The organism is Enterobacter sp. NFIX59, from assembly GCF_900113755.1.
Classification (GTDB): domain Bacteria; phylum Pseudomonadota; class Gammaproteobacteria; order Enterobacterales; family Enterobacteriaceae; genus Enterobacter; species Enterobacter pseudoroggenkampii.
The window spans coordinates 1,201,128-1,314,296 of record NZ_FOQN01000001.1; the positions used below are offsets into that span (position 1 = coordinate 1,201,128).

Below are 113,169 nucleotides of genomic sequence, written 5' to 3' on the forward strand. Positions count from 1 at the left end.
GATACAATTGATGGAATCATCCGCTGCGTTGAATATAAAGGCATTAACAGAACACATAGCTTGAACAGAATATCTATCGCTCGTTCTTTCTTTATAAAAGATAGTGGTTATAGCACAATTAAACGCCTAGATACGCTTGATTCATTTTGGAAAACCAAGCACTTTGTCTATCAAAATTATATCAACACAAAGCATGGAGTCATATCAGACAAATTAAGTCAAATATTTTTTATGGAAATTGGAAAAATCAATACAAAAGATTTATTGCTTAAAGAAAGCACATGGAAAGATAAATACAGAGTTCTCTTTAAATGGTTGGGTGAGCTAAAAAATGGAAATATTCCTAGCTGCTTAAGAAGTTATGAGATTGAATATACAACAAGAAAATATGAGGTATTAAAAAGCGAGAAGTCTTTGGATAAGAGATACACAAATTCAAAGCAAAAGACTAAAATTTCTCCAGAAAATTATATGGAATATAGCTTAATCAAAAACAAACAGGAATAACCATATGATATATAAAGATTTTTGTGAAAAATATACAGCAATTTCCTCTGCTATAAAATATTCCGAAAGCACTTTAGATAGTTTAAAAAAAGATCTTTTGGAGGCACTTGGTGACGATTCCAGTGCGGAATATACAATTGTTACAACTGGTTCATTTGGCAGAAACGAAGCTTCTGCTGAGTCTGATTTTGATCTTTTCCTTTTTTGTGAAAAGGAAGATATTAAAGAAAGCATAGAATTAAAAGCGGAATTAATTAATAATTGCGTAAAAAAATATGTAGCCAAAGATACTGGTAGCACCGGCACTTTTGGAGCTGATGAAGTTGTTTCGTTTGAAAGCCTATTGAAAAATATAGGTGGGGCTGATGATACAAATAAATTATTAACGAGGCGAATGTTATTTTTACTGGAAGGAATCTCCGTTTATAATAACAGCCTTTTTGAAACTTATAGAAAAACACTTATCAATAAATATTTAAAGTCAAGCAGCGATGGTAAAATAGATAAATATTTACTCAATGATATCATCAGGTATTATCGAACCATAACAACTGATTTTCAACACAAAATTGATTCTGATGGAAAATCTTGGGGTATAAGGAATATAAAATTAAGGTTTTCAAGAAAAATATTATACTTTGCAGGCATTATAGCGATTGGTTATGCATCAGATAAAGAGCAGGACGTTTCTTCTCGAGTATTATTGCTGTCATCATTACTCGATACGGCTCCGCTTGAAAGAATATTTGAGATATATGATGAAAAAATAAACACAAAAGGCTATGATGTATTGGAAAGAATATTTGGATATTATGATTACTTTCTTAATAATATAAGTAATAAAGAACAAAGATTGTTGCTCGATAATATAAAAACAAAAGAAGATCGCCTTGATGTGCCATTATATACTGAACTAAGTGAACATAGTGGGCACTTTACTTACTATTTACATATGCTTTTAAAATCACTTTTTGATGATAATCATGCGATTCATACAGCATTAATTTTCTAAAGTAATCTTTTTAATTTTCCATATAACCTTAAATTTCGAAAGAAAATTTAAGGTTATATGGCAATCTGGGTAAGACATTTTTAGACTAAAACCTAGGCTAAATGAGCGAAATTAGCTTGATAGTCTCCGAGTAAAAACAGCATCTTGCCCTAACCAAAAACTACCCTCCACTGATGGATTTTGTCTCATTTGATTGACCTTATACATCAAAATAATGCACAGGGAAACAGTGTAGCTAAATAGCTACGCCGAATACCGCTACACTTTTACCAGCCCATGTTTATCTCCGCGGAACAGGCTGGTGGTTTCCATAAAATGGCGAACTTCTTTCAACAGTTGCTACATTGAGCGACACTGATGATTGCGCGTTATTTTGTCATGAAGTGCCTACCATAGCCGTTCCACATGATTCACCCATGGCGAGTAAACCGCTGATAAATGACCTTGAACTTCGGGTTATCCTTCAACCGGCGCTGTGTTTCCCGGCTTTTGCGGATAATGTAATTATGCACGATCAGCGCGTTGGTTTTCGCCCGTCGGTACGTCACTTTAAGCCGCTTCAGCAGGCAGATGAATAGCGCCGGACTTTTGCTGGTACCGCCCACGTAGCTTACTTTGCCCATTCCGCAGTGCAGTGTTCCAGTCAGATTGTATTTTAAGTACTGTCCCGGCGTCACCACGCGTTTTTGCTGCCCGCATAGTTGCCAGTCCGCACCGATTTTGGGATTAAGATGGTTATCGGCCCCATCTTCATAAAAGAACGGATGCTCTGTGCTGCATTCGTCCACTGCTTTGTGGATTGCCGCCATCTTTTCATCCTTTCGCTGGGGGATGTATCTGGTGGTGTATGGCCTGCGCAATGCCGGGCTGACGGAATATCTCTCAGGCGTACTGGATAGCCTGGCCGGACACGGGCTGTGGGCCGCCACGCTGGGAACCGGGTTCATCACCGCGTTCCTGTCATCCATAATGAACAATATGCCCACGGTGCTGATTGGCGCGCTCTCCATTGAGGGCAGCACGGCAACGGGATTGATTAAGGAGGCGATGATTTACGCCAACGTGATTGGCTGCGATCTGGGCCCGAAAATCACGCCTATCGGCAGCCTCGCTACCCTGCTCTGGCTCCACGTACTGGCGCAGAAAAACATGACGATTACCTGGGGCTACTATTTCCGGACGGGCATCATTATGACGCTGCCGGTTCTGTTTGTGACGCTCGCCGCGCTGGCGCTACGTCTCTCCTTCACACTGTAATGAGCCACTGCTATGAACCACATCACTATCTATCACAACCCCGCCTGCGGCACCTCGCGCAACACGCTGGAGATGATCCGCAACAGCGGCACGGAGCCAGAGATTATCCTCTATCTGGAAACCCCGCCGTCGCGCGATACGCTGACCACCCTGATTGCCGATATGGGCATTTCGGTGCGGGATCTGCTGCGTAAAAACGTGGAGCCCTATGAACAGCTCGGCCTTGCAGAAGATAGCTTCACCGACGACCAGCTAATCGAGTTTATGCTGCAATACCCGATTCTGATTAACCGTCCGATCGTGGTGACGCCGCTGGGCACCCGCCTGTGCCGCCCGTCTGAAGTCGTTCTCGATATTCTGCCGGACGCGCAAAAAGGAGCGTTTACGAAAGAGGATGGCGAAGCCGTCGTAGACGCCAGCGGGAAAAAAATCTCGCCAAAGTAACCCATTGATAATGGCAAGGTAAGATCTGCCAACCGCATGCCCCACCCAACGGCCAGGTTGCATCCGCCGAAACCCGGCACATACTTTTGAGGGTTAAGTCTGGTGAGGGTATGCGGGTATGGGCTTTAAAAACAAAACCGCCGTCATCTTCGGCGGCAGCGGCGCTATCGGCAGCGCAACTGCGCACGCTCTGGCGCGTGAAGGAGCGGATGTATACCTCGCCGCACGTGGCCACACCAGGCTGGAGCAGGTCGCCAGCCGTATTCGCGCAGCGGGCGGTTCTGCCAGCACGTTTATTTTCGATGCGCTTGAGGAGTCCTCGCAGCTCCCCGACCTTGTCCACATTGATATCGTCGTCAACGCCACGGGCTTTATGCACGATCAGGGTAAACGCCTTGAGGCGTTAACGCTCGGCGAGTTCAGGCAGGGTTTCGACCCTTTCCTGGCCGCGTACTTTAACATTGCGAAAGCCGTGTCATCCCGCATGGGCGGCGAGCATGGCGGGACCATAATTACCGTCGTCGCCCCCGCCGCAAACATGGCGATGGCGGGCCACCTCGGGCATATCGTCGGCTGCGCGGGAACGGAAGCCTTGACCCGGGCGCTTGCGGCTGAGCTGGGGACACACAATATTCGCGTGCTGTGTCTGCGTTCGCACGCGATAGACGATGCGGTGCAGGCGGGTTCGTATGTGGGGGCCATTTTTGCCGCCAAGGCGCAGGCGATGGGGATAACGATTGAGCAATTTCTCGGCGGTGCCGCGCAAAGTACCCTGACGCATCGCCTGCCGACGCTGGCGCAGGTAGCAGACACGATTACGTTTCTGGCCTCAGATGCGGCAGGTGCCATCACGGGAACTACCGTCAATATGACCGCGGGCGCAACCTAGCCTTTGCCCTCGCCCGCAATCCTCCCCACCATCGCCCGAATCTCCTCCCGGGTTAACGGCGTCCGGTCGGTGACATAGTGCAGCGTCATCCCTTCGATAAACGCATCCAGCGCGCGGGTGGTGACCGGGTCGAACCACTGCTCCAGCGTGGTCTGGCTCATCTTCATCCAGTCCTGCATCACCGTTTTGAGCGCCGCGCTGCGGTGCATAAAGGCGTAGAGCTGGTACATCAGCGCCATGTTGTGCGGCGTGGTCACCTGCGAGCTGTGGATCAGGGTAGTGATGGATTCGCATGCCATCTCCGGCCCGGTGACGCCGGCAAAGAAATCCCGGTACTGCTGCGACATCTGGCGGGTAAACCACGTGAAGGCCTCCTCCAGCAGCGGCTCCATGCCGTCGAAATAGTAGGTCATCGACCCCAGCGGCACGCCCGCGCAGGTAGCGATTTTACGGTGCGTGACGGCGTGGATCCCGTGCTCGGCAATGGTATCGAGCGTTGCCTGCAGGATCTTCTCCCGGCGATGCGGATCGTTTGGTGGTCTGCTCATAAATTCCTCACGTGGTTTATGTACAAATGTACACAAACTTGCTAGTGTTGTCGCTATTGTTGTACTTCTGGTGCTACCCAATGACGCTGACCTCTCCCCGTAAAGCCCTGCAGCTCCGCCTGTGGGCGCTGTTTATGTTCTTCTTTATTCCCGGTCTGCTGATGGCCTCCTGGGCCACGCGCACCCCCGCCATTCGCGATATTTTGTCCGTTTCTACCGCTGAGATGGGTATCGTGCTGTTTGGCCTGTCGATAGGCTCCATGAGCGGCATTCTCTGCTCCGCGTGGCTGGTGAAGCGCTTCGGTACGCGGGCGGTGATCCGCACTACCATGTGCTTCGCGGTGTTCGGGATGATCGTGCTGAGCGTCGCGCTGTGGTTTGCCTCACCGGTGCTCTTCGCCCTGGGGCTGACGATATATGGCGGTAGCTTCGGTTCTGCAGAAGTTGCCATCAACGTTGAAGGGGCGTCGGTCGAACGTGAGATGAACAAAACCGTGCTGCCGATGATGCACGGCTTTTACAGCCTCGGCACGCTGGCCGGTGCCGGCGTGGGGATGGCGCTGACGGCCACCGGCGTGAGCGCCAATCTGCATATTCTGCTGGTGGCGCTGGTGTGCATTATTCCGATTATTACCGGCATCCGGGCGATCCCGGACGGTAACGGCAAAAACTCCACTGACGAACAGCACTCGGCCGAAAAAGGGCTGCCCTTCTACCGCGACTTCCAGCTGATGCTGATCGGCGTGGTGGTGCTGGCGATGGCGTTCGCGGAAGGGTCTGCCAACGACTGGCTGCCGCTGCTGATGGTGGACGGCCACGGCTTTAGCCCGACCTCCGGCTCGCTGATCTACGCCGGGTTTACGCTGGGGATGACCGTGGGTCGCTTCACCGGCGGCTGGTTTATCGACCGCTACAGCCGCGTGGCGGTGGTGCGCGCCAGCGCCCTGCTGGGCGGCCTGGGTATTGCGATGATCATCTTTGTCGATGTGGACTGGATTGCCGGCGTCTCGGTGATCCTCTGGGGGCTGGGCGCGTCCCTCGGCTTCCCGCTGACCATCTCCGCCGCCAGCGACACCGGCCCGGATGCCCCGACGCGCGTCAGCGTGGTGGCGACAACCGGCTATCTCGCTTTCCTGGTCGGGCCGCCGCTGCTCGGCTTCCTCGGTGAGCACTACGGACTGCGCAGCGCCATGCTGGTGGTGTTAGGGTTGGTGATCGTCGCGGCACTGGTGGCGCGCGCGGTGGCAAAGCCGGAAACGAATCAAACGACACTGGAGAAGGGATATGAGCGTTAAACTGATCGCCGTCGACATGGATGGCACATTCCTGAGTGATGCCAAGACTTACAATCGCCCGCGCTTTCTGGCGCAGTACGCCCGCATGAAGGCGCAAGGCATTCGCTTTGTGGTCGCCAGCGGCAACCAGTACTACCAGTTAATCTCCTTTTTCCCGGAGATTGCGCATGAAATTGCGTTCGTCGCCGAGAACGGCGGCTGGGTCGTGAGCGAAGGAGAAGATGTCTTTAACGGTGAACTGTCGAGAGCCCATTTCGACACGGTCGCGAACGTGTTAAGCGACGTGCCGGGTATTGAGATCATCGCCTGCGGGAAGAGCAGCGCGTACACGCTGAAATGCTATGACGAGGGCTTTAAGGATATCGCGGCGAAGTACTATCACCGTCTGGAAATGGTGAGTGATTTTGACAACCTGAACGATATTTTCTTCAAGTTCGGACTTAACGTGTCTGACGATGAAATTCCGCGGATTCAGGCGCTGCTGCATGAAAAGCTGAGCGACATCATGGTGCCCGTCACCACCGGTCACGGCAGTATCGACCTGATCATCCCCGGCGTGCATAAAGCCAACGGTCTGCGGATCCTGCAAAAGCGCTGGGGCATTGACGACAGCGACGTGGTGGCCTTCGGCGACAGCGGCAACGACGTGGAGATGCTGCGTCAGTCCGGGTTCAGCTTTGCGATGGCGAATGCCAGACCGCATATTAAAGCGGCGGCGCGTTTTGAAGCGCCGCACAATAACGATGAAGGCGTGCTGGATGTGATTGATAAGGTGCTGAACGGGGAGGCGCCGTTTAATTGACCGCGTGCGGTCTGGTGCCCTCACCCCTCACCCTGGCCCTCTCCCCAAAGGGGAGAGGGAAAAAAGATTATGGTTGCAGGGCGTTCCCGACGCGTTTGTCCTTCAGGAACACCACCATCAGGCCAACCCACAGCACGCCGTTGGCGAGGTTAAACAGGCTGAACAGCCCGTTGCCGCCCATCGCGTAGGCATGCTTGCTCACCTCGATACCGACGGTAAAAATCAGCATCTGCAGCATCCCCATCGCCGCTGACACCGTGCCTTTACTCATCTCGCTGGCAAACAGCGTCAGGCGCACCAGCCCGGCGTTCGCCACGCCAATTCCGAAGGCGTAAATGCTCAGCCCTGCAGTCATCCATAGGTAAGCGTGGGATGACGCGACGGTCGCCACCGCTGCCAGAATCAGCCCTGCCGCAATCGGCCAGCCGCCCATGATAATCAGTGAACGCACGGTGCGTCGTGACGTCAGACGTGCCAGCACCAGGTTCCCGATAATCAGCGCGCCAAAGATCGGCACCTGCAGCAGACCATACTCATAGCTGCTGAGCTTTTCACCGCTGATGATAATAACAGGCGACTGGGCAATCCACGCCAGCAGCGGCAGGCTAACGAACCCGGTCGCCAGCGCGCCCGCCACAAAGCGGCCATTCTTCAGCACTTCTTTGTAATCCCGACCCAGCTCTTTCAGCGAGAGTTTCTCGCCGATGCGGGTGGCCGTTTCCGGCATCGCACGGTGCAGGCCAAAGAACGCGAAGGCGGCGAGAAGCGCAAAGAGCACAAACATCCCTTCCCACGGCGCAACGTGCACCCACGCGGCCCCCACCAGCGGCCCGAGTAAGGGGGCGATAAGCGCCACGTTCGCCATCAGCGCGGTAATTTTGATGCACACCGCCTCTTCAAACGACTCCTGAATGGCGGCATACCCCACGGCGCCGATAAAGCACAGGCTCACCCCCTGCAGGAAGCGCAGCAGGGTAAATTGTTCAATGTTTTGCGCCAGCAGCGTGGCAAGACAGGTGACGATAAACCACACCACGCCCGTCAGCATCACCGGACGACGGCCAATACGATCCGACAGCGGACCTAACAGCCACTGCAAAAACATGCCGCCGGCCAGATAGGCGGTCATGGAGGTCGGTACCCACTCGATTCCCGCGTTGTACTGCGCCACTACGGCCAGCATACCGGGCTGGATCATATCGTTGCCGATATAGGTAGAAAATTCGTAGAGCACCAGACACAGAGGGAAAAGCAACGCCTGACGACCCAGACGTGAACCAGAAGAAGAACGGTTTAACATGCAATCTCTTTATAATGACAAAATCGCGACGAGTTTAATGAAATGCCGCAGCCCGAGATAGTGATTTATCGAGGATAAACAGAAATAAAGCACATATCGTCTTCGTTTAAGGTTTCCTTAAGTTGACAGATTTATGATAGCCCCATTACTCGTCAACGACCCCAAATTATGGCACTCACTTCCAGCCGTTCAGAATTGTCTAACTTACAGACAAATAAGACAAAACGACTTTACCGCTTGCCGGGCCGCTTTTATGGTTATCAGCTTTTCGTACTGTTCGTCCTTGCCGTGCTTTTCACGTGGTTATCACGCAATGAAGCGCTCGACAGATGGCTCACCGGTTTTTGGTATGACGCGGCAACGCAGAGCTTTCCACTGCAGAAAGATCATCTGCTGGATCTGCTGAACCACCGTCTGGCGAAGTACATTGCCATCGCCTTAGGTGCCGTGGCGCTGTTTTACGGCGCTTACAAGCGTAACGCAAGGCTGGTCACGGCGGCGCTGCTGATGGGCGTTGGTGCGCTGGTGGTAGGCGTGCTGAAAAGCGTGAGCCATCACAGCTGCCCGTGGGATCTGGTGGAATATGGCGGTAAAGCTGTCTCTTATCCCCTGTTCAGCGCCGTCCCTGCTGACAGCGGTCCGGGGCGCTGCTTCCCCGGCGGTCACGCCTCCAGCGGCTTTATGGTGATGGGGCTGTTTTTTGCCTTCTGGCGCGAGCGTCCGCGTCTCGCCTGGTCCTTCGTCGCGCTGGGCGTGGTGTTAGGCCTGGTGATGGGCTACGGCCAGATCATGCGCGGGGCGCATTTTTTCTCTCACAACCTGTGGGCTGGGTGGTGGGTCTGGTTTTCTCAGGTGGTGGTCTACGGCCTTATTTCCACCCGGTTTGCTAAAGAGTGATAACGCTATGTTAGAGAATCTGAATTATCAGCTGTTTTATCTGATCAACGCCACCCCGGCCTCGCCTGAGTGGATGATCGACTTTGCCACCTTCCTGGCAAAAGATCTGATCAGCATCGTGCCCGCGCTGGCCGCCATCCTCTGGCTGTGGGGACCTCGTAGCCAGGTGAAAGCGCACCGCCAGCTGGTGATCAAAGTGGCGATGGCGCTGGGCGTGAGCGTTCTGGTGAGCTTCGCACTGGGTCATGTGTTCCCGCACCCCCGTCCTTTTGTGGCTCACGTGGGCTATACCTTCCTGCACCACGCGCCGGATGACTCGTTCCCGAGCGATCACGGTACGGTGATCTTCACCTTCGCACTGGCTTTCCTGTTCTGGCATCGCCTGTGGTCTGGTGCGGTCCTGATGGTGGCAGCCCTGGCAATCGCCTGGTCTCGCATTTACCTGGGTGTTCACTGGCCGCTGGATATGGTGGGCGGTTTCCTGGTCGGGCTGATTGGCTGCGTGAGCGCGGCTATCCTGTGGAGTCTCTTCGGTGAAGCGCTCTACCGCACGCTGTCTTCACTCTATCGTGCCATTTTCGCTATCCCGATCCGCAAAGGCTGGATACGTGACTAACCCCAACCTGACAGGTTACACTTGAACCCCCGCCCTGCGGGGGTTCACTTTTTTATCCCGAGGAACTATGGAAACACGTCGCGATGACCGCATTGCTCAGCTGCTACAGGCGCTGAAGCGCAGCGATAAGCTGCATCTTAAGGAAGCCGCCAACCTCCTCGGCGTCTCAGAGATGACCATTCGTCGGGATCTGAATAGCGAGAGCGCGCCCGTCGTGCTGCTGGGCGGGTATATTGTGCTTGAGCCGCGCAGCGCCAGCCATTATCTGATCAGCGACCAGAAGACGCGCCTGGTGGAAGAGAAACGCAAAGCCGCGCGGCTTGCAGCCTCACTGGTACAGCCGCACCAGACGCTGTTTTTTGACTGCGGTACCACTACGCCGTGGATTATCGAGGCCATCGACAGCAGCATTCCGTTCACCGCCGTCTGCTACTCCCTGAACACCTTTCTGGCGCTTCAGGAGAAACCCGAGTGCCGGGTGATCCTATGCGGCGGCGAGTTTCACGCCAGCAACGCCATCTTTAAGCCGCTTAACCTGCAGGACACGCTCAGCAATCTCTGTCCGGATATCGCGTTTTATTCCGCCGCCGGCGTTAATGTGCGCCAGGGCGCGACCTGCTTTAATCTGGAAGAGCTGCCGGTGAAGCACTGGGCGTTGAGCGCCGCGCAGTACCATGTGCTGGTAGTCGATCACAGCAAGTTTGGTAAGGTACGTTCGGCAAGAATGGGCGAGCTTGCGCAGTTCGATGCCATCGTCAGCGATTGCCGCCCGGACGACGAGATCGTGGCCCACGCGAAGGCGCAGCAGGTGAAGTTGATGTATTAAACGGGGTGCGGTCTGGTGCTCTCACCCCGGCCCTCTCCCACAGGGAGAGGGAGAAAACCCATCGAGTTTAGCTAAACCAGCTGCCAAACCACCCGTGGAATTTCATCATCACGAAATCCCACATCCGGCTGAAGAAGCCACCCTCTTCCACCGCTTCCATCACAATCAGCGGACGCTGTTCAATCGACTTACCGTTGAGCTGGAAATCAATGGTTCCGACCACCTGGCCTTTTTTCAGCGGCGCGGTGAGCTGCGGGTCGGTCAGGGTGTAGCTGGCTTTCAGGTTTTTCAGCTGACCGCGCGGAATGGTCACCGAGCCCGCCTCACCCGCGCCCAGGTTCACTTCGCTCTTGTCGCCAAACCAGACGCGTTGGCTGACGAACGTGGCATCCGGTTTAATCGGCGTCACGGTTTCATAGAAGCGGAAGCCCCAGGTCAGCAGTTTTTCTGATTCATTAAAGCGAATACGGTCGGTTTTGGTGCCCAGCACCACCGAAATCAGGCGCATATCGCCCTGGGTCGCGGAGGCCACCAGGTTATAACCGGCACCCGCCGTGGTGCCGGTTTTCATCCCGTCCACATTGACGTTGCTGCTCCACAGCAGGCGGTTGCGGTTCGGCTGGCGGATTTTGTTGAACGTAAACTCTTTCTCTTTGTGGATCGCGTATTCATCCGGCACGTCGTGGATCAGCGCTTTCCCCAGCAGCGCCATGTCGCGCGCGGTACTGAACTGTCCCGGCGAATCCAGACCGTGAACCGTTTTAAAGGTCGTATTGGTCAGGCCCAGCTTTTGCGCGTAGCCATTCATCAAACCAATGAAAGAATCCTGGCTGCCGGCAACATAATCGGCCAGCGCGATGCACGCATCATTTCCCGACTGAATAATTACCCCTTTGTTTAGATCGGAAACGGAAACCTGATCGCCCGGCTTCAGGAACATCACCGATGACCCGCGCAGCGCCGGGTTGCCGGTCGCCCACGCGTCCTTACCGATGGTCACCATATCGTTCAGCTTAATCTTGCCCGCTTTTAACGCCTGGCCCACCACATAGCTGGTCATGATTTTGGTCAGGCTTGCCGGATCGAGTTTCTCATCCGCATTCCCTTCCGCCAGCACTTTACCGCTGGAATAATCCATCAGGATCCAGGCGCGCGCATCCACAGGCGGCGCTTCGGGCGCAGCCTGTTCAGCTGCGTAGAGCGTTGGTGCAAACAGGAAAATAAGCGCAGAGCCGGTCGCCAGGCTGCGCAGAGAAGTCATTTTACGCGTCATAAATGCCACCCGAGTGTCCATTCAAAAATTACGTCACATCACCGTGTCGCAAGAAGCGATGAGTAATAGCGCACTAAAACCGTTAAAGAAACCCAACGAGGGTAAAGTTATTAAAGTTTATGCAATAACATTCAGATACGCTTTGATTAAGACGATTTTTTTGTCTTCTGTTGCGTAATTGTTAGGTTTATCTCACCATGGCGAAAGGCTGACTCGGATTCACATCTCATCGGGAGTAAATATGATTACGCTGTGGGGCAGAAATAATTCGACCAACGTTAAGAAAGTGCTCTGGACGCTGGAAGAGCTGGATTTACCGTTCAATCAAATCATGGCTGGCATGTCGTTCGGCGTGAACAAAGAGGCAGACTATCTGGCCATGAACCCGAACGGTCTGGTGCCGCTGCTGCGCGATGATGAAACAGACGCGACGCTTTGGGAGTCCAACACCATTGTGCGTTACCTCGCCGCGCAGTACGGTCAGGGCCGTCTGTGGGTTGAAAACCCCGCCCGGCGCGCTCAGGGCGAAAAGTGGATGGACTGGGCAAACCAGACGTTATCCCCGACCCACCGCGTGATCCTGATGGGGCTTATCCGCACGCCGGAAGCTGAACGCGACTATCCCGCAATTCACGCCGCGCAGGATGCCTGCGAAAATCTGTTTGCGATGATGGATGACGAGCTGGCGAAGCACGCATGGTTCTCCGGCGAGGCGTTCGGCACAGGCGATATCGCCGTGGCGCCGTTCGTCTGGAACCTGACCAACATGGGTCTGAAGTGGACGCCGCGCCCTCACCTTGAGCGCTGGCTTAAACAGCTGAGCGATCGCCCGGCGTACCGCAACGTGGTGATGATCCCGGTCACCTGATTACGCTCCGGACGGGCTGACTTTCAACAGCTGCCCGTCCGTCTCGTCGGTCAGGACATACAGATACCCATCCGGCCCGACCCGCACATCGCGAATACGCTGGTCCCGGTCGCCCAGAATGCGCCCGTCCTCCGTCACCTTGTTTCCCTCCACGCTCAGCACGATCACGTCCTTCTCCTTCAGCGCCCCAATAAACAGCTTGTTTTTCCACTGCGGGAAAACGTCGCTGTTGTAGAACGCCATGCCGCTCACCGCGGGTGAGACTTTCCAGACGAACAGCGGCTTCTCGGTGCCCTCAACGTGCTCGCCTTTGGCTTCCGGGATTTTCAGGCCGCTGTAGTTAATGCCGTGCGTGGCCAGCGGCCAGCCGTAGTTCTTACCTTTCTCCGGAATGTTGATCTCATCCCCGCCGCGCGGGCCATGCTCGTTCAGCCAAAGCGTGTCGCTCCAGGGGTTCATCGCCATCCCCTGCGGGTTGCGAATGCCGTAAGACCAGATTTCGGGCCGCGCGCCGGGGGTATTCACAAAGGGGTTATCCGACGGGACTTTCCCGTCTTCGGTGAGGCGCACCACTTTACCCTGCAATTTATCCAGATCCTGCGCCGTCGGACGCTGATTGTTCTCGCCGAGTCCGATAAAGAGAGAACCTTTGCCGTCAAACACCAGTCGTCCACCAAAATGGTTCCCGGTGGAGAGTTTCGGCATCTGGCGGAACACCACCTGGAAGGCTTCAATACGCGTAAAATCGTCGCTTAGCCGGCCATAGCCCACCGCCGTCCCGGCTTTGCCGTCACTCCCTGCTTCGGCGAAGCTCAGCCAGACGCGGCGTGATTTTTCAAAATCCGGGGCGAGGACCACGTCCAGCAGCCCTCCCTGACCGTTTGCCCAGACCTTCGGCACGCCGATAATCGGATCGGACAACCCTTTTCCGTCCTGCCAGCGTTTGAGCTGACCGTCCTTCAGGGTCACCAGCAGGCCTTGATTGTCCGGCAGAAACGCCAGAGACCAGGGGTGATCGAGTTTATTTTGCAGCACCTCGACCTTGACCGCCTCTGGCGCAGCAAGAAGCGAAAATGGAATGAATAACGCAGGCAGGAAAATCAGCGAGGATCGAGGCATAACGCGCTCCTTTATCGGCATATGGCATAAAGGTTAGCCACTGCATCCGGGCGCGTTACCACTTTTACAAAAGCTTAATCAGAAGGGGGAGTTGCCTCCCCCGGGATCAGTGCTGTTCAAGCTGTTTGTGCTCGTTCAGACACATGATGCATAGAGAGAGCGTTGTCAGGCAGTTTTCAAGCTTCTCCGCGTTTACGGCGATAAAGTTCGGGCAGTCGTGGCGTCCGTTCATCAGACACACCCCTGCTATGGAGAGCACCTCGGCGGCGCGGCGCAGCGCTATTTCTTCACTTTCGCCGCCGTTCGCCTTCAGGGTCGGTGCTTTTTCACGCATGAAATTACACAGTTCAAACAGGTTATCACGCAGATGTTCGCTTTCGCTGACTGACATATACCCTTTTGCCTTCCTCAACTGCAGGTACGCGGCCAGGTCGATTCGGGCGTTGATCAGCTTGTTCAGCAGATCGCGTTTAAGTCTGTCAACGGTCATGCTCTTTCCTCCTCTGTCAGCCATGGTGCATTGTCAGGATAAGTTCATTTTTTGTACAGTTTAATGCCTGGGATCAATTTTTATTAACTGATTAACATAATTTACAATGTTACAACCTCGGCCCGACGCATCCGCCTTGCAAAGAGTGTATAAATCCCCCGCGATACGCTGTAAAATCCCGCCCTGATAACTCCATAATTGATGAATTTTTAACCTATGAGCAATGTTACGCACCAGCCGAAAATCGGCTTCGTCTCCCTGGGCTGCCCTAAGAATCAAGAAATAAAATCCGCCTGATTAATCTTCATTCACCGTTATCTATTGAAAAGACAAAAAAAAGAGGCCATCGGCCTCTTTTGCTTTACTGAAATTTATCCCTTAGGCGGATATGGATCGTTGCCATATGAGTCACGAGAACGAATCTGCCCATCACGTCCATGAATTAACAATTCACTTTGTTGATGTCGAGCTATCTCACGAGCAGCTTCTATAGCTTCAGCTTGCGTTGAATGTACAGAAGTTGCTCGTTCATTACCTTCACCTTTTACAGCCCATCCATCAGGATGCGTTACTACATGTTGGTTCTTACCCATACAAATTACCTGCTGTGTGAAATACACCATGTGGTGCAATAAGTAAGTATAGACACAACATGTAGCGTTACGCTTGCTTAAAATCACATTTTCAGTACTCAACCGTCACAACCCCACAGATTACCTTAGTACCGTTCCATTCATCCTTGTAGATACTGGTATCAATACCCACCCCGAGTTGAAACGTGTACCCTGTATCATTAACAAACTTCTGGTACTTGGCTGTGGCTGTCTGTACTGAAGCGTCATAGTACTTATGTCCAGTGTACTTAAACCCTGCTGAACCTTGCGGTACAATCCATGCCCCATTGGATGAGAAAGTACTCGCATGTTCAATCACCTTGTATTCGAATTCTGAGCCTGTGTAACGGCCTGTATACGCTTCTGATGTGTTGATCTTGCTGAAAGGTGGATTGTCATAGGCAACATCATAGAAACGGTCTGGTGAGTACTGGAGAGCGTCACCAATGATCCATTCTGCCTCTGGTAGTACCCTCTTTCCGATCATTACGTACTCTGGATTCAGCTCAGCACAGGTAATGTGTGTTGGCTTGTTTCTCAAGTACTGGTAGTAGCTGAGGCGACCTATACCCGCACAAAGTTCAATACATTACATTGACCAGTACAACCAGCATCAAGTATGAAATCCCATGCGAGCATTTCAGGTATGAAGAAAGCACCAGTAGCCCCTATACCATCGCCTTTGTAGTTGTTGAAGATAAACTCTTTATCGTCTTGGGTTAGTTGCTTATCTGAGTGGATGAGATCCATTACTTGAATGTGTAATGCTGATTCCTTTTTTGTAATTCTTGCCATAAAATACCATTTACCATTTAATGTAAAGGTATTTAGGAAGAATGAAACAGTGGGCTAAAGGACTTTTTAAAAACTTTAAACTGTCCCATATAAGCTGGATGATTGTTGGGGTGTTTCTTACAGAATTTATCACTTGGGTTTTATATAAGACCCCAAAAAAAATTACAGCTCCAGGCTTTTCAGCGATTGTAGCTGCCTGTGCTTTATCTTTGGCTGTGTATTCAGCGTATCAATTGACAAAATGGATAAAAAGCAAAGTAAATGATAAAGGGTTTAAAAAGTGTGAAGCTATCATTGATAAAATCCAAGAAATAGCTGTAGAAGCTGTGAAAATCAATATCATTATTGAGGAGTTGTTTATAACGAAAAAAGTCATTATTAATGAAAGCATTTATAATAAAACTATTGAAAAGTTAAATATTGAAAAGGAAAAACTCAGAGAAGTAATGTTAGAAATGCATGCTCATGAATTGCATTTACAGATTTGGGGATTTGAAATTTCAACAAATTACTCATTAAAAGAGTTCAATGACATCTTAATAAAATATATTTCATCAATTAATAAAACAATTAAAAACTCGAAACAACTGTTGCTAATTGGGGAATATAAAGAAGTAGGTAAAGATAGGGAACAATATAAAGAGGCATTACGAAGAGTTAGCGATTACATGGATACAATTAATGGTTCATCTTTCGATGAAATCTTTGTACCATTTGGTAAGAAGTAAAAGACCACCTTCTTAGAAGGTGGCTTTCTAGAATGCCCCCTGTAAGGGGAGCTATTGTTTCCTTCCTGTTTCTACTCTAGCAATTCCATCTGCTGTTCGTGCGTTTGTTCCGTTTTCTCCTGATGCCGCACATATCGTCTGATGATCTCTTCGTTTACCTCTACCGTATCGACAAAGTAGCCGCGTGACCAAAAATGGTTTCCCCATAACTTCTTCCTGATATGTGGAAAACGATTGTAGAGTCTGATGGCACTGCGGCCTTTCAGATGCCCCATCAGGGTTGATATTGAGATTTTAGGTGGGACGCTTACAACAAGATGTACATGATCTGGTTGAACATTTAACTCCAGAACCTCACAATCTTTTATTCCGCAGAGAATGTAGATTGTCCTGTAAAGCTCCTTACCCAGCTTATCTTGGAGGATCCTGAATCGATATTTTGGCGTCCAGACTATGTGGTATTTGCAACGCCAATATACATGTGATGAACTCCTGTAAAGCCCCATGTCAGTCTGTCTCCTTTTACTTGTGGTGAGTAAGAAGAGATATTCCGACATGGGCATTCTTCAGGCTATAGCCTTACAGGATCAATCACCACCTCCCAAGAGGTGGTTTAGGGATGACAATGAAAAACCACATCATTGTAGTGGTTTTTTAAGTTATTTCGCTACAACCTTCCAGCGTCCACCAGGCTTTGTTATCTCATACTGGTACTGATCATCACACCATACGTCTATGCGGCCTGAGAAGTTCGCATTGCTAAACGTTGTGACTTTATCGCATGTGTAATCACGCTGGATAAGAGCCTGAGCGAAATCCTTAGCATCCTGTAACTCTTGCTCTGTAAGCTTGTTAGATGGTTCTTCGGCTTGTGTTTCATGCTTGTCATCACCACCCGCGAGTTTGATGAATAATGCTATCAACACCAATACAACAGCTATAATCCTTCCCATTGTTAAACCTTATAGATTATCTGTAGTTTATACCGTAACTATTTTCATCAGTCCTTAATGAATTGTTGTACTGAATACCCTACCTCGCCCGAATGACCGAACGACATGAACCCATGATCCATAACCTGTACGTTACGTATCGTCATAGGTTCTTCAACCGTAACGCAACTACCAGCTTTGACCATCTTCAACATCACACCCTGATCTTTAGTCGAGATAGCACTAATCATCTTCATCAGATTTCCGTAGCTGTCACAGTAAAAACCCTCAGAGATAGTAGCGGCCTGTGATGAACCGGCCATGAATAGTACTGCCAATAATAATTTTTTCATTTTCTTCCTTATAAGCTACAAGAAATGATAGTTAGGAAATGAACAACAGATTTCCCATCATGGATAGTATCGGCCTTAAGTGGAATTTCTTTACTTACATGCGAAATGAATAGTAGAAAATCAGTACTGAGGATTATCATGTGATAGCTTCACGCCACACCCACACCTTAAACAAACCTACCCATCGTGGAGGTTGTGAGGTTGTGAGGTTGTGAGGTTGTGAGGTTGTGAGGTTGTGAGGTTGTGAGGTTGTGAGTGTACTTGATTGCGTTTACAGTGGTAAAGTACAATAATCGTTCAAATGATTTAGTTGTGGGTTTTATCAACAATGGAATTAAAAAAAAAAACTTAGTATTATTGGGAATCAATATAGTGCTGTTTATCGTTGCAATTTTAGTACTAATCAAGGTTCTGTTTTCTGGTTCCCCGGAATAGTTTGGAACCATGACCTCGTTTAGAGTGGCCTCCACTTTAAATGGTTAATATCAAGTTCTTTTATGAAGATAAACGAGTATATATGATCATTTCACGTAATGTTGATTACTTTGAGCTACTCCTAGATAAGACCCGCAATCATAATGGTGTTATTAATGCGGATAATCTGGATATAGAAAAAATTAAAAATGCCTTTGAGAGATCACATGACATACGTAAATTTGAGATTGGTCTTTATTGGCAGCGTTCTGGATACATATTAGGTTTTTTATCAGTGCTTGCTGCTGCGATTGCTTATTGCTTTTCTGTGTATTTCAAAGAAACAACAACTGAAAGCACTAAGTTTATCATGATATTAACAATGACTTGTTTAGCGGTTATCGGAGTATCATTATGTAACTTTTGGCGACGTATAATCAAGGCTAGCAAGTACTGGCAAGAAAACTGGGAATATAATATTGATATGCTTGAACCCTTTGTATCTGGTAATCTTCATAAAATTCACTTCTATAAGACAGACAAACAATATAATAGATTCTCAATTAATGAAGTTGTATTGTCAATATGCAACCGCATTAATATTATATTATACATGATCGTTTTTTTCGTTTTCGCATTGATCATAAATGAACTTTTCCCTTTTAATAAAGAATTTCCAATATCAAAAGCGACTATTTATCTTGTAGGTTCGCCTCTACTTTTAATTTACTTGTTAATTGAATTTGTTGGCTTAGCTATTTTTCGTAAATCGGATAAATTTAGACCGAGGAGTAGAATTATTTCCAAAGATCAATTAAAAGTTACGATTGATAAAATTAACTGTTCAAAAGGTTAATTTATACTAATAGCATGGTTTATTTGTATAGCCATTTATCACTTGGGTAATCATCGGAATATTGCCTCTTTAAATGGCTGTATAATGTCTTCACTGCCCTTATGGTTGTTTCTAGTTCAGGGTTGACGGTTAGCTGCTGGAAGTAAGCAGCCTCATCATTTTGTAGTTCTAAGTAGCAGTACATATCAATAGTTTCTTTTTTATATGTACCATGTAGTTCTAGTACCAAACCACTATCGCCATCAGTTTCTACTCTGATTTTGTCTGTAACATATAGAAAGTAAAATGAATCATCTTCGTAAGTCTGAAATTCTGTTCTAAGCATATGTAAATCTTGTTATTAGATTAGTACCGCTACCCCTTCAATGTATTTACTGATAATGCTTAGATGAGGCTGTAAGCAATTAAATTAATACAATGAATCTTTAAGCATCCCTGCCAACTGGCTGGCCTCTCTACTACTCAGTACCGTCCAGTAGGTATTACACTGTTTGGTAAGTACATATAATTGGGATTATTAGCATACAGGTTATGTCCAGTAAAAAAGCCGCATATAAATTGCGGCTTTATCTTCTAATTCATATCTAGTAGTGAATTAGTTATCGAAAATATCTGAATCACCTTTCCTATTATATGCCTGTTCAAACATTTTCTGGATATCACTAACTGGTAAATTGATTTGTGCATCTGATGGTAATTGCTGGTTAGTAATTCCATCATATAATATAACCGTATCTTTATAATCATCGTTAACGGCATATCGCCCATAAATCTTTGTGTATGTAGTCATTTCTATCATCCTCGTGTGTGTTTGATAAGTTTATTATTCCAGACTAAATAAAAAAGTGAACCCCCTTAGAGAAATATTTAATAAAGTCAATACTGGCCGCGTTTCCAGTTAGGTTTCATTAGATATTCCTTTTTGTTAGTAATGCCCTCTGTGGGCGGCTGCGTGTGCGGGTGACTCGTTCAGGTGTGACTCCGTGGCGACTCACAAATACTTTGAATAATTACTTTGATAGTAGCTCTTGGGGTTTTGTTACTTTGACAGTACTGTTACTTGTCTGAGCGAAAGCGAGAAAAAACGCTTGCGGGTTTTTGATGCGATAGCAGAGAAAAACGCAAAGTTACTAACCAATACTACGAGGAGTTCTCGACGAGTAGTATTCGTGACGCAAGTCACAGTTTCATTGAATACTGATAGAGAAAGAAATACATGGAATGAAATGGAATGGATTTCGTATCTCTATACTTAGTTGCCGTATTGACGATAAGACGCGGGTTTCAGGAGCTTTTTTTTGCCGTATTACGGCATGGAACTATGCGTATTAAGGCACAATTAACGCAAACTCTTTAAGTACTCAATCATGTCATCAATATAGTTACCTTGTTTTCGTAGCTCTAATAGTTTATCTACCTCTTTATACGTTAGCGTTCTTTGTCTATGTGCTGGTGCTGGTAGTGCGTCTGGGTGCTCCATCATATACTGCTCTATTCGTTTTGCTGCATCCATGATCGCTGCCCCGTAGTAGCTTATCATACGTTCTTTTACTTGTTTCTTATTCTGTTGTACTTTAATAGCATTGACAGTACTGAATAGTAAATCATTTCGAATTTCATCCTCATTACTCAATACTGTAAACAAATCATATACACTAATTTTATCTCTCACATTAAGTTTAGCTATTGAATCCTTCATAATGTTCTTGATATTTTCACATGGGATATCTTTATATAGCTTGCACTGACTAATTAGTGCCTTTATACTTCTGTTATCAAAACTTGAATATGTTTTGTCATAATAAACACATTGTAAAAGGTTAATTAATACTGGCCTGATGTGTTCCTAGCATTCAGGCTTTTTTCTTAATTATTTCTAACAATACTACGATAACCAGCACGGGAAATGTTACGATTAAACTTAGTATTGAAGTACTGACATAGTTTCTCACCAACAAATGCAGAATTTCGGATATCTTGCTTCTGTTCTTCCAATAATTTTTGGCGTTCGATTTACTTACGTTTGGCTTTAAGAATATTCTCTGATTGTGTTATCCATCGTAAGTTACTTACTTCATTGTTTAGTGGGTTATCGTCAATATGATCTACAACTAATCCCTTGTGTTGCCCTAAGAATGTTTCAGCTACTAAGCGATGTACCTCATGCGTTACTGTTTTCTTACTACCCTTATTAACAACTGATAGTGATACCTTACGATAACCACTGCTTTTACTGATACCACCTTCTAGTACTTTACCATTTTTAGTATTACGTACAGTACCGTAGTTACTTACTTCATAATTTTCATATTGAGTTTGTTTGAAATATTCCATTTTATAAATCCATTTACAAATATGCTAACTAATCCTTGTTAGTACTGCAAAATATTTTTTACGATAGTATCAAACGTTACTTACCCATAATCATGTACTGATTAACTAAGTAAACTAAAGCACCACTTTGTGACTTTGCTTTTCCTTCATCGACAAATTTTTGTAGTGCTAATAGATGTGACTCAGATAAACGTACATTTATTTGTTTCTCTTTTTTATCTTTCATCGAGTGTACCTTGAATATTGCTATACATTTTTCAGAATAAAATGAACCCAAAAAAACCGCCATTGCGATGGGGTTTACTTTAAGCATTTGGAGGATTTTTATCATGGTAGAACGAATGTTCTATATACTATATAGTATCTCATGATTTTTGAACATCCCAAAAACTGCTAATAACTAGTACCGAATTGTGTTCTTTCTACTTTTTATTTATCTTTTAATTTTTGGGGAAACTGCCAGATACGGGCGATAATCCATAAAACCACTATAATTAGTAGGTACAGCATCCAACCAAGTAATAAGTACTGGATGAATCCTGTACCCATGATGATAACGCCAATGATCAGTACTAAAGAAGTGATTAACCAATCTACCATTTGAATACTCCCGTGATGATTATTATAGGAGTGTTTATTGAATTTACTTCACAAATGGTCTGTTATGTAGTTATAACCAGTAATTAATTCTAATATTTTACCTGCTATCTATTGATTCTTTTGCCACTGTATTTCCTTTAGACGTAAAAAAGCCGTAACGGTGTACGGCATTATTTTTCCATTTTGAATAACTACTTTAATGGTTCAAACTGTGTAATAGTACCATCACACCATTCAACTAATGGTAATCCACTTGGATGGTAACCAATGATAGTACCAGTACGATTACCATCATTAACTTTACCACCTAATTCACCATTACTTATATGAATACCAAAGTAATAACCACATTTATCATTAGTACATTGAATACCAAAGTTATCATTCACTGTCATTACTTCACCACATTCAGTATCACCATTACATTTTGGACATTTCATTTCTAACATAGTTATTACCTTTTCTATTGATTGAATTAAAATATATATTGGAGATTACCCTAAACTACCATATCATTCACCCCAACTATTTTACAGCTGGATAGTAATAAAAACAGTTTGAGGTACTTCTATTGTTTTATTCATTTTCATGTGGCAGGCCTAGCCTATGAAGGTAAGAGGCGACCCGATTACGACAGATAAATCATCAAACCACCGCTTGATGAAATTTATTATCCCAAACATTTTTATTTCGGCAAGCATTATTTTTGGGTTGGAATAGGCCGATCCCCCTCCAGGCCTTTATCCATGCGACTTTCAAACACTTAATTTTTTTAATTGAAAATTTCTAAGAACTATAAATTTCAATAGTATTTGAACAGAATGGTATTGATAAGTATATTCCTCAAAAGTATTGCCAAAGTACATAAACAATAAACCCCGATACTTACGGGCTTAGTACTGTTACTCACGAATTATCTGTTCATTAGTAACCATGAGTATATTTTATTTATGAGAGTGAAAATAAGTACAAAAAGCCCCTAGAGGGGCTTAATAAAAATAGTTGGAGCTATAATGTTTAATGTATTTTGAATTTTTCAATAAATTGTTGACGAGTTAACCCTGTCGTTTCGAGTGCACTTGTAATCGCTTTAGGCAATCTACCATTAAATGAAATAGTGTATACCACACCTTCAAAAGCAATCGTTAATTTCTCGTGCTTTCCAGTATTAGGCCAAAATTGTGTACCTTTAATTTCTGGATAACCAACTTCGAAAAGCAAAGTTACAGGAGTATCATACATTGCTACATAGCTTTCTTTTAATTTTCGCAAGTAACCTACTGCCTTTTGGATTTCAGGCATCTTCATTATGATCATTTTCAAGTACTGTTAGTGTCCCCTCTTTCCCTGTATCAAAATCGATATCAAACCGCCAATGTGGTTTTCTATCAACGCCACCAAACACCAAAACTTCAAAACTTCATCATTACCATAATATTTAATTCTTATAGTTATACATTCCTCTGTTTTATCTACCACGATATATTCTATAATTGCATCAATAACTTTTCTGATCTTATCCCTATCATTATCTTCCATATTTATAAAAACAGCCCATTGAATAAGGATGAGAAACTCCATGATATCTACTTCAAAAGAACCTTTTCCTTGCAATGAAACTAATCTTTCTTTCAGTTTCTCTACGGATAAAACAAGTTCCTTTCTCTTGCTATTAATTTCGTTCAAAGAATGACCCAAAGAACTTACATCAGGTGCAATAGCTATTGCAATAACAATATTAGAAATTTGAGTATCTAAATCTTTGATCAAGGTTTCTTTTTTATTGAGTTCTTCTTCTAATACGGTTGTATCAGTACCACTTCTCCTACTTTTATCCATGTAGCCAATTAATAGTGCAATCATAGTACAGTGTTCAACTAATTGTGCTGTGATTGACCAACCTGAACACCCCTTTTGTAGATGTACTCCGTTTGTACAGATGTATCGTGCTTTGCCATGATTCATAAATGAATGCATAGTACCGCCACACTTATTACATTTGAGTATCGATAGACCAGAAAGTAATTTTCTATTATCTACAGAATTTTTTCCGATTTATAGTTGCTTTGTTTTTTCTTTCTTCCAGTAACAAAAACTCTGCTTCATCTTTACATAACCAAGGATAGTAATTTTCTAATTTATAAGGAATGCCCTTTATAGTTACAATACGTTCACCAATTAAAGCACGGTTATCACGCATTTTTTTAGTACCTGATAGTCCCACTCTTTACCTTTCAGACCATTTGAATACTTCTGATCAAGATATTTTTTACACTGTATACACCACTGCCGGACAAGAACATATCAATCGCTTCACGTGCAATATTCCAATAAGTAGGATGTTTTTCACCGCTTCGTATTGCGATCCTGAATCATCAATCCAGAATGGGTGGCGACCTACGGATTTTATGTTAACTGGCAATCCATTTTTATGGCGTTCTACTAACGTTTCAACATTACCTAAAGTACGTTGAGACTTAGTTTCTGATTCTTCATTGGCACGACTGAACAGCAATAGTGAAATCATTAATTCTGTTGGTTTTTTGTTCACAGAATCAAGTGTATATACCCGCTTATCCATGCCTGTGACGAGTGTCAAACCTAACTCTAACAATTCAATAAAAAGTTTCTGTGCAGTTGTAACATTCTGTCTTGTAATGTGGTCCAGATTTTCCACATATAGCCAGGAATCAGAGGCAATAGCTCCTTGTTTAACAGCATCTATAAAACCCCTAATTTTCCTGAGTTGGTATTCTTGCCACGAAAGGCACTGACGCCTGGGTCTTCGATCTCATCCATTTCCAGCCCAGCATCAGCCGCATATGCTTTCGCGGCTGCAAGCTGCCTGTTTCTGGTTGTCCCTTTGTCCTGGCGATCTGTTGACCACCTGATGTAGCTATAAAGTTGCGGCATCTATATAATCCCCGGCAAAGTGAGCAACTGATTGTACAAAAAAATGTCTAAGATTGGATTTATATCATTAGGGTGCCCGAAAAACCTGGTGGATTCAGAACGCATCCTGACCGAACTGCGCACCGAGGGCTATGACGTGGTGCCAAGCTACGACAACGCCGATATGGTGATCGTTAACACCTGCGGGTTTATCGACAGCGCGGTTCAGGAGTCACTGGAAGCCATCGGTGAAGCCCTGACGGAAAACGGCAAAGTGATCGTGACCGGCTGTCTGGGCGCGAAAGAAGACCAGATCCGCGAAGTGCACCCGAAGGTGCTGGAGATCACCGGCCCGCACAGCTACGAGCAGGTGCTGCAACATGTTCATCACTACGTGCCAAAACCCAAGCACAACCCGTTCCTCAGCCTCGTGCCGGAACAGGGCGTGAAGCTGACGCCGCGCCACTACGCGTACCTGAAAATTTCCGAAGGCTGCAACCATCGCTGCACCTTCTGCATCATCCCGTCCATGCGTGGCGATCTGGTGAGCCGTCCCATTGGTGAAGTGCTGGCGGAAGCCAAACGTCTGGCCGACGCGGGCGTGAAGGAGCTGCTGGTTATCTCCCAGGACACCTCGGCCTACGGTGTAGACGTTAAACACCGCTCCGGTTTCCACAACGGCGAGCCGGTGAAAACCAGCATGGTGGGCCTGTGCGAGCAGCTGTCCAAACTCGGTATCTGGACGCGTCTGCACTACGTCTACCCGTACCCGCACGTTGACGACGTCATCCCGCTGATGGCGGAAGGCAAAATTCTGCCGTACCTGGATATCCCGCTGCAGCACGCCAGCCCGCGCATTCTGAAGCTGATGAAGCGTCCTGGCTCCGTTGACCGCCAGCTGGCGCGTATCAAGCAGTGGCGCGAGATCTGCCCGGATCTGACCCTGCGCTCCACCTTCATCGTCGGCTTCCCGGGTGAAACCGAAGAAGACTTCCAGATGCTGCTCGACTTCCTGAAAGAAGCGCGTCTGGACCGTGTCGGCTGCTTCAAGTACAGCCCGGTAGAAGGCGCAACCGCCAACGAGCTGGCGGACCAGGTGCCGGAAGAGGTGAAAGAAGAGCGCTGGAACCGCTTCATGCAGCTGCAGCAGCAGATCTCTGCCGAGCGTCTGCAGGAAAAAGTGGGCCGCGAGATTATGGTTATCATCGACGAAGTGGATGAAGAAGGCGCGATTGGCCGCAGCATGGCGGACGCCCCTGAAATCGACGGTGCGGTGTACCTGAACGGCGAAACCAGCGTTAAGCCGGGTGATATTATTCGCGTGAAGGTTGAAAACGCGGATGAGTATGACCTGTGGGGTAGCCGGGTTTAATCTCCCCCTCTGTAGTAGGCCGGGTAAGGCGTAGCCGCCACCCGGCACATTTCACAGCACTACCCCTTAATCCTCGGATCCAGCGCGTCGCGCAGCCCGTCCCCCAGCAGATTAAACGCCAGCACGGTCAGGAAAATCGCCAGACTCGGGAAGATCGCCACGTGCGGGGCAATCACCATATCTGCCCTCGCCTCGTTCAGCATCGCGCCCCACTCCGGCGTTGGAGGCTGAGCCCCTAACCCCAGAAACGACAGGCTGGCCGCCGAGATAATCGACACGCCGATACGCATGGTGAAATAGACCACGATGGACGACACCGTCCCCGGCAGAATATGGCTGAAGAGAATGGTCGCATCGCTGGCCCCCATACTGCGGGCCGACTCGATAAAGGTCTGCTGTTTCAACACCAGCGTGTTGCCGCGCACCAGACGGGCAAAGGCCGGAATCGAAAACACCGCGACCGCGATGATGACGTTGGCCATGCCGCTGCCCATGATCGCCACCACGGCAATCGCCAGCAGAATGCCGGGGAAGGCAAACAGCACGTCGCAGATGCGCATGATGATGCGGTCCCACCAGCCTTCGTAATACCCGGCAACCAGCCCCAGCACGATCCCGATGGCCGCGCCGATCAGCACCGCGAACACCCCTGCGGCGAGCGAGATCTGCGCCCCTACCAGTACCCGGCTAAAGATATCGCGCCCGAGGGAGTCCACGCCGAACCAGTGCAGCATCGACGGTCCGTCGTTCAGGCGGTCGTAGTCAAAATAATTTTCCGCATCAAACGGCGCCACCCACGGCGCCACGATCGCCACCACAATCAGCAGCAGCACGAACAGCCCCGCCGTCATCGCGACCGGCTGGCGGCGGAAACGCCGCCAGAATTCAGACCACGGGGTGCGGATGTGGTCCGGTTTTAGCCCCGGCATGGCGTTTAAAACGGCCTGACGTCGCCAGTTCAACAATCGCATCTTACTTATACCTGATGGCCGGGTTAATGGCGGCGTAAAGCACGTCCACCACTAAGTTGATAAGAATAAACTCCAGCGAGAAAAGCAGCACTTCCACCTGGATCACCGGGTAGTCGCGCATCTCGACGGAATCGACCAGCAGACGTCCCAGCCCCGGCCAGTTGAAGACCTTTTCCACCACGATAGAGCCGCCCAGCAGGAAGCCAAACTGAAGCCCCATCATCGTCACGACCGGGATCATCGCATTGCGGAACCCGTGCTTGAGGATGACCCACTTCTCGCTGACCCCTTTCGCCCGCGCGGTGCGAATATAATCTTCGCTCAGCACGTCAACGAACGAGGCGCGGGTAAAGCGGGCCATCACCGCCGACACGGCAGCTCCCAGCGTCATGGAAGGCAGAATGTAATGCTTCCAGGTATCGGCCCCGACGGTCGGCAGCCAGCCCAGTTCGACGGAGAAGATCTGCATCAGCAGCATCCCCAGCGCGAACGCCGGGAAGGAGATGCCGGTCACCGCCAGCGCCATGCCGAGCTTGTCCGGCCAGCGGTTGCGCCAGACGGCCGCGACAATGCCGGCGCCCAGCCCAAACACGACCGCCCAGCTCATACTGGCAATCGTTAACCAGAACGTCGGCATAAAGCGGCTGGCAATCTCCTCCGACACCGGACGGCGCGATACCATCGAGATACCAAAATCGCCCTGCAGAACGTTGCAAATATAATGGATGAACTGCATATACAGCGGCTGGTCGAGGCCAAGCTGCTTACGCACCAGCTCAATGACGGTGGCATCCGCTTCAGGCCCGGCAACCAGACGCGCCGGATCGCCCGGCAGCATATGGACAAACAGAAACACCAGGATCGCCACAATCAGCAGCGTCGGGATAAGCCCCAGCAGGCGTTTACACACATAATTCAGCATGAGGTTTATTTTAAATCCGCATCGTCAAAGCTAAAGCCCGTATCTGGCATGATGTAGAACCCGGTCAACGCTTTATTATGGGCTGACACCAGTTTCTCCACCACCAGCGGCACCCACGGCGACTCTTTCCAGATGATGTCCTGCGCGTCCTTGTAGAGACGCGCTTTCTCTTCCGGCTTGGTGGTTTTCAGGGCATCGGCCAGGTCTTTGTCCACCTGCGGGTTGCTGTAAAACGCGGTGTTGAACAGGGTTGGCGGCCAGTTCTGCGAGGCAAACAGCGGCGACAGCGCCCAGTCTGCTTCACCGGTCGAGGCCGACCAGCCGGTATAGAACATCCGCACGCCGCTCTCTTTCTGTCCTTTCCCCTCCACCTCTGCCGCACGCTGTCCGGCATCCATCGCGGTCACCTGCGCCTTGATGCCGACCTGCGCCAGCTGCTGCTGGGTAAACTGCAGCACCTTCTGAGCGGTACTGTGATTATGCGAGGACCACAGCGTGGTGCTGAAGCCGTTCGGGAAGCCCGCCTCTTTCAGCAGCTCGCGCGCTTTGGCCGGATCGTACGGCCACGGCTGATAGCTTTGCGCATAGGCGATAGCCGGCGGCAGCACGCCGGTGGCCGGAGTGGCATAGCCCGCAAAGGCGACCTTCACCAGCGCCTGACGGTTAATGGCGTAGTTGATGGCCTCACGCACCTTCGGGTTATCGAACGGCTTTTGCGTGACGTTCATGCTGATGTAACGCTGCATGATCGACGGGCTGGCGACCAGCTCCAGCTTGCTGTTTTTCTGCAGAATGGCGGCCTGCTCATACGGGATCGGGAAGGCAAACTGCGCCTCGCCGGTTTGCAGCATCGCCGCGCGGGTATTGTTGTCCACCACCGGGCGCCAGGTGATGGTATCGAGCTTCGGCAGCCCCTGCTGCCAGTATCCGGCGAATTTCTTCACCTTCACAAAATCGGTCTGGTTCCAGGTGAGCAGCTCGTAAGGGCCGGTGCCAACGGGGTGGAAGCCGATCTCCTTGCCGTATTTCTTCAGCGCGGCAGGGGAAATCATCGCCGTTGCCGGATGCGCCAGAATATTGATAAACGCGGAGAACGGCTCTTTCAGGGTGATTTTTACCGTTGCCGGGTCGACCACCTCGGTGCTGGCGATATTTTTATACAGGTTATAGCGCTTGAGGCTATTTTCCGGATTGCTGGCGCGATCGAGGTTAACCTTCACCGCCTCCGCATTGAAATCTGTCCCATCCTGGAACTTCACGCCGGTCCTGAGCTTGATGGTATACACCAGTCCGTCGTCGGACACGGTGTACCCCTCCGCCAGCACGTTTTTGAGCTTCATCTCTTTATCCAGGCCAAACAGGCCCTGGTAGAACGATTTCGCCACCGCCTGAGAGAGCGTGTCGTTGGCGTCATACGGATCGAGCGTGGTGAAATTGGAGCCGACGGCGACCACCACATCTTTGGCAGCGAACGCGGGGGCAGCGGCCAGGGCTGCCGTCACGCTCGCGGCTAACAACCATCTACGCGCTACAAATGTAACCATTGTGTTCTCCTGCCTGTTGAAAGTTATAACCGCGAAAAGGCATTGTCCTGACGCGGGGGCGCCACGAAATGACCCGGACTGACCTCGCGCAGCGTAACGCGCTCCACGGCCTCGCCGCGCTTACGAATATTGCTCGGCATTTCATCCTGCAGCAGCACGCGCTGGCCGTGACGATGCGCGGGATCGGCAACCGGGACCGCCGCGATGAGCTTGCGGGTGTACGGGTGCTGTGGGTTCTCAAACACCGCTCTTCGCGGACCAATTTCCACGATTTGCCCCATAAACATCACCGCCACGCGATGGCTGATGCGCTCGACCACCGCCATGTCGTGCGAGATAAACAGAAAGGCAATGCCCATATCCCGCTGTAAATCCAGCAATAAGTTGATGATCTGCGCCCGGATAGAGACATCCAGCGCCGAGACGGACTCATCGGCAATCACCACTTTCGGGTTTAGCGCCAGCGCGCGGGCGATGCAGATACGCTGCCGCTGTCCGCCGGAAAACTCGTGCGGATAACGCCAGGCATGCTCCGGCTTCAGGCCGACGCGCTCCAGCAGCCAGGCCACGCGACGCTGTGCCGCTTCGCCATCGAGCAGGTTATGTACCCGCAGCGGCTCCATGATCGAATACCCCACCGTATGGCGCGGATCGAGGGAGGCATAGGGATCCTGGAAAATAAACTGAATATCCCGCCGCACCGCCTGCAGCCTGCTGTCCGGAAGGATATCAATGCGCTCACCGTTAAAGGTAATGCTGCCTTCCTGTGACTCCACCAGACGGAGCAACGCGCGTCCGGTGGTAGATTTACCGCAGCCGGACTCCCCCACCAGCGCCAGCGTTTCACCCGGCCAGAGATCGAAACTGACGTTTTCCACCGCGTGCACTTCGCGCTTCACCCGGTTCAGTACGCCGCTGCGCAGCGGAAAGCGGGTGACCAGATCGCGCACTTCCAGAATGGGCTTACCCGGCACCACGGTGTCCTGCTCGCGCTCATCCTCCTGCTGCTCGGACGCCTCGAGAGAAATCAGGGGGAAGCGGCGCGGCAAATCGCTACCGTTCATCGCCCCCAGACGCGGAACCGCCGCCAGCAGCGCTTTGGTGTAAGGATGTACGGGCGCGTGAAAAATCTGCTCAACCGTGCCGGTTTCCACCGCGCTGCCCTTATGCATCACCAGTACGCGATCGGCGATATCGGCGACCACGCCCATATCGTGGGTGATGAAAATCACCCCCATCTCCATCTCCTGCTGCAGGACTTTGATGAGCTGCAGGATCTGCGCCTGAATCGTCACGTCCAGCGCCGTCGTTGGTTCGTCGGCAATCAGCACTGCGGGACGGCAGGAGAGCGCCATGGCAATCATCACCCGCTGGCGCATGCCGCCGGAAAGCTGATGCGGATAGCGCCCCAGAATGGCCTGCGCCTCCGGAATGCGCACCAGCTCCAGCATCCGTCGGGCCTCTTTGAGCGCTTCATCGCCGCTCAACCCCTGATGCAGGCGGATGGACTCGGCAATTTGCTCCCCGACCGGGAACACCGGGTTCAGGGAGGTCATCGGCTCCTGGAAGATCATCGCAATATCCGCCCCGCGCACGCTCTGCATCTGCGAACCGCTTAGCTCATTTAAATCAATGACCTGACGATTGCGGCGGCGCAGGAGCATTTTCTCGCTGCTGATTTGCCCGCCCGTCTGTTCCAGCAGGCGCATTAGCGCCAGCGCGGTGACCGATTTCCCGGAGCCGGACTCGCCAACAATCGCCAGCGTCTCGCCGCGCCTGAGCGTGAACGATAAATTCTGTACTGCGGGAATGAACTGCCGCTCTTCCTGAAACGCAATATCGAGCTGATGGACAGCCAGCACTTCGCGGTTGTCCAGTTCTTCACTGTGCGGCACGCGCTGCCCCCTTATTCACGATAGATGCCCGTGCTCGGTTCATCACCGGCATAACCCCAGGCGCGATACATGCCTTCGCTGTTGAACGGCAGTGCCACGTTGCCCTCACGATCCACCGCAATGAGTCCGCCGACGCCGCCCAGGGCAGGCAGTTTTTCCATCACCACGCGCTCGCAGGCCTCGCTCAGGCTTAAGCCGCCGTAATCCATCAGCGCGGTGATGTCGTAGGCCGCGAGGGCGCGAATAAATACTTCCCCGGTTCCGGTACACGACACCGCCGCCGTCGCGTTATTGGCATAGCAGCCGGCGCCCGGCAGCGGGCTATCGCCGACGCGTCCGGGCAGCTTGTTGGTCATCCCGCCCGTTGACGTCGCCGCCGCGAGGTTTCCGGCCTTATCCAGCGCCACCGCGCCGACTGTGCCCATTTTGGTGGTTTCATCAAGCGGCGCACTGTGGTCAAGCTGCGTCATGCCCGCCGAACGGGCTTCCAGCAGCTGCTGATAGCGCGCTTCCGTGGAAAACAGATCCGGCGATACCGGCTCCATTCCGTGTTCGAAGGCAAACCTCTCCGCCCCCGCGCCCGTCAGCAGCACGTGCGGGCTCTCTTCCATCACCAGACGCGCGGCCAGCACCGGGTTACGCAGGTGGCTGACGCCTGCCACAGCCCCCGCTTTCAGGGTGACGCCGTCCATCACGCAGGCATCCAGCTCGTGCGTTTCATCCCGGGTAAAGACCGAACCGATCCCCGCATTAAATAACGGGCACTCTTCCAGCAGGCGCACCGCCTCGGTGACCACGTCCAGCGCGCTTTCGCCCGCTTCCAGCATTCTCTGGCCCGTTTCCACAATGGCGTACAGCGCGTCGATGTAACGTTTTTCCTGCTCAGGCGTGAGCTGTGCTCGGGTGATTGCCCCGGCCCCGCCATGAATTGCGATTACCGCCTTAACCATTCGCATCACCCGTTAGCCTGTTTTGCGGCTTTTTCTATAAATATCATTATCGTCGACGAAACTTCAGATGATTTTTGAATATAGAAAGACGTAACAGTGATGTAAAGCGTGCACCCTTCGGTCATACAGTTAGCCGCACTTTTCTGCCATAATGGACGCTTTCGTTGTTACTCCGCAGGAGCCCACCATGGATTTTACCGCCGGATTGATGCCGCTTGAGACGGCACTCACGCAGATGCTTGACCGAGTTTCCCCGCTGCATGACGTTGAGACGCTGCCCCTCGTGCGCTGTTTTGGCCGTATTGCCGCGCGCGATATCGTCTCTCCGCTTAACGTGCCGGGGTTTGATAACTCCGCGATGGACGGTTACGCGGTACGCCTGGCGGATCTCCAGACGGGTAACGCCCTGCCGGTGGCGGGTAAAGCCTTTGCGGGTCAGCCGTTTAGCGGTGAATGGCCTGCGGGCACCTGCGTGCGCATTATGACCGGCGCACCGGTTCCGGCAGGCTGCGACGCCGTGGTGATGCAGGAAGAGACCGAACAGACCGACGACGGCGTGCGTTTTACCGCGAGCGTTAAAGCGGGCCAGAACATCCGCCGTACCGGCGAGGACATTACCCTCGGCGCGACGGTCTTTGCCGCCGGACAGAAGCTGACGGTGGCGGAGCTGCCGGTCCTGGCCTCGCTCGGCATCGCGGACATCGACGTTATCCGTAAAGTGCGCGTTGCCGTTTTCTCCACCGGCGACGAGCTACAGCTTCCGGGGCAGCCGCTGCAGGACGGCCAGATTTACGATACCAACCGCCTGGCGGTACACCTGATGCTGGAGCAGCTGGGCTGCGACGTGATTAACCTCGGCATCATTCCTGACGATCCGGAAAAACTGCGCGCCGCGTTTATCGAGGCGGATAACGCAGCCGACGTGGTCATCAGCTCCGGCGGCGTCTCCGTGGGCGAAGCGGATTACACCAAAACCATCCTCGAGGAGCTGGGTGAAATCGGCTTCTGGAAGCTGGCGATCAAGCCGGGCAAGCCGTTCGCGTTTGGCAAGCTTTCGCACAGCTGGTTCTGCGGCCTGCCGGGTAACCCGGTCTCGGCGGCACTCACCTTCTACCAGCTGGTGATCCCGCTGCTGGCGAAGCTTTCCGGCAACAATGCTAACCCGCTGCCGGAGCGCCAGCGCGTTCGTGCCGCCACGCGCCTGAAAAAATCACCGGGCCGCCTCGATTTCCAGCGCGGCATTCTGGCGCGCAGCGCGGACGGCGAGCTCGAAGTGAGCACCACCGGACATCAGGGCTCGCACATTTTCAGCTCCTTCAGCCAGGGCAACTGCTTTATCGTGCTGGAGCGCGAGCGCGGCAACGTGGAAGCCGGCGAGTGGGTTGAGGTCGAGCGCTTTAACCACCTGTTCGGAGGCTGACATGACGGTGGAGCTGAGCGACCAGGAGATGATGCGCTACAACCGCCAGATTGTGCTGCGCGGGTTTGATTTCGAGGGACAGGAAGCGCTTAAGGCGGCCAGCGTGCTGGTCGTCGGGCTGGGCGGGCTGGGCTGCGCCGCCGCGCAATACCTTGCTGCGGCGGGCGTTGGAAAAATGACGCTGCTGGATTTCGATACCGTATCGGTGTCCAACCTGCAGCGCCAGACGCTGCACAGCGACGCGACGGTTGGCCAGCCAAAAGTGGACTCTGCCCGCACGGCGCTGGCGCGCATCAACCCCCACGTTCAGTTCACCCTGATTGACGACATGCTGGATGACGACGCGCTCTCCGCGCAGATTGCCCGGCACGATCTGGTGCTGGACTGCACCGATAACGTCGCCGTCCGTAACCAGCTGAACGCGGGCTGTTTTGCCCACAAAATCCCACTGGTCTCCGGCGCGGCAATCCGCATGGAGGGGCAAATCAGCGTCTTCACATACGCCGAGGGTGAACCCTGCTACCGCTGCCTGAGCCGTCTGTTTGGCGAGAATGCGCTGACCTGCGTTGAGGCGGGCGTGATGGCGCCGCTCGTCGGCGTGATTGGCTCATTGCAGGCAATGGAAGCGATCAAAGTGCTGGCGAATTACGGCACGCCCGCAGCGGGGAAAATCGTGATGTATGACGCGATGACCTGCCAGTTCCGCGAGATGAAGCTGATGCGTAACCCGGGGTGTGAGGTCTGCGGAGGGTAAACCCTGCTGCGGCCTGATGCCCTCACCCCGGCCCTCTCCCACAGGGAGAGGGAGAAAACCGTAGGCCGGGTAAGCGTTAGCGCCACCCGGCAACCGCGTCAGATCGACGTCCGTCCAAACGCACCCTGCCAGTCCTGCTCAAATTTCACGATCGCCGCATCCACTGCCGGAGAAGTAATAAACTGCTGCGCCACGTCCAGCGGCAGCGTGATGGACTCGCACCCTGCCAGCAGGCAGTCCAGCGCCTGACGCGGGGTTTTAAAGCTCGCGGCCAGCACCTTTGACTGCGGGGCATGCAGCGTCAGCAGCTGCTGTAATTCAACCACGGTCTGGATCCCGTCCCCACCCTGCGCGTCCACGCGGTTAACGTAAGGCGCCACATACTCGGCACCCGCCAGCGCGGAGAGCATCCCCTGCGCGGCGCCGTACACCGCCGTGCCCAGCGTCGGGATGCCTTCCGCTTTCAGCATCTTGATTGCCGCCAGCCCCTCTGCGGTCACCGGCACTTTCACCACCAGATCGTTAATGATGGTGCGCAGCTTACGCGCGTCCTCCACCATCCCTTCGGCGGTGGTCGCCATCACCTGGGCGAACAGACGACCTTTGCCACCCAGCGCGTCGTGCAGCTCTGGCAGCAACACGTCCAGCGGCGTTTTACCTGCCGCCACAATGCTTGGGTTGGTGGTCACGCCCGCCAGCGGGAAGATACGCGCCAGCTTTTTGACTGCCGCAACGTCAGATGTGTCGAGATAAAGTTCCATGATGTCACCCTCAAAATTAGCCTGCACTTACCCTATCACGACAAAACCTGCTCAAGAGTTGACCTGCATCAAGATAACTTTCATTCGAAAGCCATTTAATCTTCATATGCAATATGAGAGGCGAAATCATGATCTTCAATATTCAGCGTTACTCTACCCACGATGGCCCCGGCATTCGAACCGTGGTGTTCCTGAAAGGCTGCTCGCTGGGCTGTCGCTGGTGCCAGAACCCGGAAAGCCGCTCCCGCAGCCGGGACGTGCTGTTTGATGCGCGCCTGTGTCTGGACGGCTGCGACCTGTGCCAGCAGGCGGCACCGGGCTGTATCGAACGCGCGCTGAATGGCCTGGTCATCCACCGCGAAAAGCTGAATGAAGAGACGCTTAATGCCCTTACCGACTGCTGCCCGACGCAGGCGCTGACCGTCTGCGGTGAAGAGCAGCAGGTCGAGGAGATCATGGCGACCGTACTGCGCGACAAACCCTTCTACGACCGCAGCGGCGGCGGGATCACCCTCTCCGGCGGCGAGCCGTTTATGAACCCCGAGCTGGCACAGGCCCTGTTTAAAGCCAGCCATGACCAGGGTATCCACACCGCCGTCGAAACCTGCCTTCACGTGCCGTGGCACTATATCGAGCCGTCATTACCTTACGTCGATCTGTTCCTCGCCGACCTGAAGCACGTCGACGGTGACGTGTTCAAACAGTGGACGGACGGTTCGGCTAAGCGCATCCTGGACAACCTGAAACGCCTGGCCGCCGCCGGGAAAAAAATCACCATCCGCGTGCCGCTGATCCAGGGCTTTAACGCCGATAAAGCGTCCATAACCGCCATTACCAACTTCGCCGCCGACGAACTCGGCGTCGACGATATTCATTTTCTGCCGTATCACACGCTGGGCATGAACAAATACACCCTGCTCGGCCAACCCTACTCTGCCCCTGACAAACCGCTGGATAACCCTGCCCTGCTGGACTTCGCGCAGCAGTACGCCTGCCAGAAAGGGTTAACCGCGACCTTACGAGGATAAACTTATGACAACCCTGAATCTCAATACCCTCAGCGAGCGCATTAAGGCGCACAAAACGGCGCTGGTGCATATCGTTAAGCCGCCGGTCTGTACCGAGCGCGCGCAGCATTACACCGAAATGTACCAGCAGCACATGGACAAGCCGATCCCGGTCCGTCGCGCCCTGGCGCTGGCCCATCACCTGGCCGAGCGTACCATCTGGATCAAACACGACGAGCTGATTATTGGTAACCAGGCAAGCGAAGTGCGCGCAGCACCGATCTTCCCGGAATACACCGTCTCCTGGATTGAAAAAGAGATCGACGACCTGGCGGATCGCCCGGGCGCGGGCTTTGCGGTGAGCGAAGAGAACAAGCGCGTCCTGCACGAGATCTGCCCGTGGTGGCGCGGCCAGACGGTGCAGGACCGCTGCTACGGCATGTTCACCGACGAGCAGAAAGGCCTGCTGGACACCGGCATTATCAAAGCCGAAGGCAACATGACTTCCGGCGACGCGCACCTGGCGGTGAACTTCCCACTGGTGCTGGAGAAAGGTCTCGACGGCCTGCGCGCCAAAGTGGCCGAGCGCCGCTCGCGCATCAACCTGACGGTGCTGGAAGACCTGCACGGCGATCAGTTCCTGAAGGCAATTGATATCGTGCTGGAAGCGGTGAGCCTGCACATCAAACGCTTCGCCGATCTGGCGCGCGAGATGGCCTCAACCGAAACCCGCGCAAGCCGCCGCGACGAGCTGCTGGCGATGGCAGAAAACTGCGACGTGATTGCTCACGAGCCGCCAAAAACCTTCTGGCAGGCGCTGCAGCTGTGCTACTTCATTCAGCTGATCCTGCAGATTGAGTCCAACGGCCACTCCGTCTCCTTCGCGCGTATGGATCAGTATCTCTATCCGTACTACCGCCGCGACGTGGAGCTGAACCAGAGCCTCGACCGCGAGCACGCCATCGAGCTGCTGCACAGCTGCTGGCTGAAGCTGCTGGAAGTGAACAAGATCCGCTCCGGCTCGCACTCCAAAGCCTCTGCCGGCAGCCCGCTGTACCAGAACGTTACCATCGGCGGCCAGAAGCTGGTCAACGGTGAGCCGATGGACGCGGTGAACCCGCTCTCGTACGCGATTCTGGAATCCTGCGGCCGTCTGCGCTCCACCCAGCCGAACCTGAGCGTGCGCTATCACGCGGGCATGAGCAACGACTTCCTCGACGCCTGCGTGCAGGTGATCCGCTGCGGCTTCGGGATGCCGGCGTTCAACAACGACGAAATCGTGATCCCGGAATTCATCAAGCTCGGCGTTGAGCGCGACGACGCCTACGACTACGCGGCCATCGGCTGCATCGAAACCGCGGTGGGCGGCAAGTGGGGCTACCGCTGCACCGGCATGAGCTTTATCAACTTCGCCCGCGTCATGCTGGCGGCGCTGGAAGGCGGGCGCGACGCCACCAGCGGCAAGGTGTTCCTGCCGCAGGAGAAAGCGCTCTCTGCCGGTAACTTCGACAATTTCGACGAGGTGATGGCGGCGTGGGATACCCAGATCCGCTACTACACCCGTAAATCCATCGAGATTGAGTATGTGGTGGACACCATGCTGGAAGAGAACGTCCACGATATTCTCTGCTCGGCGCTGGTGGACGACTGCATCGAGCGCGCGAAAAGTATCAAGCAGGGCGGCGCGAAGTATGACTGGGTCTCCGGCCTGCAGGTGGGCATCGCCAACCTCGGCAACAGCCTGGCGGCGGTGAAGAAGCTGGTGTTCGAACAGGGCGTCATCGGTCAACAGCAGCTGGCGGCCGCCCTGGCGGATGACTTCGACGGGCTGACCCACGAGCAGTTGCGTCAGCGCCTGATCAACGGCGCGCCGAAGTACGGCAACGACGACGACAGCGTGGATATGCTGCTGACCCGTGCCTATCAGACCTATATTGAAGAGCTGAAGCAGTACCACAACCCGCGCTACGGCCGCGGCCCGATTGGCGGTAACTACTACGCGGGCACCTCCTCGATTTCCGCGAACGTGCCGTTTGGCGCGGCGACGATGGCGACACCGGACGGACGTAAGGCGCACACGCCGCTGGCGGAAGGGGCAAGCCCGGCTTCCGGTACCGACCACCTGGGTCCAACGGCGGTCATCGGTTCCGTGGGTAAACTGCCTACCGAGGCGATTCTCGGCGGCGTGCTGCTGAACCAGAAGCTTAACCCGTCAACGCTGGAAAACGACAGCGATCGCCAGAAGCTGATGGTGCTGCTGCGCACCTTCTTCGAGGTGCATAAGGGCTGGCATATTCAGTACAACATCGTCTCGCGCGACACGCTGCTGGAGGCGAAGAAACATCCTGACCAGTATCGTGACCTGGTGGTGCGCGTCGCAGGCTACTCGGCGTTCTTCACCGCCCTGTCGCCGGATGCGCAGGACGATATTATTGCGCGTACTGAGCATACGCTGTAACGGTGTATCCCCTCTCCCTTGAGGGTGAGGGGGAAATACGCACGCTGATGCCCTCACCCCGGCCCTCTCCCACGGGGAGAGGGAGAAAACACTAAAAACGGCAACCTCGGTTGCCGTTTTGCTTTTACTTTCGAATGAAATTAAATTTGTGCTCCCCGTCACCTTGTTATTAGAATGTTTCAAAACGCAGTGACCCAGGAGCACAGTATGACCGTTAAAGTTATCGTCACCGATATGGACGGAACTTTTCTTGATGATGCCAAGCAGTACGATCGTGACCGCTTCCAGGCACAGTTTGAACAGCTTAAAGCCCGCGGCATTGAATTCGTTGTCGCCAGCGGCAACCAGTATTACCAGCTCATCTCCTTCTTTCCGGAGCTGAAAGACAGGATCTCCTTCGTGGCGGAAAACGGCGCGCTGGTGTTCGATCGCGGGGAGCAGATTTTTCACGGCGAGCTGACCCGCCATGAATCGCAGATCGTCATTGGCGAGCTGCTGAAAGATAAAGGGCTGAACTTCGTGGCCTGCGGGCTGGAGAGTGCCTACGTGAGCGACAAAGCCCCTGAAGCGTTCGTGGCGCTGATGTCAAAGCACTACCACCGCTTAAAGCGCATCAGCGATTACCGTGAAATTGACGACGTGCTGTTTAAGTTCTCCCTGAACCTGCCGGACAGCGATATCCCTAATCTGGTGGATAAGCTGCACGTCTCCCTGGACGGCATCATGAAGCCCGTCACCAGCGGCTTTGGTTTTGTCGATTTGATTATCCCCGGCCTGCACAAAGCCAACGGCATCAGCCGTCTGCTGAAGCGCTGGAAAATCTCCCCGCAGGAGTGCGTGGCCATTGGCGACAGCGGCAACGATGCCGAGATGCTGAAGCTGGTGAAATATTCCTTTGCAATGGGCAACGCGGCGGAAAGCATCAAAGAAATCAGCCGCTACAGCACCGACGACAACAACCATCAGGGCGCGCTGAACGTTATTCAGGCCGTGCTCGACCACCACTCCCCGTTCGACGCCTGATCCTCTCCTCGCCGGAGCCTGGCTCCGGCTTATCACTCTTTTTCCGTCCTGTGGCTTGCGTCAAGTTTTTAAACTTGCATTAACTTAATTTTAACTTAAAGTATCACTTGTAGACATTTTTACTTTCGAATGAAAGAGGCGAGGCAGTTATGACCTTTACCAGTGAAACTTTGCCGGCGGATCACAAAGCGGCAATCCGTCAGTTGAAACGTGAGCTGCGTGCGCAGATCGGCGACGTGCAGGCGGTGTTCAACAAGCTCAGCGATAAAATTGCCACCCGCGTGGCGGAAATCAACGCCCTTAAAAACAAAGGCGAATCCGTCTGGCCGGCGATCCCGTTCGCGGATGTAAAAAACGGCACCATTACCGACGCGCAGCGCGAAGCCGTTAAGCGCCGCGGCTGCGCGGTGATTAAAGGTCATTTCCCGCGCGAGCAGGCGCTGGCGTGGGATCAGTCGATGCTCGACTACCTCGATCTGAACAAGTTTGACGAGGTGTACAAAGGGCCGGGCGATAACTTCTTCGGCACCCTGACCGCTTCCCGTCCGGAGATTTACCCGATTTACTGGTCGCAGGCGCAGATGCAGGCGCGCCAGAGCGAAGAGATGGCGCAGGTGCAGTCGTTCCTGAACCGTTTATGGACATTCGAGAGCAACGGCAAACAGTGGTTTGACCCGGACGTGAGCGTGATTTATCCGGACCGTATCCGCCGCCGTCCGCCGGGAACCACCTCGAAAGGACTGGGCGCGCATACCGACTCCGGCGCGCTGGAGCGCTGGCTGCTGCCGGCTTACCAGCAGGTCTTTGCCCGCGTGTTTGACGGCAACGTCGAGAAATACGATCCGTGGAACGCCGCGCACCGTACCGAAGTGGAAGAGTATACCGTCGATAACACCACCAAATGCTCGGTATTCCGCACCTTCCAGGGCTGGACCGCGCTGTCGGACATGATCCCCGGACAGGGGCTGCTGCACGTGGTGCCCATCCCGGAAGCGATGGCGTACATTCTGCTGCGTCCGCTGCTGGACGACGTGCCGGAAGACGAGCTGTGCGGCGTGGCGCCGGGGCGCGTGCTGCCGGTTTCCGAGAAGTGGCACCCGCTGCTTATCGAGGCGCTGACCAGCATTCCGGCACTGGACGCGGGCGATTCCGTGTGGTGGCACTGCGATGTGATCCACTCCGTCGCGCCGGTGGACAATCAGCAGGGCTGGGGCAACGTGATGTACATCCCCGCCGCACCGATGTGCGAGAAAAACCTCGCCTACGCGAAAAAGGTCAAGGAAGCGCTGGAGACCGGCGCGTCGCCGGGGGATTTCCCGCGTGAGGATTATGAAAAGAGCTGGCAGGACCGCTTTACCGTGAACGATCTCAACATCCACGGCAAGCGCGCGCTGGGCATGGTCTAACTGTCGTACAGCCCTTCCCGCTCCACGGCGGTGCGTCGTTTCCCCTGACGTATCCGCCGTACCGAATCCCGCACGGTCAGCGTTCCGTTAAGCAGCAACGTCCCCACCGGCGCGTCCGGGCGCATCAGCCGCTGCTGGAGCATGTGTACCGCTTCGGTTCCCAGTTCGTCGCGGGGAACGTGCACGGCCGTTAATGGAACATCCTGGATCGCCGCCAGGTTAAACCCGTCGATGCTCATCACCGACACGTCCTGCGGCACGCGCAGACCGTGGTTTTGTAATGCGCTGATGGTGCCCGCCGCCATAAAGTCGCCGCCGACCAGAAACGCGGTAGGTAAATCTTTCCCCTGCACTTCGCTGAGCCAGCTGCTGACCGCCTGTTCCGTTTCGCGCGCGCTGAAGCTGGGCACCACCAGCAGATCGCGTTTATCGCTGAACGTCAGGTTGTGGGACTGCCACGCGTCGCGGATCCCCGACAGGCGCAGCTCCATGGTGTAGCGACGCAGGCACAGCACGTTCATCACCTCACGGTGTCCCATCTCGAACAGGTATTCCGCCGCCCGCTCGCCAATGGCGCGGTGATCCGGCGCAACGGCAGGCAGACGCATGTTCCGGTCGCGGCAGTTAATCAGCATGCAGGGTTTACCCACATCCACCGCCAGATCGTGAATGTGGGGATCGTCGATGCCGAGAAGGATTGCCGCCTGAGTATCCGGTTCATTCATGCGCGCCAGAAAAAGCTGGGCATCGCTGTCGTTCTCTTCCAGCGCGCAGTAGCGCAGGCGCACATCGTGGGATGCCAGGCCTTTACTCACGCTCTGGATCACGCGGTAGTAAAAGATGTCGGACCGCTCGTCGAAGGCGCGCTGGGGGGCAAAAACCACCAGGCTATTGAGCAGCAGCCGTCCCGCCGCCATGCCCTCCATCACCCCCAGCTCCCGCGCGCACGCCAGCACCTTTGCGCGCGCTTTTTCGCTGGTATTCGCTTTCCCCGCCAGCACCCGAGACACGGTGCTGATCGAGAGCTGCGTACGGGCGGCGATTTCGGTGATTTTTAGCCTTTTGTCCATTTTGTGATCTGGCTCCATTTGCGAAATGAAAAAATTTTCATAGCGTATCCGTCAGGCAATAACTGACATAAATGCCATCATGCCAGAGTGGTTGAGTCAGTTATGAGAAATTTTGCACAAAATCCACTATTGCCCACTCATTTTCTCCCTTAAGGTGAACTTGTCACACAACTTCCATACTAGTTGTATACCAACTTAAGCAGTTTAAACGGATAGAAATCAAAGGCATAAAAATCTGTGTGACACCTGAACCTCCGTCCCCTTACCGTCCGTCTTGTGGAGAGTAAAATGAGTCAGGACATCAATAACACCGTTGCGACAAGCAAAACCCGTCGCGTCATCAAGAACCTGCGCTGGTACGTGCTGGTGCTGTTCTTACTTGGCGTCACCGTTAACTACATCACCCGAAATTCGTTAGGCATTCTTGCCCCCGAGCTGAAAGAGAGCCTCGGGATCACCACCGAGCAGTACTCCTGGATCGTTGGCGCGTTCCAGATCGCCTACACCATTTTCCAGCCCCTCTGCGGCTGGCTGATTGACGTGATCGGCCTGAAGATTGGCTTTATGGTCTGCGCCGGGATCTGGGCGCTGATGTGTATTTTCCACGCGGGCGCCGGAAGCTGGCTGCACCTGGCTATTTTGCGCTTCTTTATGGGTGCCTCTGAGGCCGCCGCTACCCCGGCTAACGCCAAAACCATCGGTGAATGGTTCCCGAAATCAGAACGACCTGTTGCCGCCGGCTGGGCGGGCGTGGGCTTCTCCATCGGCGCGATGCTGGCTCCGCCAATCATCTACTTTGCTCACGCCTCGTTTGGCTGGCAGGGGGCGTTTATGTTTACCGGCGTGCTGGCGCTGCTGTGGGTGATCCTGTGGTGGGCGTTCTACCATAACCCGGAGCAGCACCCGAACCTGAGCAAGGACGAGCTGGCGTTTATCAAGCAGGATAACGAACCGCCTGCCGTCAAACTGCCCTTCCTGACCGCGCTGAAAACCGTCTCGAAAAACAAACGCTTCTACGGTATCGCCATCCCGGCCTTTATGGCGGAACCCGCCTGGGCGGTGCTAAGCTTCTGGGTGCCGCTGTACCTTGCCAAAGAGCACGGCATGGACCTGAAGCAGATTGCGATGTTTGCCTGGCTGCCGTTCCTCGCCGCCGACCTCGGCAGCGTGGCGAGCGGCTACCTGACGCGTCTGTACACCCGTCTGTTCGGCTGCTCCCGCGTTAACTCGGTCGTCGCCAGTTCCGTGACCGGCGCGTTCCTGATGATCTCGCTGGCCATCGTGGCCATTACCCGCGACCCGTATATCACCATCGTGCTGATCTCCATCGGCGGCTTCGGGCACCAGATCATCTCCTGCATGCTGAGCGCCCTGGTCGTGGAGTCGTTCGACAAAGGCCAGATGGCGACCGTCAACGGCATGCGCGGCTCGGCGGCGTGGATCGCCAGCTTCCTGTTCTCGCTGTTAATCGGTGTGACCGCCGACAAAATCGGCTTTAACCCGCTCTTTATCGCCATGGGCTTCTTTGACCTGATTGGCGCTGTCTTCCTGGTAGCATTTATTGCTGAACGTCGCGCCAAGCGCGCCTGATAGTGGATGTATTGCATATGAAAACCCTGAAAAACTGGACCGTTGATATACAGTCGGCAAACCATCTGGAACTGCTGGTCGATAACCAGCACCGCCTGTGCCTGTATGTGCTGGAAGAGAACCTGTTCCGCGTGCTGATTAAGCGCAAAGGCGAGCTGGCGCTGGACCGCACCTGGAGTATCGCTCCGGAAAAAGACGTGCCCTGGGAAGGCCGCCGTCGTGACGACATAAGCGGTTTCTCCTGCCCGGCCTGGAACCTGACGCAGCAGGGTGAGACGCTAACCGTGGCAACCGAACAGCTGCGCGTGACCGTCCACCAGCCGCTGTGGCTGGAGTGGCACTACCGCAATGAGGCGGGCGAATGGCTGCCGCTGGTCAATGACCGCCCCACCAGCGCCTACCTGCTGAACGCCCACGGCGACGGCGTGGCGCACTATCTCAGCCGTCGTAAGGACGAGCGTTTCTACGGACTGGGCGAGAAAGCGGGCGATCTGCAGCGCAACGGTAAACGCTATGAGATGCGCAACCTCGACGCAATGGGGTACAACGCGGCCAGCACCGACCCGCTCTACAAGCACATCCCGTTCACTATCGCCCGCCGCGACGACGTCAGCTACGGCCTGTTCTACGACAACCTGAGCAGCTGCTGGCTGGATCTGGGTAACGAAATCGACAACTACCATACCGCCTATCGCCGCTGGCAGGCGGAAGCGGGCGATATCGACTACTACATCTTTACCGGCAGGCGCGTGCTGGACGTCACCAAAGCCTTCGTACGCCTGACCGGAAAAACGCTGTTCGGACCGAAGTGGAGCCTGGGCTACAGCGGCTCGACCATGCACTACACCGACGCGCCGGATGCGCAAAACCAGCTGATGAACTTCATCCGCCTGTGCGAAGAGCACGCTATTCCGTGCGACTCGTTCCAGCTCTCCTCCGGCTATACCTCCATCAACGGCAAGCGCTACGTCTTCAACTGGAACTATGACAAAGTGCCGCAGCCGAAGGTAATGAGCCAGGCGTTCCACGACGCGGGATTGAAGCTGGCCGCCAACATCAAGCCGTGCCTGCTACAGGATCATCCTCGCTATAACGAAGTGGCGGAGAGCGGCCTGTTCATTCGCGATTCAGAAACCGATGCACCCGAACGTTCCAGCTTCTGGGATGACGAAGGCTCGCACCTCGACTTTACCAACCCGCAGACGGTGCAGTGGTGGCAGAACGGCGTCACCACGCAGCTGCTGGAGATGGGCATCGACTCCACCTGGAACGACAACAACGAATATGAAGTGTGGGACGGGGAAGCCCGCTGCTTTGGCTTCGGTAAGGAGATCGCCATCAAGCACATTCGCCCGGTCATGCCGCTGCTGATGATGCGCGCCTCGCTGGAAGCGCAGCAGCGCTTTGCGCCGGAAAAACGCCCGTATCTGATCTCCCGCTCCGGCTGCGCCGGGATGCAGCGCTACGTTCAGACCTGGAGCGGCGACAACCGCACCAGCTGGGACACGCTGCGCTATAACATCCGCATGGGGCTGGGCATGAGCCTGTCGGGGCTGTTCAACGTCGGCCATGACGTGGGCGGTTTCTCCGGCGACAAGCCGGACGCCGAGCTGTTCGTGCGCTGGGTGCAGAACGGCGTGATGCATCCGCGCTTTACCATTCACTCGTGGAACGATGACCACACGGTGAACGAGCCGTGGATGTACCCGGGCGTCACCCCAGCCATTCGCGGCGCGGTTGAGCTGCGCTACCGCCTGCTGCCGTATCTCTACACCCTGCTCTGGCAGGCGCATGCCGACGACGAGCCGATGCTGCGTCCGACCTTCCTCGACCACGAGCACGATGCGCAGACCTTCGAAGAGTGCGATGACTTCCTGCTGGGCCGCGACCTGCTGGTCGCCAGCGTGGTCGAAGCCGGACAGCGCGAGCGCCGCGTCTGGCTGCCGGATAACGACACGGGCTGGTATGATTTTTACACCCACGCGTGGTATGCGGGCGGCCAGTCGATCGTTCTCGACGCGCCGCTGGAAAAACTGCCGCTGCTGGTGCGCGCCGGAGCCGGTCTGCCGCTGAGCGAGCGCATCACGCATGTGAGTGCCGAAAAAGATACGACCCGCGAGCTGAAGCTGTTCCCGGTTAAAGGCGTCGGCACGACCTCCGGGCTGCTGTTTGAAGACGACGGTGAAAGCTGGGGATACCAGAACGGCGATGCGCTGTGGGTGGAATGGGAAATGGTAAGCGATGGCGCAACCATCAACCTGAAGGTCAACGCGCGCGGGGATTATCGTCCGGCGTGGAAGGCGCTGAAGGTGTCATTACCGGCGGAGGAAAAACGTACGCTGCGGGTGAACGGGGTTGAAGGGAGTGAGTGGGTGCTGTAGTGCGGCCTGATACCCTCACCCTAACCCTCTCCCACAGGGAGAGGGAATAGAACGTAGGCCGGGTAAGGCGAAGCCGCCACCCGGCTTTTTTTTAGCCGTCGATACCTTTGCTGCGCAGGTAATCTTCGTAGTTACCGGTGAAGTCCACCACGCGCTCTGGCGTAATTTCGATCACGCGGGTCGCCAGCGAGCTGACAAACTCACGGTCGTGAGAGACGAAGATCAGGGTGCCCTGGTACATCTCCAGCGCCATGTTCAGGGATTCGATAGATTCCATGTCCAGGTGGTTAGTCGGTTCGTCCATCACCAGGATGTTTGGTTTTTCCATCATCAGCTTGCCGAACAGCATGCGGCCCTTCTCGCCACCGGAGAGCACTTTAGCCGGCTTTTTGATGTCGTCCTGGCTGAACAGCAAACGACCCAGAATGCTGCGCACCGCCTGCTCGTCGTCGCCTTCCTGCTTCCACTGGCTCATCCAGTCAAAGACGGTCAGGTCATTTTCGAACTCGTACTCATGGTCCTGCGCGTAGTAACCAATCTGCGCGTTTTCGGACCATTTCACGGTGCCGTTGTCCGGCTGCAGTTCGCCGACCAGGGTTTTCAGCATGGTGGATTTACCCACGCCGTTAGCGCCCAGAATGGCAATCTTCTCGCCCACTTCCAGCAGCAGGTTGAAGTTTTTAAACAGCGGGCCTTCATCGAAGCCTTTGGTAAGGGCTTCCACTTCCAGCGCGTTACGGAACAGCTTCTTGTCCTGTTCGAAGCGGATGAACGGGTTCTGACGGCTGGAGGCTTTAACCTCTTCCAGCTTGATTTTATCAATCTGACGCGCGCGCGAGGTTGCCTGACGCGATTTAGAGGCGTTGGCGCTGAAGCGGCTGACGAAGGACTGCAGGTCAGCAATCTGCGCTTTCTTCTTGGCATTGTCCGCCAGCAGACGTTCACGCGCCTGGGTGGCCGCCGTCATGTATTCGTCGTAGTTGCCCGGATACACGCGCAGCTCGCCGTAGTCCAGATCCGCCATGTGCGTACAGACCATGTTCAGGAAGTGACGGTCGTGCGAGATGATGATCATGGTGCTGTCGCGATCGTTCAGCGTCTGCTCCAGCCAGCGGATGGTGTCGATGTCCAGGTTGTTCGTCGGTTCGTCGAGCAGCAGGATGTCCGGGTTAGAGAACAGCGCCTGAGCCAGCAGCACACGCAGCTTCCAGCCTGGCGCGACTTCGCTCATCGGGCCGTAATGCTGTTCAACCGGAATACCCACGCCCAGCAGCAGCTCGCCCGCGCGCGCTTCCGCAGAGTAACCGTCCATCTCGCCGTACTGCGTTTCCAGGTCGGCCACTTTATAGCCGTCTTCTTCGCTCATTTCGGCCAGCGCATAGATGCGATCGCGCTCCTGCTTCACTTCCCACAGCTCCGCGTGCCCCATGATCACGGTGTCGAGGACGGTGAACTCTTCGAAGGCGAACTGATCCTGACGCAGCTTACCGATGCGCTCGTTCGGATCGAGCGACACGTTGCCGAGGGTCGGCTCCAGATCGCCGCCGAGGATCTTCATAAAGGTGGATTTACCGCTACCGTTGGCACCAATCAGGCCGTAACGGTTGCCGCCGCCAAATTTGACGGAAATGTTTTCGAACAGCGGCTTACTGCCAAACTGCATAGTGACGTTGCTGGTAACTAACACGGGGAGATTCCTGCGAAAAGTGTGATAAACACGGCATTATGCCACAATTCCGAATTGAGATCCCGCGTTGCAACCATCCACTAAACTTTAACAAAATCGAAAAAAATGTGATTTCGTACACATCTGAATTCCCTGTGAGCGGGAATGCACATATAATGCGCTCCCATCACAGATTCAGACTTATCAACTCATCGCCTGAATGGCTTAGATACCTCGCACAACATGAACATGAAATTAACAGCGCTTTTTGCGGCGGCGTTAGCCGTAGTAGGTTTTTGTAAGACCGCGTCTGCGGTGACGTATCCCCTGCCGACCGACGGAAGCCGTCTGGTGGGTCAAAACCAGGTGGTGACGGTTCCTGAAGGTAACTCTCAGCCGCTGGAGTATTTCGCTGCGCAGTACCAGCTGGGCCTGTCTAACATGCTGGAAGCGAACCCGGGCGTTGACCCGTACCTGCCGAAAGCAGGTACCGTGCTGAATATTCCTCAGCAGCTGATCCTGCCGGATACCGTTCATGAAGGTATCGTGATTAACAGCGCCGAAATGCGTCTGTACTACTACCCGAAAGGCACCAACACCGTTATCGTGCTGCCAATCGGTATCGGCCAGCTGGGTAAAGACACCCCAATGAACTGGACCACCAAAGTTGAGCGTAAGAAAGCGGGCCCAACCTGGACGCCGACCGCCAAAATGCACGCAGAATACATCGCGGCGGGCGAACCGTTGCCAGCCGTTGTACCGGCAGGCCCGGATAACCCAATGGGCCTGTACGCGCTGTACATTGGTCGTCTGTATGCGATCCACGGCACCAACGCCAACTTCGGTATCGGCCTGCGCGTGAGCCACGGCTGCGTGCGCCTGCGTAACGACGACATCAAATTCCTGTTCGAAAACGTGCCGGTCGGTACGCGCGTGCAGTTCATCAACGAACCGGTGAAAGCGACCTCTGAACCAGACGGCAGCCGCTACATCGAAGTGCACAACCCGCTGTCCACCAGCGAGGACCAGATCAACAACAACGAAGTCGTTCCTGTTACGCTGAACAGCGCGGTGCAGGCGGTGACGTCTCAGCCAGATGTCGAAACGGCGATTGTTGACCAGGCCGTGCAGAACCGCTCCGGTATGCCGGTGCGTTTGAACTGATCACACTGAATCAATAACGTATCTTATAAGACCCCGTATTATCGGGGTCTTATTGCACTGTAATCTCCATCACGCTGACCCTTTCTGAACAGCTATTACTGCCGTAAGTGCCTTTCTTGCCATTTTCTGCTAACCCAGCGGGGTTACATCTAATCCTCTAAGTGTTATGATGCGCCCACTTATAAAATCAGTTTTATCTGCTTTTATAAGGTCTTTTTATCTCCTGGAGCACGCATAGTTTGATGATTAGCATTAACTTAACAACAACAAAATCGCGCCTTTATCTCTGTTCGCAAACAGTGTGGTCACTGGCGAACCAGAGTAAGAAGGTCGATCAAATTGTTGTGTGGGTCTCCAGTACACCTTATCTCAGTGACGAAGGCATCACTGAGGAGCCGGAGTGGGCGCAGAAAATTCGCCAGACGGGCACCAACCTGGTTTTTAAATGGGTTAAGAATACCGGCCCTTATCGGAAATTGTTTCCGGCGCTGCAAGCAGCAACCGAAGACGATATTCTGATTTATGCCGATGATGACGCAATCTATAACGAAATTTGGGCAGAAACACTGCTGGATGATTTTTATCGCCACAATCAAAAATATGTGGTTGCCGCGCGGGTGCGTGAAACAGTAAAGAAGAAGAAAGAACTTCTTGATACCTATCGTAATTTCCCGCTTATCACCGTGCCAAAAGTCGTTGAGCAGAACTATATCATCACCGGTCTTGGTGGCGTTGTGCTCAAGAAAAATATGATCCCGGAATATTTCCATTTTAACGAAGATTTTATTACGGTTTGTCCTCGCGCGGATGATATTTGGATCAGCAAACTGATTCAGCTAACCAAAACACCTGTCTATGTTTCTGCACAAAGCATTCGTTTTGTTCATGAAATAATCCATGACTATGGATTATCGCGCGAGAATACCAGCAAAATAAAACGTTCCTGGTTTCAAAAAATCCGTTTTACATTTAAGCCTGGTCAAATCCAGCATCTGTGTCAGAACGATCTTTACATAAAAGACACGGACAGCTATTTCGAGTCGTGCGCCTGAAAGACTGATTACCCGTTATTCACGATCACGATCCCGCCGTGGTCGTAGCGATAGTGGCAGTGGGCATACTCCAGCGGCGTGCCATCCTCCAGATAAATCACCTGCTCCACCTCCAGCACCGGATCGGTTTCCTGGCAGACCAGATGCTCTCTGTCCAGCGCGCTGGGCTTAAGCGCCCGCACCACCCGGTACGACCCCATAATTTTCAGCCCCAGCGTTTCCTGAACGTACTGGAACACTGAAGCTTCAAGATGGTTTTTCGTCAGGCCCGGGACCAGATTCATCGGCATCACCGTGGAATCCAGCGACATCGGTTCACCGTTCAGCAAACGGAGTCGAATAAAGTCATAGATCGGCGCATCGGCGTTAATCATCAGCGACGCCTGCTCTTTTTCGTTCGGGAAGCGCAGCTCGAAATGCACCACCTGGCTCGTGACCGTGCCCAGATGTGCCCAGGTTTTGGTCGCGCCAAAGTAGTCGCTGCCGGAGAGATCCCACTGCGAGAGCTGGAGGAAGTTTTTACGGATGAACGTGCCCTGGCCCTGACGGGTATAGACCAGACCTTCGACGATCAGCTGGCGCATCGCCTGCTGAATGGTCATCCGACTGGAGTTGAACTCCGCCGCCAGCGCAAACTGGTCCGGCAGGGGTTCGTTGGCGGCGTACTGCTGGCTGATAATGCGTTTCTTAATTTCCCGCGCTATGGTGATGTACTTCGCCGCCATCGTCCTTCCTTTCAGTTAGTTTTCTATCCCGCTGTTTTTCAACGCCACTCTCTCGGCAATCTTGAGGAAAGGCAGGTAGAAGAATACACCAAATACGATGATTGCCAACTGCACCACCACCGCCCGCCAGTCTCCCGCCGTGGCCAGCCAGGCGCTCAGGATCGGCGGCGTGGTCCACGGGATCATCACCACGCAGCGCGACATTAGCCCCAGCGTAGTACAGAGCCAGGCGAAATAAATGCCTATGGCAGGCAGCAGCACAAACGGGATCATCAGCGGCAGGTTAAACACGATCGGCAGGCCAAAAATCACCGGCTCGTTGATATTAAACAGGCCCGGCGCCAGCGACAGGCGCGCCACCGGCTTCGCCGACTGCTGGCGCGAGAAGATAAATATCGCAATCAGTAGCGAGATCGTGCTGCCCGTGCCGCCTACCATGCCGAACGTCGGCACGAAGATATTGTTGATGATGTGCGGAATGGGCTGACCGTTGGCGAAGGCCAGCATGTTTTCGTTGGTATTGATCAGCAGGAACGGCTCCAGCACCACGCTGTTGACCACCGACTGATGAATACCGAGCGTGAACAAGAAGTTGCCGAAGCTGTAGATGAAAATCGTCCCGGGCAGGCTGGTGTTGATCAGCCGCAGCGGCTGCTGGATAAAGGTCGTAATGAGATGGATCAGATCCGTATGCAGCACGTTTGCCAGCACCGCCGCCAGCACCGCAAACAGCGAGAGCGTGAGGATGGTCGGGATCAGCGCGGTAAAAGATTTGCTCACGGCCGGAGGCACGTTTTCCCCCAGCGAAATGTGCAGCGCCTTCAGGCGCGAAATAGCGATAAACACTTCCGTTGAAAGCAGCCCAATCAGCACCCCGGCGAAAATCCCGGTGGAGCCGATATTGGCGAACGTCAGCACCTGGGTGACGTTCACCGTGGTATCGCTGCCGACGGGCGTAATCTGCAAGCGCATCGGCATCATGATGATGAAGCTGCTGACGGCGATAACCACTGCCGAGACCGGATTGTCGAAATCTTTGTTGCGCGCCAGCGACCAGGCAATCATCGGCGCCAGCAGCAGCGCGGCAATGTTCAGCGTGCCGTTGATAATCGCCTCGCCCCACACTTTGAAGTGTGCCAGCGTATCGCCGTGAAAAATCCACGGAAAGACCACGTTGTTCACCAGCACCGCCAGACCGGCGAGGATGAAAATCGGCATCACCGTGGCGAAGGCGTCGCGCAGGGAGCGCAGGTGCACCTGGTTTGCCAGGCGCGCCGAAAACTCGACAAATTTATCGACAAAGGACTGCATGTGCGGTGTGATTTTTGTTTCAGACATAGCGGAGTGTTCCCATCAATCAGTCACAAAAACGGCCCGGCAGCGTACGGCTTACATCTCGCGTCCGTTGGTATGGATAACCTGTTTTAACCACGCGTAGCTCTTCTTCGGCACGCGCTTCAGGTCTTTCAGGTCGTGGTTTTCCCGGTTGACATAGACCACGCCGTAGCGCTTACGCATGTCGCCCTGGGAGCTGAGAATGTCGATCAATCCCCAGCCGAGGTAGCCAATGACCTCTGCCCCGTCCTCGAACATCGCCGCTTTCATGGCCTCGATGTGCGCCCGGTGATAGTCGATGCGGTAGGTGTCCTCAATCGGGTTCACGCCGTCCCATGACTCAATCACCCCAATGCCGTTCTCGATCGGGAACACCGGCAGGCGCCAGTCGTTGGCGTAGCGGGTGATGATGGTGCGGAAGCCCAGCGGATCGATCTGCCAGTTCCACTCGGTGGCCTTCAGGTATGGATTGTTTTTCTCACCGTGCAGCAGGTAATAGTTCACCGGCGTGCCTTCCGGGATCGGATCGCTGTCCAGGGTTTTGCTGGCGTAATAGCTGAAGGCCATATAGTCGTTCTTTGTACGAGCGAACAGCGCCAGGTCCTCGGCGCGGTAGATATCACCAAAGCCCTCCTGTTCCACCACCGCCATCACCGCCGGGCTGTAGCCCTGCCCTGCGAAGACGCGCAGCAGGTTCTGGTTGAGAAACTCGTCATACTGCTGGGCGCAGAAGATATCTCGCGGTTTGCAGGTAGCCGGGTAGATCAGCTGGTGCGCCAGCATGCCGCCCATCAGCTGGCCCGGTCTGGTCTGGTGCAGGTATTCGGTTAGCGCCATATGCGCCACCATCGTATGGTGCTGCAGCTCGTACAGCTCGCGCAGGGTTTTCTCGCCTTTCATATAGCCGGAAATACGGAACGCTTCCGGCATATGGAAGATGTTCTGCTCGTTGAAGGTCAACCAGTACTTAACGCGGTCGCCATAACAGTCGATCATCTTTTTGCCATAGCGGATAAAGGCGTCCATTACGCGGCGGTCGTTGAAGCCGTTGTACTCCTGCGCCAGCACCAGCGGCATATCGAAATGGTACAGGCAGATCATCGGCTCGATGCCGCGGGCGATCAGATCGTCAATAAAGCGGTCGTAAAATGCGATGCCTTCGTCGTTGAACGGGCCGTCACCCTGCGGGCAGACGCGGCTCCATGAGATCTGGAAGCGGTAGCAGTTCATGCCCAGATCCTGCATCAGATCGAAATCTTCCCGGTAGCGGTGGTAGGAGTCGGTCGCCACTTTCCAGTCGGACACGTTTTCCCCGGCTTCACGAATGTCATACACCGACATCCCCTTCCCGCCTTCGTTCCAGGCTCCTTCCGTCTGCATGCTGGAGACCGAGTTGCCCCATAAAAAGTTGGCCGGTAGCTGATGGTTCATGTTTTCTCCCTATATGACTAGTCATTTAAAATTTCATGTCTAGTCATATAGGCGATGATGAAAAGAGGATCAAAGAGGAGGATCGTTTTTTGTGAGCAAGGCGGGAAAAAAAGCCCCGGTAAGCGATGCACTCCCGGGGCAAGAAGGGTTACTGTTGCGCGAGCTGATTACGGCGATACTCTCCCTGACGCTCCAGCATCCAGCCAGGATATTCCCGCGGCAGCGCGCTGACCGCATCCAGCTGTTTAAGCTCGTCTTCGCTGAGAAGGATACCGGTGGCGGCAATGTTGTCGTCCAGCTGTTCAACGCGTTTCGCGCCAATGATGACGCTGGTCACCGCTTTTTGATGTAGCAGCCACGCCAGCGCGATTTGCGCGACGGAGACGCCCTTGCTTTCGGCGATAGTCCGCATTACGTCCACGCAGTCGAAGGCGCGATCTTTATTCACCGGCGGGAAGTCAAACTCCAGACGACGACCACCGGCTTCACTCTGCCCGTCGCGGCCATATTTTCCGCTCAGCAGACCGCCCGCCAGCGGGCTCCAGACCATCAGCCCGACGCCTTCGCTCTGCATCATCGGCACCAGCTCGCGCTCAAGATCGCGTCCGGCGATGGTGTAATACGCCTGGAGTGATGCGAACCGCGCCAGCCCGAGACGCTCGGAAATGCCCAGCGCTTTGGCAATCTGCCACGCCGCCCAGTTCGAGACGCCGATATAGCGCACGTGGCCGTGCTGCACCAGGTTATCCAGCGCATACAGCGTCTCCTCAATCGGCGTGGCCGGGTCGAAACCATGAAGCTGATAGAGATCGATATGATCGAGCTGCAGGCGGCGCAGGCTCTCCTTCACGCTGCTGATGATGTGATAGCGCGAGCTGCCGCGCGAGTTCACCCCGGCGGTACCCGTTTCGCCGAATACCTTGGTGGCAACCACCACGTTCTCGCGCGGGACGTTGAGGTTTTTCAGCGCCTGCCCGAGGATCGTCTCCGAGCGCCCTTCCGAATAGACGTCAGCGGTATCGATGAAGTTAATGCCCGCATCCAGCGCGCGGCCCACCAGCTGCTCGGCTTCGTTTTGCTTAAGCTGGCCAATCTTGCCCCACATGCCGTCTTCACCACCGAAGGTCATGGTGCCGAGGCACAGTTCAGAAACAAACAGTCCGGTGTTGCCCAGTTTTTGATAACGCATAAGATAATCCTCGCATGTCGTTTAAGGGGTACCCGATAGTTATACCCGCCCCTCAGCGATCGCGAATGTGGCGTTCCTGTCCGATTCTTGCCCAATCCTCTGAATATTTATCCGCGCGGGGCGTCGCCAAAGACGCTGTAGTCCGGTAATTGCACCTGCTGATACGGCTCCCAGCCGCCGCCGAGCGCCTTGTAGAGCGCCACCAGATCGAGCGCGCTCTGCACCTGCGCCTGCGCGCGCTGCTGCTGGGCCTGCGCCAGCTGTCGCTGGGCGTCCAGCACGTCGATAAAGCTGGCGATCCCCTGGCGGTAGCTGTCGCTTGCCAGGTCAAACGCGTTTTGCAGCGCATCGATCGTTTTCGCCAACCCCGCTTCACGCTGCTGGTCGGTGCGATAGCTCACCAGCGCATTTTCGACATCACCAAGCGCGGTGAGCACCGTCTGACGATAGTCCAGCACCGCCGCACCCTGCTGCGCGCGCGCCACCTTCACGCTGGAGACCAGTCGACCGCCCTGGAAGATGGGAATGGAGACCTGCGGGCCAAAGCTGTAGAAGTGGCTGCTCCAGTCGGTCAGCCAGTTGGTTTCGCTGTTGCGCAGGCCAAACTGCCCGGAGAGGGTAAAGCTCGGGAACAGCTGCGCCACCGAGACGCCGATTTGCGCCGTGGCGGCATGAAGGTTCGCCTCCGCTTCGCGCACGTCCGGACGGCGGCGCGCCAGCGTCGACGGAATGCCGGTTTGCACAATATCCGGCAGCGCGGGCATCGGCTGCACGCTCTGCAGTTCCGCATCCAGCGCCCCCGGCGGCTTACCGAGCAGGATCGCCAGGCCATTCATCGCCTGACGCGCCTGCGCCTGATATTGCGGAAGCTGTGCTTCAAGGTTGCCTAACTGCGCCCGGGCGTTTTCCACATCCATCTGCGGCGACAGCCCGCCCCGCTGGCGGCTCTCGGTCAGATCCAGCGTCTGCTGCGCGCTCTTAATCTGGGTGTTCAGCGTGGCGATAATGCTCTGCGCCCCGCGCAGCTGGAGCCACGCGCGCGCCACTTCCGCCTCCAGCGACACCAGCGCGTCGTTACGCTGCTCGATAGCCGCTTTCTGCTGCGCTTCGGCGGCTTCCACCTGACGGCGCACCTTGCCCCACAGGTCGATTTCCCACCGGGCGTCGAAGCTGCCCTGGTAGAGGTTGATCGGCTGCGTCAGCGGTCCCAGCGCGCCCTTGAGAGCGGGATCGATGCTATCCACCTGGTCATATACACCGTGGGATTTCAACTCCCCTTCCAGCCCAAGCTGCTGGCGCGTCGCCTGCAGATTGCCGTTCACCGACGGATAAAACGCCCCGCCGGCCTGGTTAATCTGTTCACGCGCGCCGGCGATGCGCAGCACCGTTTGCTGCAGCGTCAGGTTCCCGGCAATGGCGCGCTCAACCAGGCTGTCGAGCTGCGGCGAGCCGAAGGTCTTCCACCAGCGCGGGTTGGTCGCGGCGGAGGTCGTTTGCGATTTTACCGCGCTGTCGCCCTTATCGTTCCAGTGCGTGACGGCAGGTGGCGCGGGCGGCTGGTAGTCCGGCCCGACGGCGCAGCCTGCCAGCAGCATCATTATCATCAGGGGGTGTAAACGTCTGTGTATCATCAATGTGCTCCTGCACTCCCCTCGCTCTTAACCGGCGAGAGCAACAAACAAAACGGAATCAGTAACAAGGCCACCGCGCTCAGAATGGTGAAGACGTCGATGTAGGCCAGGAAGCGCGACTGCTCAATCATCGTCTGGTACATACGCCCGGTGGCGATGCCGGTGGGATCGCCCACCTGGGTGGTGAAGTTCTGGATCGCCTGCGCGCTTTCGCGTATCGCCTGCTGAAACTGCTCGTTAAACGGCGAGGCGTGGTACGCAAGGTGCGCGCTGTGCGCCTGCGAGCGCTCGGTAATCGCCGCCGTCGACAGCGAGATCCCGACCGAGCCCGCGACGTTACGGAACATGGTGAACAGCGCTGCCGCATCGGCGTTCAGCCGCCTTGGTATCGAGATAAAGGCAATGGTAGTCAGCGGCACAAACAGGAACCCCAGCCCCAGCGACTGGGCGCTGCGGAACAATACCAGGGTTTCGAAGTCGATATCCGGGGTCAGCGTGCGCGACCAGAAGAACGACACCGCCAGGCAGGTAAAGCCAAAGGCGATAATCCAGCGCGTTTGCACCACCGGCATCAGCTTCAGCACCAGCGGAATCGTCAGCACAATCAGCACCGCTCCGGGCGACAGCACCAGCCCGGACCAGGTGGCGGTATAGCCCAGGTCCTGCTGCGCCAGCTGCGGGATCACCACCGAACTGCCGTACAAAATCATCGCCATCCCCGCCATCAGCAGGCTGGAGATGGCAAAGTTGCGGTCCTTCATGCAGTGCAGATCCACCACCGGTTTTCTGGCATACATCAGCCAGTAAATCGCACCAATGATGCCGATCAGCGTTAATACCGCGAAAGTGCGGGTAAAGTTCGAGTTAAACCAGTCTTCGTCTTCTCCCCGGTCGAGCATCACCTGCAGACAGCCCAGCCCCAGGGCGATCAGGCCGATCCCCGTCCAGTCGATGGTCAGCTTCTCTTTAGACTTGCTCTCCCACGGCGGATCTTCCAGCAGCTGGTAGATCGCCAGCACAGTAACAATCCCCACCGGGATGTTGATAAAGAACACCCAGCGCCACGAGTAATTGTCGGTGATCCAGCCCCCCAGCGTCGGGCCGAGGACCGGCGCAACGATAATCGCGATGGACGAGAGCCCGAAGGCTTTGCCCCTGTCCTCCGGCTTGAAGTAGTCGAGCAGCACCGACTGCTGCGTGGGCTGCAGCCCGCCGCCAAAGAAGCCCTGCATCACGCGGAACAGGATGATCTGCCACAGCTCGGTGGCGATCCCGCACAGGAACGAGCAGACGGTGAACATGACGATGCAGATCAGGAAGAACTGCTTGCGGCCAAACACCCGGCTCAGAAACGCCGAGATGGGCAGCACGATGCCGTTCGCGACCAGATAGCTGGTTAACACCCATGTGGATTCGTCGTAGCTGGACGAGAGCGAACCCGCCACGTGGGGCAGCGCCACGTTGACGATGGTGGTGTCCAGAATTTCCATAAACACCGCCAGGGTGACGACAATCGCCACCGCCCACGGGTTGCTGGCGGGCTTCCAGCTGTCGTGGCTGTGATCCGTCATTCCACCGTCACCTTCGGCGCAACCGACAGCCCCAGCGGCAGCGGTCTGTTCGGATCGAGCCCCTTATCAATCACGATTTTGACCGGCACGCGCTGCACAATTTTGACGAAGTTACCGGTGGCATTTTCTGCCGGGAAGGCGGAGAAGCGCGAGCCGCTGCCCTGCTGGATGCTGTCAACGTGGCCCTCGAGCGCCATATCCGGCCACGCGTCGACGGACACGGTGACCTTATCGCCGGGCTTCATGCGCTCAAGCTGGGACTCTTTGAAGTTCGCGACCACCCACACGTTCGGCGAAACCAGGGAGAACAGCGCCGTTCCCGCCTGCACCAGCGTGCCGGGCTGTACGTTGCGTTTGGTGACAAACCCGTCGAACGGGGCGCGGACTTCGGTGTAAGAGAGGTTCAGATTGGCCGTTTCCAGCTGCGCTTTCGCCTGATCGACCTGACGCTCGCGCGCTTCAACGTTGGTTTCCTGCTGGCGGATTTGCAGCTGTACCTGCTCTGCCACCTCCAGCTGCGCCTGGGCGCTGGCCAGCCCCGCCTGCGCGCTGCGCAGCTGAGCGTTCGCGGAATCAATACTTTGCTGGGTGGTTGCCCGCGGGTCGACGCCGCGCTGGCGACGGTACTCCGCCTGCGCGTTCGCCAGATCGGCCTGCGCTTTCAGCACCTGCGCTTTGGCTTCGTCACGCTGGGCGGGATACTGCACTTTTGAGAGCGCCAGCTGTGCCTGAGCCTGATGCAGCTGCGCGATAGCCAGCCCAAGCTGGGCCTGGGCCTGATCGCGCTGCGCGGTGGTATCACGCGGATCGATGACCACCAGCAGATCGCCCTTTTTCACGCGCTGGTTATCACGCACGCGCAGCTCGGTGACGTAGCCCGCCGTTTTGGGGGCAATCGTCACCACGTCGCCGTCGGTAAAGGCGTCGTCGGTCGTCTCTTCGTTACGGGTTAAAAACCACCAGACCAGCGCCACGACGACCATCACCACCACGACAATGCCGAGGATAATTAACGGTTTTTTGCCCGGGCGCTTACGCGCATTATTGTTTTTGTCCTGCTCGTCAGCAGGCGGGTTTTGATCTTCAGCCATAGGTCAGCAACGGTCCTGTCAGTGAGCGGCATCACACTATGCCGTTCACTAAAGCTAGGACGTTGCTATACGTTTGCCAGGAAAAACTGACAAATTGCGCACTATATGAGAAGGAATAGTCCGAAACCGATCGCCGCGGCCCAAACCAGCATCGGAATCGACCAGACGTGGAAACGCCACCAGATACGACGGTCGTTGGCCATACGCAGGGCAATCAGGTTGGCCAGCGAGCCGGGCAACAGCCCAAACCCGCCGATATTCACCGCCCAGGCCAGGAGCGTATCCGGCGGAACGTAGTTGAGCAGCAAAATGGTGGAAGGCACGTTGCTGATAAACTGCGACAGCCCAATCGCCGTTAGCCACAATCCCGGCTGAGACAGCGTGCTGACGCTGTGCAGAACGTTTTGCAGCACCGGAAGCTGGATAAGGAGATGCACATCAATAAACATCGCCATAAAGACCAGCAGCAGCGTCCAGTCCACGCTCACCAGCACGCGCCGCGCCAGAACGACAAACCCTGCGGCAACGAGCAGGACGCCCGCCAGCTCATATTTCAGCTCCAGCGCGAACAGAAAGACGATGTATAACCCGAGGCAGCTCCACACCAGACGCGGCTGCCACTGCGGGCCCGTGGTGCCGCTGTGGTACTGCAGTTTTTTATCCGGAAACGCAAACCAGCAGACCGCCAGCAGCGACAGCATCATCACCAGCGCCAGCGGGGCCATCTGCCAGGTAAAGGCGGCAAACGACAGGCCGGAACGGCCCCAGAGCAGGATATTTTGCGGGTTGCCGATAGGCGTCAACAGAGAACCGGCGTTAACGGCGAGCGCTTCAAAGATAATGAGCCGGCTGACCGGAATTTCACAGAGCTTACGCAGCGTGAGCGTGAGCGGCACGATGATAAACAGCGCCACATCGTTGGTCAGAAACGTCGACAGCACCGCGGCGGAGAACACCATAAACAGGGACAGCCTGCGTTCGGTGGCAAACCGGCGCACCATTTTACGTCCCAGAACGTCAAAATAGCCGCTCAGCTCGACCCCTTTGGTGAGCATCATCAGGCCGCTCAGGGTAATGATGGTGCGCCAGTCAATCGCGGCGGGCCAGGCATGTGGGGCAAACGGCACAAAGAGGCTTAACGCTGCGCCAATGAGTAATAACAGATGGAAAAAACGATCGCGTGCCAGGGCCTGCAGTCCAGGGATTTTCATTCAGCGGAGGGACCATATTTAAGCGTAAATTCACGAAATTTCACCAGCGTCTCTTCGCTAACGTGGTGTTCCATTCCTTCCGCATCCCGGCGGGCGATCTCCGGGCTGACGCCCAGCACCAGTAAAAAATTCTCGACAAGCTGATGGCGCTCGCGGCTCTCCTGCGCGAGTTTCTCCCCCTCCGGCGTCAGAAAAACACCGCGCCAGGGGATCATTTCAATTAAGCCCACGGAGGCCAGGCGTTTTAACATTTTAGCGACAGTTGGCTGTGAAACCCCCAGCCTGGCGGCCATATCGACCTGGCGCGCTTCACCAACCTCACGGATCAGATCGGAAATGAGTTCAACATAATCATCAATCAGTTCACGCCGGTGCGCTTCACGGACCTGGCGAAAACCTTCGACATGTTCTTCAACATTCACCAGTTGCGTCGTTTTCCTCATTGTCGGATGACCTGCGCGACGGTTCATTGTACTTCCTCAGTGGGGTGACGCTTCCAGCGCCCGGTTTCGAGAGCGCACATTGTAAACCATAGCTCCGCAAGCACAAAAAATTAACGAAATAGCCATAGCTATACAATATAGCCTGTGCTATATCTGTATGTAATGCAGTCACCCTTCACGGATCGAAGGGATCAAAACTCAGGAGGTCTTATGAACGAATTCAAGAGGTGCATGACCGTGTTTACCCACTCTCCTTTTAAAGTGCGCTTAATGCTGTTGAACATGCTGTGCGATATGTTTAACAACAAACCGCATCAGGACGACAAATCTTCCCACTAAGCGGCGTTGCGGTACGCCGCTTCATTTTCCCGTCACAATCTCGCTCTAAACTGGCTTCCAGCCGCCTTATTCCCGATCTTTTTTACGGATTTGCAATCCCCTTCGCAAAACATCTGCTTAGCAACTGTTGATATTATTTAGCGCTCGCACTATCTTCTTGCAGCCCTGCACAATTTGCGGCTCGCTGAAGCGGACCCTCATTCCCTCTCCACGCACTGTCAGGCAGGTTATGACCCTTGACGCCAGGGTGAGCACATGGCGTTTTCATCCATGATAGTGACCTATGAATGTAACCCTGATAGATACCGTTGTGACCCGCAGCCGGGCCTTAAGCCCGTGGACGGGTTTTTACTTTTTGCAGTCATTACTGATTAACTTTGCGCTGGGTTATCCCTTTAGTCTGCTCTACGCGGTGGCGTTCACCTGCGTTCTGCATGTGCTGTGGCGATCCGCACCGCGCGTGCAAAAAGCGTTAATCGGCATCTGTTCGCTGGTTGCTGCACTCTATTTCCCGTTTGGTCAGGCTTACGGCGCGCCAAACTTTAATACCCTGCTGGCGCTGCACTCGACCAATATGGAAGAGTCAACGGAGATCCTGACGATCTTCCCGTGGTACAGCTACGTGGTCGGGATCTTTATCTTCGCGCTGGGCGTTATCGCCATACGCCGTCAGTCGGGCGAGAAAAAATCCTGGGGTAAAATCGAAATACTCTGTCTGGTGTTCAGCATTGCCGTGGCCTTTGTCGCTCCCATCCAGAATATTCCCTGGGACGGTAAGCTAAGGCTCAGCAATATCGGTTATCCGGTTTTCCGCTTCGTGAAAGACGTCGTTGTAAATAATAAAGAGGTTCTCGACGAACAGGTGCGCATGGCTGAGCTTTCCAATATGAAAGACACCTGGAACGTGCTGGCCGTTAAGCCGAAATATCACACCTATGTGGTGGTGATTGGCGAAAGCGCGCGTCGCGATGCGATGGGAGCGTTTGGCGGACACTGGGATAACACACCGTTTGCCAGTTCGGTCAAAGGCACGCTGTTTACCGATTATGTCGCGGCCAGCGGCTCGACGCAGAAATCGCTCGGCCTGACCCTTAACCGGGTGGTGGATGGCAAACCGCAGTATCAGGATAATTTCGTCACCCTGGCAAACCGTGCGGGTTTTCAGACGTGGTGGTTCTCTAATCAGGGGCAAATTGGCGAATACGATACGGCCATCGCCAGTATCGCTAAACGCGCCGACGAAGTGCAGTTCCTGAAAAACGGCGATTTTGAAGCCGACAAAAATACCAAAGACGAAGCGCTGTTGAAAATGACGGCACAGGTCTTCGCCACCCCGCGCACCCAGCCTCAGCTGATCGTCCTGCACCTGATGGGGTCGCACCCGCAGGCCTGCGATCGGACCGGAGGGAAGTACGCGGAGTTTGTGCAGTCCAAAGAGACGTCCTGCTATCTCTACACCATGACGCAAACCGACGACCTGCTGAGCAAGCTGTACGATCAGCTACGCAATACGGGCGACAGCTTCTCCATGGTCTATTTCTCGGATCACGGGCTGGCGTTTAAAGAGCGTGGTAAAGAGGTGCAGTACCTGGCGCACGATGACAAGTTCCAGCAGAACTTCCAGGTGCCGTTTATGGTGCTATCGAGTGATGATAAAACGCATCGCGTCATTAAAGCGCGTCGTTCGGCAAATGATTTCCTGCAGTTCTTCTCGCAGTGGACCGGGATTAAGGCCGAGCAGATAAAAAATGCTTACCCGTTTGTCTCTAACAAGAAAGCTTCCCCAGTGTACGTTACCAACTTCAAGTTACAGAAAGTTGACTACAACCATCTGGGTACGGATATTTTTGATATTAAGAATAAGTAATTGCCGTCTCGTGCGGACCGATGCCCTCACCCTGGCCCTCTCCCACGGGGAGAGGGAACAAACACTAAAAACGGCAACCTAAGGTTGCCGTTTTGCTTTTCTCTTCGACAAAAAAAATCCGCCACATTGGGCGGATTTTTTATTTAATCACCGAAGTGATTAGAAGCGGTAACCTACGCCAGCGATCCAGGTGCCAACGTCAACGTTGCGGATACGGCTCTGCTCATAGGAGAAGTCCAGAGCAACGTCCTGGATTGGGTTGAACTGCAGGCCTGCGCCATAGGAGAAGCCATAGTCGCTGTTGCTTGCAGTGCGGTTCAGACCCTGGTTTTCGGTCTGCTGGAATTTACCGTAGCCAACACCTACAACACCGTAGATGCTCGCCCAGTCATTCAGACGGTAAGCCGGGCCCGCGGTGATACCGTAGTACTGGCCTTTGTTGTATGCGCCGTTTTCAGAACGATCTTTCTCGGTGTAGGTGAAAGAACCGATCACGCCCAGTGGGTTGTTATCCTGCTCGTAACGATACTTCAGGTTGAAACCGTTAGCTTTGTTCATCACGCCCTGATAGTCGCTCTGAGCGTAACCACCAGTAACAGTAGAAGTAGCAGCTACAGCGGTACCTGCGGAAACAGCCAGTACAGCGGCCAGTGCTGAAAGACATGCAATTTTTTTCATAACCACCTCAAATGTGATCCAAGTAAGTCCGTAAGTTTTAAATATATCAAAAAAATTTGCGAAACTCTTTGTGATTCGTGATGTCTAACGAAACCTTTCCTGTAACAGAACGTTTCCAGCGTCAGCTATCTCTTTCAAATCACATGCAATTTTCACTACTAAATGCGCATAGTGCGCGTCTGCGCAGTTACATTCATCCAGATTATTCCTAATCTGACAGGCGATAAATCCACCAGCGCTTAACCATTTTACGGATTTGACGTGGTTTTTTTTCAACAGTGCCTCAACCGTAGCCGCATATTTCCTTTACACTGCAACTTTTACCTCATTTGACATAAGCTGACAGGAGAAAGGATGCCTGGGTTATCCCGCACGTCGTCGGTCTGGTTGCCGGTCGCAGTCATACTCATTGCCATGTTGTCCATTCAGAGCGGTGCTTCGCTTGCAAAATCGCTTTTTCCGCTGGTTGGTGCGCCTGGGGTAACTGCCCTGCGTATCGTGCTGGGCACGGCGATACTGGTGGTTATTTTCAAACCCTGGCGTCTGCGATTCAAAAAGGAGCAGCGTTTACCGCTGCTGTTTTATGGACTCTCCCTGGGGGCAATGAACTACCTGTTCTACCTCTCTATTCAGACGATACCCCTGGGGATCGCCGTCGCGCTGGAGTTTACCGGCCCGCTGGCGGTGGCGCTTTTCTCCTCGCGACGTCCGGTCGATTTCATCTGGGTCGTGTTAGCCGTACTGGGGTTGTGGTTCCTGCTGCCGCTGGGCAAGAGTGTTTCTGAGATTGATCTGACGGGCGCAGCGCTGGCGCTGGGTGCAGGCGCCTGCTGGGCCGTCTATATACTTACGGGTCAGCGTGCAGGAGAAGAGCACGGTCCGGCGACCGTCGCGTTGGGGTCACTGATCGCTGCTATCGTCTTTGTACCCATCGGCATGGCGCAGGCGACCGAATCTATCTGGCAATGGTCCGTCATGCCCATCGGGCTGGCGGTCGCGATCCTCTCTACCGCACTTCCCTATTCTCTGGAGATGATTGCCCTGACGCGTCTGCCGACGCGCATATTTGGCACCCTGATGAGCATGGAACCTGCGCTAGCCGCCATTTCCGGGATGGTGTTTCTCGGCGAAACCCTGACATTGACCCAGACGCTGGCGCTCTGCTCGATTATCGCGGCATCAATGGGCTCGACGCTCACCATGCGCCCTGAACCTAAAGTGGAGAAAGTGGATATCCGCTAAGCCCATATATTCTGCATGGCTTCCACGCCATGCAGAATAAAGGCCAGAAAGACTGTCGTTATAATTTTTTACACACTTCACCCTATTTTCAAAATATCCCTCTGGGTTTACATTCCCAGCCAGTAATTAAGATTGATCTGTATCAATTTTAAAATTTCAGATTAATTTCAATGAGTTAAATTCTCAACCTCCTTCTCGCTATTAAACCGATAGGCATATCCAAACCGCAGGGAAAAAATCCGGTGCTATACTTAGTTCCGTAATTACCTGGGACATAAACATCAAGAGGATATGAGATTATGAGTACCGCTAAACTGGTGAAAACGAAAGCGTCTAATCTGCTTTATACCCGTAACGATGTATCGGACAGCGACAAAAAAGCAACCATTGAGTTGCTGAATCGCCAGGTGATCCAGTTCATCGATCTTTCGCTGATCACCAAACAGGCCCACTGGAATATGCGCGGTGCAAACTTTATTGCCGTTCATGAAATGCTGGATGGCTTCCGCACAGCACTGGTGACCCACCTCGATACGATGGCTGAACGTGCCGTTCAGCTAGGCGGCGTGGCGCTGGGTACCACGCAGGTGATCAACAGCAAAACGCCACTGAAGAGTTATCCGCTGGATATCCATACCGTTCAGGATCACCTGAAAGAGCTGGCGGACCGCTACGCGATTGTGGCAAACGATGTGCGCAAAGCGATTGGCGAAGCCAAAGACGAAGATACCGCTGACATTTTCACCGCCGCGTCCCGCGACCTGGATCAATTCCTGTGGTTTATCGAATCTAACATCGAATAATTCATACGAATTTTCTATCAAACCCTCGCCCTCCGGTGAGGGTTTTGCACATCTATGGTGCACAGTTTTTGTCTGCACACCTGCAAAAGTGAACGAAATGTAATAATCACCTCACACAACCGTTAACGGAAGATTGTTTTTTCGTCATAATTTACGCTAAATATCTCCCCGTCAGTTGAGCCAAACGAAGCGCACCAAAACAGTGCTCCACTTTGGTGCAATAAAACCTCATTGCCCCATTTAATGTGCAATGTATGACATCATCCCCTTTGCAAAACAATAGCTTGTAAAGTTGGCACGATTTTTTCATTGTGCCACCTGTTCTCGCAGGGGATCGCCCCGTGGATATAAAAGGAAATGCTATGAAGTCTGTATTAAAAGTTTCACTGGCTGCACTTACCCTGGCTTTTACGGTGTCCTCTCAGGCTGCCGACAAACTGGTTGTGGCGACCGACACGGCGTTCGTTCCGTTTGAATTCAAACAGGGTGATAAATACGTTGGTTTTGATGTGGATCTGTGGGCCGCAGTCGCAAAAGAACTCAAACTGGATTACACCCTGAAGCCGATGGACTTCAGCGGCATCATCCCGGCACTGCAAACCAAGAACGTTGATCTGGCGCTGGCGGGCATCACCATTACCGATGAACGTAAAAAAGCGATCGACTTCTCTGACGGCTACTACAAAAGCGGCCTGCTGGTGATGGTCAAAGCCGATAATAACGACGTAAAAAGCGTGAAAGATCTCGACGGCAAAGTGGTGGCAGTGAAGAGCGGCACCGGTTCGGTTGATTACGCGAAAGCAAATATCAAAACCAAAGACCTGCGTCAGTTCCCGAACATCGACAACGCGTACATGGAACTCGGCACCAACCGTGCTGACGCGGTTCTGCACGACACGCCGAACATCCTGTACTTCATCAAAACAGCCGGTAACGGTAAGTTCAAAGCGGTTGGCGAGTCTCTGGAAGCCCAGCAGTACGGTATCGCGTTCCCGAAAGGCAGCGACGACCTGCGCACGAAAGTTAACGGCGCGCTGAAAACGCTGAAAGAGAACGGCACCTATAACGAAATCTACAAAAAATGGTTCGGTACCGAGCCTAAATAATAAGACGTAACAATGACGTTCACTCGGGGGCGACCTTTCGCCCCTGCTATTTTTGAAACACGGTAACAGTAACAGGAAATTATCATGCAGTTTGACTGGAGCGCCATCTGGCCTGCCATTCCTATCTTGCTTGAAGGCGCTAAAATGACCCTGTGGATTTCGGTCCTGGGTCTGGTTGGTGGGTTGATTATCGGTCTTGTCGCCGGTTTCGCTCGCACCTACGGCGGCTGGATTGCAAACCACATCGCACTGGTTTTCATCGAAGTGATCCGCGGCACCCCAATTGTCGTACAGGTCATGTTCATCTACTTCGCCCTGCCAATGGCGTTCACCGACCTGCGCATCGATCCGTTCAGCGCAGCCGTCGTCACCATTATGATCAACTCAGGCGCTTACATTGCGGAAATCACCCGCGGTGCGGTGCTGTCGATTCATAAAGGTTTCAGTGAAGCCGGTCTGGCGCTAGGTCTTTCTCGTCGCGAAACGATCCGCCACGTTATTCTGCCGCTGGCGCTGCGTCGCATGCTGCCACCGCTCGGTAACCAGTGGATCATCAGCATTAAAGATACGTCGCTGTTCATTGTTATCGGCGTGGCCGAGCTGACCCGTCAGGGTCAGGAGATCATTGCTGGCAACTTCCGCGCGCTGGAAATCTGGAGTGCGGTAGCCGTTGTCTACCTGATCATTACTCTGGTTCTGAGCTTCGTTCTGCGTCGTCTTGAAAGAAGGATGAAAATCCTGTGATTGAATTTAAAAACGTTTCCAAGCACTTTGGCCCAACCCAGGTGCTGCACAATATCGATCTGAACATTAAACAGGGTGAAGTGGTGGTGATTATTGGGCCATCCGGCTCCGGTAAATCCACCCTGCTGCGCTGCATCAACAAGCTGGAAGAGATCACCAGCGGCGATCTTATCGTCGACGGTCTGAAGGTGAACGACCCGAAAGTGGATGACCGTCTGATTCGTCAGGAAGCGGGCATGGTGTTCCAGCAGTTCTACCTGTTCCCGCACCTGACGGCGCTGGAGAACGTGATGTTTGGCCCCCTGCGCGTGCGCGGCGCCAACAAAGCGGCGGCAGAAGCGCTGGCCAAAGATCTGCTGGCGAAAGTCGGCCTGGCTGAACGCGCGCACCACTACCCTTCTGAGCTGTCCGGTGGTCAACAGCAGCGCGTGGCGATTGCCCGCGCGCTGGCGGTCAAACCGAAAATGATGCTGTTTGATGAGCCTACGTCCGCACTCGACCCCGAGCTGCGCCACGAGGTGCTGAAGGTCATGCAGGATCTGGCAGAAGAAGGGATGACGATGGTGATCGTGACCCACGAAATCGGCTTCGCTGAAAAAGTGGCGTCCCGCCTGATCTTTATTGATAAAGGCCGTATCGCGGAAGACGGTAACCCGCAGGAATTAATTTCGAACCCGCCGAGCCCGCGTCTGCAGGAGTTCCTGCAGCACGTCTCCTGATCCATCGCTTTACGCTAAAGCCGGGCTTGCCCGGCTTTTTTACGCCAGATTGTTCCCAAAAATCCCCCTCCGCGTCCCGACTTCTATACTTATCATTTTGTTCGACATTTTCACCGGAGGACGCCGTGCCGTGGATCCTGTTGCTGTTGATTAGCCTGTTTAGTGCGCCATCGTTCGCCGTCGCGATCCCCGGCGTGACCACCGGAACAACCGCCAGCCAGCAAAATACGCCGCCACCGGAACCCGATGTCGAACAGAAAAAAGCCGCCTACAGCGCCCTCGCCGACGTCCTTGAGAACGACACCTCCCGGCAGGAACTTATTGGTCAGCTGCGGAAAGTGGCCGCCACGCCGCCGCAGGAGCCGGTGCCTGTCATCACCCCTCCCCAGGTGGAGGAACAAAAAACGGTACTGGAAAATGTCACCGACGTGAGCCGGCACTATGGGGAAGCGCTCTCCTCGCGCTTTGCTCAGCTCTACCGCAACCTGATTGGCTCGCCGCATAAGCCGTTTAACCCACAAACGTTTACCGCCGCCGCCACGCAGTTCCTGATGCTGGCCGGCGCAGTATTTCTTTTTTACTGGCTGGTGCGCCTGTGCGCGTGGCCGCTCTACCGCAAAATGGGGCAATGGGGACGCAGAAAGAATCAGCAGAAAAGCAGCTGGCTGCACCTGCCGTTGATGATAGCCTCAGCGTTTATCATCGATTTACTGCTGCTTGCGTTGACGCTGTTTTTAGGTCAGATGTTGGCCGACAGGCTGAACGCGGACAACAAAACCATCGCCTTCCAGCAGTCGCTTTTCCTGAACGCCTTTGCCCTGATTGAGTTCTTCAAGGCGCTGCTGCGGTTACTCTTTTGCCCGCACGTACCGGCGCTGCGTCCTTTCGCCATCCGGGATGCGAGCGCGAAGTACTGGGCGCTGCGTCTGAGCGTGCTCAGCGGGCTGATTGGCTACGGTCTGCTGGTTGCCGTGCCGATCATCTCCAACCAGGTGAACGTCCAGTTCGGGGCGCTGGCAAACGTCATTATCATGATCTGCATTACCGTCTGGTCGCTGTATCTGATCTTCCACAATAAAAAAACCATTACCCAAAGCCTGCTGAATCTGGCCGATCGCTCCCTTTCGTTCTTTAGCCTGTTTATCCGCGCTTTCGCCCTGGTGTGGCACTGGCTGGCAAGCGCCTACTTCATCGTACTGTGCTTCTTCTCGCTGTTCGACCCGGGCAATAGCCTGAAATTCATGATGGGGGCGACGTTCAAAAGCCTGGCCATTATCGGTATCGCGGCGTTTGTGTCGGGGCTGCTGTCGCGCTGGATCTCGAAAACCATCACCCTGTCGCCGCAGGTACAGCGTAATTACCCGGAGCTGCAAAAACGGGTGAACGGCTGGATGTCGGTATCGCTCAAAGTGGCGCGCATTCTCACCGTCTGCGTGGCGATTATGCTGCTCCTGAATGCGTGGAGCCTGTTTGATTTCTGGAACTGGCTGCACAACGGTGCGGGTGAAAAAACGGTCGACATCCTGATTCGCATCGCGCTGATTTTGTTCTTCTCTGCCGTCGGCTGGACGCTGCTGGCGAGCCTCATCGAGAACCGTCTGGTGTCGGATATTCACGGCCGCCCCCTGCCCAGCGCGCGGGCAAGAACGCTGTTAACCCTGTTCCGCAACGCGCTGGCGGTGATTATCAGCACCATCACCATCATGATTGTGCTGTCGGAAATCGGGGTGAATATCGCCCCGCTGCTGGCCGGTGCCGGTGCCCTGGGGCTGGCGATCTCCTTCGGGTCGCAAACGCTGGTGAAGGATATTATTACCGGCATCTTTATCCAGTTTGAGAACGGGATGAACACGGGCGATCTGGTGACCATCGGACCGTTAACCGGCACCGTGGAGAGGATGTCCATCCGCTCGGTGGGCGTGCGCCAGGACACCGGGGCGTACCACATCATTCCCTGGTCTTCGATCACCACCTTCGCCAACTTTGTGCGCGGCATTGGTTCAGTTGTAGCGAACTACGATGTGGATCGCCACGAGGATGCCGATAAAGCGAAGCAGGCGCTGCGCGATGCGGTAGAAGAGCTGATGCAGATGGAGGATATTCGCGGGCTGGTGATTGGCGAGCCGTCATTCGCCGGCATCGTCGGGCTGACGAACACGGCGTTTACCCTGCGCGTGTCGTTCACCACCCAGCCGCTGAAGCAGTGGACGGTGCGCTTTGCGCTCGACAGCATGGTGAAAAAACACTTCGATCTGGCGAACGTGCGGATGCCGGTCCAGACCTATCAGGTACTACCGCCGCCCGCAGCGCCGCTTCCACCGCAGGAGCCGACGCTGTAGCCCGGTTGCCGGGTGGCGGCTTCGCCTTACCCGGCCTGCGACGGAGTGCTATTTGCGACGTTTGTTATTGTCCATAAACGTCCAGGCGATAAAGCGGCTTTGCTTCTGGCCCTGCGCCATCTCTTTTTTCACCACTTTTACGGCGCCCGCTTCGGTCAGCGCGCGGTAGAGTGGCGGCAGGTTATCTCCGCGGGAAACCAGCGTTGTGAACCACTTCACCTGACGGCCAAACTGTTTGCTTTCCGCAATCATGCGCAGGATAAACGCCACTTCGCCCCCTTCACACCAGAGCTCCTGCTGCTGACCGCCGAAGTTCAGCGCGGCGTCTTCAGCCTGACCCAGATTGCGGCGCTTGCGCTCGCTGCCCGCGCGGGCCGATGCCGCCGAATCATGGAACGGCGGATTGCACATCGTGGCGTCATAGCTTTCGTTTTTGTGAATAATGCCGTTGAAGATCGACGCCGCCTCTTTCTGACGACGCAGGCGAATGGCGCGGCTCAATCCCGGGTTAGCGCTGATAATTGCCTGGGCGCTGGCAAAAGCCTCGTCACCGATTTCGCTTCCGGTAAAGCGCCAGTGGTATTCATGCGCGCCGATCAGCGGGTAAATCAGATTCGCCCCGGTGCCAATATCCAGAATGGTGGCCTGCGGTGGAACAACGCCCTCATTACCTTCGGCAAGAAGGTCGGCAAGGTGATGCACGTAATCCGCGCGGCCCGGCACAGGTGGACAGAGAAAGCCTTCCGGAATATCCCAGTGAGCCACACCGTAAAAATGCGCCAGTAGAGCTTTGTTCAACATTTTAACCGCCTGCGGGTCAGCAAAGTTGACCGAGGGCTCTCCCGCTGGGGTCTGAACCAGGTAGTCCTGCAGCGGAGGGCAGCTCAGGCATAACGCATTCATGTCGTAGCGGCTGCGGTGGCGATTTCGCGGGTGCAATCCCGGCTTTTGGGCAGTCATGGCATTCTCCTTTAAACAGCGGCGTAAGATACCCTTTGCTGGCCCAACGGTAAATCTTTCTCTGCGTCGCGCAAAAAACCGCCGTAAATCAAACACCTTTATGTCTATGATCTGTCAGCGAATTGTCAATTTATATCGTTCAAAAAATAAGCAGATCATCATCAAATATTTGCGCTAAGTCACACTCATCAGGCTTCTAAACTTAAAGGGAATCACCTGCTGTTTCCTCATGAGGATGTGATTATGAAAAAGTATCTGACCCTTGCTATTATCGCTGGCGTCCTGGCAACCGCTTCATTCTCTGCCATGGCCGTTCAGTCACTGACCCAGAGTACCGACACCAGCCAGCTCCGTCCTGCAGGCACCGTTTCAGTTAGCCGTGCCAGCAACCTTGACGATCTCCAGGCTAAACTTGCCGAAAAAGCCCGTCAGGAAGGTGCAAAAGGATTCGAGATTAATTCCGCCAGCGGCGATAACCATATGTTTGGCACCGCGACCATTTACAAGTAATCCCACTACACTCCAACACACTGCATCTGCCGCACAGATGCAGTTCTCTTTTTCCTTCGCCTTGATTGTTCATTTTTTAACCCCATAGTAAACGTATGGCTTAAACCGATTTCAGGAGGACGCTATGGCTTCCGGCTGGGCAAATGACGACGCTGTTAACCAACAGATCAACAGTACTATTGAAGATGCGGTTGCGCGCGCCCGCGGTGAAATTCCGCGCGGCGAAAGCTTAACGGAATGCGAAGAATGCGGAGAACCCATTCCGGAGGCGCGCCGGAAAGCCATCCCCGGCGTAAGGCTTTGCATCTCCTGTCAGCAGCATAAAGATTCAAAAAACTCATCATATTCGGGATATAATCGCAGAGGTTCGAAAGACAGCCAGTTACGTTGACTTTCCTTTACCTAAGTTAACCCCGCAGGCCCATACCTTTACGCTCACGATTTTTAACGAACCGCGTGGCAAAATGTGCCCTTCATTTCGCTTCTGTAAAGCGCATTAAAAAGAAGTGTAAATCGCCAGTTTGAATTTATTAATATTCAATAAGTTATTTGTCATTCAGTTTTTTTGAGCAACCACGTCAATTCTCTTCGATTTTATCCCTCGCAAAAAAACGTGATACTCATCACATCGACGGAACATCGTCTCCTTAACAGAAACACCTGCGAGAGATTAATTATGAAAACCATCAAATATGCTGTAGCTGCTGTTGCCCTGTCCGCTCTGTCCTTCGGCGCTTTCGCCGTAGAGCCAGTCTCTTCAACTCAGGCACAGAACATGAACAAAGTCGGTGTGGTGAGTGCTGATGGCGCGACCACGCTGGACGGTCTGGAAGCCAAACTGGCTGAGAAAGCCGCTGCTGCCGGTGCAAGCGGATACACCATTACCTCCGCTAACGGCAATAACAAGCTGAGCGGTACCGCGGTTATCTACAAATAATCGCCTGAACGAATGCTGTCCCCTCGCCAAACCCTCTGGTGAGCTGCTCCAACCCTCATTGACCCTGTTGTTTGTTACCCTTGCTTGCCCGTCCGCCACTGGACGGGCTTTTTTTTTAGTTAAAAAGACTGCGCCACGCGTGCCAGCCCGGCTTCTACCGTGTCCACTTCACCGGTTGCCAGCAAACAGCAGGCCATCTGCAGCTTGATCGAATGCGGAACAGGAACTTTTCCGGCAAGGCACTGCTCAATCCAGTGGGCTGTAGTATGGGGATCTTTTGCCTCAGGCAATATCACACCGCTATTTTCCTCCCCGCGTTCCAGAATGGTGCGCGTACCTGCAGAATCAATCAGCATCACCTGCGGGCAACGCTGTGGGTTCGCATAAACCTCACCTTCCGTGCCGTGCATCAGTAACGCCCTTCCACCAATAGCCGCAAAGAACTGACCCACACGCGCCACGTATTCCGGGTGCGAGACGCTGGAAAGACGAAGGGCGGCATCTTCGCCAAACGGTGTGGCCAGCTTCGCCAGCGTGTGCGCGCTGTTGCGCACGCCCATGCGCCAGCGCATATCGAGCTGCTTTTCAAGCGGCGGGCAAAGTGTGCCAACCGGGATATAAACGGGCTGATGGCCATCCAGCTTCGCCTGCGCCTGACCGGCATGACGCGTTGGCTCGATGCCCAGCATCCCGAAAATGGTTTCCGTCAGTACGCGAGTGGGGTCTTCACTCACCCCGTGCACCACCACCGGGAACCCCAGCTTGTGTAATAAAATAGCAAGAAGCGGGGTTAAATTTGCCTGCTTGCGCGCGCCGTTGTAGCTCGGGATTACGATCGGCATGGGCTTTGCCACAGGCGGCGCTAAGCGCAGCGTTTGCGCCTGCATGGCTTCATAGAACCCGCGCATCTCCGCCTCACCCTCTCCTTTGATACGCAGCGCGATCAGAATGCCCCCCATTTCCAGGTCGGGGACGTCGCCCTCAAGCATGCGGGTGTAAAGTGCACGCGCGGTTTCATGGTCCAGATCGCGGGCATGATTTTTCCCACGCCCTACCTCTTTGATAATTTTGCGGTAATCCACGACTTTTCTCCTGACAGCATCATCTTGTTAACAATATAGCCCTGATGATTGCCCGGCCGTTAGTGTTTTATCCCCTAACCCAATGCTCTGTTTTAATGAAAAAAATATATACAAGCAATTTTTCAATTATTTGTGATTTCTGCAGAAGATTCTTAGACATGTATTTTTTGATTAAATAACCAGCGGAAAGTCTTCCAGGGTCAACGGTGAAAACGTCCAGGCAACGTTCGCACCAGTCACATATCAGGATTCACTATGAACAAGGTTGCTTTAGGTTTATTCATCGCCGCAGCGGTGGGATGTTCTGCATCCGCATTTGCGGCAACAAACGGTGAAGGGCAGATCAATTTCACCGGGGAAATTATTGATTCAGCGTGTCAGGTGGTTAATGGGTTAAGTAACCCGTTAAACGTTCAGTTAGGCAAAGTCTCTAAAACGGTATTTACCGGGGCAGGCTCTACCAGCACGTTAACGAAGTTCGATATTCAGTTAAAAGACTGTCCGGAAACCGTTACCTCTGCAGCGATTAACTTCGGCGGAACGCCGGATGCGAATAACAACGCAACGCTGGCATTAACGCCCGATGTGGATGCGGCAACGGGTGTCGCTATTCAGCTGGTTGACGCTTCTGAGCAGCCGGTGAGTCTGTACACCCCTTCTCAGCAATATCCGTTAGCCTCCGGTACAGCAGTTAACGACCTGATATTCGGCGCGCGTTATATTCAAACCGGGGCCGCGATTACCGCAGGGCCGGCTAACTCCGTTTCGACCTTCACCGTTATCTATAACTGATATTATCAATCCTGAGATATTAACGCGGTTATACGCGTTAATATCTCTCATCTTATTGAGAAATATTTATGCGCCACGGTTATTTACTGAGCACGCTTTTACTGGCGGCCACTACTGCACATGCAGGTGTCATTATTAATGGCACACGTCTGGTCTACCAGGGAGAGAAAAAGGAATCGTCTCTTGGTCTTTCAAACCCAGATGCAACGGATTATCTGGTACAGTCCTGGGTCGACTCTGGCGGTAAAAACCTGGCCAAAGCGCCGTTCCTGATCACCCCTCCTCTTTTCCGTCTGGATGCGAAAGAAGATAACGTTCTGCGCGTTGTACGTACGGTCGGAAATTTACCGGAAGACAGGGAATCTCTGTACTGGTTAAATATTAAAGCGATCCCATCATCAAAGCACGTCGAAGGTGTGAATACGCTACAAATTGCCATTAATACGCGTATTAAATTGCTTTATCGCCCGTCAGCAGTAAAAGGCAGACCAGAAGAGGTGGCCGATAAGCTTGAATGGCGCCGTGAAGGTAATGAGCTGGTGGTGAATAACCCCACGCCTTTCTTTATGAACTTCCAGACCGTCACGCTGAACGGTCATAAAGTAACAAAAGCCACCTGGGCGGTCCCGAAAACGGAAACGCATTTTGCCTTACCTGGCAATATCGGAGGCTCAACCGTCACGTATTCCATTATTACTGATTATGGCAGCATCAGCCATACCTGGTCGAAAGCCGTTCGTTAATACTATCCGCCGGTAATAAAATAATCATGTACAGCCATAAAAAGCCGTTCACCTGCCGAATTTCATCACTGCTGGTCATTCTCTGTGGTCTGGTACTGGCGATCTTTGCGCAGCAGGTTATGGCTGATGATTATTTTAACCCGGCGCTGCTGGATATTGATAATCCGCAACAGGGTAAGACCGATCTGTCGGTTTACGAAAAAGGGCCAGGGCAGGCACCGGGTAAATATCAGGTCGCTATTTTTATTAATAATAATAAAATTGATACCCGCAACGTCACGTTCACATTGCAAAAAGGTTCACACGGCAGCAGTTCACTTCAGCCCTGCTTTAGCCTGAATGATTTAAAAAGCCTTGGGATCAAAACCCAAAAATATCCGGCGCTGATGGCAAAAGGCCAGTGTGCCGATTTAACCGCCATCCCGGCAGCCTCCACGTCGTTTCACGTTCGCAATCAGCAGCTGCTGCTCAGTATCCCTCAACTGGCCCTGGGCCAGGTTCCACGCGGCTATATCGACCCGAAAGAATTCGACGAGGGGATCACCGCAGGTATTCTCAACTACAGCGCGACCGCCAGCCAGAGCCATGCGCGACAGTCGGGCGAGCAGAATAACAGCAGCCAGTACGTTAACCTGCGTCCCGGGTTTAACGTTGGCGCCTGGCGCGTACGCAACTACTCCACGTGGAATCGCAGCACCCAGGGCAAGGAAGAGCAGCAAAGATTCTCTTCCGTTTATACCTATGCCCAGCGCGATATCGTGGCGATGAAAAGCGATCTCACCGTTGGACAAAGCTCTTCGCCTTCTGATGTTTTTGACAGCGTACCCTACACCGGCGTGGAGATTAAATCCGACAGCGACATGCTGCCGGACAGCGAAAAAGGCTATGCGCCCATTATTCGCGGCACCGCACACAGCAATGCGCTGGTGATGGTTCGCCAGAACGGCTACGTCATTTATCAGAACACGGTCGCCCCCGGCGCGTTTGAAATTAACGACCTTTACCCCACCGGCAGCAGCGGCGATCTGCAGGTCACCGTGAAAGAGACCGACGGCAGCGAAAGCCATTTCGTAGTGCCATATGCCTCCGTACCAGTACTGCAGCGCGAAAAAAACCTGCGCTACAGCGTGACCGCCGGGCGGTACCGTTCCTACGACAAAGACGTCGAGAAAACTCCGTTTGCCCAGGGCAGCGCGATTTACGGCCTGCCCTTTGGTTTTACCGCTTACGGCGGCATACAGCAGAGCAGCCACTATCAGTCCCAGGCGCTCGGCGCCGGGAAAAACATGGGCGATTTAGGGGCGTTCTCCATCGACGTCACCCGCGCAAAGGCCCTGCTGAAAAAGCAGCAGGCCAGCAAAGGCCAGTCCTGGCGCGTGCGCTACAGCAAAGATTTTGCCGGTTCAGGCACCAACTTCTCGCTCGCGGGCTATCGCTACAACAGCAAAGGGTTTTACACCCTTGAAGACACCATGGAGTCATATACCCGCTCTGACGACTGGTCTGCCCCCCAGCAGCGCCGCGCCCGAACCGAGGCCACCATCGACCAGACGCTGCCCGAAGGCTGGGGGTCCGTCACCCTGAGCATGGTGAAAGAGACTTACTGGAGCCAGAACCAGGACATGACCTCCATGAGCGTCAGCTACAACAACAGCTGGCACGGGGTGAGCTACAGCCTGAGCTACAGCATGAACAAGAACACCCAGGACAGCGATGAAAAAGGCGACGAAGTGACGAACGACAACCAGTTCTCACTGAGCGTTTCCGTGCCGCTGGACCACTGGATGCATAACACCTGGGCCACCTACAACCTGAACAATACCAAAGACGGTACCACGCAGAATATCGGCCTGAACGGCACGGCGTTGAAGGAAGACAATCTGAACTGGAATATTCAGGAAGGGCTGAGCAGTACCGGCAGCGGTAACTCCACCAGCATGAACGCCGATTACAAAGCGACCTATGGCGAAGTGAGCGCAGGCGTCAGTCAGGATAAATACCAGCAGACCGTGAACGTCGGTTTGCAGGGCGGCGTGGTTGCCCATGCGAACGGCATCACCCTGAGCCAGCCGCTCGGTGAGACCATCGCGCTGGTGAAGGCGCCGGGAACGCACGGGACGCATATCACCAACCAGACGGGCGTTGAGACCGATTTCCGCGGCTACACCGTCGTACCATTCGTCACCGCGTATCGCCATAACACCATTGCGCTGGATACCGAAACGCTGCCGGATGATGCCGACGTGACGCACGCGGCGCAGGTCGTCACCCCAACGCGGGGAGCGGTGGTGCGCGCCAGCTTTAACACCCGCGTGGGCAATCGCGTGCTGATGACGCTCACGCACAACGGTAAACCGCTGCCCTTCGGCGCGACGGTGACCACTGAGGATAAGGACAGCGAATTTATCGTTGGCTCAGATGGCCAAACGTACCTCTCCGGCCTCCCCGCACGCGGAAAACTCTCCGTTATGTGGGGTGACAATGTCAGCGAACAATGCATCGCGCAGTACGCGCTGGCTGAAGAGAGAGATAAATCCGGCATTATTACCGCTGCCGCAACATGTCAGTAATGCACTGGCTGAGACGAAAGATGATGCAAATCGTTAAACAGAGTTTTTTATTGTTAGTGCTGGGAATATCCGCATTTTTTATGCCGCACGCGAAAGCGTCATGCACGTCACCGGATATGCCAAAGATGATTGATGTGGCCTCCATATCGGTACCCACCTCGCTGGCCGTTGGCGCGACCATTCCGGGTTCAGAACAGACGGTGCACGTTGCCGGAAGTTGCTCCAGTACCTACAGCCCGGGGATGGAAATAGTGGCTTGCTATTATGGTTCCGGTTCAGAAATACCGGGCCTGCCGGGCGTGTACGACTCTGGTGTCGCCGGGATTGGTATCGCCCTGATGAACGATCAGGGGCAACGCATCCAGGGGGCCGGCGGCGTCCACTGTGATTCCCGGAATACGCCGGTGGGATATCTCTCTTCAGATGGACAGCTCTCGTTCAATTTTGACGTAACTCTGGAGCTGGTGAAAACCAGCTCCACGGTGTCCTCTGGCTCACTTTCTCAGGCTCAGACGGAGTTTGGGCTTGGCGTTTACAATCACGAAGGTTTAGGCAGTCCGAACACCCTTTCCTATTCAGGAAATATCACGTTTAACGAAGTCACCTGCTCCGTTTCGCCGAAAAGCCTCACCGTGACGCTGGGCAATTTCCCTGTCAGCGACTTCACCGGGACAGGAACTCTGACGTCGCCTCAGACGTTCGACATTACCGTTAACTGCAATAACACCGTACAGCCTCAAGTGATGATCACCAGTGCAAACGGCTATGAAACAGATTTCCCTGGCGTCGTAAAACTGACTCAGGAGAGTGGCGTAGCAACCGGCGTGGGAGTGCGCATGATGTTCGACGGGGAAATTGCCAACTTTGATACTTACAAGAATACGGCGGCAGTTGCACAAGCGAACGTTCCGCTGGCGATCCCGTTTGAGGTCGCATATCAACAAACGGCAGCCAGCGTCACCCCCGGGACAGCAAACAGCATTGCCACGATTACGTTGGGATATAAATGAAAAAAATCACCTTGTTACTACTGGCAGGCCTTCTCACGCAGGCGAATGCCGATGAGATCGCGATCCAGATGAGAGGCAATATCATCGCCAATACCTGCTCGGTAGACAGCCCCAGCCAGAATTTGACCGTTAACCTGGGACAAGCCGCCTCCAGCGATTTTAAGGATGTGGGGGATACCGGGGAGTGGAAGAATTTTGACCTTACGCTGTCCAAATGCCCGTCCACCACCACGCTCGCCACCGCGACCTTTAACGGCCAGGCAGACAGCGCACACCCGACGAAATTTGCCAGCACGGGCAGCGCCGGCGGGCTGGCTCTGGAGCTGGCAGACCGCCTGGATCGCATTACCATTGCCCCGCAGGCGAGCTTCAGCGCCCTGGTTAATCAAAGCGATCATACCGTCGATTTCCCACTTGCCGCACGCTACTACGCCACCTCCATGCCGGTGAGCGCGGGGACGTTCAGCAGTGTGGTGCAGGTGACCTTCACTTACCAGTAGGACCGCGCCCCTTAGCACGGAGGCTTTTCCTGCGCCCGGCGGTCAGTGTTGCCGGGCGTTTTTTTACCTCGGGCACCTCTGGCTGTTCAATCGGAAAGATCGGCAGCGCGTTCAGCAGCCGCTGGCCGTAGTTTTTGGTGAGCAGACGCTTGTCATAAATCACCACTTCGCCCCAGCAGCCGTGGCTACGAATCAGACGCCCCACCTGCTGAATCAGGTTAAACGAGGCCGCAGGTAAACTCTGCACCTCAAACGGATAGCGGTTGAGGCTTTTCAGCCACTCGCCTTCGGTGATGACGACCGGGCTGTCGATAGGCGGGAAGGCGATTTTATGGATATGCACCTGCGTCAGGTAGTCCCCTTTCAGATCCAGACCTTCCGCGAAGGATTGTAATCCCACCAGCACGCTGCGCTCGCCGTTATCGATGCGTTTGCGATGAGTTTCCACCAGCCTGTAGCGCGGCTGATCGCCCTGCACCAGCAGCAATAAACGCAGATCGGTGACGTGCTCCAGGAAGCGCTGCATCGCGCGCCCGCTGGCAAACAGCACCAGCATGCCGGGGTACTTTTTACTCTCGACCTGTTCGCGGAAGTAGGCCGCCATCTCCGCAATGTGCTGCTCCTCGTTGTCGATAAGCGGCTCGAATTTCATGCGCGGAATGACCAGCTTGCCCTGCTCGCAGTGGTTAAACGGCGAGTCCAGCGCCACGAAGCGGTCGCCCGCTTTCTCTTTAAGCCCGCTCATCTCCTGCAGCCTTGAGAAACTGTTTAGAGAACGCAGCGTAGCAGAGGTGACCACCACGTGCGGCACGCTGCGCCAGATCAGCTTTTCCAGCTGATCTGCCACACGGATGCCCACGCAGTGGAAGAACAGGTGCACCTGCCCGTCCCGCACTTCGCGGGTGGCCCATTTGGTGACCGGCGCGCCGGACGCCTGCGCCATCGAGGCGAGCCGCCAGAGCTTGCTCTGCGCTTCGAACATGCCCAACGCGCGGTTCATCTGCAGCAGGATGCGGTGCAGACGCACCACGTCATGCGAGCCGGTTTTCTCGCTCAGATCGTTTAAGAACATCTCCGCCAGCCCGCGCAGCTTTTCCAGATGCTTCGCCAGCTGCTGGCAGATCTCCATTACCTCGTCCGGCAGCTCGCCCATCGCAAAGCGGTGTTCCGCTTCCTGCGTTTGCGGAAGATAAAGATTCAAAATGTTGTTGAGCGATGAGATCAGGCCGTAGACCTCTTCACAGTGGTCGCTCAGCCGCTCGGGTACCGCCAGCGGCGGCGTGGTTTTCGGGCGGAACTGCTCCATGCAGGTGGCGACAAGCTTACAGAACAGATCGAGCTGCAGGCGGAACCAGGGCGCGGTAATTTCCGCACTCATCTCCAGCGCGTCCCGCGCCACGTCCGGCAGGTGGTGGCCTTCGTCTAGCACCAGCAGCAGGTTTTTCGGCTCCGGCAGCACCGCTTCGCTCTCCAGCGCCGCCATCACCAGCGCGTGGTTAGCCACAACCACTTCGGCTTCCTGAATTTCGCGCCGGGCGACAAAGAACGGGCACTCGCGGTAGTAGTGACAGTTGCGGTTCAGGCAGCTCGCTTTATCGGTGCTCAGCCTTCTCCATAAGTCGTCGCTGATGGCCTGGCTGGTGTGATCCCGCAGGCCGTCCCACTTATAGCCGTCGAGCTCGACTTTGAGTTTTGCACACTGCTCCTGCTCGGCCTTATTGTTTGGCGTCAGCTCGTCATCCAGAAACGCGAGCAGATCCTGTTGATTCGGCTCGCTGCTGGCCAGCGCCGCCAGGTTACGCGGGCACACGTAACGCCCGCGCCCAAAGGCGGCCGTAAACCGCAGGTCGGGGATAATTTTGCGCAGCAGCGGCAGGTCTTTGCTGAAGATCTGATCCTGCAGCGCCACGTTGGCGGTGCTGACCACCAGCGTTTTGTCCTCTTCCCGTGCAATGGCAATGCCGGGAATGAGATACGACAAGGTTTTCCCGACGCCGGTCGGGGCTTCAATCGCCAGATGTCGCCCGTCGTCCCCGGCGAGCGTTTTTGCCACGTCAGCAATCATCTGCCGCTGCGGCGCTCGGGGGATAAAGTCGGGGATCTGCTGCTGTAGCGCCTTATACCAGGCGCCAATTTGCGCTTTCAGCGCCGCGGTTAAAGCCATCGGAAAACCTGAAATACTGTATAAACAGCCACTATTGTGGCACTTTCTCCTCGCTGCCGCAAAAAGAAAAGCCCGGCTTTACGACCGGGCTTCCAGATTACTGCGGGTTAGCAGGTTTACGCGGGCGGCGTCGACGCTGCCCTTCCCCTGCCGGCTTGCCTTCGCCGCTGCGCCACGGATTGTCACCGGCCGGTTTGCTGTCGCTGTTACGACGCGGCGGTTTGCCCGCTGACTTCGGCGCGCCGCCTTCGGCACGACGCGGCTGCTGGCCGCGACCACCGCCGCCCTGACCGCGACCGCCCTGGCGACCGTTCTGAATCGGCTCGGCTTTGATCGACGGATCCACTTCGTAGCCCGGGGTTTCGATGCGCGGGATCTCTTTCTTCAGCAGACGTTCGATGTCGCGCAGCAGCTTGTGCTCGTCCACGCAGACCAGCGAAAGCGCTTCACCGGTTGCCGCCGCACGGCCGGTACGGCCGATACGGTGAACGTAATCTTCCGGGACGTTTGGCAGCTCGTAGTTCACCACGTGTGGCAGCTCTTCAATATCGAGGCCACGGGCGGCGATGTCGGTCGCCACCAGCACGCGGATGTCGCCGGATTTAAAGTCCGCCAGCGCACGGGTACGCGCGCCCTGGCTCTTGTTACCGTGAATGGCGGCGCTGCGGATGCCGTCTTTATTCAGCTGTTCCGCCAGGTGGTTGGCGCCGTGCTTGGTGCGGGTAAAGACCAGCACCTGCTGCCAGTTACCCTGACCGATCATCTGGGAGAGCAGTTCCCGCTTGCGCTTTTTATCAACAAAGTGAACGTGCTGGGTCACCTGCTCAGAGGCGGTGTTGCGACGCGCCACTTCCACTTCCAGCGGGTTATGCAGCAGCTTTTCCGCCAGCGCCTTGATCTCGTCGGAGAAGGTCGCGGAGAAGAGCAGGTTCTGACGACGCGGCGGCAGCTTGGCCAGCACGCGACGAATATCGTGAATAAAGCCCATGTCGAGCATGCGGTCGGCTTCGTCCAGCACCAGAATTTCAATGCTATCGAGCTTCACCGCGTTCTGGTGTTCCAGATCCAGCAGACGACCAGGCGTTGCCACCAGCACGTCCACGCCGCCGCGCAGCTTCATCATCTGCGGGTTGATGCTGACGCCGCCGAACACCACCAGCGAGCGAATGTTGAGATAGCGGCTATAGTCACGCACGTTCTCACCAATCTGCGCCGCCAGCTCACGGGTTGGGGTGAGGATCAGCGCACGAACCGGACGGCGGCCTTTGGCGTGCGGCTGATTTTTTACCAGCAGCTCTAACAGCGGCAGCGTAAAGCCCGCGGTTTTACCGGTGCCGGTCTGGGCGCTGGCCATCAGGTCACGCCCCTGAAGAACGGCAGGAATAGCCTGCTGCTGGATTGGGGTTGGCTCAACGTAGCCCTGCTCTGCGATCGCGCGCAGAATTTCCGGGTTCAGGCCAAGGGAATCAAAAGACATAAAAACTCCGAACCGCCCCGACCATCACAGGTGTAGTTTTCAGGGAGATATAACGAATAGGGGAGGACAAAAACCACAATGTCGAGAAGGAGCGGAGTGTAGCAGCTTTTGTGACGTGGCGCATAAAATATCCCTCCGCATTCCCTCGACGTTAGCGTGAATCAGGCATAATCTTAATCAATCGATTGATTAATTCTTAATGCCGCTATGAATACAACCCCGACGACATCAAAAGGTGAACAGGCCAAAAACCAGCTTATTGCCGCCGCGCTGGCGCAGTTTGGTGAGTACGGGCTGCATGCAACCACGCGCGATATTGCGGCGCTGGCCGGGCAGAACATTGCGGCGATTACCTACTATTTTGGCTCAAAAGAGGATTTATACCTCGCCTGCGCCGAGTGGATCGCCGATTTTATCGGCACGCAGTTTCACCCGCACGTTGAGGAAGCCACCGCGCTGCTCGGCCAGCCGTCGCCCGATCGCGCCGCCGTTCGCCAGCTTATTCTCAACGCCTGCCACGATATGATCCGCCTGCTGACGCACGACGATACGCTCAACCTGAGCAAGTTTATCTCCCGCGAGCAGCTCTCCCCCACTGCCGCCTACCAGCGGGTACACGATCGGGTGATTGAGCCGATGCACTCCCACCTGACCCGGCTGATCGCCGCCTATACCGGGCGCGATGCCAGTGATACCGAGACAATTTTGCATACCCACGCCCTGCTGGGTGAAATTCTTGCCTTCCGTCTGGGCAGGGAAACCATCCTGTTACGCACCGGCTGGACACAATTTGATGAGGATAAAGCCGCGCAGATTAGCCAGGTCATCGCCTGTCATCTCGATCTAATCCTGCAAGGCTTAACGCAAAGGAGCCTGAAGTCATGAAAAAACCTGTCGCCATCGTTCTGGTGGTTGTTGTTTTGCTTGCCGCCGGAGTCGGTGGATGGCTGTGGTATCAGAGCCATCAGGATAAAGGCCTGACCCTGTACGGTAACGTGGATATTCGCACGGTGAACATGAGCTTCCGCGTGGGCGGACGTCTCGCCTCGCTGAGCGTTGACGAAGGCGATGCCATTAAAACCGGGCAGACGCTGGGGATGCTGGATAAAGCGCCCTATGAGAATGCGCTGCTGCAGGCCAAGGCGGGCGTCTCCGTCGCCCAGGCACAATATGACCTGATGCTGGCAGGCTATCGCGACGAAGAGATCGCCCAGGCCGCCGCCGCCGTTAAACAGGCGCAGGCGGCCTATGACTACGCGCAGAACTTCTACGCTCGCCAGCAGGGGCTGTGGAAAAGCCGAACCATTTCCGCGAATGACCTGGAAAATGCGCGCTCCTCCCGCGACCAGGCGCAGGCAACGCTGAAATCCGCGCAGGATAAGTTAAGCCAGTACCACACCGGTAACCGCCCGCAGGATATCGCTCAGGCGAAAGCCAGCCTTGAACAGGCGCAGGCGCAGCTGGCCCAGGCGGAGCTGGATCTGCACGACACCACGCTCATCGCACCGTCTGACGGCACGCTGATGACCCGCGCCGTGGAGCCGGGCAGCATGCTCAGCGCGGGCAGCACCGTGTTGACCCTCTCCCTGACCCGCCCGGTGTGGGTACGCGCCTACATTGATGAGACGAATCTCGGCCAGATGCAGCCGGGCCGCGAGCTGCTGCTCTATACCGACGGTCGCCCGGACAAGCCGTATCACGGCAAAGTGGGCTTTGTCTCCCCTACCGCGGAATTCACGCCGAAAACAGTAGAAACACCGGATCTGCGTACCGATCTGGTGTATCGCCTGCGCATCATCGTGACCGATGCGGATGACGCGCTGCGTCAGGGCATGCCCGTCACCGTAAAAGTGAACGGCGGGGAACGACATGAATGACGCGGTTATTCAGCTCAACAATCTGGTTAAACGCTTTAAGGGGATGGATAAGCCCGCGGTCGCACCGCTGAACTGTACCATCCAGAAAGGCTATGTGACCGGGCTGGTCGGCCCGGACGGCGCGGGGAAAACCACGCTGATGCGGATGCTGGCCGGGCTGCTGAAGCCGGATGAAGGATCGGCCCGCGTGCTCGGCCTTGACCCGATAAAAGATGACGGCGCGCTCCACGCCATGCTCGGCTATATGCCGCAGAAGTTTGGCCTGTACGAAGACCTGACGGTGATGGAAAACCTGAACCTGTACGCCGACCTGCGCAGCGTCACCGGCGAAACGCGACAGAAAACCTTCGCCCGCCTGCTGGAATTTACCTCCCTCGGCCCGTTCACCGACCGGCTGGCGGGCAAGCTCTCCGGCGGGATGAAGCAGAAGCTGGGGCTGGCCTGTACGCTGGTGGGCGAACCAAAGGTGCTGCTGCTGGACGAGCCCGGCGTCGGCGTTGACCCGATTTCCCGCCGCGAATTGTGGCAGATGGTGCACGAGCTGGCGGGCGACGGGATGCTGATCCTCTGGAGCACCTCCTACCTCGACGAAGCGGAGCAGTGCCGGGACGTGCTGCTGATGAACGAAGGCGAACTGCTTTATCAGGGCGAGCCGACGACGCTGACGCAGAGCATGGCCGGGCGCAGCTTCCTGCTGCACAGCCCCCAGGCGTCCAACCGCACGCTGCTGCAGCGGGTGCTCAAGCTGCCGCAGGTCAGCGACGGGATGATTCAGGGCCGCTCGGTGCGGGTGATCCTCAAAAAAGAGGCCACCGTCGACGATATTCGCCATGCGCCCGGCATGCCTGAGATCGACATGGAAGAGACGGCGCCGCGTTTCGAAGATGCGTTTATCGACCTGCTGGGCGGCGCGGGGACGTCAGAGTCGCCGCTTGGCGCCATTCTGCACACGGTGGAAGGCACGCCGGGCGAAACGGTCATTGAAGCCAAATCCCTCACCAAAAAGTTCGGGGATTTCGCCGCCACCGACAACGTTAATTTTGCGGTGAAGCGCGGCGAGATTTTCGGCCTGCTCGGGCCGAACGGTGCGGGAAAATCGACCACCTTTAAGATGATGTGCGGCCTGCTGGTGCCGACGTCCGGCAAGGCGCTGGTACTGGACATGGACCTGAAGGTCAGCTCCGGCAAGGCGCGCCAGCATCTGGGCTATATGGCGCAGAAATTCTCCCTGTATGGCAACCTGACGGTCGAGCAAAATCTGCGCTTTTTCTCCGGCGTGTACGGCCTGCGCGGGCGCGCGCAGAACGACAAAATCCGCCGCATGAGCGACGCCTTCGGGTTAACCAACATTGCCTCCCACGCCACCGACGAGCTGCCGCTCGGCTTTAAGCAGCGGCTGGCGCTGGCCTGCTCGCTGATGCACGAGCCGGATATTCTGTTTCTGGATGAACCGACCTCGGGCGTTGATCCTCTCACCCGCCGCGAGTTCTGGCTGCATATCAACAGCATGGTGGAAAAAGGGGTGACCGTGATGGTAACCACCCACTTCATGGACGAGGCGGAGTACTGCGACCGCATCGGGCTGGTGTATCGCGGTAAGCTGATTGCCCACGGTACCCCGGACGACCTGAAAAACCAGGCCGCCGACGAGGAGGTCCCGGACCCGACCATGGAGCAGGCGTTTATCACCCTCATCCACGACTGGGATAAGGAGAATGCCCATGCGCAGTAACACCCTTTCCTGGCGCCGGGTGCGCGCGCTGTGCGTTAAAGAGACGCGGCAGATCGTGCGCGATCCCAGCAGCTGGCTGATTGCGGTGGTGATCCCCCTGCTGCTGCTGTTTATCTTTGGCTACGGCATTAACCTGGACTCCAGCAAGCTGCGGGTCGGGATTTTGCTGGAGCAGCAGAGCGAGGAGGCGCTGGACTTCACCCACGCCATGACCGGCTCGCCCTACATTGACGCCACCATCAGCGACAATCGTCAGGAACTGATCCAGAAGATGCAGGCCGGGAAAATTCGCGGTCTGGTCGTCATTCCGGTGGATTTTGCCGCCAATATGGCGCGGGCGAATACCGATGCGCCGATCCAGGTGATCACCGACGGCAGCGAGCCGAACACCGCGAACTTCGTGCAGGGCTACGCGGAGGGGATCTGGCAGCTCTGGCAGATGCAGCGGGCGGAAGATCGGGGTGAAGAATTTAAACCGCTGATCGACGTGCAGACGCGCTACTGGTTTAACCCCGCCGCCATCAGCCAGCACTTTATTATTCCGGGCGCGGTGACGATTATCATGACGGTCATTGGCGCGATTCTGACCTCGCTGGTGATCGCCCGCGAGTGGGAGCGCGGCACCATGGAGGCGCTGCTTTCAACCGAAGTGACGCGCGTCGAGCTGCTGCTGTGCAAGCTTATTCCCTACTACTTCCTCGGCATGCTGGCGATGCTGCTCTGTATGCTGGTGTCCGTCTTTATCCTCGGCGTGCCGTATCGCGGCTCGCTGGTGGTGCTGTTCTTTATCACCAGCCTGTTTTTACTCAGCACGCTGGGGATGGGGCTGCTCATCTCCACCATCACCCGCAACCAGTTTAACGCGGCCCAGGTGGCCCTCAACGCCGCCTTTTTGCCGTCGATTATGCTGTCCGGCTTTATCTTCCAGATAGACAGCATGCCTGCCGTGATCCGCGCCGTGACCTACGTGATTCCGGCGCGCTACTTTGTGAGCACGCTGCAGAGCCTGTTCCTGGCAGGGAATATTCCGGTGGTGCTGATCGTCAATACGCTGTTTTTACTGGCGTCTGCGGCGATGTTTATCGGGTTGACGTGGATGAAAACCAAACGGCGGTTAGATTAAGGAGCGCGCATGTTTCACCGTTTATGGACGTTAATACGCAAAGAGTTGCAATCCCTGCTGCGCGAGCCGCAAACCCGCGCCATTCTGGTGTTGCCGGTGCTGATCCAGGTTTTACTGTTCCCGTTTGCCGCCACGCTGGAGGTGACCAACGCCACCATCGCCATTTACAACGAAGACAACGGCAAACACGCCGTTGAGCTGACGCAGCGTTTTGCCCGCGCGAAAGCCTTTACCCACATCCTGCTGCTAAAAAGCCCGCAGGAGATCCAGCCTACCATCGACACGCAAAAAGCGCTGCTGCTGGTGCGGTTCCCGGCGGATTTTTCCCGTAATCTGGATACCTTCCAGACCGCGCCGCTGCAGCTGATCCTCGACGGACGCAACTCCAACAGCGCCCAGATCGCGGCCAACTATCTGCAGCAGGTCGTGAAGGATTACCAGCAGGAGCTGATGGACGGCAAACCGAAGCCCAACAACAGCGAACTGGTGGTGCGCAACTGGTATAACCCGAATCTGGACTACAAGTGGTTTGTGGTGCCGTCGCTGATCGCCATGATCACCACCATCGGGGTGATGATTGTGACCTCTCTCTCCGTCGCCCGCGAGCGCGAACAGGGCACGCTGGATCAGCTGCTGGTCTCCCCGCTCGCCACCTGGCAAATTTTCGTCGGCAAAGCGGTGCCGGCGCTGATTGTCGCGACCTTCCAGGCCACCATCGTGCTGGGGGTGGGAATTTGGGCCTACCAGATCCCGTTCGCCGGATCGCTGGCGCTGTTTTACTTCACGATGGTGATTTACGGGCTGTCGCTGGTGGGGTTTGGGCTGCTGATCTCGGCGCTCTGCTCGACGCAGCAGCAGGCGTTTATCGGGGTATTCGTCTTTATGATGCCCGCGATTTTGCTCTCGGGGTATGTTTCGCCCGTCGAGAATATGCCGGTATGGCTACAGGATCTGACGTGGGTAAATCCGATTCGGCACTTTACGGACATCACCAAACAAATCTATCTGAAGGATGCGAGTCTGGATATTGTCTGGGGAAGTTTGTGGCCGCTACTGGTGATTGCGGCCACGACGGGCTCAGTGGCGTACGCGATGTTTAGACGCAACATTGCGTAGCTTTTTCTCTTTGGTCAGCAATGAGACGACCGCAGGCCCTGCGAGGATAGCCATACCCGCCAGGGCCAGCAGCAGGTTGTTTTGCAGCACGCGTGACAGCAGCCACAGGACGATCATCGCCGCACCAAAATACCAGGTGGTGGTGAGCTCTTCGAGCACATCACCCACCTCGCGCCAGCGTGCTTCATGGTGGCGCTGTAAGAACAGCATCGACAGCACGGTGACGCCGTAAAGGACGCATAGCCCCAGGCCAACATGCACCAGCGTGCCGCTCATCCAGCCCATCACCAGTACGGCCACGACCAGTAAATGCAACATTATCTGCCAGCAACTCAGGCCAGTTGCGACACGAACACGTTGTTGCCACTTCATGGCTTCTCTCCTGAAGGATTTTTCTCTGCTTAATCAGACTACCGCACTTTACGGAAAATTCCGTAACGCCGCATCTTTTTGTGACGCCGACTACACTTTATTTTCATTGGGATAGTCACTCAGGAAGGAGCTTATGACGAAAAAAATGCAGCATTTCTCGCTTAAAGTGCTGACGATAAACATTCATAAAGGCTTCACAGCATTTAATCGCCGCTTCATTTTACCGGAGCTGCGCGACGCGGTTCGCACCGTCAGCGCGGATATTGTCTGCCTGCAGGAGGTGATGGGCGCACACGAAGTGCATCCGCTTCACTTTGAGAACTGGCCCGACACGCCGCACTATGAATTTCTGGCCGACACCATGTGGAGTGATTACGCCTACGGCCGCAATGCGGTCTATCCGGAAGGGCATCACGGAAACGCGGTGCTGTCCCGTTATCCCATAGAACATTACGAAAACCGCGACGTTTCCGTCGGGGAGAGCGAAAAACGCGGCCTGCTTTACTGCCGCGTTACCCCGCCCGATCTTGAGCTGCCCATCCATGTCGGCTGTGTTCATCTGGGCCTGCGCGAAGCCCATCGTCAGGCGCAGCTGAAAATGTTGGCCGAATGGGCCAACGCGCTTCCCGAAGGTGAACCGGTGGTAGTGGCGGGCGATTTCAACGACTGGCGACAGCGGGCAAACCATCCGTTAAAGGTAGAGGCCGGACTGGAGGAAATTTTCACCCGGGCGAACGGCAGGCCTGCGCGCACCTTTCCGGTCCGTTTCCCGCTGCTGCGGCTTGACCGCATCTACGTAAAAAATGCCCATGCCAGCAGCCCGACCGCCCTGGCGCTCCTCAACTGGCGGCATCTTTCCGACCATGCCCCGCTCAGCGCGGAGATCCACCTATGAAATGTTCCTGGCAGGAAGGCAACCGGATCACGCTGCTGGTCAACGGGGACGAGTATTACCCGGCCGTGTTTAAGGCGATTGATCACGCTCAGCAGAAGGTGATCCTCGAAACCTTTATCTGGTTCGAAGACAACGTTGGCAAGCAGCTGCACAGCGTGCTGCTGCGCGCCGCCCAGCGCGGGGTGAAAATTGAAGTGCTGCTGGATGGCTACGGCTCGCCGGACCTCAGCGATGCATTCGTCAATGAACTGACCGCCGCGGGGGTGGTGTTCCGCTACTACGATCCCGGCCCTCGCCTGTTCGGTATGCGTACCAACCTTTTCCGCCGGATGCATCGCAAAATTGTGGTGGTGGATGAGACGGTGGCGTTTGTCGGCGGCATTAACTACTCCGCTGAGCATATGTCCGACTACGGCCCGGAAGCGAAGCAGGATTACGCGATTCGCATTGAAGGCCCGGTGGTGCAGGACATCTTGCTGTTTGAGCTGGAGAACCTGCCGGGGAAAGAGGCCGTTCGCCGCTGGTGGAAACGCCGTCATCGCCCGGAAGAGAATCGGAAGCCCGGCGAAGCGCAGGCGCTTTTCGTCTGGCGCGACAACGGCGAGCACCGGGACGATATTGAACGTCATTATCTCAAGATGCTGGCCAACGCGAAGCGTGAAGTGATCATCGCTAACGCCTACTTTTTCCCGGGCTATCGTCTGCTGCATGCCATGCGCAATGCCGCCCGACGCGGCGTGCGCGTGAAGCTGATTGTGCAGGGCGAGCCGGACATGCCGATCGTCAAAGTCGGGGCACGGCTGCTGTATAACTATCTGGTGAAGGGCGGCGTCCAGATCTACGAATATCGCCGCCGACCGCTGCACGGCAAAGTCGCGCTGATGGACGATCACTGGGCCACCGTGGGCTCCAGCAACCTCGATCCGCTGAGCTTATCGCTCAACCTTGAAGCCAACCTGATCATTCACGATCGCCAGTTTAATCAGACCCTGCGGGATAACCTGCAGGCGTTGATCGTTAACGACTGCGTGCGCGTGGATGAGTCCATGGTTCCCAAACGCACCTGGTGGAACCTGGGCATCAGCGTGGTGGTGTTCCACTTTCTGCGGCATTTCCCGGCGATGGTCGGCTGGCTGCCGGCGCATACGCCGAAGCTGGCACAGGTGGACCCGCCGGTACAACCCGAAATGGAAACCCAGGACCGCATAGAAGCGGAAGATGGAGGCAAACCCTGATGTCGAAATCGCATCCACGCTGGCGGCTGGCAAAAAAGATCCTGACCTGGCTGTTTTTTATTGCGGTCGCGGTTCTGCTGGTGGTCTACGCGCAGAAAGTTGACTGGGAAGAGGTGTGGAAGGTCATCCGCAACTATAACCGGATGGTGCTGCTGGGCGCTGTGGGGCTGGTTATCGTGAGCTACCTGATGTACGGCTGCTATGACCTGCTGGGCCGCGCTTACTGCGGCCACAAGCTGGCCAAACGTCAGGTAATGCTGGTGTCGTTTATCTGCTACGCCTTTAACCTGACGCTGAGCACCTGGGTCGGCGGCATTGGCATGCGCTATCGCCTCTACTCGCGGCTCGGCCTGCCGGGCGGGACCATCACGCGCATTTTCTCGTTAAGCATCACCACTAACTGGCTGGGCTATATTCTGCTCGGCGGGGTGATCTTCACCATCGGCGTGGTGCAGCTCCCCGCGCACTGGTATATCGACGAGGCAACGCTGCGCATTCTGGGCATCGTACTGCTGCTGATTATCGCCGTTTATCTCTGGGCCTGCGCCTTTGCCAGACGCCGTCATATGACCATTAAAGGGCAAAAGCTGGTCCTGCCCTCGTGGAAGTTTGCGGTGCTGCAGATGGCGGTTTCCAGCGCTAACTGGATGGCGATGGGAGCCATCATCTGGCTGCTGATCGGCGAGGACGTAAACTACTTCTTCGTGCTAGGCGTGCTGCTGGTGAGCAGTATTGCCGGGGTGATTGTGCATATTCCGGCGGGGATCGGCGTGCTGGAGGCGGTGTTTATTGCCCTGCTGGCCGGGGAGCACGTTTCTCAGGGTGCCATCATCGCTGCCCTGCTCGCCTACCGCATGCTGTATTACTTCCTGCCGCTGGCGCTGGCAACGCTCTGCTATCTGGTGCTGGAAAGTCGGGCGAAAAAGCTGCGGGCGAAGAATGAGAGGATGCTAGCGAAGTGAATAAGTCGGGTGGCGGCTTCGCCTTACCCGACCTACGGTTCGCGCTTCGTAGGCCGGGTAAGGCGAAGCCGCCACCCGGCAAAGCAACCTTAACGACGGTTGCCGAAAATACGCAGCAGCATCAGGAACAGGTTGATGAAGTCCAGATACAGCGTTAGCGCGCCCAGGATCGCGTATTTGCGCAGGTTTGAACTATCGCGCACGTCGATCTGCTCGCCGATGTTCTTCAGCTTCTGGGTGTCATACGCCGTCAATCCAACGAAGATCACCACCCCGATGTAGGTCACGGCCCACATCAGCGCTTCGCTCTTCAGCCACAGGTTCACCAGCGACGCCAGCACAATCCCGATCAGCCCCATAAACAGCATACTGCCGAAGCCGCTCAGATCGCGCTTCGTGGTGTAACCGTACAGGCTCATCGCACCGAACATCCCGCCGGTGACCACGAAGGTGCTGGCAATGGATGAGTAGGTGTAAACGATAAAGATGCTGGAAAGCGTCAGCCCCGTTAGTGCCGAATAGAGCATAAACAGGGTCGTTGCCATGCCGGCACTCAGCTTTTGCACCAGACCGGAAAGCACAAACACCAGCGCCAGCTGCGCGATAATCAGCCCAAAGAAGGTGATCTTACTGGAGAAGATAAACATCATCAGCTCCGGCGTGTTCGCCGCATACCACGCGATAAACGCGGTAAGCAGCAGGCCAACCGTCATCCAGCCGTACACCTGAGCCATATACGTCTGCAGGCCGCTACGGGTCTGCTGTACTATTGAATCGGAACGCGGAAATCGGTCCATGATTCACTCCTGATTAAGATTAAGTAGACACACACGTTAAGATTAACACATCCACGTAAACCGACTACCAACGGCTGGCGGCTTGTTTATCGCTGTCGCGAGATTCCACCCAGCGGTCACCTTCCGGCGTGGCTTCGCGCTTCCAGAACGGCGCTCTGGTTTTGAGGTAATCCATAATGAACTCCCCTGCCGCAAACGCGCTGCCGCGGTGCGCGCTGGTCACTCCAACGAAGACAATCTCCTCGCCGGGCCACATCTCGCCGATGCGGTGAATTACCGTGATGCGGCCGAGCGGCCAGCGGCCCCGCGCCTCCTCCACAATCTCCGCCAGCGACTTCTCCGTCATCCCCGGATAGTGCTCCAGCGTCAGCGCCTTCACGCTGTCGCCGAGGTTGTGGTTGCGCACCTTGCCGGTAAAGGTCACGACCGCGCCGTCTTCATCGCGTTCCGCCAGCCAGCTGTATTCGGTCCCCACGTTAAAACGGCCGGGGCTCACCAGAATGCGGGTTTCAGCCATCTTAGCCTCCTGTCACCGGCGGGAAGAAGGCCACTTCATCCCCTTCGGCCAGCGGGTGGGTGAATTCCACCAGCGTCTGGTTAACGGCGGCCAGCAGCTTGCCTTCGTCCAGCGCCAGCGCCCAGCGGTCGCTTTGTGCCGCGAGATGCGCGCGCAGGGCAGCAACGTTTTCAAAAGACGCATCCAGCGTCAGGCTGTCGGTATTCACCAGCTCGCGCACCTGCGCAAAAAAGAGCACCTTAATCATGGCTGTCCACCTTAAAATCACCGGATTTTCCGCCGCTTTTTGCCAGCAGGCGAACCGGGCCAATCACCATATCTTTCTGCACCGCTTTGCACATGTCGTAGATGGTCAGCGCGGCAACGGAGGCCGCCGTCAGCGCTTCCATCTCCACGCCGGTTTTGCCGGTTAAGCGGCAGAGTGACTCAATGCGCACCCGGCTCTGCTCCGGCTGGGTATGCAGGTTCACCTCCACCTTGCTCAGCATCAGCGGATGGCACAGCGGGATGAGATCCCAGGTGCGCTTGGCGGCCTGAATACCGGCGATGCGGGCGGTGGCAAAGACATCACCCTTGTGATGGCTGCCGTCGATAATCATCGCCAGCGTCTCCGGCAGCATGGTGACGAACGCTTCGGCGCGCGCCTCGCGCACCGTTTCCGCTTTGGCGGAGACGTCCACCATATGCGCTTCGCCTGCGGCGTTAATGTGGGTCAGTTGTGACATAGCTTATTTCTTTAAATGGGGATGGAAATTACACGGACGGGTACGGGCATCCAGCTGCGGGGCGATGATGTTTGCCCACGCGGTGCGGCAGGCTTTGGTCGAGCCCGGCATGGCGAAAATCAGCGTTTTGTTAGCCACCCCGGCAACGGCGCGCGACTGCAGCGTGGAGGTACCGATCTCTTCAAAGGAGAGCATGCGGAACACCTCGCCGAAGCCTTCCACCTCGCGGTCGAACAGCGGGATCAGCGCCTCGGGCGCCTGATCGCCTGCGGTAAAGCCGGTGCCGCCGGTGATCAGCACCACCTGCACCTCATCGCTGGCGATCCACTGAGAGACCTGCGCGCGAATGGCGTAGCGGTTCTCCTTCACGATCGCTTTATCGACGATGTGATGCCCCGCGTCATGGGCCGCCTCGCGCAGCCAGTGGCCGGAGGTATCATCCTCTTCGCCACGACGGTCGGAAACGGTAAGGATCGCAATGCGTGTCGGGATAAATTCTGCGCTTACCTGACTCATTTTCTGTTTCCTTCTTAAGCCTGATTACCCGCCGATGTAGGACAGGTTCTGAGTAATGCCGGTATTGCCCTGATGCAGGAAGTGGGTCTGTTTTTTATGCGTCAGCGCTTCAGAAATGCGCGCTTCAAGCGCGTCCTGCTGCGCATCGTCTTCCAGCAGATCGCGAAGGTCTACGCCCCCGTCACCAAACAGGCAAAGATGGAGCTTGCCCACGGAGGAGACGCGCAGGCGGTTGCAGCTGGCGCAGAAATCTTTCTCGTAAGGCATGATAAGCCCGATCTCGCCTTCGTAATCAGGATGGCAGAAGACCTGCGCCGGGCCGTCGCTGCGCTGGCGGATCTGGTGGATCCAGCCGCGCCTGAGCAGCGCGTCGCGCAGCACCATGCCGGAGATGTGATGGCGGCGGAACAGCTCGCTGCCCTCGCCGGTTTCCATCAGCTCAATAAAACGCAGCTGAATGGGGCGGGATTTAATCCACGCCAGGAAGGTATCGAGCTGGTGATGGTTTACATCACGCATCAGCACCGTGTTGACTTTGACTTTTTCGAAGCCGGCCGCAAATGCCGCATCGATACCGTCCATGACCTGCTGGAATTTATCCTGGCCGGTAATGGCGTGGAACTGGCGGGCGTCCAGGCTATCGACGCTGACGTTGATCGCCGTCAGCCCCGCATCGCGCCAGGTCGCCACGTCGCGCGCCATGCGGTAACCGTTGGTGGTCACCGCAATCTGGCGGATACGTTCGTTTTCACGTACGGCGGCAATGATGTCGGGGAAATCGCGGCGCAGCGAGGGTTCACCGCCGGTCAGACGCACTTTTTCGGTGCCGAGCTCAGAGAAGGCGCGCGTAACGCGGCGCACTTCATCCACGGAGAGAAAGCCGTTATTGGTGATGCTGCCCGGTTTGTAGCCATCGGGCAGGCAGTAGGTGCAACGGAAGTTGCACACATCGGTAATCGACAGACGTAAGTAATAAAACTTACGCGCGAAAGCATCAGTAAGTTGTGAAGCCATGTACACCTTTCCAGATCGGGAGGCACAGTCATTTCTTTCTGTACCCTGGTGGCAAATTCGCCACGGCCAGAGCGCCATATCTTTCGACACAGGCGCAAGGGCTAGAGTGTATGTTTTCAATTTTGAAAACGTGGTTAGGGCGATAGTAGCGCGGAAATTCTGACGGCGCCATTATCGCTTTTCGCTATATAATTAAGTATATAGCGAGTCATTCGTCCATTTTCGCTACAGAATACCTAAAAACCGCATTTTCACATTGATATACGTCATTTTGCATCGGGTGAGGCATCGTCTTTTAGGGGTAGTTAGGTTACTGTTACGCGATCGAACGTGATAAGGAATACGTATGCGCAATCGCACTTTTGCGGATCTTGACCGAGTGGTCGCTCTTGGCGGAGGACACGGCTTAGGCCGGGTTATGTCCTCTTTGTCGTCACTGGGCTCAAGGCTGACAGGGATAGTGACCACCACCGATAACGGCGGCTCAACCGGGCGCATTCGTCGTGCCGAAGGCGGCATTGCCTGGGGAGATATGCGCAACTGCCTGAACCAGTTAATTACCGAGCCGAGCGTCGCGTCGGCGATGTTTGAGTACCGTTTTGGCGGTAATGGCGAACTTTCCGGTCATAACCTCGGAAATCTGATGTTAAAGGCGCTGGATCACCTGAGCGTACGGCCTCTGGAAGCCATCAACTTAATCCGTAATCTGCTCAAAGTGGACGCATTCCTGATCCCCATGTCTGAACAACCGGTTGACTTGATGGCCATCGACGCCGAAGGGCATGAAGTTTACGGCGAGGTGAATATTGACCAGATCCTCCTGCCGCCAACGGAGTTGATGACCTATCCGAGCGTGCCCGCCACGCGTGAAGCGGTAGAGGCAATCGGGGAAGCGGATCTTATCCTGATCGGTCCAGGCAGTTTTTACACCAGCCTGATGCCCATTCTGCTGGTGAAAGAGCTGGCGCAGGCGCTGCGCCGCACCCCGGCGCCGATGGTTTACATCGGTAATCTGGGACGTGAACTGAGCCCGGCGGCGGCGAGCCTGTCGCTGGCGGACAAGCTTGAATTAATGGAGCATTACGTCGGCAAGAAAATCATTGACGGCGTAGTCGTGGGACCAAAAGTGGATGTGTCAGGGATTGGCGATCGTCTGGTGGTGCAGGAGCCACTGGAGGCCTCAGACATCAAGTATCGGCACGACCGTCACCTGCTGCGCGAGGCGCTGGAGAAGGCGATTCAGGCGCTGGGTTAGGTTCGTTTTTTGCGGCCTGATGCCCTCACCCCGGCCCTCTCCCACGGGGAGAGGGAGAAACACGCTGCTTTAACCTATGATGCCGCGATAAACAGATCCCGCAGCTGATGAAGCTGGTCGCGGATCTGCGCCGCCTCTTCGAACTCCAGGTTCTGCGCGTGCTGCATCATCTGCCCTTCCAGCTCGTGGATTTTCTGCTGCAGCGCTTTCGGCGTCAGCACGACGGTATCTTCTTCCACCACTGAACGCGCCTTGCCGCGGCCTTTCGCTTTGGTTTTGGCAATGTTCTGACCCAGCGCCAGAATATCCACCACCTTCTTGTTCAGACCCTGCGGCGTAATGCCGTGTTCTTCGTTGTAGCGCTGCTGTTTCTCGCGGCGGCGTTCCGTCTCACCAATCGCTTTCGCCATCGACGGGGTAATTTTGTCACCGTACAGAATCGCTTTCCCGTTGACGTTACGCGCGGCGCGGCCAATTGTCTGAATCAGCGAACGCTCGGAACGCAGGAAGCCCTCTTTGTCCGCATCCAGAATCGCCACCAGCGAGACCTCCGGCATATCGAGACCTTCTCGCAGCAGGTTAATCCCCACCAGCACGTCAAACTCGCCCAGACGCAGGTCGCGGATAATTTCCATGCGCTCCACGGTATCGATATCCGAGTGCAGATAACGCACCTTCTCGCCGTGCTCTTCGAGATACTCGGTCAGGTCTTCCGCCATACGCTTGGTGAGCGTGGTCACCAGCACGCGCTCGTTGATGGCGGAACGGGCGCGAATTTCCGAGAGCAGATCGTCCACCTGGGTGGCCACCGGACGAACTTCAATAATCGGGTCGAGCAGACCCGTTGGACGCACAACCTGATCGACAACATCTTCACCGGATTTCTCCAGCTCGTAGTTGCCCGGCGTGGCCGAGACGTAGATGGTTTGCGGCGCGAGCGCCTCAAACTCTTCAAACTTCATCGGACGGTTATCCAGCGCCGACGGCAGGCGGAATCCGTACTCCACCAGCGTCTCTTTACGCGCCCGGTCGCCGCGGTACATCCCGCCGATCTGCGGGATCGTAACGTGGGATTCGTCGATCACCAGCAAACCGTCTGCCGGAAGGTAGTCAAACAGCGTCGGCGGCGGCTCGCCCGGCCCGCGCCCGGAGAGGAAGCGGGAGTAGTTTTCGATGCCGGAGCAGTAGCCCAGCTCGTTCATCATCTCAAGGTCAAACTGGGTGCGCTGGCTCAGGCGCTGCTCCTCCAGCAGCTTATTGTTGGCCAGCAGCACCTTACGGCGCTCGGCCAGCTCCACTTTGATCTCTTCCATCGCCTGCACGATACGCTCGCGCGGCGTCACGTAGTGCGTTTTCGGGTAGATGGTGAAGCGCTGGATCACCGACTCAACGTGTCCGGTCAGCGGGTCGAAGAGCGACAGGCGTTCAACCTCTTCGTCGAACAGCTCGACGCGCAGCGCCATATCGTCCGATTCCGCCGGGAAGATGTCGATCACCTCACCGCGTACGCGGAAGGTGCCGCGCTGGAACGCCTGATCGTTACGGGCATACTGCAGCTCCGCCAGACGACGGACGATGGCGCGCTGGTCGATGATCATCCCCTGCGTCAGGTGCAGCATCATCTTGAGATAGAGATCCGGATCGCCGAGACCGTAGATCGCGGAAACCGATGCGACAACGACCACATCGCGACGCTCCAGAAGCGCCTTAGTGGCCGACAGACGCATCTGCTCGATGTGTTCGTTCACCGAGGCATCTTTCTCAATGAAGGTGTCAGAGCTCGGTACATAGGCTTCAGGCTGGTAGTAATCGTAGTAGGAGACGAAATACTCCACGGCGTTTTCCGGGAAGAACTCTTTCATCTCGCCGTAAAGCTGTGCGGCCAGGGTTTTATTGGGTGCCAGCACCATCGTGGGGCGCTGGAGATCCGCAATCACGTTGGCGATAGTGAACGTTTTACCCGAGCCGGTTACCCCCAGCAGCGTCTGGTGCGCCAGCCCATCTTCCAGCCCTTCTTCCAGACGACGGATCGCCTCAGGCTGATCGCCAGATGGACGGAAAGCAGAATTCAATTTGAACGGTTTACTCATGGGCGACAACCTGATGACGTTATAAGCGGCAGGTGAGTAATTTTACTCCTTGTTGCCAGGAATGCCAGTAAAAAACACTGGATGAAAAACCAGTAGCATGTCAGGATATTTAGAGTAGCGCCTGAATGATTAGCGCGATAGCGACCAAAATTTGGACTGTGACAATATAAAACACCAGTCAGGTCAGGTTATCCCCAGAACTTTTTCTTTTTTAACATTTGTCAAGCCAGGTAATGATAGTTTTGTGGCAACGAGTGACACTTTCATGACGGGAATTGCTTTTATCTAAGCAATTAAATAATAAACGATATTTTCTAAAGCCGCGTTTCGCGTCAATTTGGGCGTAAGCCGCGTCTTCTCTCGCTTATCGCGTGTTTTCTAACTCTAATGCACATGGTTATCCACAGGAATAGTGGATAACTGCTTCCAGCCCATGCAGACTGGCGCTCGGCAAATTCCCGGATTTTCCCACGAGACGGCGGTAAAAAATTTTTATAGCTATTTTTTGCTGATTAACAGTTGCGTCATTCATAACCAACCGATGCGATCTTGCTCACATTTTCAGCATTTCGGGTTCTGCACCACAACTCAACACCGCCAGCACCGTCGATGTGCAATCCCGTTTTTTCTCGGCCCCTCTCCGATGACTTATTCCTAAAAAAGCCGGTTTTTTAAACACTTTTCGGTTTCTGGCAGGGGTTTTGCAGATTCAAACCCGAGCCTCACCTACACACATTTTTAAGGAGAGAAAGATGTTGAGTCTGCGTGCTGTGAATCAGTTTTACGGAAGCCAACATACGCTATGGAACGTGAATTTGGATTTTCCGCAAGGGATGTGTACAGGCGTCGTTGGCCTGCCGGGAATGGGGAAAACCACCCTCATGAATTGCATCGCCGGGAGAGTGCCCGTCGAAAGCGGCAGCATCATCTGGCATGAGGCAGGCGCGCCGCCGCGCGATTTGCTTAACCTGCCGCCAGAACAGCGTTCAGGAACGGAGATAGGCTATGTCCCGCAGGACAGGCGGATCTTCTCCCAGTTAACGATTGAGGAGAATCTGCATATCGCCATGCGGGCGATGGGGAAACCCAACCCGGAAGCGAAAAATGATGTTTACGACCTGTTTCCGGCGCTCTACGCATTGCGACAGACCCGCGCCAACACGCTCTCTCCGGACGACCAGTACCAGCTGGCGCTGGCTAATGCGCTGGTGAACCGTCCTCACCTGCTGATCCTCGATGAGCCCCTGCAAGGCGCAGGACACAGCTTCGCCCAGAAGCTGGGGCAGCTGCTGGTGCGCTTAAACCGGGAGTTAGGTATGACGGTGCTGTTAGCGGAGCAGCAGCTGTCGTTTATCCGCCGGGTTGCGGACCGTTTCTGTATGCTCTATCGCGGGCGTAACGTGGCGCAGGGCCACGTTAACGAACTGGATGACGAGCTTATCGCGCACTGGATGTCGCGGGAAGCAAGACGCTGAGATCGAGATAACGCCCGGTTTCGGCATTTTCCGCGCCGTCAGCAAGCCAGGGAATTTCCCCGAGGCACGGGGCGGGAAGAACGCGCCTGAGCGTCGCCAGATACTCCTGGTGTCGTTTCCCCGGCGCAACCACGTCGTTGGCTATCCAGCCCGCCAGACGCAGCCCGGCCTGCCGTATGGCCTGCGCGGTCAGCATGGCGTGATTGATACAGCCCAGCTTAACGCCGACGACCAGAATGACCGGAAGCTGCTCGGCCTGCACCCAGTCAGCAAACGTCTGCGCGTCCGAAAGCGGCGTAAACCAGCCGCCAGCCCCTTCCACCAGCACCCAGTCGGCCTGGCTTTCCAGCGCCCGTAACCCGGCTGAAAGCACGGCGAAATCAATCGGACGACCTTCGTCAGCGCTGATGATGTGCGGCGAGGTCGGCTCGGCAAAGGTATATGGATTGACCGCTGAATAGGCGAGTTCACGCGTGCTGTTACGCTGGAGCGCCAGCGCGTCGGTGTTGCGTAACCCTTCCGCCGTCATCTCGCTGCCGGAAGCAACGGGCTTATATCCGGCGGTGTTTTTTCCGAGCTTTCGTGCCGCCTGCAGCAGCGCAGAGCTGGCCACCGTTTTGCCCACTTCCGTATCCGTTCCGGTGACAAAATAACGTTCAGTCACGTTCGATAATCCCATGAAAAAGTTGATAAGAGAGCGGGAAATAACCCCGCTGCTGAGGCCAGGCCAGCTCCAGCCGCTGCAGCTGTCCCCGGGTCAGCGGTTTTTTCTCCCGTCCGGTATGCAGGTGCGTGGCGCCGATGCCCTTCAGCGAACGCATGGCGCTGAACGCATCGCTAAAATTGAGCGTGATGGTCTGCACCGTGCTGCGGTAGCGCCAGCCTGTCAGCGCCTGCGTCACCTGCTCATGCGATAAAAAACGGTTAGCGTGCGGCTGCTCATCCACCGCTTTCCACGCCTGATTCAGCTCCGGCAGCGAACTCTCCAGCAAGGTGGTAAAGGCCACCTTCCCGCCCGGTCGCGCCACGCGATAAAGCTCGCGCAAGGCCTGCGGCAGGCTGCTGCACCACTGGACCGCCAGATGGCTCCAGACCAGATCGAACTGCGCATCCGCCAGCGGGATCGCCTCGATATCGGCCAGCAGATAGCGATCCGCTGCCTGCCTTTGACGCGCCTCGTCGAGCATCTGCTCTGAGAGGTCGATAGCCGTGACCTGGCTTCCCGCCCCGCGCCAGTAGCGGCTGTTGCTGCCCGGACCACAGCCGGCGTCCAGCACCTGGGGAAAACGGCTCTCGCCAAGCGCGGTCAGAAGCCCCTGCGCGCTCAGACGCTGCAGCTCATCGTGCTGCGAATAGCTCTGCGCGGCGCGACCAAATGCCGCCGCGACGGCCCGTTTATCCACCGGCAACATGGAGCGCCTCCAGCAACGTCTCAATATCCTGTCGTTCATGCGCCGCCGTCAGGGTTAAGCGCAGCCGCGCGGTACCCGGCGGAACCGTTGGCGGGCGGATGGCGGTCACCCACATGCCGCGCTGGCGCAGCGCCTGTGCCAGTGCCAGCGCGCGGGCATTTTCACCGACAATCACCGGCTGGATAGCGCTCTGCGAATCGGTGCTGCGGAAGGGCAGCGCCGCGAGTCCCAGGCGGAAGCGGGCGATATGCTCTGCCAGACGCTGGCGACGGTGTTCCCCTTCTGCGCTGCGGATCACCGCCAGCGACGCAGACAGCGCCACGGCCTGCGCCGGGGGCATGCTGGTGCTGTAGATTAGGTGTCGGGCAAACTGCAGCAGATAGTCGGCGACGGATTCGCTGCACAGCACGGCGGCGCCGCTGACGCCAAAACCTTTGCCGAAGGTGACAATCAGCAGTTCCGGCTTCACGTTTTGCTGATACGCGCTCCCGCGCCCTTCGTCGCCCATTACGCCAATGCCGTGGGCATCGTCCACCAGCAGCCAGGCGTTTTGCCGTTTGGCGGTATCGTGCAGCGCGGCAAGCGGCGCGCTGTCGCCGTCCATGCTGAATACCCCTTCCGTAACCGCCAGCTGTTGTCCGTCGCAGGGTTTATCCAGCAGCGCAGCAAGCTGTCCCGCATCGTTATGAGCAAAGCGGCGCAGCTGCGCCGGGCTTAAATGTGCCGCCTCCAGCAGGGAGGCGTGACTTAAGCGGTCGGCGACAATGCGGTCCTCTTTTTCCATCAGGGCCGTAATCACCGCCTGGTTGGCGGCAAAGCCGGAGATAAACAGCAGCGCGCGCGGGTAGCCGAGCCAGTCAGCCAGTTCCTCTTCCAGCGCATGATGCGCTGTGGTGTATCCGCTGACGTGTCCCGAGCCGCCGCTGCCCACGCCAAACCGCTCAGCGCCCTGCTGCCAGGCGCGGATAATGGCCGGATGCTGGCTCAGCCCGAGATAGTCGTTGCTGGAGAAATTACAAAACTGCCGCCCGTCGCGGGTAAGAAAACGGCCCGCGCCGTTTTCCACCACCCTGCGAACGCGAAATGCCTCTGCCGCCCGACGGTCGTCAAGCGCAGAGTTGATACGTGCCTGCCAGGTCATACGGCTGCCGCGTTGTAGAACTGGTCGGTGTCGGCGTTGAAAATCTGCTGCTCCAGCTGCTGCTGTTGCTCGTTATCGCCCGTCAGCACCTCGGTCTGATGCGGGTTAAGCCCCAGCTTGCGGAACAGCTGAACATCTTTGTCCTCTTCCGGGTTCGGCGTGGTCAGCAGCTTGCAGCCGTAGAAGATAGAGTTGGCTCCGGCCATAAAGCACATGGCCTGGGTCTGCTCGTTCATCTGCTCGCGACCGGCAGAGAGGCGCACGAAAGAGGTCGGCATCATGATGCGCGCCACCGCGATGGTGCGAATAAAATCAAACGCATCCACGTCGTCGTTGTCCGCCAGCGGCGTGCCCTTGACCTTCACCAGCATGTTGATCGGCACGCTTTCCGGCGGGGTCGGCAGGTTAGCCAGCTGCAGCAGCAGGCCCGCGCGGTCTTTCACCGTTTCTCCCAGGCCCACGATACCGCCGGAGCACACTTTGATTCCGGCATCACGCACTTTATCCAGCGTATCCAGACGCTCCTGGTAGGTACGCGTGGTGATGATGTTGCCGTAAAACTCCGGCGAGGTGTCGAGGTTGTGGTTGTAATAGTCCAGCCCCGCCGCCGAAAGGCGCTGCGCCTGCTCGTCGTTCAGCGTGCCGAGCGTCATACAGGCTTCGAGGCCCATCTCCTTCACGCCTTTTACCATCTGCTCCAGGTAAGGCATGTCGCGATCGTGCGGGTTCTTCCACGCCGCGCCCATGCAGAAGCGGGTCGAGCCGGCGTTTTTCGCCTTGCGCGCCGAGTCGAGTACCTGCTCAACTTCCATCAGCCGTTCGGATTCCAGGCCGGTTTTGTAGCGCGCGCTCTGCGGGCAATATTTGCAGTCTTCAGGGCAGGCACCGGTTTTGATCGACAGCAGCGTGCTGACCTGAACATGGCGAGGATCGAAGTGCTGACGATGCACCTGTTGGGCTTCGAACATCAGCTCAAGGAAAGGTTTATTGAATAATTCAGTGACTTGCGACATCGTCCAGCGTGCGTGGTGAGCCATGGGGCTTCTCCAAAGGGTTTTGTTAATTTTCGGTTCGGTTTATACTCGTAAACCTAAAACTTTTCAAAATGGTTTACAAGTCGATTATGACCCAGGACGATCTCGCCTTCGACAAGCAGCATATCTGGCACCCTTACACCTCCACGACCCGCCCCCTTCCCGTCTATCCGGTGACCTCCGCCCACGGCTGCGAGCTGCATCTCGCCAGCGGCGAACAGCTCGTTGACGGGATGTCCTCCTGGTGGGCGGCCATTCATGGGTACAACCACCCGCGCCTGAATGCGGCAATGAAGGCGCAGATTGACCAGATGTCGCACGTGATGTTCGGCGGGATCACCCATCAGCCCGCGGTGGATTTATGCCGTCGCCTGGTGGCGATGACGCCTGACTCGCTGGAGTGCGTGTTCCTGGCGGATTCCGGCTCCGTGGCGGTGGAAGTGGCGATGAAAATGGCGCTGCAGTACTGGCACGCGAAAGGCGAAACGCGCCAGCGGTTCCTCACCTTCCGCAACGGCTATCACGGGGATACCTTCGGGGCGATGTCGGTATGCGATCCGGACAACTCCATGCATAGCCTGTGGAAGGGCTATCTGCCGGAAAACCTGTTTGCCCCGGCCCCCCAGAGCCGCTTCGACGGCGAGTGGAACGAAATGGACATGGTCGGCTTCGCGCGGCTGATGGCGGCGCATCGCCATGAAATCGCCGCCGTGATACTTGAGCCGATTGTGCAGGGCGCGGGCGGGATGCGGATGTACCACCCGGAATGGCTGAAGCGTATTCGCAGGATGTGCGACCGCGAGGGCATTCTGCTGATTGCCGATGAGATCGCCACCGGCTTTGGCCGCACCGGCAAGCTGTTTGCCTGCGAACATGCGGGTATCGCCCCGGATATTCTGTGCCTCGGCAAAGCGCTGACCGGCGGCACCATGACGCTCTCCGCCACGCTCACGACCCGCCAGGTCGCCGACACCATCAGCGACGGCGAAGCGGGCTGCTTTATGCACGGTCCGACGTTTATGGGTAACCCTCTCGCCTGCGCCGTCGCAAGCGAAAGCCTCGCCATTCTGGAGAGCGGCGAGTGGCAGACGCAGGTTGCGGCGATTGAAGCGCAGCTGAAAGCGGAGCTGAGCGCCGCCTCGGGGGCGAATTTCGTGGCGGACGTGCGGGTGCTGGGCGCCATCGGGGTGATTGAAACCACCCATCCGGTGAATATGGCGGCGCTACAGCGCTTCTTCGTGGACCAGGGCGTGTGGGTACGGCCTTTCGGCAAGCTTATCTACCTGATGCCGCCGTACAGCATTACGTCGGAGCAGCTGCGTAAATTAACCGACGCGGTTGTAACAGCCGTTAACATTCCCGCGCATTTCACGATTTAACCCTATGCATTACACTTGCTGAACGAGCGATCAACGAGGGTAAACCGTATGAAAATCATCAGCAAAGATCTGCGCGACGGTGAAAAACTGCCGGAGCGTCACGTTTTCAACGGCATGGGGTATCAGGGAGACAATATCTCCCCACACCTGGCATGGGATGAGGTTCCGGCAGGCACCAAAAGCTTTGTCGTGACCTGCTACGACCCGGATGCGCCTACTGGCTCCGGCTGGTGGCACTGGATTGTGGCGAACCTGCCTGCCGACACGCGCGTCCTGCCGCAGGGTTCCGGTTCAGACCTGGTTGCCCTGCCTGAAGGTGCCATTCAGACGCGCACTGACTTCGGTAAAGCGGGCTACGGCGGCGCAGCGCCGCCAAAAGGGGAAACCCACCGCTATATCTTCACGGTGCACGCGCTGGATGTGGAGAAGATTGAGGTCGATGAAGGGGCGAGCGGCGCGATGGTCGGGTTTAACGTGCATTTCCATACGCTGGGCAGCGCGTCGATTACGGCGATGTATTCGTAATAGTGCGGGCTGATACCCTCACCCCGGCCCTCTCCCACAGGGAGAGGGTTAGGGTGAGGGGAAAAATCACAGCACTGAAGGTAGCAGTCCTACAAGGCTTCCTTCTTCCAGAAGCTGCATCGCCTTATCAATATCCGGCGCAAAGAAGCGGTCGTCATCGTAGTGCGATACATGCTCACGCAGCGCATGACGCGCCTGCTCCAGCAGCGGACTGGATTTTAGCCCTTCACGCAGATCGATACCCTGACTTGCCGCCAGCCATTCCACCGCCAGCACGCCGCGGGTGTTGGAGGCCATTTCCCAGAGACGACGCCCGGCAGCCGGTGCCATCGAAACGTGATCTTCCTGGTTTGCAGACGTTGGCAGGCTGTCCACGCTGTGCGGGTGCGACAGGGCTTTGTTCTCGCTTGCCAGCGCTGCGGCCGTCACCTGAGCAATCATAAAGCCCGAGTTGACCCCGCCGTTACGCACCAGGAACGGTGGCAGCTGGGACATATGTTTATCCATCATCAGCGCGATACGGCGCTCGGACAACGCGCCGACTTCGGCAATCGCCAGGGCGATATTATCCGCCGCCATCGCTACCGGCTCGGCGTGGAAGTTACCGCCGGAGACCACCTCGTTTTCCTGGGCGAACACCAGCGGGTTATCGGACACCGCGTTGGCTTCGACCAGCAGCACCTCCGCCGCCTGACGCAGCTGCGTCAGGCACGCGCCCATCACCTGCGGCTGGCAGCGCAGGGAATACGGATCCTGAACTTTTTCGCAGTTATGGTGTGAATTGGCAATTTCGCTGGTGTCGGTAAGCACGTGACGGTACATCGCGGCAGCATCAATCTGCCCACGCTGACCGCGCACCTCGTGGATGCGGGCATCGAACGGGCGACGCGAGCCCAGTACGGCTTCGGTGGTCAGCGCGCCGCACACCACCGCCGAGGCAAACAGATCTTCCGCTTCAAACAGGCCGCGCAGCGCGAAGGCGGTCGATGCCTGCGTGCCGTTCAGCAGCGCCAGCCCCTCTTTCGCCGCCAGCGTAATGGGCGTTAAGCCGGCTTTTTTCAGCGCCTCTTTCGCAGGCAGCCACTCGCCCTGCCAGCGCGCTTTGCCTTCGCCCAGCAGCAGCAGCGACATGTGCGCCAGCGGGGCAAGATCGCCGGATGCCCCAACAGAGCCTTTTGCCGGGATCCACGGATAGACTTCCGCATTGACCAGCGCCATCAGCGCCTGAATGACGCTCAGGCGAATGCCGGAAAAGCCGCGCGCCAGGCTGTTGATTTTGAGGACCATCATCAGACGGACAATCTCATCGTCAAGCGGCTGGCCGACGCCCGCCGCGTGCGACAGCACCAGAGAACGCTGTAAATTTTCCAGATCGTGCGTCGCGATGCGGGTCTGCGCCAGCAGCCCAAAGCCGGTATTAATCCCGTAGGCCGTGCGCCCTTCGGCCACAATGGCTTCCACACAGGCAACGCTGTCATTAATGGCCGCGTGCGCGCTTTCATCAAGCGAAAGGGTGACCGGTTTACGCCAGACGTTACGCAGCTGTTTGAGCGTCAGCGAGCCGGGAGTGAGTGTTAATGCGTTCATTCATGCTTTCCTTGTGTGGCAGGGATCATCGGCAGGTTAAGGCCCTGCTCTTTGGCACAGTCAATGGCAATCTCATAACCCGCATCCGCGTGACGCATCACGCCGGTTGCCGGGTCGTTGTGGAGCACGCGAGCGATACGCGCGGCGGCTTCATCGGTTCCGTCGCAGACGATGACCATCCCGGAATGCTGGGAGAAGCCCATCCCCACGCCGCCGCCGTGGTGCAGCGACACCCAGGTCGCGCCGCTGGCGGTATTCAGCAGGGCGTTCAGCAGCGGCCAGTCGGAGACCGCATCCGAGCCGTCGCGCATGGCTTCCGTTTCGCGGTTCGGGCTGGCGACGGAGCCGGAGTCCAGGTGGTCGCGGCCGATGACGATCGGCGCGGAAACTTCACCGCTGCGCACCATTTCGTTGAAGGCCAGACCGAGTTTTTGCCGCCACTCCAGCCCTACCCAGCAGATACGCGCCGGCAGGCCCTGGAAGTTAATGCGCTCGCGGGCCATATCCAGCCAGCGGTGCAGGTGTTCGTCATCGGCGACGATCTCCTTCACTTTGGCGTCGGTTTTGTAGATATCCTCCGGGTCACCGGACAGGGCAACCCAGCGGAACGGACCGATGCCGCGGCAGAACAGCGGGCGGATATAGGCCGGAACGAAGCCCGGGAAGTCGAAGGCGTTATTCACGCCCATCTCTTTCGCCATCTGGCGAATGTTATTGCCGTAATCAAAGGTCGGAATGCCCATCTGGCTGAAGGCCAGCATGGCGGAGACGTGTTCCGCCATGGAGCGTTTCGCGGCAAGCACCGTGCCTTCCGGATCGGTTTCCGCTTTTTGCTGATAGTCTTCCCACGTCCAGCCTTTTGGCAGGTAACCGTGCAGCGGGTCATGGGCGCTGGTCTGGTCGGTGACCAGATCCGGACGCACGCCGCGGGCGACGAGTTCAGGAAGAATGTCCGCCGCGTTGCCGCACAGGGCAATCGACACCGCTTTGCCTTCAGACGTGTATTTTTTGATGCGCGCCAGCGCATCGTCCAGATCGGTTGCCTGTTCGTCGACGTAACGGGTACGCAGACGGAAATCAATGCGGCTCTGCTGGCACTCAATGTTCAGCGAGCACGCGCCGGCAAGCGTGGCGGCCAGCGGCTGCGCGCCGCCCATCCCACCGAGACCCGCGGTCAGTACCCAGCGGCCTTTGAGCGAGCCGTTATAGTGCTGGCGACCGGCTTCCACGAAGGTTTCGTAGGTGCCCTGCACAATCCCCTGACTGCCGATGTAGATCCAGCTACCCGCGGTCATCTGGCCATACATCGCCAGCCCTTTCGCGTCCAGTTCGTTGAAGTGTTCCCAGGTGGCCCAGTACGGCACGAGGTTAGAGTTGGCGATCAGCACGCGCGGCGCGTTTTTGTGCGTTTTGAACACGCCCACCGGCTTGCCGGACTGCACCAGCAGGGTTTCGTCATGTTCGAGTTCGGTCAGGGATTTTACAATTGCGTCATAGCATTCCCAGTTGCGCGCGGCGCGGCCTATGCCGCCGTAGACCACCAGCTCGTGGGGGTTCTCCGCCACCTCAGGATCAAGGTTGTTCATCAACATGCGCAGCGGGGCTTCGGTGAGCCAGCTTTTGGCGGTGAGAGTGGTGCCGCGCGCGGCGCGGACATCCTGCTGGCGGTATTTACCTGACGACATTGTGTGCTCCTCATACGGGACAGTGATGCATTTAGATATACTTGTATAGACAAGCACACACAAGGTCAGATTTAACAAAAAAGATACAATTTTGTTATATTGCGTTAGCTATCACGCTTTTAAAACTTATGACATAAAGTGGCCCTGCAGCCGGTAACGGTTCCCCGGGAAAAGCAGTCGGGCATGCGACACGATGTGCGACGAGGACCAGGTCCGACGGCGAATCAGCAGGCACGGATCGTGCTCTTTAATGCGCAGCCGCTCGCACTCCTGCGGCGTGGCGCGCACGGCCTCCACAATGTGCTCCCCTTCCGTCAGCGGTGCGACGAGCGAGAGATAGGCGTGCGGGGTGGTCTGGGTGTAATCCTGGTTCAGATAGTCCGGTATCCGTTCAGCGTTCACGCAGCGATCTTCAATCTGCACCGGAATGTCGTTCTCAAAATGCACCATAACCGAGTGGAAGATCCGGCTGCCTTCTTTGACATTCAGCTCTACCGCCTGCTCGGCGCTGGCCTGGGTCTCTTCGAGCACCAGCACCTCACAGCGGTGCTGGTGATTACGCGAGGTTATCTCATCGGCAATACTGCGGATTTCAAACAGGGCGGATTGCCCTTTCGGTTCCGCCACAAATGTCCCCACGCCCTGCAGGCGCACCAGAAGCCCTTCGTCGGTCAGCTCGCGCAGCGCCCGATTCACGGTCATCCGGCTAAAACCGAACTGCGCCACCAGCTCGGCCTCCGAGGGAATGCGATCGTGCGGCCGCCAGACGCCGGTGGCGATTTTTTCGCTGATCGCCTGCTTCACCTTTTCGTAGAAAGGCGCGGGAGGGCTCGACTGCGGCAGAGGTGAGCGTGAAAACATCGTAACTCCTTGAATAGTATTATGCCCACCAGTGAGCAATTTGCCAGGCCAGACGGGCGGCAAGCTTTGCGCCCTGTCCGTCCCGATCGTACTGCGGGTTAAACTCTACCAGATCGGCGGCCTGTAGCTTACCGCTACGGCAGATTTGTTCGATAACCGGCAGAAGATCCAGCGCCGGTATGCCTAACGCAGCCGGAGCGGAAACGGCAGGCATTTCACTGGCGGGCAGGACGTCCAGATCGATCGTCAGATAGATACGGTCAGCCTGCGCCAGCACTTTTTCCAGCGCAGATAGCGCATCGCGCCTGAAATGGAGATCTTCCACCAGCGTGACGTTCAGGCGTTCGGCCTCCTCCCACAGAGCCTGCGTGTTGGCCGCCCGGCTCACGCCAAAGCAGGCGTACTGAAATGCCCGCCCGCGCTCATCGCAATAGTGCGCCAGCTGGCGAAACGGGGTGCCGGACGTGGCATGGTCGGCCTTGCGCAGGTCAAGATGCGCATCAAGATTGATCACCGCCACGCGCTCGTTAGGGAACGCGTCAAGAACGCCCCGACCGTGCGCCCAGGCGGTTTCGTGCCCACCGCCAAAGACCAGCGTACGCATCCCGGACTGCTGACAGGCCGTGACGGCATCGCTTAAAGCCTGCTGTGCCGCTTCCAGCTCGTCGCCTTCAACGTAAACCGAGCCCATATCCGCCAGCCGTTCGTGCCCCTGATGGCTTGCCATATTCGCCAGCGCTTTTCGCAGCATATCCGGAGCCTGCACGGCGCCGGGCCTGCCCTGATTGCGTTTTACGCCTGCATCACATTCAAAGCCTATCAGCGCAATGCCGGATGATAGCGGCGTGAACGCTCCCTGTTGCCGTATCGTCTGGAAAATGCGCGTTGCGTTGCTGGCCTCGGCGCTGTCGTCGCGCCCCTGCCAGACCGTTTCGGCTACGGGCCGCCATAACCTCATACTGCCTCCCCACGGAAAATACGTTGATACAGCGGATTGCGTCCCGGCTCGTAGACCATCTCAACCGGATGGTGAGCATCCCAGACGATAAAATCAGCGACAAACCCGGCCCGCAGCTGTCCGTGAGTTGCGCCACGGCCCAGCGCCTGCGCGGCATGCCGCGTGACGCCAGCCCAGGCTTCTTCAGGGGTCAGGCCAAACTGGACGCAGGCCATGTTCATCGCCAGGTGCAGGCTGGCAAACGGGCTGGTGCCGGGGTTGTAGTCGGTGGCGACCGCCATCGGGACACCCTGTTTTCTGAGCTGTTCAACCGGCGGACGCTGGCGCTCCTGCAGAAAATAGAACGCCCCCGGCAACAGGACCGCAACCGTGCCGCTTTCCGCCATCGCCTGAACGCCTGCGTCGTCAAGATATTCGATATGATCGGCGGAGAGTCCCTTATACCGGCTGACCAGCGCCGCACCGCCCTGATTCGACAGCTGTTCGACATGTCCTTTCACCGGGATGCCGAGCGCGGTGGCCGCCTGAAAGAGGCGCTCGGTTTGCGACGGGGTAAAGCCGACGTTTTCGCAGAACACGTCTACTGCTTCATATAACTCTTTTTGCCACAGCGCGGGCAATATCTGCTCACAGACCAGCGTGAGATACGCATCTGGATCCTGTCGGTATTCCGGCGGAACCGCATGGGCCGCCAGCAGCGTTGGGCTGATATCGATCGGATTATTGAGGCTCAGCTGACGGGCAACCTGCAGCATCTTCTCTTCGGCCTCGGGGTTTAGACCGTATCCCGACTTGATTTCAACCGTAGTGACGCCTTCATTCATCAGTCGCTGAAGCCGCTGCTGCGCCAGCTTAAGCAGGGTTTCGGGTGAGCTGCTGCGCGTCGCCGTCACGGTCGCGTTAATCCCGCCCCCCTGGGCGCTGATGGTTTGATAAGAGACGCCGTTCAGACGCTGCTCCCACTCCGCCGCGCGATCGCCGCCAAACACCAGGTGGGTATGGCAGTCAATCAGGCCAGGCGTGACCAGACGCCCCTGGAGATCGACACAGTGAGGGTGTCCGGCAGGAATGTCAGATTCAGGGATCACGGCCAGAAGGGTGTGGCCGCGCACGACCAGGGCATGTTGCTCTTTCAGTCCATAGGGCGCAGAGACGTCCGGCACCATCGTAGCCAGTCGCGCATTTCGCCATATTACATCGTCGGGATGAATCTGCTGCATGGGCATTCCACTTGTCATGGGTTGTATAGACATTTATTTTCATCTGTTGCCTGCTGTCAACCGACTTTGCGGAAAATGTTATTTATTTGTGATCACTTACCTGCCGCTCCGGGGCTAAAAATGCAACTTTTACCCTTTTTATCTTCCCGTTTCGCTCAACTTAGTATAAAAAAGCAGGCTATTTCGTCTATCCCGTAAAGACTTGCATACCCAGGAGCTTCACCTTGAACATTTCCAGGATTTCCCGTCTGGCGTTAGCACTCGCCTTTGGCGTGACCTTATCCGCATGCAGTTCAACCCCACCGGATCAGCGACCTTCTGAGCAGGTTGCGCCCGGTACCGCCTCCCGCCCGATTTTGTCCGCTGATGAAGCGAAGAACTTCGACCGTG

The 113,169-nt window shown here is 55.5% G+C and carries 114 protein-coding genes, 2 pseudogenes and 1 riboswitch (2 of these 117 running past the window's edge); of the genes and pseudogenes, 53 read left to right on the forward strand and 63 right to left on the reverse strand.

Going from position 1 to position 113,169, the window contains the following annotated elements; all coding sequences use genetic code 11:
- Together BM007_RS05865 and BM007_RS05870 are read left to right on the forward strand one after the other, a co-directional pair.
- Nucleotides 1-507, forward strand: partial view of an HD domain-containing protein gene (locus BM007_RS05865; protein WP_090417591.1) — the 3' portion only. 537 nt of this gene lie to the left of the window's left edge; 507 of the gene's 1,044 nt are visible here — the last part of the coding sequence; the start codon falls outside the window, past its left edge; the stop codon is at nt 505-507.
- A gap of 4 nt (nt 508-511) precedes the next feature.
- Nucleotides 512-1,519: a nucleotidyltransferase domain-containing protein gene (locus BM007_RS05870; RefSeq protein ID WP_090417593.1), complete on the forward strand. Its 1,008-nt coding sequence runs from the start codon at nt 512-514 to the stop codon at nt 1,517-1,519.
- A gap of 258 nt (nt 1,520-1,777) precedes the next feature.
- Here BM007_RS05870 and BM007_RS05875 read toward each other — a convergent pair.
- A pseudogene (locus BM007_RS05875) lies at nt 1,778-2,340 on the reverse strand (transposase); the annotation flags it as partial.
- A 7-nt stretch (nt 2,341-2,347) separates the two neighbouring features.
- Here BM007_RS05875 and BM007_RS05880 point away from each other — a divergent pair.
- The 3 genes and pseudogenes from BM007_RS05880 to BM007_RS05890 all read left to right on the forward strand — a co-directional run.
- A pseudogene (locus tag BM007_RS05880) lies at nt 2,348-2,776 on the forward strand (ArsB/NhaD family transporter); the annotation flags it as partial.
- Between the two features lie 12 nt (nt 2,777-2,788).
- On the forward strand, nt 2,789-3,220 hold the full coding sequence (gene arsC, locus BM007_RS05885; RefSeq protein WP_090417595.1) for a glutaredoxin-dependent arsenate reductase: 432 nt from the start codon (nt 2,789-2,791) through the stop codon (nt 3,218-3,220).
- 118 nt (nt 3,221-3,338) lie between these two features.
- Nucleotides 3,339-4,109 (forward strand): SDR family NAD(P)-dependent oxidoreductase, encoded by a 771-nt coding sequence (locus tag BM007_RS05890; protein WP_090417598.1) that lies wholly within the window; start codon nt 3,339-3,341, stop codon nt 4,107-4,109.
- Here the strand turns inward: BM007_RS05890 and BM007_RS05895 are convergent.
- Nucleotides 4,106-4,657, reverse strand: a complete 552-nt coding sequence (locus BM007_RS05895) for a TetR/AcrR family transcriptional regulator (protein ID WP_061715684.1) — start codon at nt 4,655-4,657, stop codon at nt 4,106-4,108. The two genes, BM007_RS05890 and BM007_RS05895, sit on opposite strands and share 4 nt — an antisense overlap.
- 80 nt (nt 4,658-4,737) lie before the next feature.
- Here BM007_RS05895 and BM007_RS05900 point away from each other — a divergent pair, with 80 nt between their 5' ends.
- Both BM007_RS05900 and BM007_RS05905 read left to right on the forward strand, forming a co-directional pair.
- Nucleotides 4,738-5,952 (forward strand): MFS transporter, encoded by a 1,215-nt coding sequence (locus BM007_RS05900; RefSeq protein WP_090417600.1) that lies wholly within the window; start codon nt 4,738-4,740, stop codon nt 5,950-5,952.
- Nucleotides 5,942-6,754, forward strand: a complete 813-nt coding sequence (locus BM007_RS05905; protein WP_090417602.1) for a Cof-type HAD-IIB family hydrolase — start codon at nt 5,942-5,944, stop codon at nt 6,752-6,754. The genes BM007_RS05900 and BM007_RS05905 overlap by 11 nt, the downstream gene beginning before the upstream one ends.
- Nucleotides 6,755-6,821: 67 nt before the next feature.
- Here BM007_RS05905 and BM007_RS05910 read toward each other — a convergent pair whose 3' ends face one another.
- Complete coding sequence (locus tag BM007_RS05910; protein ID WP_032649341.1) at nt 6,822-8,054, reverse strand: MFS transporter; 1,233 nt, start codon at nt 8,052-8,054, stop codon at nt 6,822-6,824.
- 168 nt (nt 8,055-8,222) lie between these two features.
- Between BM007_RS05910 and BM007_RS05915 the strand changes: the two genes are divergently transcribed.
- The 3 genes from BM007_RS05915 to deoR all read left to right on the forward strand — a co-directional run bounded on the left by BM007_RS05915 (nt 8,223) and on the right by deoR (nt 10,393).
- Nucleotides 8,223-8,951 carry a phosphatase PAP2 family protein gene (locus tag BM007_RS05915; RefSeq protein ID WP_090417604.1) on the forward strand — a complete coding sequence of 243 codons (729 nt, stop codon included), beginning with the start codon at nt 8,223-8,225 and terminating at the stop codon, nt 8,949-8,951.
- Between the two features lie 7 nt (nt 8,952-8,958).
- Complete coding sequence (gene ybjG / locus BM007_RS05920) at nt 8,959-9,567, forward strand: undecaprenyl-diphosphate phosphatase (protein ID WP_032649343.1); 609 nt, start codon at nt 8,959-8,961, stop codon at nt 9,565-9,567.
- A 67-nt stretch (nt 9,568-9,634) separates the two neighbouring features.
- Complete coding sequence (gene deoR, locus BM007_RS05925) at nt 9,635-10,393, forward strand: DNA-binding transcriptional repressor DeoR (protein WP_008503427.1); 759 nt, start codon at nt 9,635-9,637, stop codon at nt 10,391-10,393.
- A 67-nt stretch (nt 10,394-10,460) separates the two neighbouring features.
- Here the strand turns inward: deoR and dacC are convergent, their stop codons facing one another.
- Nucleotides 10,461-11,666 (reverse strand): serine-type D-Ala-D-Ala carboxypeptidase, encoded by a 1,206-nt coding sequence (gene dacC, locus BM007_RS05930; RefSeq protein ID WP_048990359.1) that lies wholly within the window; start codon nt 11,664-11,666, stop codon nt 10,461-10,463.
- 241 nt (nt 11,667-11,907) lie between these two features.
- On the opposite strand from dacC, the gene BM007_RS05935 reads away from it, so the two are divergent.
- Entirely contained in the window at nt 11,908-12,534 is a 627-nt protein-coding gene (locus BM007_RS05935) for a glutathione S-transferase family protein (RefSeq protein WP_024908678.1), read from the forward strand.
- Here BM007_RS05935 and BM007_RS05940 read toward each other — a convergent pair whose 3' ends face one another.
- The 5 genes from BM007_RS05940 to BM007_RS23350 all read right to left on the reverse strand — a co-directional run bounded on the left by BM007_RS05940 (nt 12,535) and on the right by BM007_RS23350 (nt 15,552).
- Entirely contained in the window at nt 12,535-13,653 is a 1,119-nt protein-coding gene (locus BM007_RS05940; RefSeq protein WP_090417606.1) for a PQQ-dependent sugar dehydrogenase, read from the reverse strand.
- A gap of 106 nt (nt 13,654-13,759) precedes the next feature.
- On the reverse strand, nt 13,760-14,143 hold the full coding sequence (gene bssR / locus BM007_RS05945) for a biofilm formation regulator BssR (RefSeq protein WP_024908680.1): 384 nt from the start codon (nt 14,141-14,143) through the stop codon (nt 13,760-13,762).
- 371 nt (nt 14,144-14,514) lie between these two features.
- Nucleotides 14,515-14,736, reverse strand: coding sequence for a DUF2188 domain-containing protein (locus tag BM007_RS05950; protein ID WP_072051591.1), 222 nt, complete (start codon nt 14,734-14,736; stop codon nt 14,515-14,517).
- Nucleotides 14,737-14,827: 91 nt separating this feature from the next.
- Nucleotides 14,828-15,244, reverse strand: coding sequence for a class I SAM-dependent methyltransferase (locus BM007_RS23345; RefSeq protein ID WP_228117509.1), 417 nt, complete (start codon nt 15,242-15,244; stop codon nt 14,828-14,830).
- Nucleotides 15,245-15,321: 77 nt separating this feature from the next.
- A complete protein-coding gene (locus BM007_RS23350; RefSeq protein ID WP_228117510.1) occupies nt 15,322-15,552 on the reverse strand; it encodes a class I SAM-dependent methyltransferase in 231 nt (76 codons plus the stop codon).
- A 41-nt stretch (nt 15,553-15,593) separates the two neighbouring features.
- Between BM007_RS23350 and BM007_RS05960 the strand changes: the two genes are divergently transcribed.
- Nucleotides 15,594-16,280: a hypothetical protein gene (locus BM007_RS05960; protein ID WP_090417608.1), complete on the forward strand. Its 687-nt coding sequence runs from the start codon at nt 15,594-15,596 to the stop codon at nt 16,278-16,280.
- Between the two features lie 71 nt (nt 16,281-16,351).
- On the opposite strand, the gene tnpA is transcribed toward BM007_RS05960, so the two are convergent.
- From tnpA to BM007_RS05975, 3 genes are all read right to left on the reverse strand, one after another.
- Nucleotides 16,352-16,786, reverse strand: a complete 435-nt coding sequence (gene tnpA, locus BM007_RS05965) for an IS200/IS605 family transposase (protein ID WP_090417610.1) — start codon at nt 16,784-16,786, stop codon at nt 16,352-16,354.
- Nucleotides 16,787-16,939: 153 nt separating this feature from the next.
- Nucleotides 16,940-17,233, reverse strand: coding sequence for a hypothetical protein (locus tag BM007_RS05970; protein WP_090417612.1), 294 nt, complete (start codon nt 17,231-17,233; stop codon nt 16,940-16,942).
- 47 nt (nt 17,234-17,280) lie between these two features.
- Nucleotides 17,281-17,565: a hypothetical protein gene (locus tag BM007_RS05975; protein WP_090417614.1), complete on the reverse strand. Its 285-nt coding sequence runs from the start codon at nt 17,563-17,565 to the stop codon at nt 17,281-17,283.
- Between the two features lie 517 nt (nt 17,566-18,082).
- Here BM007_RS05975 and BM007_RS05980 point away from each other — a divergent pair.
- Complete coding sequence (locus BM007_RS05980) at nt 18,083-18,835, forward strand: RipA family octameric membrane protein (protein WP_090417616.1); 753 nt, start codon at nt 18,083-18,085, stop codon at nt 18,833-18,835.
- Between the two features lie 19 nt (nt 18,836-18,854).
- Here BM007_RS05980 and BM007_RS05985 read toward each other — a convergent pair whose 3' ends face one another.
- The 12 genes from BM007_RS05985 to BM007_RS23375 form a co-directional block, all read right to left on the reverse strand.
- The gene (locus BM007_RS05985) at nt 18,855-19,160 is read right to left on the reverse strand and encodes a hypothetical protein (protein WP_090417618.1); all 306 of its coding nucleotides are present in this window, start codon (nt 19,158-19,160) and stop codon (nt 18,855-18,857) included.
- A gap of 270 nt (nt 19,161-19,430) precedes the next feature.
- Complete coding sequence (locus tag BM007_RS05990) at nt 19,431-19,625, reverse strand: hypothetical protein (RefSeq protein ID WP_090417620.1); 195 nt, start codon at nt 19,623-19,625, stop codon at nt 19,431-19,433.
- Nucleotides 19,626-20,174: 549 nt separating this feature from the next.
- Entirely contained in the window at nt 20,175-20,534 is a 360-nt protein-coding gene (locus BM007_RS05995; protein WP_090417622.1) for a hypothetical protein, read from the reverse strand.
- A 314-nt stretch (nt 20,535-20,848) separates the two neighbouring features.
- Nucleotides 20,849-21,169, reverse strand: a complete 321-nt coding sequence (locus BM007_RS06000) for an HNH endonuclease signature motif containing protein (RefSeq protein WP_090417624.1) — start codon at nt 21,167-21,169, stop codon at nt 20,849-20,851.
- A gap of 76 nt (nt 21,170-21,245) precedes the next feature.
- Complete coding sequence (locus tag BM007_RS23200; RefSeq protein WP_175557786.1) at nt 21,246-21,395, reverse strand: hypothetical protein; 150 nt, start codon at nt 21,393-21,395, stop codon at nt 21,246-21,248.
- Between the two features lie 203 nt (nt 21,396-21,598).
- Nucleotides 21,599-21,769 (reverse strand): hypothetical protein, encoded by a 171-nt coding sequence (locus tag BM007_RS23205; protein ID WP_153257551.1) that lies wholly within the window; start codon nt 21,767-21,769, stop codon nt 21,599-21,601.
- A gap of 191 nt (nt 21,770-21,960) precedes the next feature.
- Complete coding sequence (locus BM007_RS22950) at nt 21,961-22,218, reverse strand: hypothetical protein (RefSeq protein ID WP_139210883.1); 258 nt, start codon at nt 22,216-22,218, stop codon at nt 21,961-21,963.
- Between the two features lie 568 nt (nt 22,219-22,786).
- On the reverse strand, nt 22,787-23,077 hold the full coding sequence (locus BM007_RS23355; protein WP_244319944.1) for a hypothetical protein: 291 nt from the start codon (nt 23,075-23,077) through the stop codon (nt 22,787-22,789).
- Nucleotides 23,078-23,098: 21 nt separating this feature from the next.
- Entirely contained in the window at nt 23,099-23,746 is a 648-nt protein-coding gene (locus tag BM007_RS23360; RefSeq protein WP_244319943.1) for a hypothetical protein, read from the reverse strand.
- Nucleotides 23,747-23,801: 55 nt separating this feature from the next.
- The gene (locus BM007_RS23365; RefSeq protein ID WP_254780641.1) at nt 23,802-23,969 is read right to left on the reverse strand and encodes a hypothetical protein; all 168 of its coding nucleotides are present in this window, start codon (nt 23,967-23,969) and stop codon (nt 23,802-23,804) included.
- A 69-nt stretch (nt 23,970-24,038) separates the two neighbouring features.
- Entirely contained in the window at nt 24,039-24,446 is a 408-nt protein-coding gene (locus tag BM007_RS23370) for a recombinase family protein (RefSeq protein WP_228117514.1), read from the reverse strand.
- Nucleotides 24,447-24,490: 44 nt separating this feature from the next.
- Nucleotides 24,491-24,682, reverse strand: coding sequence for a recombinase family protein (locus tag BM007_RS23375; protein ID WP_228117515.1), 192 nt, complete (start codon nt 24,680-24,682; stop codon nt 24,491-24,493).
- Nucleotides 24,683-24,725: 43 nt separating this feature from the next.
- Here BM007_RS23375 and rimO point away from each other — a divergent pair, with 43 nt between their 5' ends.
- Nucleotides 24,726-26,033 carry a 30S ribosomal protein S12 methylthiotransferase RimO gene (gene rimO, locus BM007_RS06015; RefSeq protein ID WP_090417628.1) on the forward strand — a complete coding sequence of 436 codons (1,308 nt, stop codon included), beginning with the start codon at nt 24,726-24,728 and terminating at the stop codon, nt 26,031-26,033.
- 59 nt (nt 26,034-26,092) lie between these two features.
- On the opposite strand, the gene gsiD is transcribed toward rimO, so the two are convergent.
- Genes gsiD through iaaA form a run of 5 tightly spaced genes read right to left on the reverse strand, consistent with a single transcriptional unit; the run spans nt 26,093 to nt 32,315 of the window.
- Complete coding sequence (gene gsiD, locus BM007_RS06020) at nt 26,093-27,004, reverse strand: glutathione ABC transporter permease GsiD (RefSeq protein WP_021240948.1); 912 nt, start codon at nt 27,002-27,004, stop codon at nt 26,093-26,095.
- 1 nt (nt 27,005) lies between these two features.
- Entirely contained in the window at nt 27,006-27,926 is a 921-nt protein-coding gene (gene gsiC, locus BM007_RS06025; protein ID WP_090417629.1) for a glutathione ABC transporter permease GsiC, read from the reverse strand.
- Nucleotides 27,927-27,931: 5 nt separating this feature from the next.
- A complete protein-coding gene (gene gsiB / locus BM007_RS06030; protein WP_048990344.1) occupies nt 27,932-29,470 on the reverse strand; it encodes a glutathione ABC transporter substrate-binding protein GsiB in 1,539 nt (512 codons plus the stop codon).
- 23 nt (nt 29,471-29,493) lie between these two features.
- Entirely contained in the window at nt 29,494-31,365 is a 1,872-nt protein-coding gene (gene gsiA, locus BM007_RS06035) for a glutathione ABC transporter ATP-binding protein GsiA (RefSeq protein WP_090417630.1), read from the reverse strand.
- 11 nt (nt 31,366-31,376) lie between these two features.
- Entirely contained in the window at nt 31,377-32,315 is a 939-nt protein-coding gene (gene iaaA / locus BM007_RS06040) for a beta-aspartyl-peptidase (RefSeq protein ID WP_048990358.1), read from the reverse strand.
- 187 nt (nt 32,316-32,502) lie between these two features.
- On the opposite strand from iaaA, the gene moeA reads away from it, so the two are divergent.
- Both moeA and moeB read left to right on the forward strand, forming a co-directional pair.
- Complete coding sequence (moeA, locus tag BM007_RS06045; RefSeq protein WP_090417631.1) at nt 32,503-33,735, forward strand: molybdopterin molybdotransferase MoeA; 1,233 nt, start codon at nt 32,503-32,505, stop codon at nt 33,733-33,735.
- Between the two features lies 1 nt (nt 33,736).
- A complete protein-coding gene (moeB, locus tag BM007_RS06050) occupies nt 33,737-34,489 on the forward strand; it encodes a molybdopterin-synthase adenylyltransferase MoeB (protein ID WP_090417633.1) in 753 nt (250 codons plus the stop codon).
- Between the two features lie 98 nt (nt 34,490-34,587).
- On the opposite strand, the gene fsa is transcribed toward moeB, so the two are convergent.
- Entirely contained in the window at nt 34,588-35,250 is a 663-nt protein-coding gene (gene fsa, locus BM007_RS06055; protein WP_090417634.1) for a fructose-6-phosphate aldolase, read from the reverse strand.
- Between the two features lie 128 nt (nt 35,251-35,378).
- Here fsa and BM007_RS06060 point away from each other — a divergent pair, with 128 nt between their 5' ends.
- From BM007_RS06060 to BM007_RS06075, 4 genes are all read left to right on the forward strand, one after another.
- Entirely contained in the window at nt 35,379-36,278 is a 900-nt protein-coding gene (locus tag BM007_RS06060; RefSeq protein ID WP_090417636.1) for a glycyl-radical enzyme activating protein, read from the forward strand.
- 4 nt (nt 36,279-36,282) lie between these two features.
- Nucleotides 36,283-38,715: a formate C-acetyltransferase/glycerol dehydratase family glycyl radical enzyme gene (locus tag BM007_RS06065; protein WP_090417638.1), complete on the forward strand. Its 2,433-nt coding sequence runs from the start codon at nt 36,283-36,285 to the stop codon at nt 38,713-38,715.
- A 207-nt stretch (nt 38,716-38,922) separates the two neighbouring features.
- Entirely contained in the window at nt 38,923-39,738 is an 816-nt protein-coding gene (locus BM007_RS06070) for a Cof-type HAD-IIB family hydrolase (RefSeq protein ID WP_090417640.1), read from the forward strand.
- Nucleotides 39,739-39,887: 149 nt separating this feature from the next.
- Entirely contained in the window at nt 39,888-41,144 is a 1,257-nt protein-coding gene (locus BM007_RS06075) for a DUF1479 domain-containing protein (RefSeq protein WP_090417642.1), read from the forward strand.
- Here the strand turns inward: BM007_RS06075 and BM007_RS06080 are convergent.
- Nucleotides 41,141-42,214 (reverse strand): LacI family DNA-binding transcriptional regulator, encoded by a 1,074-nt coding sequence (locus tag BM007_RS06080; RefSeq protein WP_090417644.1) that lies wholly within the window; start codon nt 42,212-42,214, stop codon nt 41,141-41,143. The genes BM007_RS06075 and BM007_RS06080 overlap by 4 nt on opposite strands.
- 288 nt (nt 42,215-42,502) lie before the next feature.
- On the opposite strand from BM007_RS06080, the gene BM007_RS06085 reads away from it, so the two are divergent.
- Both BM007_RS06085 and BM007_RS06090 read left to right on the forward strand, forming a co-directional pair.
- Nucleotides 42,503-43,804 carry an MFS transporter gene (locus BM007_RS06085; protein ID WP_024908695.1) on the forward strand — a complete coding sequence of 434 codons (1,302 nt, stop codon included), beginning with the start codon at nt 42,503-42,505 and terminating at the stop codon, nt 43,802-43,804.
- A gap of 17 nt (nt 43,805-43,821) precedes the next feature.
- The gene (locus BM007_RS06090) at nt 43,822-46,185 is read left to right on the forward strand and encodes a glycoside hydrolase family 31 protein (protein WP_139210885.1); all 2,364 of its coding nucleotides are present in this window, start codon (nt 43,822-43,824) and stop codon (nt 46,183-46,185) included.
- Between the two features lie 91 nt (nt 46,186-46,276).
- Here BM007_RS06090 and BM007_RS06095 read toward each other — a convergent pair whose 3' ends face one another.
- Nucleotides 46,277-47,872 (reverse strand): ABC-F family ATPase, encoded by a 1,596-nt coding sequence (locus BM007_RS06095; RefSeq protein WP_008501187.1) that lies wholly within the window; start codon nt 47,870-47,872, stop codon nt 46,277-46,279.
- 222 nt (nt 47,873-48,094) lie between these two features.
- Between BM007_RS06095 and ldtB the strand changes: the two genes are divergently transcribed.
- Together ldtB and BM007_RS06105 are read left to right on the forward strand one after the other, a co-directional pair.
- Nucleotides 48,095-49,015: a L,D-transpeptidase gene (gene ldtB, locus BM007_RS06100; protein WP_024908698.1), complete on the forward strand. Its 921-nt coding sequence runs from the start codon at nt 48,095-48,097 to the stop codon at nt 49,013-49,015.
- Nucleotides 49,016-49,257: 242 nt separating this feature from the next.
- Nucleotides 49,258-50,067, forward strand: coding sequence for a glycosyltransferase (locus tag BM007_RS06105; RefSeq protein WP_024908699.1), 810 nt, complete (start codon nt 49,258-49,260; stop codon nt 50,065-50,067).
- Between the two features lie 8 nt (nt 50,068-50,075).
- Here the strand turns inward: BM007_RS06105 and BM007_RS06110 are convergent, their stop codons facing one another.
- The 9 genes from BM007_RS06110 to mntR all read right to left on the reverse strand — a co-directional run bounded on the left by BM007_RS06110 (nt 50,076) and on the right by mntR (nt 60,721).
- Entirely contained in the window at nt 50,076-50,792 is a 717-nt protein-coding gene (locus tag BM007_RS06110; protein WP_090417648.1) for a GntR family transcriptional regulator, read from the reverse strand.
- 15 nt (nt 50,793-50,807) lie between these two features.
- On the reverse strand, nt 50,808-52,130 hold the full coding sequence (locus tag BM007_RS06115; protein ID WP_090417650.1) for a PTS sugar transporter subunit IIC: 1,323 nt from the start codon (nt 52,128-52,130) through the stop codon (nt 50,808-50,810).
- A 51-nt stretch (nt 52,131-52,181) separates the two neighbouring features.
- A complete protein-coding gene (locus BM007_RS06120) occupies nt 52,182-53,558 on the reverse strand; it encodes a glycoside hydrolase family 1 protein (protein ID WP_090417652.1) in 1,377 nt (458 codons plus the stop codon).
- Between the two features lie 148 nt (nt 53,559-53,706).
- Nucleotides 53,707-54,747: an aldo/keto reductase gene (locus tag BM007_RS06125; protein ID WP_032649388.1), complete on the reverse strand. Its 1,041-nt coding sequence runs from the start codon at nt 54,745-54,747 to the stop codon at nt 53,707-53,709.
- A 107-nt stretch (nt 54,748-54,854) separates the two neighbouring features.
- Complete coding sequence (locus BM007_RS06130) at nt 54,855-56,378, reverse strand: efflux transporter outer membrane subunit (protein WP_090417654.1); 1,524 nt, start codon at nt 56,376-56,378, stop codon at nt 54,855-54,857.
- A complete protein-coding gene (locus BM007_RS06135; RefSeq protein ID WP_032649392.1) occupies nt 56,378-57,949 on the reverse strand; it encodes a DHA2 family efflux MFS transporter permease subunit in 1,572 nt (523 codons plus the stop codon). Before BM007_RS06135 ends, BM007_RS06130 begins: the two co-directional genes overlap by 1 nt.
- Nucleotides 57,946-59,040 carry an HlyD family secretion protein gene (locus BM007_RS06140; protein WP_024908706.1) on the reverse strand — a complete coding sequence of 365 codons (1,095 nt, stop codon included), beginning with the start codon at nt 59,038-59,040 and terminating at the stop codon, nt 57,946-57,948. The genes BM007_RS06135 and BM007_RS06140 overlap by 4 nt, the downstream gene beginning before the upstream one ends.
- Nucleotides 59,041-59,141: 101 nt before the next feature.
- The gene (locus BM007_RS06145; protein WP_024908707.1) at nt 59,142-60,251 is read right to left on the reverse strand and encodes an anion transporter; all 1,110 of its coding nucleotides are present in this window, start codon (nt 60,249-60,251) and stop codon (nt 59,142-59,144) included.
- A complete protein-coding gene (mntR, locus tag BM007_RS06150; RefSeq protein WP_023310887.1) occupies nt 60,248-60,721 on the reverse strand; it encodes a manganese-binding transcriptional regulator MntR in 474 nt (157 codons plus the stop codon). The genes BM007_RS06145 and mntR overlap by 4 nt, the downstream gene beginning before the upstream one ends.
- A 183-nt stretch (nt 60,722-60,904) precedes the next feature.
- On the opposite strand from mntR, the gene mntS reads away from it, so the two are divergent.
- Complete coding sequence (gene mntS / locus BM007_RS06155; RefSeq protein WP_032645368.1) at nt 60,905-61,033, forward strand: manganase accumulation protein MntS; 129 nt, start codon at nt 60,905-60,907, stop codon at nt 61,031-61,033.
- A gap of 283 nt (nt 61,034-61,316) precedes the next feature.
- Nucleotides 61,317-62,900, forward strand: a complete 1,584-nt coding sequence (locus tag BM007_RS06160) for a phosphoethanolamine transferase (RefSeq protein WP_090417656.1) — start codon at nt 61,317-61,319, stop codon at nt 62,898-62,900.
- A 159-nt stretch (nt 62,901-63,059) separates the two neighbouring features.
- Here BM007_RS06160 and ompX read toward each other — a convergent pair whose 3' ends face one another.
- Complete coding sequence (gene ompX, locus BM007_RS06165) at nt 63,060-63,578, reverse strand: outer membrane protein OmpX (RefSeq protein WP_024908709.1); 519 nt, start codon at nt 63,576-63,578, stop codon at nt 63,060-63,062.
- A gap of 354 nt (nt 63,579-63,932) precedes the next feature.
- On the opposite strand from ompX, the gene rhtA reads away from it, so the two are divergent.
- The 6 genes from rhtA (at nt 63,933) to ybiO (ending at nt 70,531) form a co-directional block, all read left to right on the forward strand.
- On the forward strand, nt 63,933-64,820 hold the full coding sequence (gene rhtA, locus BM007_RS06170; RefSeq protein ID WP_024908710.1) for a threonine/homoserine exporter RhtA: 888 nt from the start codon (nt 63,933-63,935) through the stop codon (nt 64,818-64,820).
- Between the two features lie 299 nt (nt 64,821-65,119).
- Nucleotides 65,120-65,623, forward strand: a complete 504-nt coding sequence (gene dps / locus BM007_RS06175) for a DNA starvation/stationary phase protection protein Dps (RefSeq protein ID WP_010428924.1) — start codon at nt 65,120-65,122, stop codon at nt 65,621-65,623.
- 362 nt (nt 65,624-65,985) lie between these two features.
- Nucleotides 65,986-66,729 (forward strand): glutamine ABC transporter substrate-binding protein GlnH, encoded by a 744-nt coding sequence (gene glnH / locus BM007_RS06185; protein WP_090417658.1) that lies wholly within the window; start codon nt 65,986-65,988, stop codon nt 66,727-66,729.
- Between the two features lie 84 nt (nt 66,730-66,813).
- Nucleotides 66,814-67,473 (forward strand): glutamine ABC transporter permease GlnP, encoded by a 660-nt coding sequence (glnP, locus tag BM007_RS06190; RefSeq protein ID WP_014169254.1) that lies wholly within the window; start codon nt 66,814-66,816, stop codon nt 67,471-67,473.
- Nucleotides 67,470-68,192, forward strand: coding sequence for a glutamine ABC transporter ATP-binding protein GlnQ (gene glnQ, locus BM007_RS06195; RefSeq protein WP_090417660.1), 723 nt, complete (start codon nt 67,470-67,472; stop codon nt 68,190-68,192). The genes glnP and glnQ overlap by 4 nt, the downstream gene beginning before the upstream one ends.
- Before the next feature lie 125 nt (nt 68,193-68,317).
- Complete coding sequence (ybiO, locus tag BM007_RS06200; RefSeq protein WP_090417661.1) at nt 68,318-70,531, forward strand: mechanosensitive channel protein; 2,214 nt, start codon at nt 68,318-68,320, stop codon at nt 70,529-70,531.
- Nucleotides 70,532-70,579: 48 nt separating this feature from the next.
- Here ybiO and rlmF read toward each other — a convergent pair whose 3' ends face one another.
- Nucleotides 70,580-71,491 (reverse strand): 23S rRNA (adenine(1618)-N(6))-methyltransferase RlmF, encoded by a 912-nt coding sequence (gene rlmF / locus BM007_RS06205; protein WP_175557787.1) that lies wholly within the window; start codon nt 71,489-71,491, stop codon nt 70,580-70,582.
- 243 nt (nt 71,492-71,734) lie between these two features.
- Here rlmF and mcbA point away from each other — a divergent pair, with 243 nt between their 5' ends.
- The 3 genes from mcbA to ybiJ all read left to right on the forward strand — a co-directional run bounded on the left by mcbA (nt 71,735) and on the right by ybiJ (nt 72,938).
- A complete protein-coding gene (gene mcbA, locus BM007_RS06210) occupies nt 71,735-72,001 on the forward strand; it encodes a DUF1471 family periplasmic protein McbA (protein ID WP_024908715.1) in 267 nt (88 codons plus the stop codon).
- Between the two features lie 124 nt (nt 72,002-72,125).
- Nucleotides 72,126-72,392: a DksA/TraR family C4-type zinc finger protein gene (locus tag BM007_RS06215; protein WP_090417667.1), complete on the forward strand. Its 267-nt coding sequence runs from the start codon at nt 72,126-72,128 to the stop codon at nt 72,390-72,392.
- A 285-nt stretch (nt 72,393-72,677) separates the two neighbouring features.
- Entirely contained in the window at nt 72,678-72,938 is a 261-nt protein-coding gene (ybiJ, locus tag BM007_RS06220; RefSeq protein WP_023310874.1) for a DUF1471 family protein YbiJ, read from the forward strand.
- 119 nt (nt 72,939-73,057) lie between these two features.
- Here the strand turns inward: ybiJ and ybiB are convergent, their stop codons facing one another.
- Nucleotides 73,058-74,020: a DNA-binding protein YbiB gene (gene ybiB, locus BM007_RS06225; RefSeq protein WP_090417668.1), complete on the reverse strand. Its 963-nt coding sequence runs from the start codon at nt 74,018-74,020 to the stop codon at nt 73,058-73,060.
- Nucleotides 74,021-74,275: 255 nt separating this feature from the next.
- Here ybiB and BM007_RS06230 point away from each other — a divergent pair, with 255 nt between their 5' ends.
- The 5 genes from BM007_RS06230 (at nt 74,276) to BM007_RS06250 (ending at nt 79,635) form a co-directional block, all read left to right on the forward strand.
- Nucleotides 74,276-74,812: a fimbrial protein gene (locus tag BM007_RS06230; RefSeq protein ID WP_024908718.1), complete on the forward strand. Its 537-nt coding sequence runs from the start codon at nt 74,276-74,278 to the stop codon at nt 74,810-74,812.
- A gap of 68 nt (nt 74,813-74,880) precedes the next feature.
- Nucleotides 74,881-75,555 (forward strand): fimbrial biogenesis chaperone, encoded by a 675-nt coding sequence (locus BM007_RS06235; RefSeq protein WP_090417669.1) that lies wholly within the window; start codon nt 74,881-74,883, stop codon nt 75,553-75,555.
- Between the two features lie 26 nt (nt 75,556-75,581).
- Nucleotides 75,582-78,125 (forward strand): fimbria/pilus outer membrane usher protein, encoded by a 2,544-nt coding sequence (locus tag BM007_RS06240; protein WP_139210887.1) that lies wholly within the window; start codon nt 75,582-75,584, stop codon nt 78,123-78,125.
- Nucleotides 78,126-78,148: 23 nt separating this feature from the next.
- Entirely contained in the window at nt 78,149-79,135 is a 987-nt protein-coding gene (locus tag BM007_RS06245; RefSeq protein ID WP_090418231.1) for a fimbrial protein, read from the forward strand.
- On the forward strand, nt 79,132-79,635 hold the full coding sequence (locus tag BM007_RS06250) for a fimbrial protein (RefSeq protein WP_024908722.1): 504 nt from the start codon (nt 79,132-79,134) through the stop codon (nt 79,633-79,635). The genes BM007_RS06245 and BM007_RS06250 overlap by 4 nt, the downstream gene beginning before the upstream one ends.
- Here BM007_RS06250 and dinG read toward each other — a convergent pair.
- A complete protein-coding gene (gene dinG, locus BM007_RS06255; protein WP_090417670.1) occupies nt 79,622-81,799 on the reverse strand; it encodes an ATP-dependent DNA helicase DinG in 2,178 nt (725 codons plus the stop codon). The genes BM007_RS06250 and dinG overlap by 14 nt on opposite strands.
- Nucleotides 81,800-81,896: 97 nt before the next feature.
- Nucleotides 81,897-83,276: an ATP-dependent RNA helicase RhlE gene (rhlE, locus tag BM007_RS06260; protein ID WP_090417689.1), complete on the reverse strand. Its 1,380-nt coding sequence runs from the start codon at nt 83,274-83,276 to the stop codon at nt 81,897-81,899.
- A gap of 207 nt (nt 83,277-83,483) precedes the next feature.
- On the opposite strand from rhlE, the gene cecR reads away from it, so the two are divergent.
- From cecR to BM007_RS06285, 5 genes are read left to right on the forward strand one after another with little or no spacing between them, the layout of a single operon-like run.
- Nucleotides 83,484-84,161, forward strand: a complete 678-nt coding sequence (gene cecR, locus BM007_RS06265) for a transcriptional regulator CecR (RefSeq protein ID WP_090417696.1) — start codon at nt 83,484-83,486, stop codon at nt 84,159-84,161.
- Entirely contained in the window at nt 84,158-85,153 is a 996-nt protein-coding gene (gene hlyD, locus BM007_RS06270) for a secretion protein HlyD (protein WP_090417698.1), read from the forward strand. Before cecR ends, hlyD begins: the two co-directional genes overlap by 4 nt.
- Nucleotides 85,146-86,885 carry an ATP-binding cassette domain-containing protein gene (locus BM007_RS06275; RefSeq protein WP_090417700.1) on the forward strand — a complete coding sequence of 580 codons (1,740 nt, stop codon included), beginning with the start codon at nt 85,146-85,148 and terminating at the stop codon, nt 86,883-86,885. Before hlyD ends, BM007_RS06275 begins: the two co-directional genes overlap by 8 nt.
- Complete coding sequence (locus BM007_RS06280; protein WP_090417702.1) at nt 86,875-88,008, forward strand: ABC transporter permease; 1,134 nt, start codon at nt 86,875-86,877, stop codon at nt 88,006-88,008. The genes BM007_RS06275 and BM007_RS06280 overlap by 11 nt, the downstream gene beginning before the upstream one ends.
- Nucleotides 88,009-88,017: 9 nt before the next feature.
- Nucleotides 88,018-89,124, forward strand: a complete 1,107-nt coding sequence (locus BM007_RS06285) for an ABC transporter permease (protein ID WP_090417704.1) — start codon at nt 88,018-88,020, stop codon at nt 89,122-89,124.
- Here BM007_RS06285 and BM007_RS06290 read toward each other — a convergent pair.
- The gene (locus BM007_RS06290; protein ID WP_032649440.1) at nt 89,086-89,496 is read right to left on the reverse strand and encodes a YbhQ family protein; all 411 of its coding nucleotides are present in this window, start codon (nt 89,494-89,496) and stop codon (nt 89,086-89,088) included. The genes BM007_RS06285 and BM007_RS06290 overlap by 39 nt on opposite strands.
- A gap of 133 nt (nt 89,497-89,629) precedes the next feature.
- On the opposite strand from BM007_RS06290, the gene BM007_RS06295 reads away from it, so the two are divergent.
- From BM007_RS06295 to BM007_RS06305, 3 genes are read left to right on the forward strand one after another with little or no spacing between them, the layout of a single operon-like run.
- The gene (locus BM007_RS06295; RefSeq protein WP_032649441.1) at nt 89,630-90,391 is read left to right on the forward strand and encodes an endonuclease/exonuclease/phosphatase family protein; all 762 of its coding nucleotides are present in this window, start codon (nt 89,630-89,632) and stop codon (nt 90,389-90,391) included.
- Nucleotides 90,388-91,626 (forward strand): cardiolipin synthase ClsB, encoded by a 1,239-nt coding sequence (gene clsB, locus BM007_RS06300; RefSeq protein ID WP_048991526.1) that lies wholly within the window; start codon nt 90,388-90,390, stop codon nt 91,624-91,626. The genes BM007_RS06295 and clsB overlap by 4 nt, the downstream gene beginning before the upstream one ends.
- Nucleotides 91,626-92,588, forward strand: coding sequence for a lysylphosphatidylglycerol synthase domain-containing protein (locus tag BM007_RS06305; RefSeq protein WP_090417707.1), 963 nt, complete (start codon nt 91,626-91,628; stop codon nt 92,586-92,588). Before clsB ends, BM007_RS06305 begins: the two co-directional genes overlap by 1 nt.
- A gap of 89 nt (nt 92,589-92,677) precedes the next feature.
- On the opposite strand, the gene BM007_RS06310 is transcribed toward BM007_RS06305, so the two are convergent.
- The 6 genes from BM007_RS06310 to moaA all read right to left on the reverse strand — a co-directional run bounded on the left by BM007_RS06310 (nt 92,678) and on the right by moaA (nt 96,157).
- Nucleotides 92,678-93,385, reverse strand: coding sequence for a Bax inhibitor-1/YccA family protein (locus BM007_RS06310; RefSeq protein ID WP_024908758.1), 708 nt, complete (start codon nt 93,383-93,385; stop codon nt 92,678-92,680).
- A 64-nt stretch (nt 93,386-93,449) separates the two neighbouring features.
- The gene (gene moaE, locus BM007_RS06315; protein WP_090417710.1) at nt 93,450-93,902 is read right to left on the reverse strand and encodes a molybdopterin synthase catalytic subunit MoaE; all 453 of its coding nucleotides are present in this window, start codon (nt 93,900-93,902) and stop codon (nt 93,450-93,452) included.
- A gap of 1 nt (nt 93,903) precedes the next feature.
- Nucleotides 93,904-94,149: a molybdopterin synthase sulfur carrier subunit gene (moaD, locus tag BM007_RS06320; protein WP_032649449.1), complete on the reverse strand. Its 246-nt coding sequence runs from the start codon at nt 94,147-94,149 to the stop codon at nt 93,904-93,906.
- The gene (moaC, locus tag BM007_RS06325; protein WP_090417714.1) at nt 94,142-94,627 is read right to left on the reverse strand and encodes a cyclic pyranopterin monophosphate synthase MoaC; all 486 of its coding nucleotides are present in this window, start codon (nt 94,625-94,627) and stop codon (nt 94,142-94,144) included. Before moaC ends, moaD begins: the two co-directional genes overlap by 8 nt.
- Before the next feature lie 3 nt (nt 94,628-94,630).
- Complete coding sequence (gene moaB / locus BM007_RS06330; protein ID WP_061715721.1) at nt 94,631-95,143, reverse strand: molybdenum cofactor biosynthesis protein B; 513 nt, start codon at nt 95,141-95,143, stop codon at nt 94,631-94,633.
- 24 nt (nt 95,144-95,167) lie between these two features.
- A complete protein-coding gene (gene moaA / locus BM007_RS06335; protein WP_090417717.1) occupies nt 95,168-96,157 on the reverse strand; it encodes a GTP 3',8-cyclase MoaA in 990 nt (329 codons plus the stop codon).
- Nucleotides 96,145-96,278: riboswitch (molybdenum cofactor riboswitch) on the reverse strand. (Overlaps the previous gene by 13 nt.)
- 225 nt (nt 96,279-96,503) lie before the next feature.
- Between moaA and yvcK the strand changes: the two genes are divergently transcribed.
- Nucleotides 96,504-97,412: a uridine diphosphate-N-acetylglucosamine-binding protein YvcK gene (gene yvcK, locus BM007_RS06340; protein WP_090417720.1), complete on the forward strand. Its 909-nt coding sequence runs from the start codon at nt 96,504-96,506 to the stop codon at nt 97,410-97,412.
- Between the two features lie 74 nt (nt 97,413-97,486).
- Here the strand turns inward: yvcK and uvrB are convergent, their stop codons facing one another.
- On the reverse strand, nt 97,487-99,502 hold the full coding sequence (gene uvrB, locus BM007_RS06345) for an excinuclease ABC subunit UvrB (RefSeq protein ID WP_029742168.1): 2,016 nt from the start codon (nt 99,500-99,502) through the stop codon (nt 97,487-97,489).
- 752 nt (nt 99,503-100,254) lie between these two features.
- Here uvrB and BM007_RS06350 point away from each other — a divergent pair.
- On the forward strand, nt 100,255-100,977 hold the full coding sequence (locus BM007_RS06350; protein WP_048992974.1) for an ABC transporter ATP-binding protein: 723 nt from the start codon (nt 100,255-100,257) through the stop codon (nt 100,975-100,977).
- Here BM007_RS06350 and bioD read toward each other — a convergent pair.
- Genes bioD through bioB form a run of 4 tightly spaced genes read right to left on the reverse strand, consistent with a single transcriptional unit; the run spans nt 100,940 to nt 104,567 of the window.
- On the reverse strand, nt 100,940-101,641 hold the full coding sequence (bioD, locus tag BM007_RS06355; protein WP_065420268.1) for a dethiobiotin synthase: 702 nt from the start codon (nt 101,639-101,641) through the stop codon (nt 100,940-100,942). The genes BM007_RS06350 and bioD overlap by 38 nt on opposite strands.
- Nucleotides 101,634-102,389, reverse strand: a complete 756-nt coding sequence (bioC, locus tag BM007_RS06360) for a malonyl-ACP O-methyltransferase BioC (protein WP_090417723.1) — start codon at nt 102,387-102,389, stop codon at nt 101,634-101,636. The genes bioD and bioC overlap by 8 nt, the downstream gene beginning before the upstream one ends.
- Nucleotides 102,373-103,530 (reverse strand): 8-amino-7-oxononanoate synthase, encoded by a 1,158-nt coding sequence (gene bioF / locus BM007_RS06365; protein WP_090417726.1) that lies wholly within the window; start codon nt 103,528-103,530, stop codon nt 102,373-102,375. The genes bioC and bioF overlap by 17 nt, the downstream gene beginning before the upstream one ends.
- The gene (gene bioB, locus BM007_RS06370) at nt 103,527-104,567 is read right to left on the reverse strand and encodes a biotin synthase BioB (RefSeq protein WP_032641628.1); all 1,041 of its coding nucleotides are present in this window, start codon (nt 104,565-104,567) and stop codon (nt 103,527-103,529) included. The genes bioF and bioB overlap by 4 nt, the downstream gene beginning before the upstream one ends.
- 68 nt (nt 104,568-104,635) lie before the next feature.
- Here bioB and bioA point away from each other — a divergent pair, with 68 nt between their 5' ends.
- Nucleotides 104,636-105,943, forward strand: coding sequence for an adenosylmethionine--8-amino-7-oxononanoate transaminase (gene bioA, locus BM007_RS06375; protein ID WP_090417729.1), 1,308 nt, complete (start codon nt 104,636-104,638; stop codon nt 105,941-105,943).
- A gap of 48 nt (nt 105,944-105,991) precedes the next feature.
- Complete coding sequence (locus BM007_RS06380; RefSeq protein WP_024908770.1) at nt 105,992-106,468, forward strand: kinase inhibitor; 477 nt, start codon at nt 105,992-105,994, stop codon at nt 106,466-106,468.
- Between the two features lie 66 nt (nt 106,469-106,534).
- On the opposite strand, the gene hutH is transcribed toward BM007_RS06380, so the two are convergent.
- From hutH to hutI, 5 genes are all read right to left on the reverse strand, one after another.
- On the reverse strand, nt 106,535-108,055 hold the full coding sequence (gene hutH, locus BM007_RS06385) for a histidine ammonia-lyase (RefSeq protein ID WP_090417734.1): 1,521 nt from the start codon (nt 108,053-108,055) through the stop codon (nt 106,535-106,537).
- Nucleotides 108,052-109,740, reverse strand: a complete 1,689-nt coding sequence (hutU, locus tag BM007_RS06390; protein ID WP_090417748.1) for a urocanate hydratase — start codon at nt 109,738-109,740, stop codon at nt 108,052-108,054. Before hutU ends, hutH begins: the two co-directional genes overlap by 4 nt.
- 126 nt (nt 109,741-109,866) lie before the next feature.
- Nucleotides 109,867-110,601, reverse strand: a complete 735-nt coding sequence (locus tag BM007_RS06395; protein WP_024908773.1) for a histidine utilization repressor — start codon at nt 110,599-110,601, stop codon at nt 109,867-109,869.
- Nucleotides 110,602-110,620: 19 nt separating this feature from the next.
- Entirely contained in the window at nt 110,621-111,559 is a 939-nt protein-coding gene (gene hutG, locus BM007_RS06400; protein WP_090417752.1) for a formimidoylglutamase, read from the reverse strand.
- Entirely contained in the window at nt 111,556-112,779 is a 1,224-nt protein-coding gene (hutI, locus tag BM007_RS06405; RefSeq protein WP_090417754.1) for an imidazolonepropionase, read from the reverse strand. Before hutI ends, hutG begins: the two co-directional genes overlap by 4 nt.
- A 224-nt stretch (nt 112,780-113,003) precedes the next feature.
- Here hutI and BM007_RS06410 point away from each other — a divergent pair, with 224 nt between their 5' ends.
- On the forward strand, nt 113,004-113,169 hold the 5' end (the start) of the coding sequence (locus BM007_RS06410) for a putative acyl-CoA thioester hydrolase (protein WP_024908776.1). It continues 1,118 nt past the right edge of the window; the window shows 166 of its 1,284 coding nt (coding positions 1-166); it begins with the start codon at nt 113,004-113,006; its stop codon lies off the right edge, out of view.

Coding starts and splice junctions, on each gene's coding strand:
- BM007_RS06110 (WP_090417648.1), bottom strand. CDS start 50,792: ATGGCGGCGAAGTACATCACCATAGCGCGGGAAATTAAGAAACGCATT.
- BM007_RS06085 (WP_024908695.1), top strand. CDS start 42,503: ATGAGTCAGGACATCAATAACACCGTTGCGACAAGCAAAACCCGTCGC.
- moaA (WP_090417717.1), bottom strand. CDS start 96,157: ATGGCTTCACAACTTACTGATGCTTTCGCGCGTAAGTTTTATTACTTA.
- BM007_RS06350 (WP_048992974.1), top strand. CDS start 100,255: ATGTTGAGTCTGCGTGCTGTGAATCAGTTTTACGGAAGCCAACATACG.
- gsiC (WP_090417629.1), bottom strand. CDS start 27,926: ATGCTGAATTATGTGTGTAAACGCCTGCTGGGGCTTATCCCGACGCTG.
- BM007_RS23345 (WP_228117509.1), bottom strand. CDS start 15,244: ATGATCGGAAAGAGGGTACTACCAGAGGCAGAATGGATCATTGGTGAC.
- bioA (WP_090417729.1), top strand. CDS start 104,636: ATGGTTTACAAGTCGATTATGACCCAGGACGATCTCGCCTTCGACAAG.
- ompX (WP_024908709.1), bottom strand. CDS start 63,578: ATGAAAAAAATTGCATGTCTTTCAGCACTGGCCGCTGTACTGGCTGTT.
- rhlE (WP_090417689.1), bottom strand. CDS start 83,276: ATGTCTTTTGATTCCCTTGGCCTGAACCCGGAAATTCTGCGCGCGATC.
- BM007_RS06310 (WP_024908758.1), bottom strand. CDS start 93,385: ATGGACCGATTTCCGCGTTCCGATTCAATAGTACAGCAGACCCGTAGC.
- rimO (WP_090417628.1), top strand. CDS start 24,726: ATGTCTAAGATTGGATTTATATCATTAGGGTGCCCGAAAAACCTGGTG.
- BM007_RS05940 (WP_090417606.1), bottom strand. CDS start 13,653: ATGCCTCGATCCTCGCTGATTTTCCTGCCTGCGTTATTCATTCCATTT.
- glnH (WP_090417658.1), top strand. CDS start 65,986: ATGAAGTCTGTATTAAAAGTTTCACTGGCTGCACTTACCCTGGCTTTT.
- BM007_RS06285 (WP_090417704.1), top strand. CDS start 88,018: ATGTTTCACCGTTTATGGACGTTAATACGCAAAGAGTTGCAATCCCTG.
- dps (WP_010428924.1), top strand. CDS start 65,120: ATGAGTACCGCTAAACTGGTGAAAACGAAAGCGTCTAATCTGCTTTAT.
- BM007_RS05900 (WP_090417600.1), top strand. CDS start 4,738: ATGACGCTGACCTCTCCCCGTAAAGCCCTGCAGCTCCGCCTGTGGGCG.
- dacC (WP_048990359.1), bottom strand. CDS start 11,666: ATGACGCGTAAAATGACTTCTCTGCGCAGCCTGGCGACCGGCTCTGCG.
- BM007_RS05960 (WP_090417608.1), top strand. CDS start 15,594: ATGAAACAGTGGGCTAAAGGACTTTTTAAAAACTTTAAACTGTCCCAT.
- BM007_RS06280 (WP_090417702.1), top strand. CDS start 86,875: ATGCGCAGTAACACCCTTTCCTGGCGCCGGGTGCGCGCGCTGTGCGTT.
- ldtB (WP_024908698.1), top strand. CDS start 48,095: ATGAACATGAAATTAACAGCGCTTTTTGCGGCGGCGTTAGCCGTAGTA.
- BM007_RS05870 (WP_090417593.1), top strand. CDS start 512: ATGATATATAAAGATTTTTGTGAAAAATATACAGCAATTTCCTCTGCT.
- BM007_RS06160 (WP_090417656.1), top strand. CDS start 61,317: ATGAATGTAACCCTGATAGATACCGTTGTGACCCGCAGCCGGGCCTTA.
- BM007_RS05895 (WP_061715684.1), bottom strand. CDS start 4,657: ATGAGCAGACCACCAAACGATCCGCATCGCCGGGAGAAGATCCTGCAG.
- BM007_RS05905 (WP_090417602.1), top strand. CDS start 5,942: ATGAGCGTTAAACTGATCGCCGTCGACATGGATGGCACATTCCTGAGT.
- BM007_RS06000 (WP_090417624.1), bottom strand. CDS start 21,169: ATGGAATATTTCAAACAAACTCAATATGAAAATTATGAAGTAAGTAAC.
- BM007_RS05915 (WP_090417604.1), top strand. CDS start 8,223: ATGGCACTCACTTCCAGCCGTTCAGAATTGTCTAACTTACAGACAAAT.
- bioB (WP_032641628.1), bottom strand. CDS start 104,567: ATGGCTCACCACGCACGCTGGACGATGTCGCAAGTCACTGAATTATTC.
- clsB (WP_048991526.1), top strand. CDS start 90,388: ATGAAATGTTCCTGGCAGGAAGGCAACCGGATCACGCTGCTGGTCAAC.
- ybjG (WP_032649343.1), top strand. CDS start 8,959: ATGTTAGAGAATCTGAATTATCAGCTGTTTTATCTGATCAACGCCACC.
- BM007_RS05950 (WP_072051591.1), bottom strand. CDS start 14,736: ATGGGTAAGAACCAACATGTAGTAACGCATCCTGATGGATGGGCTGTA.
- BM007_RS06075 (WP_090417642.1), top strand. CDS start 39,888: ATGACCTTTACCAGTGAAACTTTGCCGGCGGATCACAAAGCGGCAATC.
- BM007_RS06090 (WP_139210885.1), top strand. CDS start 43,822: ATGAAAACCCTGAAAAACTGGACCGTTGATATACAGTCGGCAAACCAT.
- moeA (WP_090417631.1), top strand. CDS start 32,503: ATGGATTTTACCGCCGGATTGATGCCGCTTGAGACGGCACTCACGCAG.
- gsiB (WP_048990344.1), bottom strand. CDS start 29,470: ATGGTTACATTTGTAGCGCGTAGATGGTTGTTAGCCGCGAGCGTGACG.
- hutU (WP_090417748.1), bottom strand. CDS start 109,740: ATGTCGTCAGGTAAATACCGCCAGCAGGATGTCCGCGCCGCGCGCGGC.
- rlmF (WP_175557787.1), bottom strand. CDS start 71,491: ATGACTGCCCAAAAGCCGGGATTGCACCCGCGAAATCGCCACCGCAGC.
- BM007_RS23375 (WP_228117515.1), bottom strand. CDS start 24,682: ATGCCGCAACTTTATAGCTACATCAGGTGGTCAACAGATCGCCAGGAC.
- hutG (WP_090417752.1), bottom strand. CDS start 111,559: ATGAGGTTATGGCGGCCCGTAGCCGAAACGGTCTGGCAGGGGCGCGAC.
- cecR (WP_090417696.1), top strand. CDS start 83,484: ATGAATACAACCCCGACGACATCAAAAGGTGAACAGGCCAAAAACCAG.
- moaD (WP_032649449.1), bottom strand. CDS start 94,149: ATGATTAAGGTGCTCTTTTTTGCGCAGGTGCGCGAGCTGGTGAATACC.
- bioC (WP_090417723.1), bottom strand. CDS start 102,389: ATGTTGCCGGTGGATAAACGGGCCGTCGCGGCGGCATTTGGTCGCGCC.
- BM007_RS06115 (WP_090417650.1), bottom strand. CDS start 52,130: ATGTCTGAAACAAAAATCACACCGCACATGCAGTCCTTTGTCGATAAA.
- BM007_RS06130 (WP_090417654.1), bottom strand. CDS start 56,378: ATGATACACAGACGTTTACACCCCCTGATGATAATGATGCTGCTGGCA.
- BM007_RS23355 (WP_244319944.1), bottom strand. CDS start 23,077: ATGAAGATGCCTGAAATCCAAAAGGCAGTAGGTTACTTGCGAAAATTA.
- BM007_RS23350 (WP_228117510.1), bottom strand. CDS start 15,552: ATGGCAAGAATTACAAAAAAGGAATCAGCATTACACATTCAAGTAATG.
- BM007_RS06275 (WP_090417700.1), top strand. CDS start 85,146: ATGAATGACGCGGTTATTCAGCTCAACAATCTGGTTAAACGCTTTAAG.
- moaC (WP_090417714.1), bottom strand. CDS start 94,627: ATGTCACAACTGACCCACATTAACGCCGCAGGCGAAGCGCATATGGTG.
- BM007_RS06230 (WP_024908718.1), top strand. CDS start 74,276: ATGAACAAGGTTGCTTTAGGTTTATTCATCGCCGCAGCGGTGGGATGT.
- yvcK (WP_090417720.1), top strand. CDS start 96,504: ATGCGCAATCGCACTTTTGCGGATCTTGACCGAGTGGTCGCTCTTGGC.
- BM007_RS23365 (WP_254780641.1), bottom strand. CDS start 23,969: ATGCGTGATAACCGTGCTTTAATTGGTGAACGTATTGTAACTATAAAG.
- BM007_RS06235 (WP_090417669.1), top strand. CDS start 74,881: ATGCGCCACGGTTATTTACTGAGCACGCTTTTACTGGCGGCCACTACT.
- BM007_RS06240 (WP_139210887.1), top strand. CDS start 75,582: ATGTACAGCCATAAAAAGCCGTTCACCTGCCGAATTTCATCACTGCTG.
- BM007_RS23200 (WP_175557786.1), bottom strand. CDS start 21,395: ATGAAAGATAAAAAAGAGAAACAAATAAATGTACGTTTATCTGAGTCA.
- BM007_RS06145 (WP_024908707.1), bottom strand. CDS start 60,251: ATGAAAATCCCTGGACTGCAGGCCCTGGCACGCGATCGTTTTTTCCAT.
- BM007_RS06060 (WP_090417636.1), top strand. CDS start 35,379: ATGATCTTCAATATTCAGCGTTACTCTACCCACGATGGCCCCGGCATT.
- hlyD (WP_090417698.1), top strand. CDS start 84,158: ATGAAAAAACCTGTCGCCATCGTTCTGGTGGTTGTTGTTTTGCTTGCC.
- bioF (WP_090417726.1), bottom strand. CDS start 103,530: ATGACCTGGCAGGCACGTATCAACTCTGCGCTTGACGACCGTCGGGCG.
- BM007_RS06105 (WP_024908699.1), top strand. CDS start 49,258: ATGATTAGCATTAACTTAACAACAACAAAATCGCGCCTTTATCTCTGT.
- BM007_RS06070 (WP_090417640.1), top strand. CDS start 38,923: ATGACCGTTAAAGTTATCGTCACCGATATGGACGGAACTTTTCTTGAT.
- glnP (WP_014169254.1), top strand. CDS start 66,814: ATGCAGTTTGACTGGAGCGCCATCTGGCCTGCCATTCCTATCTTGCTT.
- hutI (WP_090417754.1), bottom strand. CDS start 112,779: ATGCAGCAGATTCATCCCGACGATGTAATATGGCGAAATGCGCGACTG.
- deoR (WP_008503427.1), top strand. CDS start 9,635: ATGGAAACACGTCGCGATGACCGCATTGCTCAGCTGCTACAGGCGCTG.
- BM007_RS06065 (WP_090417638.1), top strand. CDS start 36,283: ATGACAACCCTGAATCTCAATACCCTCAGCGAGCGCATTAAGGCGCAC.
- fsa (WP_090417634.1), bottom strand. CDS start 35,250: ATGGAACTTTATCTCGACACATCTGACGTTGCGGCAGTCAAAAAGCTG.
- BM007_RS06140 (WP_024908706.1), bottom strand. CDS start 59,040: ATGGCTGAAGATCAAAACCCGCCTGCTGACGAGCAGGACAAAAACAAT.
- BM007_RS05990 (WP_090417620.1), bottom strand. CDS start 19,625: ATGACTACATACACAAAGATTTATGGGCGATATGCCGTTAACGATGAT.
- BM007_RS23360 (WP_244319943.1), bottom strand. CDS start 23,746: ATGCATTCATTTATGAATCATGGCAAAGCACGATACATCTGTACAAAC.
- BM007_RS06395 (WP_024908773.1), bottom strand. CDS start 110,601: ATGTTTTCACGCTCACCTCTGCCGCAGTCGAGCCCTCCCGCGCCTTTC.
- moaB (WP_061715721.1), bottom strand. CDS start 95,143: ATGAGTCAGGTAAGCGCAGAATTTATCCCGACACGCATTGCGATCCTT.
- bssR (WP_024908680.1), bottom strand. CDS start 14,143: ATGACCGTTGACAGACTTAAACGCGATCTGCTGAACAAGCTGATCAAC.
- iaaA (WP_048990358.1), bottom strand. CDS start 32,315: ATGGTTAAGGCGGTAATCGCAATTCATGGCGGGGCCGGGGCAATCACC.
- BM007_RS05935 (WP_024908678.1), top strand. CDS start 11,908: ATGATTACGCTGTGGGGCAGAAATAATTCGACCAACGTTAAGAAAGTG.
- BM007_RS23205 (WP_153257551.1), bottom strand. CDS start 21,769: ATGGTAGATTGGTTAATCACTTCTTTAGTACTGATCATTGGCGTTATC.
- BM007_RS05910 (WP_032649341.1), bottom strand. CDS start 8,054: ATGTTAAACCGTTCTTCTTCTGGTTCACGTCTGGGTCGTCAGGCGTTG.
- BM007_RS05980 (WP_090417616.1), top strand. CDS start 18,083: ATGATCATTTCACGTAATGTTGATTACTTTGAGCTACTCCTAGATAAG.
- BM007_RS06120 (WP_090417652.1), bottom strand. CDS start 53,558: ATGAACCATCAGCTACCGGCCAACTTTTTATGGGGCAACTCGGTCTCC.
- arsC (WP_090417595.1), top strand. CDS start 2,789: ATGAACCACATCACTATCTATCACAACCCCGCCTGCGGCACCTCGCGC.
- BM007_RS22950 (WP_139210883.1), bottom strand. CDS start 22,218: ATGTTAGAAATGAAATGTCCAAAATGTAATGGTGATACTGAATGTGGT.
- BM007_RS05975 (WP_090417614.1), bottom strand. CDS start 17,565: ATGAAAAAATTATTATTGGCAGTACTATTCATGGCCGGTTCATCACAG.
- BM007_RS06080 (WP_090417644.1), bottom strand. CDS start 42,214: ATGGACAAAAGGCTAAAAATCACCGAAATCGCCGCCCGTACGCAGCTC.
- BM007_RS06125 (WP_032649388.1), bottom strand. CDS start 54,747: ATGCGTTATCAAAAACTGGGCAACACCGGACTGTTTGTTTCTGAACTG.
- BM007_RS06245 (WP_090418231.1), top strand. CDS start 78,149: ATGCAAATCGTTAAACAGAGTTTTTTATTGTTAGTGCTGGGAATATCC.
- BM007_RS06305 (WP_090417707.1), top strand. CDS start 91,626: ATGTCGAAATCGCATCCACGCTGGCGGCTGGCAAAAAAGATCCTGACC.
- BM007_RS06295 (WP_032649441.1), top strand. CDS start 89,630: ATGACGAAAAAAATGCAGCATTTCTCGCTTAAAGTGCTGACGATAAAC.
- BM007_RS05890 (WP_090417598.1), top strand. CDS start 3,339: ATGGGCTTTAAAAACAAAACCGCCGTCATCTTCGGCGGCAGCGGCGCT.
- hutH (WP_090417734.1), bottom strand. CDS start 108,055: ATGAACGCATTAACACTCACTCCCGGCTCGCTGACGCTCAAACAGCTG.
- mcbA (WP_024908715.1), top strand. CDS start 71,735: ATGAAAAAGTATCTGACCCTTGCTATTATCGCTGGCGTCCTGGCAACC.
- BM007_RS06135 (WP_032649392.1), bottom strand. CDS start 57,949: ATGACGGATCACAGCCACGACAGCTGGAAGCCCGCCAGCAACCCGTGG.
- dinG (WP_090417670.1), bottom strand. CDS start 81,799: ATGGCTTTAACCGCGGCGCTGAAAGCGCAAATTGGCGCCTGGTATAAG.
- BM007_RS06215 (WP_090417667.1), top strand. CDS start 72,126: ATGGCTTCCGGCTGGGCAAATGACGACGCTGTTAACCAACAGATCAAC.
- rhtA (WP_024908710.1), top strand. CDS start 63,933: ATGCCTGGGTTATCCCGCACGTCGTCGGTCTGGTTGCCGGTCGCAGTC.
- mntS (WP_032645368.1), top strand. CDS start 60,905: ATGAACGAATTCAAGAGGTGCATGACCGTGTTTACCCACTCTCCTTTT.
- mntR (WP_023310887.1), bottom strand. CDS start 60,721: ATGAACCGTCGCGCAGGTCATCCGACAATGAGGAAAACGACGCAACTG.
- uvrB (WP_029742168.1), bottom strand. CDS start 99,502: ATGAGTAAACCGTTCAAATTGAATTCTGCTTTCCGTCCATCTGGCGAT.
- BM007_RS05995 (WP_090417622.1), bottom strand. CDS start 20,534: ATGAAGGATTCAATAGCTAAACTTAATGTGAGAGATAAAATTAGTGTA.
- BM007_RS06290 (WP_032649440.1), bottom strand. CDS start 89,496: ATGAAGTGGCAACAACGTGTTCGTGTCGCAACTGGCCTGAGTTGCTGG.
- BM007_RS06380 (WP_024908770.1), top strand. CDS start 105,992: ATGAAAATCATCAGCAAAGATCTGCGCGACGGTGAAAAACTGCCGGAG.
- BM007_RS06250 (WP_024908722.1), top strand. CDS start 79,132: ATGAAAAAAATCACCTTGTTACTACTGGCAGGCCTTCTCACGCAGGCG.
- BM007_RS05985 (WP_090417618.1), bottom strand. CDS start 19,160: ATGCTTAGAACAGAATTTCAGACTTACGAAGATGATTCATTTTACTTT.
- tnpA (WP_090417610.1), bottom strand. CDS start 16,786: ATGGGGCTTTACAGGAGTTCATCACATGTATATTGGCGTTGCAAATAC.
- moeB (WP_090417633.1), top strand. CDS start 33,737: ATGACGGTGGAGCTGAGCGACCAGGAGATGATGCGCTACAACCGCCAG.
- gsiD (WP_021240948.1), bottom strand. CDS start 27,004: ATGCGATTGTTGAACTGGCGACGTCAGGCCGTTTTAAACGCCATGCCG.
- ybiJ (WP_023310874.1), top strand. CDS start 72,678: ATGAAAACCATCAAATATGCTGTAGCTGCTGTTGCCCTGTCCGCTCTG.
- moaE (WP_090417710.1), bottom strand. CDS start 93,902: ATGGCTGAAACCCGCATTCTGGTGAGCCCCGGCCGTTTTAACGTGGGG.
- BM007_RS05970 (WP_090417612.1), bottom strand. CDS start 17,233: ATGGGAAGGATTATAGCTGTTGTATTGGTGTTGATAGCATTATTCATC.